A 114125-nucleotide genomic window follows, 5' to 3' on the forward strand; every position below is an offset into this window, starting at 1 on the left:
TTGGCATCATAAGCCGTCGTAGCATCCGTACCATTGCCCATCTGCATGCTGAAGTCGATACCAGCGGTGGTATTGAACGAACTGCCGGTGTATTGGGTAAAGTTGCCTTTCAGTAAACGGTTGGCTGCATCATAGCCAAAATCATATTTTCTTTTTTCCTGGTCCCCGGCGCTTTTCCAGACCATACCCGTGATGTTGCCATTGTATTGCGCATTGGTGTAGGACTGGCTGCCGATCAGGTTGTTGCTGATTTTATCATAACCTAGATCAAAACCAAAATAATGATCGGTAATCGCATCCCTGGCATAAGCCCGGTTCGCTCCCAGCATCCAGCCTCTGATGTTGTAGTCGTAGGTCAATGTCTCCAGCGGGTCGGTGCTGTTTTTTCTTCCCAGCTTTTTTTCTTTTAATTGCCCCAAGGCATCGTAGCTCATCTCGCTGAGCACCTTGAAGTTCGTGGGCAGTGTCACATCGCTGGTGCCGGTTTTCTTTTCGACTTTTACTACACGGCCGAGATCATCGTAGGTCATTTTGGTAACGGTGGTAGTGGCTTGCGAAGCCGTGGCCATCTTCTGCACCGTGATCAAGGGTTGGCCTGACCAACTATACTGCGTCGTGGCTACATCGATACTACCGGTGATGTTTTGGCTTTGCACCTGGATCACCCTGCCCTTTTCATCATAGATGCTAACGGTAGCGAGATAAACCGGCGTACCACCCTTCAATACTTTTACCTCCGACCATGTCGCCATGCCTTTGACATTGCTGGTTCTTTGCGTGGGCGTTACCGGAAAAGGAAAACTGGTTGAAGCAGCTAAAAAATGTGTATTCCAGGTCGTTAGAAACGTAGCCGATAAACCCGAAGGAAGACCAGCATAGTCATCGTAATGTGTTCTCGTTAGCCTATCCCAGCCACTGCCGGGCGTTGAGGTGGCCGCAAACGGATAGTCCGTGGTGGCTGCATTCGCTTGTGTCTGCTGCCAGCTCCGGGTCTGGTTGCTGGTCCACAGCCCGGTTTGTACCGGACGGTTCAAATAATCATACAGCGTCACCAGCCATTGGTTGCTGCTTCTGAGATTACCGTCTTGGGTAAGCACCAGGCGGTCTTTGTTATCATACACCATGTACACCGGTTTGGCGCCGGGCACCTGCTTGGCGATCATTCTGCCGCGCTCATCATACGCGTAGCGGAAGGTCTGCTCTTCTAAAATGAGAGGGGTAAACGTCAAACTATTGGCCACTAAATCAATAAACCCTTGTGGCTGGATCACACCAGCCAGCCTGTTATGCTTGTCATAAATATAATAAGTACATAGCCAACCGCTGTGCTCGCTGCCGGTCCCATTATCCGCCGTAGCCGTTAACTGTACTTTTTTCAAAATAACCAGTCCATCTTTGTCCTTGTACTCGATCACCTGTTTACCGTGTTCATCCGTGGTGATCGTTTTGTAGAGTTCTCCTTCGGGATAGGTGCCCGGTGTAGTATAACCTGCGAAGTCACCGGAAACTGTTCCAAGGTTCCAGATCCTTACTGCATCGGTGGCAGTATTATGCACGTATGACGTTTGCACGCCTCTTGCCGCACCAGTCCAGCTATTGCCGGGTGCCATCGCTTTCAACGGACGGCTCAGTGGCGATGCTTCAAAGTCCGTTTTACCATAGTAATAGGTTTCCCCCTGACCCGCAACCGGGTTCAGCGCGGCATTGCTGCTGCTATAAAAAGCGTTTTGTTGCTCAAACGGGTTACGCTTAAACAAACCATCCGTCACGCTGCTGTTGCCACCCGTTGTATTAGCCGGAGCGGGCAAAAACTTGTATTGTTCCCTACCCAGTTCATCATAAACAATCGTGTTAACGATATCCGTCGCCGTTCCGCCTGTAATTAATGACCCTTGTTTGATCACCGTTTGCACCGGTCTGCCTACGCCATCCATGTATTGCGTGGCCGTCCGCACATCCGTCAGCGGCCGTGCGATCAAATTATCAGGGTTCGTCTCCGGTCCTGTCGCATCCCAGGTGCGCACCCAGTTGATCTTCGAACCCGCCGGATAGACCGAAGGGGCCTGGGCAAAAACAGACGATCCCATGAATAATAGTGTAAGGGAAATGTTTACTGCGCAATACGGCAGTAAACGCAGCAATAGGTGGCGCTTCGGCATACGATGGTGGTTGGTTGGGACGACATGATCAGCGGTGGGTTCGATCACCGCATGTTTCTATTCTTCTCTAATTGCAAACCTCAGGCATTTACATAAAAAGACTACACAAAATTCTCCTTTTTTGTCCACATCAAAAATCAAAACACCCATTTGACTTCACAAAAACCCTCCACCACACTGCGGGAAAGGTTCATATGCGTTCGCGCTCACTTCAGCAACTCAAATACAAAACTCTCTCCCTCCTTCACCCGGATATTTTCAATAGCCACCACTTTTCCTGAGATCACATCGCGGGCTTTGGTAAATCCTTTTGTCCGTTCGGCCCACTCCTTCCAGCGCATTTCGCCGGGCTTGTTGCCTGTGTTGGCCATCACCATCACTGTCTGTTCAGGTGTGTAACGGAAATACACATAGAAGTTGTTACGCGGAATGAATTGCATCATTTTACCGCGGGTCAATGCAGGCGATTGTTTACGGAATTGGGCCAGTTTACTGATATAGGTATAAATGCTGTCTTCCAATGACGTACGTCCGCTGCGCGAAAATTTGTTAACCGAATCTCCTGCCCAGCCTCCGGGGAAGTCCATCCTCACCATCGCATCATTCGGGTTTTTGAAATTTTTCATCAACACTTCCGTCCCGTAGTACAGTTGCGGAATACCGCGAAGCGTGAGCAACCAGTTCAATGCCATTTTCAATCTTTCGGGGTCTTCTCCCGCTACCGAAAACACGCGGTCCATGTCATGATTATCCAGGAAGATGCAATTGTGCATCGGATCTTTGTACACCACATCCTGCGCCAGTGTTGAATAGATTTTATTGACACCATCGGTCCAGCCTTCGGCTTTGTTCATGCCGGCGAGCATGGCAAAGCAGGTTTGAAAATCTATCACCCCGTCTGCATTGTGGCGGAAAGGCGTTTGAATATTGTTCCGGGTAAAATAGGCATTGCCGACCACAGAGTTCACCCAGGCTTCTCCCAGGATAGTGATAGCCGGAAATTCCCTGTATAAGGCTTCATTCACTTTATTCAGAAAGGCTTCATCACAATATTTATACGTGTCCACGCGCCAGCCATCGATCCCAAAGTTCTCCGTTGTCCAGATGGCATGCTGGATCAGGTAAGTAGCCAGGAAAGGATTGCGTTGATTGAGATCGGGCAAATGATCCACGAACCATCCATCGAGCATCACCTTGCGGTCGTAGGCAGATGCATAGGGATCAAACAATACTTCTTCGCGGTGGCTCGGCCCCTGGAAGGAAGGCCAGTTGTTGATCCAGTCGTCTGTCGGCGGATCCAGCACAAACCAATGCTCTTTGCTTACATGGTTGTATACGGCATCCTGTATCACCTTGAGACCGCGGCGATGCGCGGCATCACAGAATTCCTGGTAGCCATCGTTGCCGCCGAATCGTTTGTCGATCTGGTAATGATCCGTAAACCAATAACCATGATAGCCTGCCACATTGTTGCCGAATTCATGCATCATGGTCACATCATTCTCAATCACCGGCGTCATCCAGATCGTCGTGATGCCAAGGTTTTGCAGGTAATCAAAATTGTTTTGTATGCCTTTAAAGTCGCCGCCATGACGATCGTACCGGTTGGCGCGATCTGCCGTATTGGACCGATAACCGGGAATAACATCATTGGCCGGGTCACCGTTGGAGAAACGTTCGGGCAACATCAGGTATACGAAATCTTCCGCGTGTACACCTTTCACCCGTTCTTTCCCATTGCCGCTATGCCGCGCCTTCAATTGATAGGTAAGCCTGCGTTGCGTTTTACCTGCAACACCGTAAGTAAACACCAGCTCCTGCGGACGCGCCGTGGCGGCCAACTCGAGGTCGACAAACAGATAACGCGGATTGGAAACTGTGTTTACTTTCACCACGCGTACATCTTTGCTGGAAGAGCGGAACTGCACGTTTTTACCAATCTCCGTACTATCATGGATCAGCAATTGCAACCGGCGGTCTTTCATGCCGGTGTACCAATGCGAAGGATAAACGCGTTGCGCCTGCGCTACACAAACAAACAATACAAGCGTTGTCAAAAATGCAAACAGTTTCATCGGATTATTTTTTTTCGTTGATCTTAACCGCTGCCGGATCGTATACAAAAAGAGCGCTCACCGCGGCCAGTAACATGAATACACCTGACATGATCAGGGCATAGACCGGCTGGTTGTTATAAACATGTTTCACCATAGGCCCACTTACCACACCGTTGAGTATCTGCGGAATGGTGATAAAGAAATTGAAAATGCCCATGTAGATGCCCATTTTACCGGCAGGAATGGATCCGGAAAGAATCACATAAGGCATAGCCAGGATACTTGCCCAGGCGATACCCACGCAAGCCATGGAAAAAATGAGAAACTCTTTGGAAGGCGCGAAGAAAAAAGAGATCAGACCAATTCCACCTATTACCAGCGACAACGCGTGCGTACGTTTGCGTCCTATTTTTCTGGCGATTGCAGGCAGACAAAGCGCATAAATAGCCGATACCAGGTTATAAACACCGAAAATAATACCGGTCCAGTTTTGGGCACTGCGATAAGCATCCGAACTTCTGTCTTCAATGGGCAATGACATCACATGGGTAGCGATGGCATCCGTGGTAAACACCCACATACCGAATAAGGCAAACCAACTGAAAAACTGTACAAGTCCCAACTGCCGCATGGTCTTTGGCATTTTGGCAAAGTCTTTAAAAATGGTTCCAAGACCAGCATGCGCATTCTCCGGTTTACCATGATATTTTTCATACTCCGCAGGGGTATATTCTTTTGTTTTTAAAACGGTCCAGATAATGCTGATGATAAAAATAGCAGCACCAATATAAAAGGCAAATTTCACGTTGTCGGCCACCACACCATCAGCTGCAGTGGAAGACACATTAAAATAAGCGAGTACTGCAGGCAGCCAGGAGCCGATCACCGCACCGATGCCTATTAAAAATGTTTGTATGGAAAAACCAAGCGTACGTTGCTGATCGGGCAGGTTATCTGCCACCAATGCGCGGAAAGGTTCCATTGCAAGATTAAAGCAGGCATCCATAACCATCAGGAAACCTGCACCGATGATCATCAGCGGAGCAAGGTCGCCGAGAATATTGGCGTTGGGCATTAGCGTTAATGCACTGGCAGAAAGAATGGCTCCGGCGAGGAAATAAGGACGTCTGCGGCCGAGACGCGTCCAGGTACGGTCGCTGTAATGGCCAACAATGGGCTGCACGATCATACCGATCACCGGCGCGGCCAGCCAGAACCAGGAAAGATGCTCAACGTCGGCGCCGTAATTACGAAGAATGCCGCTGGCATTGGAGTTTTGCAGGGCAAAGCCAAACTGGATACCCAGGAAACCAAAACTCATGTTGAAGATCTGCCAGAAACTCAGACGGGGTTTGGGAACAAGGTCATCCTGATCCCGAATAAAGGAAGCTGTGGCCATAGCAATCGTTAGTTTTAATTCAAAATTGGTGAATGGTCAATAGGTGAATAAGTCAATCGATTCATAAGTCAACTTAAAACTTATAACTTATAACTCTGTTTACCTTACGCCTTTTGCCTTCACTGTCTTTCGTTGCAGCAAGATAATGATAATATGTAAAAAGTACACATTCCCCTGAAAAATGCCTTTTAACAGCGATCCCCGCACTGGTGCGGGGATCTGTATGTTTTTCTTATCGTTTTCTTATATCACGAATCCGTTTGGAAGCACCGCTCCTTTTTTGATAACGATCACACCATCTTTTATGGTGTAGAGCGTATGATCGCCATTTTCAAGGTGCGCGCCGCCATTGATCCGTACATCGTCACCAATACGGCAGTTTTTGTCGATGATGGTGTTTTTGATATAACAACGGTTGCCTACTCCCAATGCCGGCAGGCCACTGAATTTGTCGCTTTGTATGTCTTCCAGCGTTTCATAGTAATCGCATCCCATCAGGTAACTGCTTACGATGGTGGAGCCATGTCCGATCCGCGAGCGGATACCTATTACGCTGTTCTCAATACGGGAGGCATTGATAATGGAACCTTCCGCGATCACCGTACGCTCTAATGTGGTGCCGCTGATTTTGGCCGGCGGCAGCATGCGCGCACGTGTATAGATGGTATTCGTATTGTCGAACAGGTTGAAGTCGGGCAGCTCATCGGTCAGGTTCAGGTTCGCTTCAAAGAAGGAATAGATATTCCCGATGTCGGTCCAGTATCCTTCATATTGATAGCTGACCACTCTGCGGCTTTCGATGGAATCGGGAATGATTTCTTTGCCGAAATCGGTAGCGTTGGCAAAATCGTCCTGCAGCAGATCAAACAGCAGTTTGCGGTTGAAGATGTAGATGCCCATCGAAGCGAGATAATTACGGCCTTTTGCTCTCATGGCATCGCCGGTATCACTCACCCAGTCGGGCAGTAATTCTTTAGCGGGTTTTTCGATAAAGGAGGTGATGAATCCTTCCTGATCGCTTTTAAGAATACCGAATTCCGGTGCTTCCCGGTCGCCGACAGGAATGGTGGCAATAGAAATATCGGCACCGCTTCGTTTGTGGTTTTCCAGCATATCATGGAAATCCATCTGGTACAATTGGTCACCCGAAAGGATCAGCACATAATCGCTGGCAAACGGGCTGATGTGCCGCAGACTCTGACGCACAGCATCGGCCGTACCCTGGTACCAGGTGGGGTTATCGGGTGTTTGTTCCGCCGCCAGTATATCCACAAAAGCAGCACTGAACGCGCTGAAGTGGTAAGTATTTTTGATGTGGCGGTTGAGTGAAGCTGAGTTAAACTGCGTCAGCACAAACATCCGGTTGATACCGGAATTGATACAATTGGAAATGGGAATGTCCACTAATCTGTATTTGCCGGCAATGGGCACCGCCGGTTTTGATCTGCTGGCCGTTAGCGGGTATAAACGGGAACCAGCGCCTCCTCCCAGGATCACCGTCAGTATTTCTTTAGAAATAGACATAAGAACTGTTGTATTATAGTTATTTGGTTATTTGCTCAAAAGATAAGTAAGAAAACGGATATCACCATCCGGCGGTTTCTTTTTTGACCGGACCGGTTCTATGCTTCAGTCTTAAGGGACGTGTAAAGATCGATGTACTGTTGTGCCGATGCGTCCCAGGAGTGGTCGATGTTCATCATGTGTCCGCGCATCCACTGGTACAGGTCGGGTTTGTTTGCATAAAGATCTATTGCTCTTCCCACTGAGTAAGTGATATCGCCAACGGTTGCCTGGTCAAATCGGATGCCGAATCCCTGCCAGTCGCCAAAATCGCGGATGGTGTCTTTCAATCCTCCGACGCTGCGCACCATGGGCACCGTACCGTAGCGCAATGCATACATCTGGTTGAGTCCGCACGGCTCCACGCGGCTCGGCATCAACAGGAAATCGGAGCCTGCGTACATCAGGTGACTAAGCGATTCATTATACCCAATATAGGAATTAAAATACCCATTGAACTGGCTCTTCATGTGATCGAGTTGTCCTTCGAGCTGCTGATTGCCCGAACCCAGCACGAGGAAATTAGCTTTACCGTGGTGCTGGTAGATGGATTGACTGATGGCATCGGGTAACAGATCGGCTGCCTTCTCTCCCACCAGCCGGCCGATAAACGTGATCAGCGGTTTGTCGGGATCGAGACCAAATTGTCCGCACAGTTCCGCCTTATTCTTTTGTTTTCCTTTTGCTACCAGTTCCGTGTTATAGTTTTTGGCGATGAAATTATCCGTTTGCGGATCCCATACCTGCGTATCGATGCCATTGAGAATGCCGTAGCTTTTACCTTTTTCGTATTCAAAAAGATTTTGCAGTCCGGCGGCGCTCTCGCGCAGCTCGTGCATATAGCTCGGGCTTACCGTGGTTACTTTCCAGGCGCACTTCACCGCCGATGCCAGCGGGTTGATGGTATTGTCCCAGTCGAGCATGCCCCAGTTCCAGCTATCATACGCCGGTATCAGGTAATATTTATCCCAGCCCATCCATCCCTGGTATTCGCCATTGTGTACGGTGAATACGGTGGGAACGTTGGCCAGTTGATAACGGAAGGCATAAGTATACTTGCACATAAACGGAATCAATCCGGTGTGATGATCATGGCAATGGATAACATCCGGTTTGTGCTGCCAGCGGCTGAGCCAGTCGCACACGGCAATCTGAAAAGCCACGAACCGCTCGTTATCGTCATCATAACCGTAGATCTTTTCGCGATCCAGCAGACCGTTGATATCGACGAGGTAGAGGTCGAAGCCGAGCTTGTTGGTCTTTTCTTTAATCACACTATAATGAAACCAATGCGAACCGAGCGCTTGTCCACCCTCGTGCACAAGCTCCCATTGATTATCGTAAAGAAATTTTGTACGATACATCGGCATCACCACTTTGGCAACGTGACCGAGCTCGTTCTGGTACTTGGGCAGTGCGCCTACCACATCACCTAAACCTCCGGCTTTAGCAACCGGATAACATTCTGCAGCTATATGAATAATCTCCATTCAAACGGTTTATACACTAACAATTGTTGTCAAATTAAGTTGTTTTTTCCAATGATAACGGGATAATTAAAATTTTTGGATAACTGAATTCTGTTTATTTTCAGGACTTAATTAAAATAAACGATTGTAATGGCAGATCAATCTAAGCAGCCCACCAATTATGGAGCGCTGGGCACCCTCGTGACCGTATTTTTCTTCTGGGGGTTCATTGCCGCAGGCAACAGCGTGTTCATTCCTTTCTGTAAACACTACTTCAACCTTGATCAGTTTCAGAGTCAGCTGATCGACTTTGCATTTTATCTCGCTTATTATGTCGGTGCCCTTATTTTGTTTGCGTATGGCGCATACGGAGGAAAGGACCTTGTAGGCAAATGGGGATACAAGAAAAGTATTGTTTATGGTCTGCTCTTCTCTGCGCTTGGTGCGGTAGCCATGATCATTGCCGTTAATGCCAACGTATATGCGGGCATGCTCGTGGGATTGTTTATTGTAGCGCTCGGGTTTTCGCTTCAGCAAACGGCATCGCAACCCTTTGCCATTGCACTCGGCGATCCGTCTACCGGCACCAGCCGTGTAACGCTGGGCGGTGCGGTGAATTCCTTCGGCACCACCATCGGACCATTGGTAGTAGCCATTGCCCTGTTTGGTACCACCGCTCCCATCACCGATGAAAAAATTGCCTCGCTCGGATTGGAAAAAGTGATCCTGCTGTATGTATGTGTGGGCGCTTTGTTCCTCGGTGCGGCCGCGCTGTTCTTTTTCTCCAAAAAAGTACCCGCAGGCATCAACGAAGAAAAAACAGAGAAAGCCAATAAAGCACTCAACTCCTTATTAATCCTTACCGGTTTCCTGATCATGATGTTTGTGCCCGTCTTCACCAGCTACAAAAGCGAAGAAGCCGTGAAGATCGACAAGATGGAAAAGCGGATTGCTGATGACAACAAACTTAACGACAGCCTGCTCAAACAAGCCGGCGTACCGGCAGCCTATGTAAAAGAATTGTCCGCCAAAGAGCCGCTGGTTGCCACGGCGAGTCTCGATTCGCTGCAAACGGCCCTTCCTGCTGCAGCACAAACCATCCAGGATGTAAAAACGGCTAAAACAGCACATGTGGCGCAGAAAGCAGAGATCGCTGCGCTGAAGCATCCGCTGGAGAAAAAACGAATGTACTGGCTGCTCGGCGCCCTTGGCGTAGTGGTGGTAGCTTTGTTGGTTTCCAATAAAATGGCGCGCAGCAAACCGGATGGCTGGGGAGCGATGCAATATCCGCAACTTGTACTCGGTATGCTGGGCATCTTTGTATATGTCGGTGTGGAAGTAGCCATCGGCAGTAACCTTGGTGAACTGGTAAGACAAAAAGAATTTGGCGGATTGTCTTCCTCGGAAGCCACGCCTTATATCGCGATGTACTGGGGAAGTATGATGATCGGACGATGGACAGGTGCCATCTCCGCCTTCGACTTCAGCAAAGGCGTAAGAACCGTATTGATGTTTATCGTGCCGTTATTGGCTTTCGGCATCATCATTGGCGTAAACTCGTTATTTGGTTATGATATGTCGCCCCTGTATTACTATGTGGTATGTGTGGTGATCCAGATCGTGGCCTTTTACCTCAGTAAAGAAAAACCTGCACGCACGCTGCTGCTGTTCAGTGTACTTGGTATTGCGGCCATGCTGATCGGTATCATGACTACCGGTAAAATTGCGATTTATGCATTTCTGGCCGGCGGTCTGGTCTGTTCCATCATGTGGCCCTCGATCTTTGCACTTTCGGTAGCAGGGCTTGGCAAGTATACCACGCAGGGTTCGGCCTTCCTGATCATGATGATCCTGGGTGGTGGTGTTATTCCTCCGATCCAGGGAAAGCTGGCCGACGTGATCGGTATCCACCAGTCATATATCGTTGCGGCACTCTGTTTTGTTTACCTGGCTATTTTTGCATTTGTGGTAAAAGGAATTCTGCGTAAGCAGGGAATTGATTATGATGCGGAAACAAGCGGCGGAGGGCATTGATGGTGAATGGTCAATGGTGAATCGTGAATGGGCCGTTTTAGTTCCTGGAAGTATATCAGTACTTACTACTTATTACTTAATACTTATTACTTAATACTTATTACTTAATACTTACTACGGCTGTTTCACCCTTCTGCATTTTTTTTGAATTTTGACTTTTAAATTTTGACTTTGTATTATGTCTTTAGTAGATCTATCTAACGAGCTGGCGATCGGCATTGATATCGGTGGAACCAATACCAAATTCGGATTGGTGAATCACCGTGGTCAGATACTTACGCAAGGTGACATTCCAACGGATAAAACACCCGATATTGAAGACTATATCGAAGATTTATTCAACGCCCTGCAACCCGAAATTGTGAAAGCCGGCAATAAGCCTGTGCGCGGCATTGGCGTGGGCGCTCCGAACGGCAATTATTATACAGGTACGATCGACTACGCTCCCAACCTTCCGTGGAGAGGTGTTGTGCCACTGGCCAAACTCATCGGCGATCGGTTCAACCTGCCCTGCACATTAACCAATGACGCAAATGCTGCAGCGGTTGGGGAAATGATGTATGGTGCAGCGCGTGGCATGAAAGACTTTATCATGATCACCCTTGGTACAGGCGTTGGCAGTGGTATTGTGGCAAACGGGCAACTGATCTATGGACATGATGGTTTTGCCGGTGAACTCGGACATACGGTTATCCGTCCCGGAGGTCGTCCGCATTGGTCTACAGAGATAAACGGATCGCTGGAAGCTTATTGTTCTGCCACCGGCATTGCGATAACGGCCAGGGAACTGCGTGAACGTTATCCTGATTCGACGCTCAATAATTACAAGTCTGAAGAAATAAATTCAAAGGTGGTATTTGAGTGTGCTGATAAAGGAGATGAAGCGGCGAGGGAAACCTTCCGTTTTACCGGTCAGTTGCTCGGCGAAGCACTCGCGAATTTTATCATGTTCTCTTCTCCCGAGGCGATCATCTTGTTTGGCGGCGTAATCAATGCCGGCGATTACATCATGAAGCCCACACGCGAGCATATGGAAAAAAACCTCTTGCCTATTTTCCAGAACAAAGTGAAATTGGTGTTCAGTGAATTAAAAGAAGCGGATGCCGCGATTCTTGGAGCGAGTGCGTTGGTGTGGGAAGCCAAGTAATAATTCAAAATTAAAAAGTCAAAAGTCAAAAAGGTCACTGGGACATAAATACCTTTTGAATTTTTAATTTTGACTTTTGACTTAATCCTTAGCGTTGAACGGTCATGCCGTGCATCACGGGTTGAGCAGGTGCGGTCTTTTCCCATACCGTTTCATTGGACCGGGGTAATTCTTTATCGGCGGCGAGGTACAATACTTTTGAGATGACGCTGGTAACCAGTACCGATGATACCATTGCAAAAACCATCAATAGGATAAATAATGCAGGCCTTTTCATATGGATTATTTTCCTAAAAAGCCATAAAAAGTGTGCCAGTCCTGCGTTTAAAGGCACCAGGAGGTTATTTACGGGAAATAATAAATACGGCCGGCACCGGGCGCTGCTGTTTATCCGAAGGCTTAATGGTCTCTTTTCCATTGACAAGCATGCAACTGCTGCCGCCGCCGTCGAGGTTAAGCGCTTCGGCACAACCAAGGTCCTTCAACAACCGGGCTTCCTGCTCCAGCGATGCACCCTCCGCAACCCCCGGATTTCGTCCTTCGATCACCATCACGATTAATTTGCCCGAGGCGGTATAACCCATGGCTGTACGCGGGTGTTTGTCGGTCAATCCTTTTCCGGTAAACTTCACCTCTTCTTCATTGGTCACCTTTATTTCGCCGTTCTGAAGCAATACCGGGCCGCCACCTACTGCCGTCTGCATTTTCCATTTATGGAATCCGCTTCCGTTTTTACTTCTGGCGGTAAACGTTTTGAAACCGGGCGTCTCCACCGAATCTCTCCAGGCAGAGAGACTTTCCTGCCGCGCATAAGCGAAACGCTTTGACGAGTCGGTGTACAACCAGGCCACATCCGCTTTCCGTTTCCTGGAAATCCCGATCGCACTGCCCAGGGGATGACGGTAAGTAAGCGTATCTTTTCCTTTCCCCGGGAGCGAATGAATATTATACCCTACCAGTTCGCCATTACGGATCACTGTATTCAGGTTCCGGTTGGTGGCAAATGAAAAGAATGTACAGTTCACAACCAGCAACGGTTGATGGTTACGTTCATAAAATTGTGAAGGGGTTTGCCTCCTGTTCAGCGTAGTATCGGCAGAAAAAATAAGTGAGCGGTCTTTGAGATCGGCTTCCACATACCAGGCGATATTAGGTTTTCCATCGAGCGGATCCTGGGTGCGGTAGACATGTACGGAAGCGGGCAGACCGGCAAACGCAGTGTCCATATTTACCCATTTCACCTGGGCAGACAATTGCTGACCGGCCAGCAAACAAAGGGCGGCAACCATTTTTTTTACCATAAAAGAAGGGATAGTTTTTTACTGAGCAGAACGGCTTTTTTCCCATTCGAGTCTTCCCAATCCGGCAAACACATGGCGTTCGCTGTGATAGGATGAACGCACCAGCGGACCGCTCTCCACATAATCCAATCCCATCTCATATCCGGCTTCGCGGTATTCGGCGAACTCATCGGGGTGAACAAAACGTTGAACGGGCAGGTGTTTTTGTGTCGGTTGCAGGTACTGACCGATCGTTACCACGTCGCAACCATTGTCGCGAAGGTCACGGAGCGTCTGCAATACTTCTTCTTTTGTTTCGCCGAGGCCGAGCATGATACCACTTTTGGTACGCATACCGCCTTCTTTCAGCGTACGGATCACCTCCATGCTTCTCCAGTATTTGGCCTGGATCCGCACTTTGCGGGTGAGGCATTCAACGGTTTCGATGTTGTGGCTCACCACTTCGGGTGCCGCTTCGATTACACGTTGAATATCGGGTTTATTGCCTTTGAAGTCACCAATCAGGGTTTCAAGGGTTGTGTCGGGGTTGAGTGTTTTAACGGCGCGGATGGTATTGTGCCAGATCTCGGCACCACCGTCTTTGAGTTCGTCGCGGTCAACAGAAGTGATTACGGCGTGTTTCACCTTCATGAGGTGGATGGCTTCTGCCACACGTTGTGGCTCATCCCAGTCAACAGGCTCCGGCCGGCCGGTGGCAACAGCGCAAAAACCGCAACTACGCGTGCAAACATTTCCCAGGATCATAAAAGTAGCAGTGCCAGCACCCCAGCATTCGCCCATATTCGGGCAATTGCCACTTTCGCAAATAGTGTGCAGCTTGTGCGTGTCTACCAGACCACGGACATGCTTGTAATTTTCGCCTATAGGCAGCTTAACCCGCAACCAGTCCGGCTTTTTAACACGGGCAGGTGCGGCAGGATTTATAGAGGAGGTAACAGGAAGCTCAATCATCGTACAAATATACAAATCAGACAGTGGATTTGTTCGTTGCCATGGGAAACCACCGCCTATCTGCGACGGCCGAACATCAGTGCAATATGTCCCTGGAAGAAAATTTGTTCTTCTTTATTGTTCGCCATGATGGGCACTTTGGAGCCGTATGCTTCTACGCTCATACCGATCTCGATAGCCGAAACCGTCTGGTTGTATCGTCCATAATCGAAGCGGAGGCCTATTTTGGCAAAACCGCCGGGTTTGAGTTTGATCTCGCCCCAGCCTTTACCCAGGCCAGCGCTCTGTTCGATGGCTCCGTTCAGGAATTTGTCGGAATCATCTTCATATTTAATTGTACGTTCCTGTCCGTTATCATTGATGATCAGATAATAAGGGCGAAGTAATCCAAGCGCCAGACCGGCGTTGTAAATTGCCGAAACCGCTACACCGTTCTTGTTGCCTTTTTGTCCCAGCACATATTGCTGCCCGAATCCGAGTGTGACAGGGTAGAAATAATTGATTTTTCCGTAAATGAAAGCGTTGCCAAAGATGCCCGGGTTCATCAGTTTCTGTTCCTTGACGTGTTTGCTTTCCTGGATATCGATGCGGTAAATATTGGATTTGCGCGGCGATCTCATGCGTGCGTGTTCGTAGAACGCACCATAGCCGTTTGTGCGGAGCTGGATACCGAAAGCGTTCTGGCGTTGAAACACCAGGGTGCCTTCTTCTGCCAGCCGCATGGCTTCTTCTGATTTTTTTCGTCGTTCTTCTTTGCGCTCTTTCTTGGACATGCCTTCCTGAGCTGAAGCGCCCAGGGCTACTAATAATACAATCGTCAGGAGACTTAGTTTCTTCATATTAATTCAAAATTCAAAAGCGTGAATCGTCAATCGTGAATGGTCAATGGTGAATCGTCAATCGTGAATAGATTTATTACCTATCCCCAACTCTTAAACCTTATACCTGTAACTTATCACTTATTGACTTATTACTTAAAACTTATCACTTACTACTTATTACTTAAAACTTATTACTTACCACTTATAACGTAAATTTAGGGCAAAAATTGGAATGACCTCTTCTGTAATTTATAATGGCGATCTCCGTACTACCTGTACGCATCTTCAAAGCAATTCTTCTATCGAAACGGATGCCCCTGTTGACAACAACGGACGCGGCGAACGCTTCTCACCTACCGACCTGCTGGCAACGAGCCTGGCCACCTGCATGCTCACCGTTATGGGCATTAAAGCGCGGACGATGGGCTTCGACCTGAACGACCTGAAAGTCGATGTCCTCAAAATCATGAAAGCAGACCCTCGCCGCGTCGGCGGCATTCACTTGACCGTGCATGTTCCTGATTCGCTCCGGGATATCGACGATAAAACGAAAACAATACTCCGCAATACGGGCGATACCTGCCCGGTAATCAAAAGCCTGCATCCCGATATCGAGATCCTGACCGATTGGGGCGCCTGGGCCTGATGCAACGATCCTACTCATCAAGCTGTCAATATACCCATGTTGCACCTCATGAAGTTAGCGTCCCGAATGACGGCATTAGGCGTTCTCTGCGCTTTTCTGGCCGGTTGTACCAAGGAGGAGGACTCCTTCAAAAACACCGATGCGCTGGCCGGCACCTGGAAATGGGAAAAGACCCTTATTCATAATACCCAGACGGTGTATCCCAATCCTGGCGACAACTACTATCTACGTTTTTCCAAAGAAGGCAGTTTTGCCTTTTTACTCGACAGCGCAGTGTTGCGTTCGGGCACTTACACGGCAAGGGGTGAGCAGACCTATCAGAATGTAGGTCCGGGAAAACTCAACCTCAAACTGAGCGACGACCGGGGTGAATACCTCGTTACCCTCAACGGGATGGAAATGATTCTCGAATATGATTCCCCTTTCGGCAATCCTACGTCGGCTTATTATCAGCGTCAGTAGGTTGTTTTAATAAATAATTCCCAACGGCACAGTCCAGGCAACGAAGCTGATCGCAGTATTGTTCCTTCAATTCTATCATTGCCTGCGAATCGCCTGCATGCAGCGGTTTTCTGCCCAGCCGCGCAAATAACTTGCTGTGCCGGTTATTCTCCGGTGCCGACGCTTCCAGCCAGCGGACCGCCCGCTCCTGGTAAACCGGCTGCCGGTGATATTCGCCGTAGGCAAATAACAGCGGCGCCACCGTGTTGATGACGATATTCTCCTGCATCATCTCTCCAAGATGTTTAACCTGGTAAGCAGCCGGTTCGTCGAGCCGGAAATGATAATGCCAGTAATCATTGGCCGTTACATTAAACCAGCTTCTCACTTCTTTTACGTCTTTCACTTCGAGCAAACGTCCGAATAACCCACTCGACTGATGCAACAGCACCGCCAGTTGAGCAAGCCGCACGGTTGGAAAATGAACAGGTCGCATCCGCAAAAAACTCAACGGTTGTTGAACCGGTTTCAACGCCCATTTATGCTGCAGGTATCGGTATTCCCGGAACAGCATCCGCGGATAATCTTCATGAAAGCGGGTATGCAGTAAACCCGCCTGTCCGAATAACAACGCTTCCAATTGTATCAACTGCTGTTTGTGCCGCGCGATGACCCGCAAAGGAATACTCCTGGCTATCTGTTCGAATGCTTCACTGTTGAGCCGCACCCCAAAATTTCTCGCCAGCAACCACCAGCAGACTTCTTCCCAGTGCCCGCCGGTTTGCTGCAGCCATTCAATAATGTGCTGGCTTCTGCTCATCATTCTTTCCGTCAGCAGGCGGTCCTTCCACGCATGCCAGTGCAGGGAAGGCAGGCGCGTCAGTTGTGTTTCACAAGGTATCTGTGCCGGTTGCCACATCAGTGAACGGTACCGTTCCAATAATATATTCGGCACACGTCCCTTCAATTCCAATACAGGTATCGTCCGCAGATCCGGTGCATGATCATGTTCCCATACCACATGCAGTATCACATTCCCATAATGCGGATCCTGCTCGTGGCGATGACGCAGCCAGTCGGATGTGCGGACATGCAGTTCAATCGTGCCCCGCCATTCCAGTCCACCCAAACGGATCCGGCTTTCCAGGAAATCAGGGCCCTGATCAGTGTTCAGCCGGCCGGGCGATATTATCGTCAACCATTCACCCGTAGTGGTAGACAGACCAATGTTGTTGAAATATTGTTGTTGCCAGATAAATTGCAGCAGCCGTTCGTCCATATCCGGGTTTTGTCAAAACTCCGGTTTGAAATGAACATGACAATGTGATTTACCACATGCAGTAACAGGAAAATTCTTACAGCAAGGATAGCTGTTGTACCACGCGGCTTACGGGCAATCCCATTACATTGTAGAAATCGCCCTGGATTTCTTTGATGCCCACTACACCGATCCATTCCTGGATAGCATAGGCGCCGGCTTTATCATAAGGCTGGTATTTATCTACATAAAATTCCAGTTGCGCGTGTGTAAGGGGATGAAATACCACGCCGGTAACATCGGCAAAGGACCACTCTTTTGTTCCCTGGCGAATGACAACGCCGGTCACCACTTCGTGCCGGTTGCCCTGGAGGTCGGCTAATATTTCCACGGCTTCATCGCGGCTGCGCGGCTTGCCGATAATCCGGTCGCCCAATACCACGATCGTATCCGCGGACAGGATAATGCGTGATGAAAAATCATTTTCCCGTTGAACAGCCAGTCCTTTCTGCCGCGCGATATGGATCGCAATCTCCGTTTTATCCAATCCTTCCGGATAGGTTTCTTCGGTAGGACGCACGATCACTTCAAAGGGAATTTCGGCCCATTCGAGTAACTGACTGCGGCGTGGGGACTGGGAGGCTAAAATGATTTTTTCCTGCATAATAAATTCGTGTCAGAGATAAATATAAAACAAGAGCATTGACAAAATACCTGCCAGCATCAGCCATTTGGTCTGGCTGCTGAGCCGTCCGAAATCTTCGGCAGAAGATGCCCGGAGCAGCCCTCTGAACAACAATAAGCTTTGTATCAATAAGAGGCAGCAATAAGCTGTAGCCAGCCACCAGCGGAATTGAAGAATATAAACCTGTACAATGCCCAGCAAGGCAATCAGGATCACAAGCCATATGGCCACGTACACACGCGTCACATTCACGCCCCATACAATGGGCATGGTGCGGCATCCGTAACGGGCATCGCCGTCCATGTCTTCCACATCTTTAACAGCTTCGCGGATCACCGAACAGATAAAAGCAAATCCTGCATAGAGAAAGGCGAAGCGGAAGAATTTAGCCTGGTTCACATGCACCGCCCCGAATGCGTCGGCCGGTGAAAATTTTGAAAAGAAAAGTACCAGTATCGTCCACGAGGTTAGTGCGGCGATGAGGATATTGCCGATTAGTAATTGCCGTTTGAAAGTGGTGGAATAAAACCACAATACGATCACGCATCCGGCATTCGCCACCACGAGATACCATTTATCCGGAAAGGAAACAGCCGGAATAGTGAGTATAACGCCTGCCAGACTCAGCATGCCGTGCCAAACCAACGCCCAGCGACGGTGAATGACTTTGTCCACCACCATGCGTTTGGGTTTATTGACCTCATCTATATTAATATCGAAATAATCATTGATGATATACCCCGCAGCGGTGATAAAAACTGAGGCGAGTAGCAACCATATAAAACGCCTGTCATCACCCGGCACATGCGCGTCGGCGAACAAAGGTTTATAAATGCAATACTGGAAAAGAATTTGCGTGAGCGCCACGAATACAAGATTAGGCAGTCGCACCATCCGGAAAAAGGCTGCTGTCAATCTCATGAGGATAAGTTGTAATTGATTTACTGTAAAAAATGCTGATCTGTTTATCTTGATGCCACTCCTTCTTCCGGTGCCCAGTCTCCTCTTGCTTTCATTACTTCGCGTATTACTTCACGCACGCAGCCCATGCCACCATCGATTGATGATATATAAGTTGACACGTCTTTCACTTCGGGTGCAGCGTCTGCGGGACAAGCCGCAATACCTACCAATCCCATCACACCAATATCGGGAAGATCGTCTCCCATGAACAACACCGAAGAGGCCGGTATGTTTTCATGCTGAAGATAATTTTTCAGGAAAGCAGCTTTGTCGGTTATACCCATTTGTATATCGTCAATGCCGAGTTTTTGTAACCGGTCTACTACCGGCGAAACGGCGGCGCCCGAAAGTATCAGCACCCGGTATCCTTTTTTTACTGCCAGTTGCAGCGCAAATCCATCTTTGATGCTCATGCGCCGTGCCTGCAATCCATTTTCCAGCACCAGCACGGTACCGTCGGTGAGCACACCGTCCACATCAAAAACAAAACAACTGATGGAAGAAAAAAGAACCGACATGTAAGAGATTTGATGCGAAAATAATTCAAAAATCGTCAATCGTGAATGGTGAATGGTCAATCGTCAATCGTCAATAGATCAATAAGTGAATAGCTTTGCGTCTTGATTACTTTGCAGCTTTGCGTGAAATCGAGGCTTCTTGTCACGCAAAGGCGCCAGGGAGCCAAGATGCAAAGAATACTTAGTACTTACTACTTATCACTTATTACCCTACACCCTACACCCTACACCTTACACCTTACACCCTACACCTTACACCTTACACCTTACACCTTATACCTTACACCTTATACCTTACACCTTAGGCCGAAGCTTCGGCCAGAAGTGGTGGCCTTCTGCCTTCAATACTGTCCGACAAAAACCGGTACACCTTCTGCAACTCCGGATGCTGCTGCAGCAACGCAATATGTTTTTGTATCGTTTGCGTATCATGACGGATGGCGGGACCTGTCTGAACTGCTGCCGCTGGCAATTCCTGCAAACGCTCACCGGTTTCGCGGATTAAGGGAATGAGTTGCTCGAAGCTGATGCCCTCGCGACGGCAGTAATCCTGCGCCAGACGATAGAGATAGTTGGTGAAATTATTAACGACCACCGCAGCCAGATGCAGTTTTACCCGTTCATCAGCCGAAGCCGTTAACACATGATCAAAGGCGATGGAATGTGCCAGCGACTCCAATACACTTTTTGCACGCTCATCATTTCCCTCAAAAAAAACAGGTATGTCCGGCAATACTTTTCTTTCTTTATTCAGGCTCTGCAACGGATAAAACACACCGTAGTGATCGCTTACACGCGACAAAACCTCTGCAGGCACCGATGCGGCCGTATGCGCCACCACTTTGCCCGGAAACTCCAGACCGGCAACCACTTCGTTGATCGCGTTGTCTGATACCGCTATCAAATACACATCCGCCTGGCGGTTGATCAACGTTTGGTAATTGACAGATTCCGTATCCCATTCGTACGCGAGTTCGCTCGCCGCCGACGCATTGCGACTTACTACCTGCACGATTTTATGTCCGGCTCTGATAAACTTGCGTCCCAGCACGGCGGCAGTATTGCCCGAGCCAATTATCACAATATTCATAGATGGTTGTTCAGCTTTAGCATTAGTAAGATAGATTTGCAGCGATGAAATGGATTCAGCAAATGGCACTTGCATTTGTCCGTACAAAATTGCGGATGACGGCGGTTATCTCAAAAAAAGAAGCAGGGAAGCAGGCTTTCCGGCTTTTTTGCACACCTCAGTTTCGCAACCGCGATGCGGTGCCTCCGCTTTTTGCCAACGCCGAACAGATTTCTTTTTCTTTTGCCGGCGAAACGATCCATGGTTTCCGCGTTAATCCCGGCGGAAGGATGAAGGTATTGCTAATTCACGGCTTTGAATCATCGGTGGTCAACTTTGAAGTCTATGCCGCAGGTTTTGCCGCCAAAGGACTCGAAGTACTGGCATTTGACGCTCCGGCACATGGACTCAGTACAGGCAAACGCATCAATGCGCTGCAATACCGCGACTTCCTGCTGGAAGTCATGCACCGCTTCGGACCCGTTGAAGCTGCCATGGCGCATTCTTTTGGCGGACTCGCGCTTTGCCTGGCCATTGCCCAGCAACCGGTCCTTCCCCCTTTGAAAATAGCGCTGATCGCCCCGGCCACCGAAACCACTACTGCCATCGATCAGTTCTTTAAGATCGCCGGGATCAAAGATCCGGAAGTACAGGCCTCTTTTCTGCAGCAAATACATACAATCAGCGGGCGCGACGCCACCTGGTTTTCCATTACCCGGACACTTGGCCCCATTACCGCGCACTCAAAGATTCTGTGGATACACGATACCGACGACCGCATTACGCCTTATGCGGATACCGCCGCCGTACGCGAAATCCACAACCCGCACCTCGAATTTATAACGACTTCCGGCCTGGGCCACCGGCGCATTTACAGAGACGAACAGGTGATAGCAAAAGTGCTGGCCTTCATCCCCTGAACTCCTCAGGGGTAACAATTTGTTTTTACCGGTGATCTAATCTGGCAGGACTCTTGCTTCTATAACCCGGCACGTTAAGCGCTCAACTACTCTGTATGCGAAAAGCAATCATCAGATCTGCCAGCTCATCCTTTTTTGCTGTTGCAGGCATTTCCTTTCTTCTTATTTTCATCGCGGGAATGAAACATCCGCTCATGAATGATCAATCATCTGTTGAAAAGACTTATTCTTACCTGGCCCTTGGCGATTCCTATACTATCGGGGAAAAAGTAACCCGCCCCGAAAACTTTCCCAATCAACTGGCTTCCGGCTTGCGCGAACGCGGCATTAACTGCCGGGTACCGAAGATCATAGCCAAAACCGGCTGGACAACAGATGAGCTGGAAACCGGCATTTCACAGAGCCGGCTTCGCCGGAAATATGACCTGGTAACCCTGCTGATCGGTGTAAACGATCAATATCGTGGACGCCCGGTAGTAGATTATATTCCCCGTTTTGAAGCTTTACTCAAAAAAGCGATTGCTTTTGCCGGCGATAAACCCTCCCATGTGGTGGTGTTCTCTATCCCCGACTGGGGCGTTACGCCTTTTGCACAGGGCCGCGACCGCAACCTTATCGCTTCCGAAATAGATGCATTCAATGCCGCCAATGAATTGGTGTCCCGCAAATACGGTGTACATTATATTTCTATAACGCAAGGCTCGAGAAGAGCGTCCGACGACGTGGAACTGCTCACAACCGACGGCCTCCACCCTTCCGGTAAAATGTATGCGCAATGGACAGCGGATGCGCTGCCCTACATTATGAAGGAACTTCACTAAAACGATTTCTCCGATATACCGCCATCGGGCCGGGTATGGATAAGCGCATGCGCCATGCCAACGAATAATCCCGTTTCCACCACCCCCGGAATAATCTGCAACGCTTTGTCGAGCGCAGCAGGATCGTCGATAACCCCAAATTCCACATCCAGGATAAAATTGCCGCTGTCGGTTACAAAGGGTTCTTCGCCTTTGCGGCGGAGTTGAATGCCGGCTACGCCGAATTGTTCCGTTATTTTCCGTTGCACCTGCCGGTAGCCGAACGGAATGACTTCTACGGGTAAAGGGAATTTCCCCAGTTTCTCCACCAGCTTGGTAGGATCGGCTATAATGACCAGTTTATCCGAGGCCGCCGCTACCAGTTTTTCGCGAAGCAAAGCCCCGCCACCGCCTTTGATCAGGTTGCCCGAAGGATCGGCTTCGTCTGCCCCGTCGATGGTCAGCTCCAGGCGCTCCACTTCATTTAATTCTTTTACCTGCCAGCCGGCCTGGCGGGCCAGCCGTGCAGACTGTTCGGATGTTGGCACCACCGTAAGATTGGCATTTTTGGGAAAACGATCCTGCAATTCTTCTATTAACCATTTGACCGTGCTGCCGGTACCGAGTCCGAAAGTCATTCCAGGGCTGATCAGTTTGGCAGCCTGGCGACCGGCCTTTTCCTTCAATCTTTCTGTTGGAAGCATAGCGCTTTTTGTTTGACCCACTAAATTATGCCATTTGCTAACTAATAATGGCCATTGACCAACCGGATTAGGCAATGTGTTGCCATTAAGTGTATCCTTGTATTGGTTTTTCATAGGATATTGGATTAAAGAACGGGGCTGGATTTTTATCCTGGCCCTTTTTTATTTTTCACCCTTCTTGCCCGCCAAATCTGACCCGGTCGTTGCTTTACAGGAAAAATTAATTATTCTTGCTTTAACTTGCACCCGCCGCCCGGCGGCAGGATCAATTAATTACGGAGCGATTATGGCGAAAAACCTGTTAATAGTAGAAAGCCCTGCAAAGGCGAAAACCATAGAGAAAATTCTTGGAAAAGACTTCCAGGTGAAAAGCTGCTTCGGGCATATCCGCGACCTGGAGAAGGCCGGCATGGGTATCGACCTCGAAAACAACTACGAACCGCGTTATATTATTTCAGACGATAAAGAAAAGGTGGTCAGAGAGTTAAAAACCCTGGCCAATAAATCTGAAGAAGTATGGCTGGCAACGGATGAGGACCGTGAAGGTGAGGCCATCAGCTGGCATTTGTGTGAAGTGCTGGGCCTCGACCCCGCTGTTACCAAACGCATTGTTTTCCACGAAATCACCAAACCCGCGATTCAGAAAGCAGTTGAGCAACCACGGAAACTCAACATGAACCTCGTGAATGCACAGCAGGCCCGCCGCGTGCTGGACCGGATTGTGGGTTTTGAACTCAGCCCCGTGCTCTGGCGCAAAATGAGCATGCGTAACAACCTCAGCGCCGGACGCGTGCAGAGTGTGGCCGTAAGACTGATTGCCGAACGTGAACGGGAGATCAACGCGTTCCTCACGCAAAGCAGCTTTCGCATCGACGCCTTCTTTACCGCACCGGATAAAGACCAAAAGCCGATCACGTTTAAAGCGGAAGGCCGCAAATTTGAACAGGCAAAAGACGCTGAAGCATTCCTGAATGAGTGTGCCGGTGCCGATTATACCGTAAAAGATATACAGGTTAAACCCGGCAAACGTACACCTGCTCCTCCATTTACCACTTCTACCCTGCAGCAGGAAGCTGCACGTAAACTGGGATACGGCGTGGCGCGTACCATGCAGATCGCACAACGCCTGTATGAAAATGGTCATATCACGTACATGCGTACCGACAGCGTAAACCTGAGCGATACGGCCCTTGGGGATATCACCAATACCGTTAAAGGCCTTTACGGAGAACGTTATCACCAGTTCAGAAAATACAAAAACAAAAACCAGAGTGCACAGGAAGCGCACGAAGCCATCCGCCCCACGTACATGAACAATACGACCGTGGAAGAGCCGGAATGGCGCCGTTTGTATGAACTGATCTGGAAACGCACCATGGCCAGCCAGATGGCCGACGCAGAACTCGAAAAGACCGTTGCCAAAATAGACATCTCCACCAACCGCGAAGAGCTCACCGCCTCCGGTGAAGTGCTGAAATTCGACGGCTTCCTGAAAGTATACCGCGAAGACAAAGACGATGACGAGGAAGAAGAAACACAGGAAGGCATGCTGCCGCCATTGGTGAAAGGACAGGATCTTCCGCTCCGCGAAATGAAGGCTACGGAAAAATTCTCCCGTCCACTTCCGCGTTATACCGAAGCTTCATTGGTGAAGAAACTCGAAGAACTTGGCATCGGACGCCCTTCTACTTACGCTCCTACTATTTCTACCATCCTCAAAAGAGGTTATGTAGAAAAAAGAGATAAAGAAGGTGTACTGCGCGAATACCGCGTGCTGGTGCTCAAGAACGACAAGATCAGCAAGGAAATGCACCAGGAAACAACGGGCGCGGAGAAAAGCAAACTCTTTCCTTCCGACCTCGGGCTGGTAGTGACTGACTTTCTCAAGCAATACTTCGAAGACATCATGGACTACGGCTTCACGGCACGTATCGAAGGTGAATTTGACGAAGTAGCCGAAGGCAAGCTGAAATGGAATAAAATGATCGATGACTTCTACAGTCCTTTTAAAGAAGATGTAGACAAGACCATCGAAACCGCCGAGCGGATCAAAGGCGAACGAGAACTGGGCATCGATCCGGAAAGCGGCAAGCCTGTTGTGGCGCGTATGGGCCGTTATGGCCCCATGGTGCAGATTGGTAGTGCCGATGATGAAGAAAAGCCTCGCTTCGCCAAAATACAGACCGGACAAAGCATCGAGACCATCACCTATGAAGAAGCCATGGAGCTCTTCAAAATACAGGGCACGTTCGGAGAATTTGAAGGAAAAGATATTTCCGTTGGCGTGGGACGTTTTGGTCCTTATGTGAAATGGGGTGATGAATTTATTTCCATTCCCCGCGGCACGGACCTGGCTACCGTTGATCTCAACAAAGCGATCCAATTGATCGAAGAGAAAAAAGTAGCCGACGCACCGATTGCGATGTACGACGGTAAACCCGTAACCAAAGGAACCGGGCGTTTCGGTCCGTTTATCAAATGGGATGGCATGTTCATCAACGTGCCGCGCCGTTATGACTTTAATAATCTTTCGCAGGGTGATATCAACGAACTCATCGATGCAAAAGTGAAGAAGGAAGAGAACCGTTATATCCAGCGTTGGGCAGATGATAAAATTGCCATCGAGAATGGCCGTTGGGGTCCGTTCATCCGCTTTGGCAAAAAGATGATCAAGATGGCGCGCAAAGCTGACGACAGTAAGTACACGCCGGAAGAAGCCTCGTTGCTGACGTTGGAGGAAGTGAAGAAAATGATTGAAGCAGAAGTGCCCGGCGCTTTCAACGCTCCTGCTAAAAAAGCTGCAGCGAAAAAGTCCGGCACCAAAAAAGCGGCACCCAAGAAAAAAACCGCAGCCAAAAAAGCAGCACCCAGGAAAAAGAAGTAACACATTTCCTTATAACAAGAAGAACGGTCCCTCCATCAGGGACCGTTCTTCTTCTATTCATTCACAATTGACGATTCACTCCCGAGGCTTCGGGATGACGATTCACTTATTACCTGCTGCCCTTCACAATATTTTCCATTTTCATTGTCATGGGAATCTTTTGTCCCATTGCCTCGGCATTGGCCGTGAGATCCATTGTTTGTCTGCCGTCACGGATATAACCATCTTTTACTCCTACATTCATCGTACCTGATGCGGTTCCTTTCATATCCACTTCCATCTCGATGCCGTTCTGATTCATCTTGCCTTTGCTGTCAATCTTGCCGACAGAACGTATCACGGCTATATCGCCCTTTACTTCCACCAATTCGTATTCTGTCTTCATTTTTACATCCATTGACCCGGTGTTGACTTTAATATCCTTGTTCCATTTGTCGCCTGGTTTAACGGGTTTGTCGGGATAAAACTGGAAGCTCTGGCCAAACATGCTGTTCAGTTGTTGTTCGGAAAGCATCTGCTCCAGTTGTGCGCGGCTCTGCGCATCGGTGGACATGGCATCCATCAATGAATCAGTGCCTGATACGGCCGTTATTTCATTTTTTTCATTCATCGTCAGCACTACTCTTTTATTCTGCATGCGTTCCCCGATGCCGTTGTCGGGTATCGGCGACTCCTGGTCACCCATTTTCATACCGGCATCCATCTTGAAATTTTTGTAGGTGAGCGCTACTTCTTTTGTGGTGCCGTCATTTTTTATCACATCAAATTCGGAAAGGCCGCCAATGTTCATGGTTGTTGTCATTTCCTGGCCCATAATGGCCATATCGATATTCATTTTAGTATCCACATCAAGGGTAAACTTGTCGCCTTCCTTGAGTTGCATAGCCAGCGTGATGCCTTCACCGCTTCCGGCATTGCTTTTTTTGTCCTTACAGGCAGAAAAAGAAAATAAGACGAGCAGCAGTAATACGCTGCCGGTCCACAGGGATTTGTTGGTTGATTTACTTGTCATGACAATTGATTAGGTATTGTTTGTTGGATGATGAAGATAAATAAAAAGCCCCCGCAAAAAGCAAGGGGCGAGTTGTTTTCCACAGGACCAACTTAATTCCGTAACCTGATCGTACCGACGTCGGTATCCCTTCCTGCCTGGAGATTCACCGTGAAACTGGTATCCCGGTACCCGTTACGTGTGGCGTTGATCAGTACCAAAGCACTGCTGCCGCGCAAACCTCTTATTTTGAAACGGCCGTCGTGCCGTTCGGGAATAGCGATCAGCGTATCACCGTTGGCCACCGCCGACACTACGGCGCGTGCGTCGTCGGGCCACACTTTTCCTTTGAGGCCGGCGGTGCGCGCAGGCACAAATAATTTGAGTTTAGGTTTCAGCACAAACCGGTTGTTGCTCACTTTCACGATTGAAGCACCTGCGTCGAAATCGAGCCACAACTGCAATTCGTCGGACGTTACTTCGTCAATGTCTTGTCCGCGCACCTGGATCGTTACCGTATTGTTATTATTCCATAAGGTCAGCGGATACGATACACTATCCACTACAACACTGTTCTGAGTGCCCAGTACCAGTTTGATCTTGTTGATGCGGCCCGCGATGGTAAATCCGTTTGCCAGTAAAGTATCGGTACCGTTCGACAGATCGAGCAGGTTGTAAACACCGGGCCTGATATCCAGCGTATCCCACACGGAGCAACGGTATTCATCATCATCATAACAATCATTGCCGTTGTTGTCGCGGCCACGGCAACTGTCGGGGATCACCTGCACAATTACCTGCCGGATATCCACATTTACCTTATCAAAGTTTACAGGATTATCGGAAAGAAAAATGCGTACCCGTTGCTGTCCTTCAGGTACCTTACTACTGTCTTTTTCCTTCTGACAGGCAAAGGGAATCGACAGCACAAATAGCAAGACGGCCGAGCACAGCGCGCCAAGACGGAGGTGTTTCATACGTTGCATGGTTTTGTGGTAAAAAAATAAATCATTCAGCCAGGAATGGCTGCTCATTACGCGGCAGAAGAAGGATCAGGTGCAGAAAAGGAGAACAGCATTTTTGGTCTAACGTAAAAGCCCGTCTTAAAAGTGTATAATGTGCATTACTTTGTCCGGGCTTCATCAACAAAAACTATTCCTCAACGAATTCCGGTGGATAAGTTTATCCTGCCATTCACTCAACTGAATACGGTATTTTTATAGAGAAAATTGACTTCCATGAAAATGCCATTCCTTATCTGCCTGTCACTCATCATCAATAATGTGCTGGCGCAACTTCCTGACCCGGAATTTCCTCCGGGATTTATTTTACATACGCGACTGCACAATGGTCTTTTGACGAAAATGAATTCCTCACCCGATCGTTATGCCGGAGGTTTGCAGCTGGTGCCGCAGGTAACGGTAATACCACATCGTTTACGTGCGGGTGTTTCGGCGGGTGTGTTTTATGCAGATCATAAAGTGCAGGCGCTGGCGGGTCCGTCGATAGCGTGGAAGATAAAAACATTACATGCGTCTTTCTTTGGCAGTGCCGGTAATATTCACCTGGCTGCCGATCATTGGTGGGGCACGCGTGGACAGGCGTTTGCCGGCGGGAGTTTCAACCTTGACCTTGGCAATTTATTGGTACTTGGGCTGTCAGCGCACCGCGATTACAGCCGCGGTAATTGGTGGCTGCAGCAGACGCTGGCGGTGAGGATCAGTAAGAAGAAAGTGGAGAAGGAACCGTTTAATGAATAAGAGAATGGAACGACGTGAATCGTCAATCGTAAATCGTGAATAAACAGCCGTTGTAGGTTTTAAGTTATAGGTATTAGGTGTAAGGTATAAGGGTTAGGAATAGGTAATAAATCAATTCACGATTCACGATTGACGATTGACGATTCACGATTGACGATTCACGATTGACCCCCTTTTGAATTTTGAATTATGAAAAGAGCACTTGTGATCAGCGGCGGCGGTTCGAAAGGCGCTTTTGCCGTAGGCGTGGTAAAAAAATTACTCGCCACCTGGCCGGGACTTGAATTCGATATCCTGGTCGGCACCAGCACGGGATCGCTGGTCACGCCGTTTGTAGCGCTTGATGAACTTCCATTGGTGGAAGAACTATACACGACACAAACCACCGACAAAATTCTCACCACTTACAATCTTGGCGACCGCCTGACCAGCCATTCTATTTTCGGTAGTAATCCCTTGTGGGAATTGCTCACCAGATACCTGCCGGAAAACAAAGCACAACAACTACTCGATCATCCGGCTTATCTCGCATTCACGACCGTTTGCCTGCAAACCGGGCAACTGGAAGTATTTGCCAACCGCGACATCTCTCCTGCTCCCCGGCATTATGTGCACAGCCGTTTACGCAGTCCCCTGCATTTACAAAAAGCGGTGATGGCGTCGGCCAGCCAGCCGGTGTTCATGCCGCCGGTGATGGTCAACAAAGGCGTGCCTGGTGCCGGAAATGAAATGTATCAATATGTGGATGGCGGCGTGCGTCAGTATGCAGGTATAGAAATGGCCATCGATGCGGGCGCAACGGAGATATTTACCATACTGCTCTCGTCGGGCAAGGACGATCCGGTTACCACTCCGTTCAAAGACCTGTTTTCCATTTTACAACAAACCATTGCCATCTTTACCGATGATGTGGGGAAAAACGACCTGATCATTCCACAACAGTACAATGAAGCGCTTACTTATATCGATGCCGTGCAACGCAAGATGAAACGGCAGGGTGTAAGTGCTGAAGACATCGCCAATTACTTCCATATCCGCGGACGCGAGAGTCCGTACGAAGAAAAAATACCGATCCGTATGTTCACCATCCGTCCTGACAACCCGTTGGGCGGCGGCCCCGGTGGCCTGGTATTTGATCCGGCTGAAATGACCGGCATGGTGGCCGCAGGAGAAAAGGCAGCAGGCAATTTCATCGCTTCGCTGCCGCCCGGAGAGATAAGCTGGGCCTGATTCTGCAACGGAAAGCACATCTGTGGAAAAGTTTAACGATTACATGTCGGGCACTATCAGGAACTTGTGACGTATCTGCATGGAAGATAACAAGGAAATATCAGCCCTTTTCCACCTGATCGACGACCCTGATGAAGAGGTTTTTGATGTGATCTCGCGCCGCATCGTCGATTATGGCAAACCCATTATTCCCCATCTCGAACATTTGTGGGAAAGCACCCCCGACGAGCCTACGCAGGAACGCATCGAGTTGCTGATCCACCGCCTTCATTACACCGATCTTACCGAGGATATCCGTCAATGGAACGACGCCGGTCACCACGACCTGCTGGTGGGTTCATTACTCGTATCCAAATTCATGTACCCCGACCTGGCCACGGCGCCGGTTTTGATGGAGATCGAAAAGATCCGCAGAAATGTGTGGCTGGAACTCAACAACTACCTTACGCCGCTGGAGCAGGTGAATGTGGTCAGGAACATCCTGTATCACTATTACGGCCTGAAAGGTGTGGACATCAATTATGCCGAGCCCAAAGAATTCCTGCTGCACAAAACGATCGAAAGCAAACGCGGCAACCAGCTTGCCAATGGCATCTTATACTTACTCATCTGTGAGTTGCTGGACATACCCGTTCAACATGTCAATATCCCGCAACAATTTGTAGTCGCTTATTTCCGGCAGGGCCGCAGCAACACGTTTCAACCTTCATCACCGGAAGAAGCCTCCAATCCGCGGCAGTTTATCGAGTTTTTCATTGATCCCTCGTCGGGGCAGGTATTTACCCATCACGACGTGGAAACCTATTTCCGGCGGTTATCCATTGATCCGCTGCCCGTTTACTTCGAACCGCGCTCCAACAAAGAAGTGATCAAAACCCTGCTGAAGGAGTTCAGTAAGTGCTTTTCAGGCGAACAGGACCGCTACAAGCAGGAAGAATTGCTCCGGCTGGCATCACTTTTGGATTAAAAAGGTATTAGTAACTTTACTACTCACCAATCCTTTTTATCATGAAAGTGAATATTGGCATCACCGAAAAGAACCGGCAGGCCGTAGCTACCGAGCTCAACAAATTATTGGCAGACGAACATATCCTTTACAACAAAACGCGTAACTATCACTGGAGCATCGAAGGTCCGAGCTTCATGGAGTTTCACAAACTCTACGAGCAGCAGTACACGTTGCTGGCCGAAGTGATCGACGAGATTGCCGAAAGGATCCGTACGATCGGACATTTTGCCGAAGGCCGGCTGAAAGAACTCATCAAACTTGCATCACTCGACGAACCGGAAGCACCCACCAAACAAAGTGAGCAGATCGCCAACCTCGAGTCCGATCACGAAACCATCATCATCCGTCTCCGCAAACTGATCAAAGAATTCGACGAAGATTATAAAGACGTAGGCTCCGCCGATTTCATCACCGGTCTGCTGAAGACTCATGAGAAAATGGCGTGGATGCTTAGGAGTTATTTGCGCTAAAGCGCAAATAACAATGTGGAAATGTGTAAATGTGCCTTGCTTCGCAAGGATACATTCCTAAATAAAAAAAGGGAACGACCTTTCGCTCGTTCCCTTTTTCAATTCAAAAGAATTCTTGTATTCCATTTTCACATTTCCACACTTACACATTTTCACATTTACAGACTCCACCCTTCCCTGTAACTTCTCTTCACAAACTCATTCGCTTCATCGAAGTTGGTCACCTTCATGTTTTTGGCGTCCCACAGGAGTTTCTTGCGGCCCACATATTTATCCTCCCAGCCTTTGCGTTTGGGATTCAGCATCATCCAGCTACGGATGGCGAGGTTGCCCATCAGGATGCTTTCGGTAAAGGGTCCTGCATATTCGAAGGGAGAACTTGTTACACCTTTTCCATATCCCGCGATACAGGCATTCACCCATTGGATATAATGTCCTTCGGGTACGCGCTTGATTTTTTCCGCAGGCATTTTTGTTTCCTTCATCAAACGTGTAGGCAGCAGTCTGGGATTGGCGCCGTAGCAATCGAGCAGCAGTTTACCTTTTTTGCCGACCAGCAACACGCCACCGTCCCAGTTACCAAACGGTTCACCCGGTAATAATTCTTCCGGTAATTGCGGCAATAGTCCGCCATCATACCAGGATACTTTGATCTTGCCTTTACCATCCGTCCGCGGATAGTTGAGGTGAATGATTGAAGACGGAGGTGCGCTGTCAACATAATTACCTTCGGCCCACATGTCTTTCCATACGTTAGATACGCTGCATTCAGCGGAATCCGGATACAGGATCGGCAGGATGCGGTAGATCGGATCCATGATATGACAAGCCATATCGCCTAAGGCGCCGGTACCGAATGCCCACCAGCCGCGCCAGTTGAACGGTACGTAGGCCGGATTGTAATCGATATAAGGTGCGGGGCCGAGCCACAGGTCCCAGTCGAGTTCCTTCGGCACGGCGTGTTTGCCGGTTGGAGTGGGAATCCCCTGTGGCCAAACCGGACGATTGGTCCAGGCATGCGCTTCTATTACTTCGCCGATTAAGCCAGCATCATACATTTCCTTAGCTTTTCGCACGCCATCCCCCGACCCGCCCTGGTTGCCCATTTGCGTCACTACTTTGTACTTGCGTGCCGCTTCTGCGAGCTGGCGTGCTTCATAGATATCGTGCGTGAGTGGTTTCTGCGTATACACGTGTTTGCCCATGGCCATAGCGGCCATCGTGGCTACCGCGTGGGTATGATCCGGTGTGGAAATGGATACCGCATCGATGTTGTTCTTCTCAGCCTGCAACATCTTGCGGAAGTCTTTATAATAATTTGCTTTGGGAAAACGCTCGCGGCTTTTGGCGGCGGCCCTGTCATCCACATCGCACATGGCAACGATATTGACATTTGGACTTTTGGCAAATTCGGCGAGATCACTTTCGCCCTTTCCACCCGCACCAATGCCGGCGATATTGAGTTTATCACTGGGCGCAACATATCCGCGGCCCAATACGTGGCGCGGAACAATTACGAAACCTGCGCCTGCTACTGCGGCCTGACGTATAAAGGTTCTCCTGGAAGATTTTTTCATCGGCAAACTTTTGCTTAAGGTAAATTCAACCGCTGACATCAGCAAATAAAATCGTCCTCAATAAAACAATTATTAGATTCGTAAAAAAAAGAATGATTTCCTGGGAAGATTTTGAAAAGATAGACATGCGTACTGGTACCATACTCGAAGCCACTGTTTTTGCGAAAGCAAGAAAACCGGCTTATCAATTGTCGGTGGATTTCGGAGAATTGGGCATAAAGAAATCTTCGGCGCAGATCACCGTTCATTATACACCGGAAGAATTAGTGGGCAGACAGGTAATAGCCGTAGTAAATTTTCCGCCCAAGCAGATCGCCAACTTCATCAGCGAATGCCTGGTACTTGGTATTTATGATGCAAACAATGATGTGGTGTTATTAAGTCCCGGCAAGCCCGTTCCCAATGGTTTAAAAATTGGCTGAACAACTTTACCATACCACCTATCAGTCGCCGCTTGGCAAGCTTAAAATTGCGGTTACGGATACCTGTGTGCGGATGGTGGAGTTTATGAAAGAAGACGAAGCCATTCCGCCAGCAAACGACAGCCCCCTGCTTACAGATTGCGTGCAGCAGCTCATCGAGTATTTCCAGGGAGAACGCCGTGTATTCGATCTTCCGCTCGACCAGCCCGGCACGGGCTTTCAGCAACAGGTATGGAACCTGCTTTGCGTGATCCCTTATGGCAAAACGATCAGTTATCTCGATCTGGCGCTGCAGTCGGGAGACCGGAACAATACACGCGCCGTAGCCAATGCGAATGGCCGCAATCGTATCGCCATCATTGTTCCCTGTCACCGGGTGATCGGGCACAACGGCAGCCTTACCGGTTATGCCGGCGGACTATGGCGCAAGAAATGGTTGCTCGAACTCGAACTGAAATGGACACACGGCGTGCAGACGCTTTTTTGAAACGCCGTGAATCGTCATCCCGAAGTCTCGGGAGTCAATAAGTCAATAGGTGAATAAGTGAATGAAATGCGCTCCCTGAGGCCGAAGTATCGGGCCGATACTTCGGCCCCCGAAGGGCTCGAAGGATTATTTACCCGTGGAAGTTTCCAGTTCGGTGCGGGTAAACGCGAAAGGCAATAACAAACTTGCCGCCGGAATCACCCAGATACGTCCCTCCTGTCCTGACAGTATCAGCCGGATCGGATGATCGGTTCTTCCTTCGTATTCCAGCAATGCCTGGCGGCACATGCCACAAGGCGATATCGGATGATCATTCTCCCCTTCGCTGTTGTAGGAAATAGCCAGCGCATCGATGCCTTCACCGGGATATTGCATGGCCGCATTGCCCAGCAAAATACGTTCAGCGCAAATGGTCACGGGATAAGAAGCGTTTTCCTGGTTGGTTCCTTTTACAATCGCGCCACTGGTGAGACGGGCGGCAGCACCTACATGAAAATGAGAATAAGGAGCGTAAGCAAGTCTGGTCACTTCACGGGCCGACTGCAGCAATGCCGCATCTGCCGGTTCCAGTTCGCTGACCGAGGTATATTCTTTATAAGAAAAATGAATCGTTTTTTCTGTCATATGGTTCTGTTGACCGATAAAAAATGCCCCTCGTTCGACAGGGGCATTTAAAGGTAAACTATTTTATAATGTTAAACAACCGTTTCCACCGTGGTCCCTTGTCCCAACTCATCCAGATCATCCACGCTTTACCAACGATATGATCTTCGGGTACAAAGCCCCAATAGCGGCTGTCCTGTGATTTGTGACGATTGTCACCCATCATCCAGTAATAATCCATTTTGAATGTATAACTGGTCGCTTCTTTATCGTTGATGAACACTTTACCATTAAACTCCTGCAATTTGTTGTTTTCATACACCTCGATACAACGGCGATAAAATAACATGTTGCGTGGAGTGAGTTCAACGCTTGCACCTTTTTTCGGTACCCAGAGTGCATGGTCATAAGCAAAGCTGTCTACCGACCAACTGATAGAACGGTCATAAGGGAACATAGCTCCCGGAGCGGTTGGTTCAATCTCTTTCTGAATAGACGCCACATCAACACTTGCAATACCTTTTAGTTTTTCCAATTCACCAACGGAAAGATTGGCGCGGAACATATTGCCGCCAATCGAAGAAAAGTCTTTTGCTCCTCCTTCCGAATCGCCCATATTGAGACGGATGCCTGCCTCGCGGAGATCTTCTTCAGAAATGATCTGCCCCTGTTTCACCGTAAAACGATAGAACGTGGACGAGTGCGGCGGCACATAAGCAGGTGCGCCGTTTACATACAAAACACCGGCAATGATTTGCAGTGAATCGCCGGCCACCGCTACGCAACGTTTTATATAGTTATCCGTTTTATCAACCGGATGAATGGCCAGCGGATATTCATCGGGATTGCCCAGGATAGCTTGGCGTCCGAGCGCGCGCACCATCTGGTAATAAGGTACAGCCGACTGGAATTCGGGTCTGTTGATAACAGTATCCCCTTCGGGAAAATTAAATACTACCGCATCATTTCTTTTTACCGGCGAGGCGAACCAGCGGATATAAGGCAGTTCAATCGCTGTTGAATAAGATTTGCGGCCGCTGCTTCCCGGCAGGTAGTTGTGCATGAACGGCACACTCAGCGGTGTATTGGGGATACGTGGTCCATAGCTCAGTTTGCTTACAAACAGGAAATCGTTTATCAGCAATGTTTTTTCCATCGAGCTCGAAGGAATGGTATAGGCTTCGAATACAAATGTGCGGATCAACGTAGCCGCTACGATGGCGAAGATGGCCGCATCCACCCATTCGCGCCATGCGGCCTTTTTATAATGTTTCACTACATCGGGACCAACGTAACGCAGATCTTTTCTGCCGGCCAGCCAGGGAAAATAAAACGGCGCAAACAAAGAGGCCATGATATGTTCACCAAATGAGTAGCGGGCAAATACTTTGGCAAATTCTATGAAGATACCCGGCGTAATGAACCACCCTACCACAGGAATGAATTGCCAGAACACCCAGTGTTTCGGACGTTTCGCAATGTCCTGCATAACCCAAGTATTGTAAAAAGGAACGTAGGCTTTCCAGGATTCACGACCAGCTTTCGCAAAAAGTTTTGCGAGACCGAATGAAGGAAGAAAAACCAATAAAACACTGATCAGGTATACAACCAGGATGTGTTGAAGCGGCATGGGCCTTTATTTTTTGTTGCTCAAAAGTAGTTTATCTCTTTACCGCGTCCTGCGCAGCCATTGAAAGATTTTGTGAAATCATTTGCCGGCTCAACGGGGCAATACATAACTTTTCACATCTTCCGCGGTAATGACTTTACCGGAAAGGATCACGAGGCGCTCTACCACGTTGCGCAGTTCACGGATGTTACCGGTCCAGTCGTAATTCTGCAGCGACTGCATGGCATTGTCGTCGATGCTTTTCTTTGCCACGCCATAATCGGCGCAGATATCGTCGAGGAACTGGTCCACCAGCAGCGGAATATCCTGCCTGCGATCATTCAGAGAGGGTACGTGAATAAGAATCACGCTGAGGCGGTGATATAAGTCGAGACGGAAGTTTTTATCCTCTACTTCTTTGAGCAGGTCTTTGTTGGTAGCCGCGATTACGCGCACATCCACGCTGATATCTTTATCGGCTCCTACGCGGGTGATTTTTCCTTCCTGCAGGGCACGCAGCACTTTTGCCTGTGCACTGAGGCTCATATCGCCGATCTCATCGAGGAAAAGTGTACCGCCGGTAGCCTGTTCAAACTTACCGATGCGTTGTTTGATGGCAGACGTAAACGAACCTTTCTCGTGTCCGAACAATTCGCTTTCGATCAGTTCGGTGGGAATGGCTGCACAGTTCACTTCAACGAGTGGCCCTGTGTTACGGTTGCTTTTTTCGTGTACCCAGCGGGCCACGAGTTCCTTACCTACCCCGTTCTCACCGGTGATGAGGATACGGGCCTCCGTAGGCGCCACCTTTTCGATCGTTTCCTTGATCTTGAGGATGGGATCGGATTCGCCGATCATCTCCTGTACGCGGCTTACTTTGCGTTTGAGCACCTTTGTTTCAGTAACCAGGTTGCTTTTGTCCATCGCGTTGCGGATGGTGATCAGCAGGCGGTTAAGATCCGGTGGTTTGGAAATATAATCGTAGGCACCTTTTTTCACAGCTTCCACGGCGGTTTCAATGTTGCCATGTCCGGAGATCATGATAATGGGAACATCGGGATTTGACTCTCCGGCTTTCTGTAAAAATTCGATACCGTCTATTTTCGGCATTTTGATATCGCAGAGCACCACGTCGTAGGTCTTTTCACGGAACTTCTTCAGTCCTTCTTCCCCGTCGGCGGCTTCGTCGATCGTATAACCTTCGAAAGAAAGAATTTCACTCAGTGTCTTGCGGATGGCCTTTTCGTCGTCAATGATCAATATATGCGGCATAGTAAATCAGGTCAATTGCATTTAAATCGGCAATCAGGGGTCAAACTTATTGATTTTTACGGTAATCCGGGCACCGTTGACGGAGAGAATCAGGTTATTGGCGAAGTAGCGGAAGATCAGGGCAAAAAAAAGGCCGGATAGAAATCCAGCCTCGTTGTAAAATCCAATATCCTATGAAAAACCGTAACAAAGATGCATGTTATGCGGCAAAACGCTGCATCAATCTGAAAATAATTATCCAGAGTATTTTTACGATTTATATGAAAAAACGCCACATAAATGTGGCGTTTCCCAGTCTTATATTAGTAAAATTACTTCTTCGTGTACATTACCTCTTTCACGATTTTTACGGTGCGCTCTACGTTTGGCAGGGCGGCAGCTACCAGGTTAGGTGCATAGTGCAGCGGCGCGTCGGCGGCGGTGATCCGGCGGATCGGCGCATCGAGATAATCGAATCCTTCCTTCTGAATGCGGTAGGCGATCTCGGAAGATACAGAGGCGAAAGGCCATTGTTCTTCTACAATCACGAGACGGTTGGTCTTCTTCACACTCTCCAGGATGGTCTGCCAGTCGAGCGGGCGGATGCTGCGCAGGTCGATCACCTCAGCGCTTACGCCTTCTTTTTCGAGCTCGGCAGCGGCACCCAGGGCCACTTTCATCATTTTATTGAAAGAAACGATCGTAACATCGGTACCGGCTCTCTTCACGTCGGCTTTACCGAGTTCGATATAATATTCTTCTTCGGGAACTTCCATTTTATCGCCGTACATCTGTTCACTTTCCATGAACATAACGGGATCTTCTTCGTAGCGGATGGCTTGTTTCAGCAGACCTTTTGCGTCATACGGGTTGCTGGGAGAAACCACTTTGATCCCGGGAATGTTGGCATAAAGCGCTTCGAAAGCCGTAGAGTGCTGGGCACCCAACTGACCGGCAGAGCCGTTACCACCACGGAATACGATGGGGCAGGAAATCTGTCCGCCGCTCATGGCGAGCATTTTTGAAGCGGTATTGAGGATCTGGTCCAATGCCAGTACGGCAAAGTTCCAGGTCATGAACTCAACAACCGGGCGGAGGCCGTTTTGTGCGGCGCCTACACCCACTGCGGTAAAGCCCAGCTCGGCGATCGGTGTGTCGATCACGCGTTTGGGACCAAATTCGGCCAGCATACCCTGGCTCACTTTATAGGCTCCGTTGTATTCGGCTACTTCTTCACCCATTAAAAAAACACGTTCGTCCCTTCTCATCTCTTCGGACATTGCCTCACGCAGGGCCTCACGGAATGCGATAGTTCTTGCCATGTTAATCCTTTACGTTTAAAGTGCCGCAAATTTAAGCGACAGAGGGGATAAAACCTAAAATGAAATCCATCCCGGGCCAATGGTATCTTTGCTACATGCAAGGAACCGAACAATTTGATCTGGTTATCGTTGGCGGAGGCCCTATCGGACTGGCCTGCGCGCTGGAAGCCCGGAAAGCAGGACTCCGTTATGTGGTGATCGAAAAAGGCGCACTCACCAACTCAATCTTTCATTACCCGGTTAATATGACTTTTTTCTCCACCTCTGAAAGGCTGGAGATCGGCGGCGTGCCCTTCGTCAGCAATAATCCCAAGCCCACCCGGGCCGAAGCACTCGAATATTACCGCAGGGTGACCCAGGGTTTCGACATCCCTGTGAGGCTTTACGAAGAAGTAACAGCTATCAAAGGAGAAAATAACCGGTTTCTGGTAACCACCACCCGTGGAGAATACAAGGCGGCTAAAGTCATCATTGCAACCGGCTTCTACGATATTCCCTATAAACTGAATATTCCCGGAGAAGACCTGCCCAAGGTTACCCATTACTACAAAGAACCCCACCCCTATGCTTTTCAGAAAGTAGTGGTAGTGGGCGCGCAGAACTCAGCGGTGGATGCCGCATTGGAAACCTGGCGCAAGGGCGCGGAAGTAACGATGGTGATCCGCCAACCGGAAATAGGTAAACGGGTAAAATACTGGGTACGGCCAGATATCCTCAACCGCATCGAGGAAGGATCTATCAAGGCATATTACAATGCAAAGCTGCTTGAAGTGCGCGAAAAAGAAGTAGTGATTGAAACAGAAAACGGGGTGGTGACACTCGAGAACGACTGGGTGATTGCGGCAACCGGTTATCAGCCCAACCTGGCCTTTCTGCGCAAGATCATGATCAATTTGTCGGAAGATGAGGTAATGTGTCCTGTAGTGGATGCGGACACGCAGGAGTCCAGCGTGCCCGGCATCTTTCTCGCCGGCGTGATCTGCGGGGGCATGAACACGCATCGTCTTTTTATCGAAAACTCGCGCGAACACGCCGTAAAGATCATGCAGGCGATCACTAAACAGCTTGCTTAGAAGTTGAAATGTGCGCCTGCTCCGAGCACGTTGGTACGCGGTCTGTTCAGTCCTTCGTAGTAGGAGAACCGTATTTCCACATTTTTCTGACGACGGCCCACCGCGAAGCGCATGCCGATGTTGGCAGCCGCACCAAAGCTTGTAACGCTGCGCGTTCGTTTATACAAATACAGGTCGTTCGGATCATAATATTCTTCTACAAAATCACCGTAGTGAAAGCCTGCACCCGCACCGGCAAATAAACCGAATCGTTTTTTGGTGTCGCGGGTAGCACCGGCGCCCCAGTTGAAATCGATCATGAGCGGCGCATTGATCATAAAATTGATATCATCTTCGAAATCGTAATCATCAAAATCATCGGAATAAGCATAACTACCGAAGCCAACGGAGATTGGCAGCCCCACCGACAGGGAACTATTTTCTTTTTCCATAAAATGAAAACGCGGGGTGTAATTGAGCGCAGAGAAAAAAACACCGGCGTCATCATTTTTCGCCAGGAAACCGCCTTGTACGCTCAGACCGATACCGTGCCGGAACGTTTGTGAATAAGCTGCAGAAATAAAAAGACTGAGTGTTAATACGAGTAAAATACGTTTCATAATTTGCGTTGATTTCCCTGTAGACAACCTTAACTAAAAAAACCCTCACCTGTAAGGGCAAGGGTTTTCGCTTTTAATAATATATTAACGTTAGTCGATATTTTCCAATACCAGCGCACTGGCACCGCCACCACCGTTACAGATACCGGCCGCACCGTATTTAAATCCGTTTGCTTTCATTACATTGATCAGGGTAACCAGGATGCGCGCGCCGCTTGCGCCGAGAGGATGACCGATCGATACTGCGCCACCATGCATGTTTACACGTGCGGGGTCGAGTTTGAGGCGACGGCTGTTTTCAATACCCACCACCGCAAATGCTTCGTTGAGTTCCCAGCATTCGATATCGCTCATTTGCAGTCCTGCTTTTTCCACCGCTTTGGGCACCGCCAGCGAAGGCGTGGTGGTAAACCATTCGGGTGCCTGTTCGGCATCGGCATAACCGCGTATACGGGCAATCGGTTTCAAACCGAGTTCTTCCATTTTTTCCTTGCTAACGAGTACCAGCGCAGCAGCGCCGTCGTTCAGGGTTGATGCGTTGGCGGCAGTAACGCTGCCGTCTTTCTGAAAGGCGGGGCTCAGCGCAGGTATTTTATCAAATTTTACGTTCCAGGGTTCTTCGTCTTTTTCTACGACTACGGGATCGCCTTTGCGTTGGGGAATTTCAACGGAGATTACTTCGCTGGCAAATTTGCCGGCTTCCCAGGCGCCCTGGCTGCGCTGGTAGCTGCTGATGGCAAATGCATCCTGCTCCTCGCGTGTGATACCACATTCGCGTGCGCATAGTTCGGCGGCATTGCCCATTGCTTTGCCATCGTATACATCGGTAAGGCCATCTTTCACCAAACCATCTACCAATTGTGTATTACCATATTTATTACCCCAGCGGAGATTTTCCGTATAAAATGGCACGTTGCTCATGCTCTCCATGCCACCGGCTACCACAATGTCGGCATCGCCGAGCGCAATGCTCTGCGCCGCCTGTGACACGGCTTTCATACCGCTGGCGCAAACTTTATTGACCGTCGTGCAATTCACCTGATCGGGCAGTCCGGCAAATTTCGCAGCCTGACGTGCAGGTGCCTGTCCAAGATTGGCCTGGATTACACAGCCCATCAATACGTCCTGCACTTGTTCGGGTTTCAGTCCTGCACGTTCTACCGCACCGCGGATAGCAGCAGCACCCAATTGTGTAGCGGTTAAAGATTTCAGTGCACCACCAAAACTTCCGATGGGTGTGCGTACAGCAGCAACAACATAAATTTCTTTCATATAGCGAAAGGATTTTTAAAATTTGAGGATGCTAAGATAACACTTGTTAGTACAATACGGAAATGTGTCCGAAAGTACGGAGCCTGCAGCTACCGCACTTTCGGAATGTGGAAATATGTAAATGTGGAAATGGGGTTTTTAATTCCTGCATTCATCGCTTTTTCATTTTCACATTTTCACATCTTCACATTTACACATTTTTCCGCAGGAAAATCTTCCATCACATCAGTAAAACTTAACATTGACAACAGCTATGCCCTGTCGTTAGTTTTAACCCAGTTTTACCAAAACCAGTGCTTCCCACCTGCAAGCACTTATTCTAACGATTCAATAAACTTCAACTATTATGAAGCGGATGCTGCTTGCCATTGGGTATGGACTTTTTATGTACGTACCTGCCCAGGCCTCTCCCGGTTTTACCGACGATCACTACACGTATGACCGGTTCTATTTCCAGGAAAAAATTATCAACGGAAAAATTACCAATGATCGCGGCGAGCCGCTCTCCGGTGTAGCTGTGCAGATCAAAGGCACCACAAAAAGTACACTCAGTAAGGAAGATGGAAGTTTCTCCATTGCAGCAGATCAGTTTCCCGCCATACTCACGTTTTCTTATGTGGGAATGGAAGCAAAAGAAGTGAGCGTGACCAGCACAGCCGATGTGCAGGTGCAGCTCAAGACCCTTGAAAATATCATGGACGATGTGGTAGTGGTCGGTTATACCACACAGAAAAAAGTAAACCTCACCGGCTCCGTCAGCAGCGTATCCGGCGCTACGCTCAGCCAGCGCCCCGCTCCTACTACTACCAATCTTTTACAGGGAAGAGTAACGGGTTTGCAGGTAGTGCAACCTTCAGGACAACCGGGCCGTGACGAAGCCTCCTTGTTAATACGTGGCCGCGGTTCTTTCCAAACGGCGAGTTCTCCGCTTGTGCTTATCGACGGTGTGGTGGGTTCGCTCGGCAACCTCTCACCCGATGACGTGGAAAACGTAACCGTATTAAAAGATGCGGCTTCCGCTTCCATCTATGGCGCACGCGCAGCTAATGGGGTGATACTCGTTACCACAAGAAAAGGCCGCAAAGGACAACCCGTTATCAGCTATCGTTTCAACATCGCACGACACAACGCAACGGCGTTGCCCGACTTCATTACCAATTCGGTGGAGTACATGGAAATGTACCGCAAAGCCGCGATCCGCCAGGGCTTGCCTGAGATTTATACACAGGCGCGCATCGATGCGTATAAAAATTCCACTGACCGCAACCTGTATCCCAATTTCGATTATGTAGATTACTATGTCAATCCCGCAACCGTTACCAATCACAACCTTTCCGTTTCCGGCGGCAGCGATAAAAGCACGTATAATTTCTCTCTGAGTTATCTCGATCAGGACGGTTTGTTGCCGGTATACAATTTCAAACGTTACAATGCCTTATTAAACTACAGCAATCAACTCAGCAAGTCGATTACATTCGGCACCTCGGTGAACGTAACTTATAAAAACCGTACGGATCCGCCGTTTCTGAACGACAACATGATGTTGCTGATCTATGCAGCAGGTCCATTATATGGTCCTTACCTTCCTGATGGCAGTGGCCGCATTGCACAGCGCGCCTACCAAAATGAAGGCCGCAACCGCAACCCCGCCACGGTGTTTGCCATGGGTTATCAAAATACCAAAGAGTATAACCTTAACGGGCAGGCTTATCTGGATATCAAATTGTTCAAAGGCCTTACCTGGTCTTCCAAAGTAGCCGTGAACTATATCGATGAATATTATAAAATGTACCAGCGTCCTGTCAATACCTATTTGTTGCAGGAAAGGGAAACGAATGGCGACTATAAATTTTTCGACAATGGTCCGCCCGATATCCTGGGTGTAACAGATCAGTACAGCAAGATCATCCAGCCAACGGTATACAGCACCCTGCGTTATGAAAAACGTATCGGCGATCACCAGATCGGTGCGCTCGCGGGTTATGAACAATTGTATTACCGTTATCAAACGCTGCGTGCCAACCGACCCAACAGCGCATTCCCCAACCTGACGGAACTGAGCGGTTATTCTCCGACCAACCAAACCTTGTTCAATACATCTCCGCGTCTGGCAGGCATCGGTACCAATCCGGCGGAATGGGCGATGCAGTCTTTTTTCGGCCGTGTCAATTATGATTTCAAAGGAAAATATTTGTTGGAAGCCAACCTGCGCTATGACGGCACCTCCAAAGTATCGCCGGATTACCGCTGGGGCGTCTTTCCTTCCTTCTCTGTTGGCTGGAGAGCTTCGCAGGAAGATTTTATCAGAGACCGTTTCAGTTGGATCAGCGACCTGAAACTGCGCGGCTCCTATGGCACGTTAGGAAACCAGGACATCAGCACTTACGCATATCAACGTATTCTGACAACAGACAACATCGGCTATCCTTTCGGCAACACTTCTCTTACACAAGGTGCCGTGCTCAATACACTCGTCGATCAAAGCGTACGCTGGGAATCCACCCGCGTGCTTGATCTTGGCTTTGATCTCGAGATCAAACGCGGGCTGCTGGGTATCACCTTCGACTGGTTCCGCAAAACAACCTCCGACATTCTCGCCAACCAACCGATTCCCTCCAGCCTGGGCCTGAGTGCGCCGATTGCCAACGACGGACGTTTGCGCAACCAGGGTGTGGAGTTGGAGCTTCGTCACCAACACACGATTGGCAAAGTGGGTTACGGCGTAAACGGATTGATTTCAATGGTAAAAAATAAAGTGTTGTACATCCGTACACCAAGTATTGGTTCCAATATCCGCCGTACCGGCGATGAATACGATGCGCATTACCTCTACGTGTGGGACGGTATTTTCCAGGTGGAAGACATCGGCAACCCGAGAGTTCCCGTGCATGCACTCAATCCCAATCCCAAACCCGGTGACCTTAAAATGAAAGATCTCAATGGTGATGGTGTGGTAGATGCCAATGACCGCAAAGTGGTGAAAGGTGCCTATCCCAATATCACTTATTCATTCGGCTTCAATGTTGACTATGCAGGCTTTGGACTGACCGGATTTTTCCAGGGCGTGGAAGGCACGGCAGCGCGCGTGAATAACTGGGGCATCGATCCGTTCATGCAGGGAACGGCGCCCACAACGAAGTGGCGCAATGCATGGACACCGGAGAACCGCAGCAACACGATGCCCGCTATGTATATTTCAGGTTACCAGGGTGTGGCCAACTACTCAGGCAGTACCTATTACCTGATGAATTCCTCTTACCTGCGTTTGAAAAATATCATGTTGTCCTACACATTCGGCAAGCCGGTCATTTCACGAATACGCGCGAGCAACCTGATGGTGTATGTATCGGCCGACAACCTCCTCACTTTTACGAAGTATGAAGGCGGCGATCCGGAGAGATCGGGTCTCACCGGCAACTTCGCACAATATCCGCAGGTAAAAATTTTCAACGCAGGTATCAACATCAAGTTCTAACCATTGCAAAACCATTCTACAATGAAACGATTATTTTTTCCCCTATATATCTTTGCCTCTACAAGTCTGCTACTTGCCGGCTGCAGCAAAGGATTTCTTGACCGTAATCCGGAGAACAGTGTGTCGAGTGAAATTTTCTGGAACTCTGAAACCGATGTCCAAACCGCATTAGCCGGTGTGTACTCGCGTCTTCAGCAAAACTTTCTCGGTTACGAACGTGTATACCTTGACGGTCTTTCGGACAATGCATTCCTGGATAATAATTCCAACCAGGCCAATATGCAAACGATGAGCACCGGCAACTTATCCGCCGCCACCGGCGGTGCATTGAACAACATGTATTCAACGCCGTACAGGGCGATTGCTTCCTGTAATTTCTTTTTGGATAATGTAGACAAAGCACCAATCACCGATGCCCAGAAAGACTTATACAAAGCGGAAGTACGTTTTATCCGTGCCCTCGCCTACTTCGACCTGGTGCAGATTTTTGGAGGTGTGGTGGTTTATACTTCAACGCCGGCTAATGCAGAAGCGGCTAAAATTGCCAAGAGCAGCAAAGAAGACGTGTACCGGCTGATAGAAGACGATCTTGATTTTGCCATCTCAAAATTACCAGAGATCAAATACAACGGGCATGCGGTAAAAGGCAGTGCGCAGGGATTGAAAGCACGCGTATTGATCACGCAACAAAAATTCGACGCGGCCATTCCTTTGCTTGAAGCCGTGATGAGTTCCGGCAATTTTGGATTATCCAATAACTATGCATCGATTTTCAAAACAGCCGGTCAGTCGAATGCAGCGGTGAATACGGAGATACTTTTTTCCACCCAATACCTGGCCCCCAACAATATCCAGCGCGCCAACCAGGGCATGGACATCGAGCTCGGCTGGTTCTCGCTCATTCAACCTTACCGCAACCTGGTAGATGAATACGAAGCAACAGACGGCCTGCCGATCAGCGAATCACCTTTGTACAATCCGGCCACGCCTTACAACAATCGTGATCCACGGCTCAACCTTACACTCAAACTGCCGGGAGAAGTATGGACCAATCCTGCCGGTACGGTATGGAGCGGCAGTTATGTATCGCAGACTGGTTTTATCATGGAAAAATATGTGGATCTATCCCGTGCGCCATTTACGACCAACACGGCCAATGCAACGGACCAGGATTATGTTCACCTGAGATATGCGGATATCCTGCTGATGTATGCGGAAGCGCGTAATGAAGTAACCGGACCGGTGGCTGCAGCTTATGATGCAATAGATGCAGTACGTGCCAGACCTGGTGTGGCTATGCCTGCCGTCAACCGTACGCGTTATAACACCAAAGAATTACTGCGTGAATATATCCGCCACGAACGCCGGGTAGAGCTGGCCTTGGAAGGTCAACGGTACTTTGACCTGAAGCGTTGGAATATTGCACATACTAAACTGCCAACACTGCAGCAACCGGCCGGTACGCCGTTGAAATTTGAAACGAAGAATTATGTACTGCCGTTCCAGCAGGCAGAGCTGGACAACAATCCTAGACTGGTACAAAATCCCGGATACTGATTTAGTTTTTTTTATCTTTCATATGGCATAGTAAGGGGCAACGGTTCTCCGTAGGCCCCTTCATTTTGCTACCAGTTATTTTTCTGATCGTCGTTCAGCCGCTCGGGTTTGGTAGCGGGAGTGGTACGCCAATCGGGATCATAACTCACAAAAAAGAAAATCCACAATGAACGGCCGAGGCGCATCAATAAAGGCTGCATGAGCAGCAATAAAACGGCATTAAACCCAAGCCAGTAAACAAACCGGTTGTCATATAAACCCAGGCCGACGATCAGCCACCAACCGATGAGCGAGGCTACGCTTAAAGCAATGGAAAGCGCATAGCTCACATAACTGGAACCGTAATAAAAGCCCACTTCAAGGTCGAAATACTGACCGCAAACGGGACAGGTCTCGTGCATCTTCAAGGTCTCCCGCAGGCGATAGGGATTTTTGGAAACGAACATATCACCCCGGCGGCAGCGGGGACACTTGCAGCGCAGCGCATTCAAGGCGCTGGGACGGACATCGGGAGCATTTACGCTCAACTCTTTATCAGACATGTGTAAACTGTTTTCTGAATGAATCCGGCGTAACACCGGTGTACTTCCGGAAGAAACGGTTGAAATAGGAATTATCCTGGAAATTCAACTCGTAAGCGATCTCTGTTACGCTCATGTCAGCGTTCACGAGCAGGCGTTTTGCCTCGAGCAATACTCTGTCGCGGATCAATTCACCGGCCGTTTTGCCGAGCATATCCTGGCAAAGCGCATTGAGGTGATTGGGTGTAACGTATAACAGATCGGCGTATTCTTTCGGCAGCCGGATCGTTTTATAATATTGATTAATGAGACTTCTGAAATTGGCGAGTAAGGTTTGTTTATGACGCGGCAATCCATGCGTCGGCTTCTTAGCACAATGTTCGCGTACGAGCAGGAAGAGCTGCAGCAATAAAACCCGCAGCAGGTCGCGGTCAGCGGTGGCGTGTTGTTCCAGCATTTGCTGAAAAAGTCTGACAGCCATTTCCCTGACAGACATAGGCAACTGGCAAACGCTTTCTTCACTGTGTCCCCCGAAAAAGCTGAACTTCTCGAGATAATCGGGATTCAGTAAAAAAGTCCGGAAAAAGTTTTCGGAAAAATTGATGATATAACCATCGGTTTCTCCTTTGAAATGCCAACTGTGGACTTGTCCCGGCGCCATAAAATAGATCTGTCCGGCCTTTACATCGAACCGGTCGAAATCGATGGAATGCTTGCCGCTTCCTTTGGAAAAAAAGACGAGGTGATAGAAAGAATGACCGTGCGCGTGATGGAGGTTGTCGTAATGCCGCCGGATATAATCAGCGAACCGCTCGATGAAGAAGTCGTCCTGGTGATGATCGTGCGCCAGGGTGCAAATGTCGTAAACGGGAATTTTCTTGCGGGGCATAAGAGCTGGTGATTATGGTACAAAATTACATTATTACCGTTCGCCGCAGAGGGGAAGATCGGGGAAAATATGGTACTTTTTACCGAATCAAGGTGTAAGGCCTAAGGAGTAAGGTTTAAGGTTAGATAGCAGGTTATAGGTTTTCGCGGTGTTTGTTTATTTGCTTGAACCTGCGTCTTTTTCACGCAAAGCCGCAAAGAGATGAGGGCGCAAAGATTGACTTATTCACCATTTTGAATTTTGAATTAAACTTAAGCATTTAACATCCGGCTATCGGTTATCTGTCGTCTTATCTTGCCGGTGTAGTAAACGATTGGATTAAATGGAAGGATGATTTCCTGCACCTGATGACGGGCTATATGTGCTACAATTGAGCCGCAGTGATACTGCGGCTTTTCCCTTCGAGAGGCCGAAGTATCGGCCTCAGGGCCCGAAGTTTCGGGCCGCCCTTCGAGAGGCGGAAGTATCGGCCTCAGGTATCCCACCCTTTCGCCGACTCACTTATTGACCATTCACGATTCACGATTCACCATTCACCATTCACGATTCACCATTCACCATTCACCATTCCCCATTCCCCTACTCAAACCCATCCCTCACAAGATCCCAGAAAGCATCTAGCGCAATAATGCGAGGTTTGAAAAAGGAAATGATACGCGGCCAGTCGTCCGTTTTGAAGATATTGACACCCGGCAAAATGGTGCGGATCGTACTCACCAGTTTTCCGTCCTCATCGTATTGATGCAGTTGCCAGTCCCAGCTTTCTTCCGTATGTGATTCGAGAATTTTCTGCAGCGCTTTGAACTGATCAAAATATAGCGCCTGCCATTCCGGATCGGGATGGCGTATTTCTATGCCAATGGATGCCTGCTGACGACCGGCATCCAGCCGGAAAAACAGGTGGCGGATACCGGTTTTGTAATTGAGCCAGTTAATGGTATCACCGGATGCGCCGGGCACGGGACGCATGTATTGGCCAAATCGCGTCCAGAAGTCCCTTTTGATCTGTGCGGCTTCTTCACGTGAGTACATGCTGCAAGTTAGGCTTATGGCATTATTTTGGCCGCCTAAATAGCTGTATCTTAAAAAAATGATTCCCATGGCAAAATCTACGCTACTTTCTCTTGCCCTGTTGCCCGCGATCGTAATCACTTACGCCTGCGGCAATGGTGGAAAAAATCAGTCTACACAACCTTCGCCTGTACCGAACGGCGACACGCTGCCCGCTCCTTTTGCTACCAAGTCGGTACGCAATACCAGCAAAGTAATCGGCTGGCCCGATACCCGCATGCCTGTGGCTCCTGAAGGGTTCAGCGTCTCCCGGTTTGCCGACGGACTGGACCATCCACGCTGGATCTATGTTGGCCCTAACGGCGATGTGTTCGTTTCCGAATCCAACACCCGCAGAAGTGCCAACCGCATTACGCTGCTCCGCGACCAGGACAAAGACGGCCGCTATGAAACGCGCCACGTGTTTGCCGAAAAACTCAACCAGCCTTTCGGCATGCTGATCCTCGGTGACTATTTCTACATAGCCAATACCGACGGCCTGTTGCGTTTTCCTTATAAAGCCGGTATTACCAAACTGGAAGGCAAAGGCGAAAAAATAGTAGAGCTGCCCGCCGGCGGTTATAATAATCACTGGACACGCAACCTCATCACCAATAAAGAACGCAACAAAATCTATATCTCTGTTGGCTCCGGCAGCAATGTGGGTGAAAACGGAATGGAAAATGAAGTACGCCGTGCCGCCATCCTTGAAGTGAATCCGGACGGATCGGGTGAAAAAATTTACGCGAGCGGCCTGCGCAATCCTGTAGGAATGGATTGGGCTCCGGGCAGCAATGTATTATGGACGGCAGTAAATGAACGTGATGGCTTGGGCGACGACCTGGTACCCGATTATATTACCAGTGTGAAACAGGGCGGCTTCTACGGATGGCCTTATTCTTATTTCGGTCAGCATCCCGATCCGCGGATGAAAGATGATCCGCAACCACAACTGGTAAGCCGGGCTATTGTACCCGACGTACCGGTGGGTTCGCATACCGCGTCGCTAGGTCTTACCTTTTATACGAAAGAGGCTTTCCCTGCACGGTACAGAAATGGTGCGTTTATCGGCCAGCACGGTTCATGGAACCGCTCGGAACTCTCCGGTTATAAAGTGGTGTTTGTTCCGTTCAGCAACGGCAAGCCTTCAGGACCGCCTGAAGATTTCTTAACAGGGTTTGTAGCAGATGCTTCAAAAAGTGAGGTATATGGCCGCCCGGTTTGTACAACTGTTTTACCGGACGGCTCGTTGCTCGTCAGCGATGACGATGCGAATATTATCTGGCAGATCAAAGCCAGCAAATAATTTATCGATCAACTTTTCTTCGTAGCGGCAGCATCTTCTTTAGGTGTTGCCGCTCTTTTTTCCTGCGCCGCTTTTATATCTTCCATATGGGGGCTTACTAAACTTTCCAGGTCTCCCGCTTTGATGTCGAGCGCATGTGCATCCTGCGCCAGTGCCAGCCAGGGTTTCGGACCGTCAAAGGGGTATTTTCCAAAAACAATTACGGGTGTTCCTTTCAGCACAACACTATCTGATCCTTTCAGCTTCCACTGATCAGCCCAATCGTATAATTGTTTTGCATCAGACTCGAGCAAACGCAGACAGGAGTGGCTGGCCGGATAACCGGGCAATGCGTATTGATGCCAGCCGATACCCTCTTTGTTTTCGATATTAAAATTCCAGCGTAATACCCACTCATCATCGAACGTGCTGATCGTTTCTTCCGCTTTCCAGTTGGTGAAATACAAACCTTCCGGCGTAGGATGTGCTTTGCTGCCCATGCTCGTTGGACCTGCATATACCAGTTGTCCGTAGTTGTAAGCCGCAAAGGATTGCGTGGCATACGAAAAGAATACGATCTTTTCAATATCCTTTAAGCCTTTCGCCTCGAGCGGAAAAGGCATGTAAGCCTCCCGGTCACCGCTGAGATCATCGGGCACCAACAGGGAATCCAGTTGACGGACGTGATCGAGGTCCACGCGGTTAACAGACAGGATGATGTATTTTCCTGCGGAGTCGGGCGTTTCTTTCAGGCGTTTAACCCAGTCCTTGGACGGCTGAAAATGATATTGAAGATTTTTAGGCTTCTTCCATTCCCTGGTGGGTACTTTGTTTTCCTGTGCATCCTTTCCGGGCTGATTGCTATTCTTGTCGTTGCCGGTGCAGCTTATAAGCATTACTGACGCAGCCACAGCTACCGAAAGGGATAAGATCGAAGTTTTTATCATAAATCCATTTTTCCCTTATCTGAAGCAATATCATGCCAGCCAGCGCAACAGACATGGCACAATTTTGCAGGGTAACAGATAAAAATATTACCATTATGCAGAACTGGCTTAGAACCTTGCTTGCAGGCTACGCAGGCTACAAATGGGGCGGCGGATGCTTAGGCTTCATCGCTATTTTCGCCATTGTTTATTTCCTGCTGGGACATTGTTAAACGGGGAAATTTTACCCTAAAATTTACTGATATAGTCGCGGATTTGTTGACGCAGCTTATCGCTTACGCTGACGACCGGCAAACGGAAATAGTTTTTACAAAGATTCATTTCATCTAAATAGGCCTTGACGCCGGAAGGACTTCCTTCCGCGAACAGGGAGGTGATGATATCGGTAAGCCGGTGATGAATTGTTGCGGCCGTTTTCACGTCGCCCTTAAGTGCATGGCGCGCCATGTCGGAGAACGCTTCGGGATACGCGTTAGCCACCACGGAGATAACGCCGTCTGCCCCGCAGGCGATCATGGGCAGTGTGAGCCCGTCGTCGCCGCTGATCACAAGAAATCCCTCGGGGCGGTATTTAAGCAGGTAATTGATCTGGTCAAAATTGCCACAGGCCTCTTTGGTTGCAAATACTTTATCGCACTCGCGTGCAATACGCAGTTGCGTCTCTGCCGTTACATTCTGCCCCGTACGCGATGGTACGTTGTATAACATCAGCGGCAGCGGTGTTTTTTCATTCAGCGCTTTGTAGTGCTGGAAAATCCCTTCCTGGCTGGGGCGGTTGTAATAAGGCGATACGGAAAGGATCGCATCGTAGCCGGTGAGGTCATAATGCGCAAAGGCATCGAGCACTTCTCTGGTGTCGTTGCCACCGATACCGGCCATCAGCGGCACGCGGCCGTTGACGGTTTGCTGCACAAACGTAAACACTTCCTGTTTTTCTTCACCATGAATTGTCGCGCTTTCACCGGTGGTGCCCAATACGACCAGGTACTCCACCTTACCCTTGATCCAAAACTCGATCAACTGTTTATAGCTGTTCCAGTCAATAGATCCATCGGCAAGAAAAGGAGTTACAATGGCGATACCGGTACCGGTAAATTTTTGTTGGAGCGACATTTTTAAACTAATTATTTTTTTTAGGTGAATGAATGTTTCAAAAATAAGATTTTGACGCTTACGAATTGCAGAAACCCGCAAATCTTCTAAAGCGTAAGCAGAAGGCATTTTACAGATGAATGTATAAAATGTAAGGATGAAATGGAGCAGGCAAAGATGCTGCTGAAGAAAAACCCGCAAAGGTCGGCAGTGATGAAGCGATTTTTTTTTCGTATCCTGCGCAACGAAGAGAAATAATGGGTTGTCAGCCTATTCAGGAACGGAGTTTTTCCGAACCTGATAATATGAAATAATCGATGTTTCTCATACAGTAGTGTGTAGCGGGATGTGTTTCTACACGTCCCTTTTTCTTTTTTACTCCGTTACACTACTATTTCGAAATCAGCCGTGAAGTGGCTTTATCCAGTAAAAGGCTTTTGAGGAAATCGCCTGACTCATCGCCGGTGCAGGCCAGGTCGTGAAGGGTAACATTTTCCAGTAACCGGTCCACCGTGAATTGGATCATTGTCCAGAGCGAGCGTGCAGAACAATCCACGGAATTGGTACAAAGGCGGAAAGAGGAGCCTGTTTGTGTACCTACTTCCTGTTCCAGGATCATTCCTCCCAATGCGCTCAATACATCGCGGATCACGATCTCGCGCGAGGGGCGCGCCAGGACGTAACCGCCTTTGTTACCGGGTGTGCTGTTGATGAATCCTTTCATGCGCAGCACACGCGTAAGCTTGGCCACATAGTGACTGCTGATACCTTCGGCTTCGGTCAGTTGCGGTATGCTGAGGCCTTTCGCGTCTTTGCATCCTGCAATGCGGATCAGTATGCGTAGTCCGTATTCTTCCTGGGCGGTAACTTTCATATCTGTTTAGATCTTTTCAAGTTCATAAGAATCCCAGTTCCAGCTGGGCTGCTTCCGACATCCGGCTCTTATCCCAGGCCGGCGTCCAGGTGAGTACCACGTGTACATCATTTACTCCTTCAATTTCGCGGAGCTTCTGGTCTACTTCCACAGGCAGCGTCTGCGCAGCGGGACATCCCGGTGCCGTCAGTGTCATCACTACCTGGATATTGTTATCTGCGTTGATGTTGATTTCATAGATCAACCCCAGCTCCCAGATACTTACCGGCAGTTCGGGATCAAAGATCGTTTGCAAACGTTCGATCACCGCTTGTTTCAATTCCTCCTCCGTTCTGCTCATCCGTTTACTTCGTTTTTGAGTTTATAAGCCAGCGCGTAATTCTTCATTTGTTTTACCATCGACAACAACCCGTTGGACCTTGTCTGCGCCAGGTGCGAGGTCATCCCGATCTGCTGGATAAATGCCAGCGGCGTTTCGATGATCGCATCCGGTGTTTGCCCGGACAATACCCGGATCAGCATACTCACCAGTCCTTTCACGATGATTGCATCGCTGTCTGCTTCGAAGAACACACGGCCATCACGGTAATTGGCTACCATCCATACGGTCGACTGGCAACCTTTGATCTTGTTCTCATCGAGCTTATGCTCCTGTGCAAGCGGCGCCAGTTTTTTTCCCAGGTCGATAATGTATTCATACTTATCGTCCCAGGAATCGAAGAGCGCAAACTCTTCCACAATCTCTTTTTCTATTTCCGCGATCGGCTTTGTTTCTTCCATGCGTTTTATGCCAGCAATTTGATGGCGCGTTGCAGACCGGCGATGAGCCTGTCCAGTTCTTCCATTGTGTTATATACTGCGAACGAGGCGCGCACTGTTCCGGGAATACCGAAACGGTGCATCAGCGGTTGTGCGCAGTGGTGCCCGGTACGCACGGCAATACCTTGCGTATCGAGCAGGATGCCGATGTCCTGCGGATGAATCCCGTCAATAATAAAAGACACCAGGCTGATCTTTTCAGCAGCCTGCCCGATGATCCGCAGCCCCGGCAGTTGTTGCAGTTTGTCCGTTGCATAAGCCAGCAACTGATCTTCGTGTTGGCGCATACGGTCTTTTCCTGTCTCCGTTACAAAATCCAATGCCGCTTTAAATGCAACAGTGTCTGCTATGTTAGGCGTACCTGCTTCGTATTTATAAGGCAGTTCGTTGAAGGTGGTGCCTTCAAAACTCACCTCTTTGATCATTTCTCCCCCACCCTGGAATACCGGCATGGCGTCCAGCAATTCTTTTTTCCCATACAATACGCCAATACCTGTGGGGCCGTATACTTTATGTGCAGACATGGCAAAGAAATCGCAGTCCAGCACCTGCACATCGATATCGAGATGCACGCTTGATTGCGCACCATCGATCATTACCACGGCTCCCTGCCGGTGCGCCGCATCGATGATTTCTTTTACCGGGTTCACTGTACCCAATGCATTGGATACATGCACAATGGAAACAATCTTTGTCCGCGGACTCAGCAATGCTTTGTACGCATCCATATCCAGTTCGCCATTATCCAGCACGGGGATCACTTTCAGCACCGCTTCTTTTTCCAGGCAAAGCAATTGCCAGGGTACGATATTGGAATGGTGTTCCATACCGGAGATGATGATCTCGTCTCCTTTGTTCACCTGCTGGCGTCCCCAGGTTTGTGCAACCAGGTTGATGCTTTCGGTGGTACCGCGCGTAAAGATGATCTGTTCGCGGCTGGCGGCATTGATAAAACGGGCAACCGTATCACGCGTGGCTTCAAAAGCGGCAGTAGCTTCTTCGGCCAGCGTATGAATACCACGATGAATATTGGCATTGTAACCCGAGTAATAATCTACAAGCGCATCGATCACCACCTTTGGTTTCTGCGATGTAGCCGCATTGTCCAGGTACACCAGCGGATGCCCTTTCACTTCCCGCTGCAATACGGGAAACTGACGGCGGATCGCTGCTATATCAAGTGATGGTATGGTTGTTTCCGTAATCATGATTGAGTGAATTGCAGGCGACCGGCAATCAGGCTGTCAACATAAGCCCGGATGGGCGCCAGTTTGATTTTTTCCAGCACATCCAATGCAAATCCCTGGAGCAACAGTGCCTGGGCAGCTTGTTGTGTGATACCACGGGAACGCAGATAGAACAGCGCTTCTTCGTCCAACTGACCTACCGTACACCCGTGTGAACATTTTACATCGTCGGCAAATATCTCCAGTTGAGGTTTGGTATTAACGCTCGCTGTTTTTGACAGCAATACATTTTTGTTGGTCTGGTACGCATTGGTTTTCTGCGCAGGCTGGCGAACAAATATTTTTCCATTGAAAACACCGGTAGACTGCTCATCGAGAATGCCTTTGTACAATTCATAGCTCAGGCAATTCGGCGCCACATTGTCTACGATAGTGTGATTGTCTACATGGCTGTTGCCCTGCTGAAAGTACAGGCCATAGAGGTGTCCTTCGCAATAAGGAGCTTCGAGTACAAGGTTGAGGTTGTTGCGCACGATACCACCGTTCAGGGAAATGGTCACAGTATTAACGTGGCTGGCTCCGGTCTGACGGATATGGCTTGTGCTTACGAGGTTGGCGGAAGCAACGTCGTTCTGGATTTTGTAATATTCCAGGCGGGCGTCTTTTTCTACAGCTACTTCGAATACCTGGTTGGTAAAACTATCGGCATTGCCGATAGTATGGTATGTTTCAACGATGGTGACACCGGCGTTTTGTCCGAGATACACGAGGCTGCGGGGCTGCGCCAGTACGGCTTCGGCGCGCGCATCCACGATGTGATAAATATAAACGGGATGTTCGATCTCGGTGTTTTTGCCGATATGCAGATAAATGCCGCCATCAGATAATGCTGTATTGAGTGCATTGATTCCGTCACGCAGGTAATCGGCGCTGTGGCCATAATGCTGATCAACGATGGCTGCATATTCACCTTCAGCAGCTTCGTTTAATGGAAGCAACACCAGGTTTTTGCTGCGCAGAGTGGATAAAGCGGCCACGTACCGGCCATTTATAAATACCAGTTCATTCGCTGCCTCATGGGCTGGCAGGCGGAGATCGTTGATATCCGCGGCCTGCAATGTGTCAGCGGATTGCAACCGGTATTGTGTATTGAACAGGCTGTTGATACGCGTGTACTTCCACTCTTCATGTTTCACACCGGGCACACCCAGTTGGCTGAATGCGGCGAAGGCCTGCTGCCGGTGATCATTGAGCACGGAAGTAGTGCCGGTCTGCTGCTGATCAAAATATTCTTTGAAATATAAAGTCGAATCGTTCATGTAAATTCAGAGTTAAGCAGGGCTGTCTGATCCGGAACAGGAATGCCCTGTGATTGACCTGTACCGGAGCGGATTAAGCCTCCTGTCCTACTTTTACTTCGTTGCGGATGAAGTCGTATCCTTTTTCTTCCAGCTCGAGCGCCAGTTCTTTCGGACCTGATTTCACGATGCGGCCATCATATAATACGTGTACAAAGTCGGGAATGATATAATCCAGCAGGCGCTGATAGTGCGTCACCACCAGTACGGCGTTGTCTTTGCTGCGCAATTTATTTACACCATTGGCTACGATACGGATGGCATCGATATCGAGACCGGAATCGGTTTCGTCGAGGATGGCGAGTTTGGGTTCAAGCATGGCCATCTGGAAAACTTCGTTGCGTTTCTTTTCACCACCGGAAAACCCTTCGTTCAGCGAGCGGCTGAGCAGGCTTTGATCGATATTGGTGATCGCCATTTTCTCTTTCATCATTTTCAGAAAGGCCACGGCGTCGAGTGGTTCTTCACCGCGGTATTTGCGGATCTGGTTCACGGCCGTTTTAATGAAATTAGTAGTGGTCAGTCCCGGAATTTCCACGGGGTATTGAAAAGCGAGGAACAAACCTTCGCCGGCACGTTCTTCGGGCGCCAGGTCCAGCAGGTCTTTACCTAAGAAATCTACAGTACCTCCGGTAACATCGAAATGTTCGCGGCCCGCCAGCACCGAGGCCAGCGTGCTTTTACCCGCACCGTTGGGTCCCATGATCGCATGCACTTCACCTGGTTTGATTTCCAGGTTCAATCCTTTTAAGATTTTCTTCCCCTCAATTTCTGCGTGCAGGTTCTGAATGTTGAGCATAGTATGTGTAATTAAAAACGAGTATTTTATTTAAATTAAAATATTAACCAACGCTGCCTTCAAGACTGATAGCCAGCAATTTTTGTGCTTCCACCGCAAACTCCATGGGAAGCTGGTTCATCACCTCTTTGGCAAAGCCGTTGATGATGAGTGCTACCGCCGTTTCGGTGTCGATGCCGCGTTGATTGCAATAGAAAATCTGGTCTTCCCCGATCTTGGAAGTAGTGGCTTCGTGTTCTACCACGGCCGTGTTATTCTTTACTTCGATGTAAGGGAAGGTATGTGCACCGCATTTATCGCCCAGCAGCAGTGAGTCGCATTGGGAGAAGTTGCGCGCGTTTTCGGCGTTGCGGTTTACCTGTACCAGTCCGCGATAGCTGTTGTTGCTGAAGCCGGCGGAAATACCTTTTGATACGATGCGGCTGCGGGTGTTCTTCCCGAGGTGCATAATCTTGGTACCGGTATCAGCTTGCTGGTAATTATTGGTAACGGCAACCGAATAAAATTCTCCAACGGAATTGTCTCCTTTCAGGATCACGCTGGGGTACTTCCAGGTAATGGAAGAACCGGTTTCCACCTGCGTCCAGGATATTTTTGAGTTGTCGCCTTTGCAGATACCGCGTTTGGTGACGAAGTTGTAGATACCTCCCACGCCGTTCTTGTCGCCGGGATACCAGTTCTGAACGGTGGAATATTTCACTTCGGCATTTTCCATGGCAACGATTTCAACCACCGCTGCGTGCAACTGGTTTTCGTCGCGCATCGGAGCTGTACATCCTTCGAGGTAGCTGACGTAGCTGCCTTCTTCGGCCACGATAAGGGTACGTTCGAACTGCCCGGTATTCTCGGCATTGATCCGGAAGTAAGTGGACAATTCCATCGGGCAGCGCACGCCTTTGGGAATATAACAGAAAGAACCGTCGCTGAACACGGCAGCATTCAGAGCGGCAAAGAAATTATCGGTTACGGGTACCACCGAACTCAGGTGTTTGCGCACCAGCTCGGGGTGTTCCTGGATCGCTTCGCTGATGGAGCAGAAAATGATGCCGAGTTCGCCGAGTTGTTCCTTGAACGTGGTACCGATAGAGATACTGTCGATTACCGCGTCCACGGCAACACCGCTCAGGCGTTTCTGTTCGTCGAGCGAAATGCCGAGTTTTTCGAAAGTGCGGCGGAGCTCAGGATCGATCTCGTCGAGGCTTTTGGGCTTTATCTTCTGCTTGGGAGCGGAATAATAAATGATATCCTGGTAGTTGATGGGAGGATAATTGATATTGGCCCAATCGGGTTCTTTCATTTTGAGCCAATGCTGGTAGGCTTTGAGCCGCCATTCCAGCATCCATTCCGGTTCATTTTTCTTGGCGGAAATAAAGCGAACGGTATCTTCATTGAGGCCGGGGGGAGCCTCATCGGCTTCAATATTGGTTACAAAACCATATTTATAGTCTCCAAGGACCGCTTTTTCGATGGCTGCACGCTCGTCATCCACTATGACCTCCTGGGGGAGTTGTTCTATTTCTGTTTTCATCGCTGCAAAGATACAAATGAATTTGTACAAAAAAGTACAAACAATGCCGTTTTATTGGGGGAGATACTGTAAATCAGGCCCGTTTCCGGGGCGTTTTAACATAATGACACAGCAGGGCTCTATTTGTTCGTAAACGCTTAAAAGTTTCCGGGAGTCGAAAATGCGGGATCAGGCGATGCCGGCCTGTTGCTGGCGGCGCCAGGCGGCCGGGCTGAGGCCGGTCCAGCGGTGAAAGGCCCGCAGAAAAGCGCGTTGTTCTTCATAACCAAGCATTGCCGCGATGTCTTTTATGGGATACTGGCCGGCGCGGAGATAATCCTGCGCCAGTTGTTGCCGTACCCGGGTTACGATATCGGAAAACCGCGTGTCTTCTTCCCCCAGATGCCGTTGCAGGCTGCGCGGGCTGAAATTGAAATTGGCGGCTACCGCTTCCAGGCCAGGCATTTGGCGATAAGAATTGCTGAGGAGATAATGGAAAACGCGTTGCTTTAAAAGCGCGGCTTCATCGGGCTCGCGGGCACACATAGCGGTTACGCGCTGCAGGAGGAAATTCTGCAGGCTATAATCGGCGGATAAAATAGCCAGGTCTTCATAACGCCGGTGGAACCCGATCGACAACTCCCCTGCTTTCCCTTTAACCGGGCAACGGAAGATGCGGGTATATTCATGGTGGTCTGGAATGACATAAGGGAAGCGGGCGGACAGCGGTTCGATGCGTTTGGGCAGCAGGCCGTCCAGTTCGTGCAGGGCAAACACGATCAGGTAATCGCCGAAATGCCGGGCGGTGTGCGGGTAACGTTGCGTGCGGCGCGTATTTTCCATAAAATGTAAAGTGGTGGTACGGCTATCGCGGCTGATCCGGAAGCGATAAAGGTCGGTGAGCAGGTGCGCCATGGCACCGGCATGATCGAGCGCTTCCCCAACCGTGTTGCTGGTAAGGATCACCTGCCCAACCACACCCAGCGCGGCGAGTTGCATGGATTCACCAAAATGCAAACCGAATAAAGAATCCTGTGTAAGATGAGCGGCATTTTTCCAAAGCTGTTCGAATTGAACGGGCGTCAACTGCATGGAAGCATCGCGGGCAAGCACGGCGTAGTCGATGCCCGAAAGGCGGCATAAATGCGAAGCGGCCACGCCCCGCTGCGCTGCATAGCTCAATAAAGCCAGGGCTACACGATGCTGCAGATCTTCCATTCCGTTGTTTTATCAAAAATAAACTGAAGCATTTATAAAAAGGCCGGCGTGGCGGAAAATGATACATAGTTGGCGTCAACGGACAGCTGCCTGGCGTAAGATGACCAATAGTTTTGTGGTATTGTCAATCACTAAAACTTTCAATTATGTTATCACTTAAAAACACACTTTTACTGAATGCGCTTAGCTCAGGCATGACCGGCATCATATTAATCTGTTTTGCCCGCCCCGCGGCTGAGCTGTTTGGCCAGGTGCAGGCCGCACCGTTTTCGGGTGTTGGGGTGTTCCTGCTTGTATTTGCCCTGTATGTGTTTCGCGCATCCCGCCGGACGCCGGTGCGCAGTAACGAAGTCCGGTTGATTACGGCGCTCGACCTGTCGTGGGTAGTGGCGAGTGTGGTGTTGCTTTTATGGATAAGCGATCAGCTTTCCATTGTGGGCAATGTACTGGTTGCGGCTGTTGCGGGATGGGTTGGACTGATGGCGGTGTTGCAGTGGCGCGGATTGCGGGTGGCAATTGCGAACCGGCAACCGTGAAATGGTGCTAAACAACTGAACTATTGGCCTTAATGCTTTGGTACCATTGTTGTTTTATCTTATAAAACATCTCATTATGAAAGACGATATCATAGACCTGGAAAAAAAATATTGGGACGCTATGGCCAATAAAGACTTTGAAACAGTAAAAAGCCTTACAAAGTTCCCGTGTATTGTGGCTGGCAGAAATGGCGTGATGAGTGTCGATGCGAGCGCTTACGAAAAGATGTTTAACAGCAATGACAGGTCGATGGAAGTGAAGAGTATCTCCGACGAACAGGTGCAAACCGGCGAGGATCATGCAATGCTGGCCTACCTGATCGAATTAAGTTATGATAGAGTTTCCATGAAATGTGCCTGTACATCTACATGGATAAAAGAAAACAATGACTGGAAGTGTGCCATGCATACGGAAAGTGACTTGGTTAAGCAATAAGTCTTTATTCTGCATTGATCAGTTGTGAACCTTTGACCTAATCCTCGCCTTTGTTGGTCTTCAGACCAACAAAGCAAAAGCGCGGTAGTAACCCGCGCTTTTCTATTTTGTTTCCGTTCGAAAAAATCAATTATGCAGGCACCTCATCCCAGAATCCCATTTTGCTGAACTTCTCGATGCGTTGCGTTATGCGCTCCTGCGCTGGTATTTCGCGCAGTTGACGGATAACCGGCACAAGATGTTCTTTGAGGATGCGGGCAGATTCATCATAATCCCAATGCGCACCGCCGGCTGGTTCGGGAATGATGCCATCGATCAGACCGAAGCCCAGCATTTTATCGCCGGTGAGTTTGAGTTGTTCGGCCGCAATTTCTTTTTGCGCCCAGCTGCGCCAGAGAATAGTGCTGCAGTTTTCGGGAGAGATAACGGTGTACCATGAATTTTCCATCATGAATACACGGTCGCCAACGCCGATACCGAGTGCGCCGCCGCTGGCACCTTCACCGATGATCACGCAGATCACGGGAACGGTGAGCCGCATCATTTCATAAATATTGCGGGCGATAGCTTCGCCTTGTCCGCGTTCTTCGGCTTCGAGGCCGGGGAATGCGCCGGGGGTATCGATGAGGGTGATGATGGGTTTATTGAATTTCTCCGCGAGTTTCATGAGGCGGAGGGCTTTGCGGTAGCCTTCGGGGTTGGCCATACCGAAATTGCGGAGCTGTCGCATTTTGGTATTGATGCCTTTTTGCTGACCAATGATCATCACAGTTTCGCCGTCTAGGTTGGCAAATCCGCCTACCATGGCTTTATCGTCTTTCACATTGCGGTCGCCGAAGAGTTCCACGAATTGCGTGGTCATCTTCTGAATGTATTTCATCGTATAAGGGCGGTCCGGGTGACGGCTTAGTTGCACGCGTTGCCAACTGCTGAGCTGGCTGGTCAGTTCTGTGCGTTTATCGAGGATCTTTTGTTCGAGTATATTGATCTGCTCACCGAGGTCGAGGTGGTGTTTGTCCTGGCGGGCTTTGGTGATCTCGATCTCTTCGATGAGATCTTTGATCGGTTTTTCAAAGTCCAGGAATTGTCTGTTGGCGTTACTGGGCATAACTTAATAGATAGTAAAATGAGCGGCTAAATTAACGGAAAAATCCAGAAAAGGGTTTAAATGCAAAAAGCTGAGGTTGTGAAAGATAAATAATCTAAAAACTTTTGGAGGAAATATTGTGTCGCCTTATCTTTGCCGTCCCTTAATGATTAACACTTGTGTTGATCAAGGTAAGGATCGGTAGTTCAGTTGGTTAGAATGCCGCCCTGTCACGGCGGAGGTCGCGGGTTCGAGTCCCGTCCGGTCCGCAGAAAGCCCTCTTAATCAGAGGGCTTTTTTGTGCGCTGCCTGGTCAATATTTCATTTCTCTGATTTAAAGTCAAAAATTGAAGCGTTTACTGGATGAGTGGGTTTGTCTATATATTAAAAAGCGAAAATTCAGCACTGTATTACAAAGGAATTACAGAAGACTACCAACGACGACTGATCGAACATAATTCTGGGAAATCAACTTTTACAGCAAACCACATTCCATGGAAACTTCTTTACGTGGAAGCACATCCAACTAAACGAGATGCTTTAATCCGCGAAAGAAAACTAAAGGGTTGTAAAAAAGAATATTTTGAATGGTTGGCAAGTCAACCTACCAACATACTATTGATGCTGCCCGGTCACGGTCTCAGCTAAGCCGAGACGGGTTCGAGTCCCGTCCGGTCCGCAGGAAGCTTCGAAGAAATTCGAGGCTTTTTTGTTTTTACATCCTTCGAGAATACCATGCGACATTCATAATCATTTAGTACATACGAATGTTGTTCTTGAAGACACCATAACTATTAGAAACGTTTATCCCAGGAGTCGCTTTTCATTTTTAAACGTAATGGCGGCGTGAGGTATAAATTAGCGCCCTTGTTCTTCTCCCGGCCAACAGGCAAGCGTCAGGTAGCTTTGACAGGTTAAGGTCAACTTCGTACATAACTCAAAGATGAGCAGGCCCGTTGGTCTGGAGACCAACGGTGGCGTGATATCGGATTGAGCGGTTTTATATCTTCCAAACAGTTGTGGTGAAGACACCAACAACGACATGCTTCGCATCTAAAACACCATTCACTATTCACTATTCACTATTCACCATTCACCATTCACCATTCACTTATTGACTTATTGCCCTATCGCCTCCCTCACCACTCCCCACACCTTTCCTCTCTCCACCCCATACTTTGCCGCATACCTTGTTACACGCACCATGATCTCTCCCATGCCTGCCGCCAGTTCAAGCGCCTGCCGCATGGCAAACCAGGGATGTGAGCGGTAATACGCAAATTGTTTTTTTCTCATCTGCCTTACCAGCGCCAGCCCTCTGGGATCCAGCAGATCCGACACATCCGGCGTCAATGCTATTTTTACTTTATCCAATATATTCAGTTTTACAAACCCTGCCTGCTCGTAAGCCGCTGCATGTGTCGCATATATGAGATCATTAAACGCTGTATCGTTCAATTCCGCCACCGGATTGCCGGCCAGCACATCTTCGATCGCTGTCTGCAGATTGACGAGCGTCCGGTCAAGCCATTGCTGCCCGTCCCTGCTCAAGGTTTCCCTGGTTTCTTCCCTGAACCGTTGCAGGTATTTGTGTCCGTAGTTTAAATAGTACGTGGGTGGAGCTATACGCCAGTTACCACTTTCAACACGTCTTTGCTGAAAGTCAAAATACCGCAGCAGGTAATAGTTATCCGAACCCGCCTTATTCCTGAAAGACACTGGCTGCGCCATATCGTATCGTTGTAAGTTATTCGTCGTGTCTACCAACACACCCAGGCTGAATTCATCAAAGTACAGCATCGGGAGATATTTCCCGGAAACGCATGGCGTATCGGGTGTAGCCGCTTTAATAAATTGATTGGAAAAAAGCAGCAGGTTCTCCTTTGGTTTGTCCCGGGATATGATGGTGGCTTCCGCTTTTTGTGCCCGAGCTGTTTTTGCCGCAATTAGCATACTCAGGAAGACAAACACAAAAGCATATCGCATAAATAGTAGCCGCACGGTGGTTCTTATCTTAGCGGCGGTATTGAAGATAGAACAAAAACATTTCAAGTTAATATGGCCCGGCACAATAAAGTTCTCCGCTACAATCGCACGGCAAAGCCTGCATAATATTGATGTTCCGCATTTTTCTGAAAGCCTTGTATGGAGCCGATATCTACCGCCAGGTTTTTCAGCACGCTCAATTGCAACGCCAGGTTGATGTAATTCTCCATCCGGTGTTCCCTTATTCCATACGTGGCGTAAGTTTCGATCATTCCTTTCAACGATTTTGTCAGTTGGTAATCTGCCGCCACAGATTGCAATAGCTGCCAGTCGTATTCCCGATCATCCGCTACATAGTCCACTTCCTCCTGCACGCCCAGCGCCCATTTTTCAGAAAGCTTCCAGCGCATCGGAATGATCATTCCACCCTCGACCAGGTGATGCTCAAAGTGTTTATCCGTTGGCAGCTTGATATACGGAAGCGCGGCAACGGCAAACTTCCCATCATCATTACCACAAAAGTTCTTTTTCAACCGGAGCGTTACGCTGCCACAGGCATCGTGCCCTTGCGGTGCGCTGCCCTCTTCCGTTTTCACCTCATGCCTGAACGTTTCCACGGCCACCTGGAAATCGATCGAATTCGTTAACCCGAGCTTGGCCGTAAGCGGCGCTACCAGCATCTGCCGGTTGCCCGAGCCGGCGTCGCGTGAACGTTTGAATTTGACCAGGTCTGCTTCGAACTGAAAATGCCCTGCATCGACAGTTACCGGAGATTCGGTAATGTCGGGGCGGTCGGTTTCCATTTCTTCTCGCATCAGCGCCCCGGGAACCGGATGAAATACGGAAAAGCGGTTTTTTAAACGATCGGTGGAACTATCGCGTTGCGCCAGCGCAGGAGCAGAGCAGCAGGTTAGTATGAATAAGGCAGATAAAACTTTCATGTGATCGCAATCGTTTTTACTTACACTGCAATTGCAATACCAGTTCGCTTCCACCACGCGCCAGGCGGCAAGCGTTTCCCGGACGCCACATATTTACCGGAAAAATCCCCCCTCGTCCAAATTCCTGCTTCGTGAAAAGATCAGCACTTTTGATCTTTCAAGATTTTACAACCTAAACCACGCCTTATCATGCTCACCGAAGCCAAAAAGCAAAAGCTTATCGAGAACATCAAACTCTACATTAAAAAATTTCTCTCCGACTCTATCACCGACCTCGACGAAAGCGGCACCCGGATCATGATCAATCATTTCCTTACCGATGTGCTCGGCTACACGGCACTCGAGGAGGTACGCACAGAATACATGATCAAAGGCACGTATGCCGACTACATGATACAGATCAACGGTAAGCGGCATTTCCTGGTGGAAGTGAAAGCTTTTTCCCTGAACATCAATGAAAGCCACCTGCGGCAGGCAGTGAATTATGGCGCCAATGAAGGAGTGGATTGGGCATTGCTCACCAACGGCAAACAGTTCGATTTTTATAAAATCATTTTCGAAAAACCGATCCAGCACAAAAAAGTATTCACTGTCGACCTCACCGACTCTTCCAGCCTGAAAGCTGCTTACGACATTATCGAATACCTGGCTAAAGACAGCCTCCAAAAAGGCGGACTGGATGCATTATGGAATAAAGCACAGGCAATGACACCCATTTCCATTTCCAAACAACTGCTGTGCCCGGAAGTGGTGGCCATCGTACGCAAAAACGTCAATAAAGCCTATGAAATGAAATTCAATGACCAGCAGATCCAGGAGACTATTTTGAAGGTCATTGCAGAAAAGATCGACCTGAGCGGATTTAAAGTACCAAAGCTGGTTAAAAAAGAAAATACGCCGAAGAAGAACCCGCCGCCTGAAACCAATGTTATTACGTCTGTGGAGAATCCGGAAGTATAAGTTTTCTTACAATACCCCCCTTGAAGCCGCGACATAATTCAATATCTCAATCTGCGGCTCGCCGGTTAAGTTTTTATCGCGTTCCTGCTGGAATTGCAGAAAGGACGGCACCTTTAACAGTTCTTCCTGCATGGCTTTGTCCTGGTATTGCGAGAGATGCACAAAAGTGCAACCGTCATTTTTTTGAAAAATGGTGTAGAGAAACCGGCTGTTGTCCAGGTTTGTAAAATCCTGCAGGAAGGCTTCAATCAGTTGTTTGTTGACAGAAACATGTCCCTCGTGGATGGTGTAAGTCACTTTTACCGTAATCATAGGATTATTTATAGCCGGTTAAAACTCAGGTATTGTACAAACCTGGGCAGGTCAGAGTGATTACAGCTTGCGGCATGCGGCAATGTCTGCAACCACAGCACAACATCTCCTTTTTTGCCGGCGATGTATTCGGGCTTCAATGTTGTGCGCATCTGTTGATACGATTCAATTTCATCCGGATATTTTTGCTGCCAGTCGTTAAATTGTTTGTGAAATCCGGGAACGACTTTTAACGGACCTCTGTTTTCGGGCACGTCATTCAGGTAGATCAATCCCTGAATATAAGTCGGATCGGGTTTGCGGTAATTCATATCCCAGTGAAGCAGGTGATGTACGAATTTCCAATCATCTGTTTCAGGCGGATTGAAGCTTCCTTTGTCGGTTTGCGGAATAATTGCGTAGGTATTGTAGAGCTCTGCAAAAAGTTGTTTGATATTCGGATGCGAGCGTACCCGGTGCATGCTTTCGTGCTGGTATTGCTGCAACATTAATCCGTGCCAGTCGGTATGTCCTTTGTACCAGGTAGACGGATCCGCCAGATCGACTGCCAGGAAATCACAAATAAAGTCGGTAACGGCATCGCATAGCTGTGCTTCTACGAGACCACTTACCCTGATATAGCCCTGCTCCTGCCAGTGCAATAGTTGTTCATCGTTCAGCAGTTTTCGTTCAACCACCGCCGGGCCACCGGCCATTTCACTTTGCTGCCATTCGCGGAAAGCCGCGGCCGACGCCTTTATTTGCTGCTCCCCTTTTGTGCGGATCATCCATTCCTGCAAATGCGCAATGTCCGTACAGTCGGCATAGATGAACTGATACGTTTCAAATCGTCCCAGACCATACATATCTATCCACACCGCTTCTGTTTTGCTGTAGTCCGCAGACACAGGAGGAGCAAGTCCTTCTTTCAGTAATTTATGGCGCTCGTAAAACACCGGGAGAAATGCACAGTCGATCATGAATCAGTTGTTATTTATCGGGTAATTTACTACTGTTCTTCGTCTTCTTCTTCATCATCTTCATACGACACATAAGACCATTCCACATCTATTTCGTCCAGCAATTCATCAAAAGCGTGCTGATCGCTGGTGCCGATAAAAACAGCGGTGCAATTTCCGCTTTCATCGAAAGATAGACTGATCACTTCACGGAAATCGTCGGTATACACTTTTTGTTTTTCCCAACTGATGTCCGGCACTTCGCTCCAACGTTGCTGTATCGCTTTTACCACTTCCGGATCAACCTCATCCAGGCAATTGGCATTGTATTTTAATCCACCCATTGTACCGTTGTAAACAGCCATGAGCAGGAAAAAATCCTCCACCGTGCTGGTTTCCCGGTGCCAGTCGGGTGTTTCTTCATCGCCATAATTACCCCAAACCGGCGGGCTATCCAATTGCAACTCATCTTTCTTTATACCCCAACTCACCACTCCCTGGTTTTCTTCATAGAAAACCAGATAATCATCTTCTGAATAACCGGCTTCACCATCCGGTTTCAGCAAACGGTTGTGCGAAGCATTGATGCGTTCATTTTTTCCCAGATGCAAATAATAATCGCGGAGCTTGCCCGGCAAGCGGACACCCAGATCGATTTCCAGGTTAATGATTTCCTCCTCGGAATAACCAAACGTTTCATCGGCTGGTAAATCGTACAGGGTGCGTATCTTTTGAATGTACATCATATTCAAATTTCCACATTTTCCGGCTTCTTTTCTGCGTTCGGGATTTAATTTTTAAATTAAAAAATGGAAACAAACATTCTCTGGAGCGGTCGTGAATATTTTTCGCTGGAAAATTGCCTGATAAAATCGGGTAATCAGGGGAACCTGATTACGTCGGTCATTGTGGGTTATTATGAAGAAAAAATATATAAAGTCGATTACCGGATAGAGACGGATGCGCACTGGCATACGCAAGTACTGGAAATTCATTGCTTCCACGATCACCATGTCTTTTCCAACTTATTACAGGCCGACGCACATGGAAGCTGGACCTGCAACGGCATGCCGGTTCCGGAACTGGATGGTTGTATTGACGTGGATATACCTGTGACGCCATTGACCAATACCCTTCCGATCCGTCGTTTACAATTGCCGCATAAAGAAACCAGGGAAATCAACGTGGTATACTGCGATGTACTGGCGCGGAATATCCGCCGTGTGGCGCAGCAATACACCTGCCTTTCAGACACCGCTTATCACTATCAGAATGTACCGAATGATTTTGAAGCCACGATACAGACAGACCGGTCGGGATTTGTGGTGGACTATCCTGAGTTGTTTGTGCGGAAAGCTGTTTCAATTCGTTCACAGCAACTGTAACTTTTTATTGTTGAATGCGTTTAACAGGTATAAAAATGTGCTGATAAAATGACAAGATCACTATTTGTTGCGCTTCTGCTGGGCATTGGGCCTGTCCTTTGCTTTGCCCAAACCGTTCCCTACAATGAAAAGAAAATCTACAAGGACAAATTCGATAACGCAGTTCCGGTGTTGAATGTGGCAACCTTTCATATGGGCTTTACCTCCGACGCCTCCTCCACCAACTTCGATGAGCACGACCGTAAAAACCAGGAAGAAATAAAGAAAGTGGCGAAACTGCTGGCCGCTTTCAAACCTACCATCATCGTCATTGAAGATCTTCCTGCAAATGATTCTGCGCGGTTAGCGGACTTCCTCGATTACTGCAACAATCCGGCAAAAAAATATAAAGACCCCGACGAGCGGGAGTTACTTGCTTACGAAGTGGGCAGATTGAGCCATGCAAAAAAAATATACGGCGTGGATTTTAGAGAAGGTTACGACTATAATATTGGTGGCAAAATTTCCAATCCTGCCGACAAAACCACTGTTAGCCAGTACTGGAGCCTGCTCGACTATAACGAAAAGAAAAATCCTGAAGAAGGCATTCCTTTCTATGACTTGTTCAAATTGAACAATCATCCACAATACCTGGAAAGCCTCATCAACATCAACGCCGATTTGCTGACCTATATTTCCACGAAAGGAAAATCAGAAGGCGCCGATGAAGCAGCAAAATTCTATCATCGCAACCTGGTGATGTTCTCCAATCTTAATCAGATTCAGGTAACATCAACCGATCGTATATTCATCCTGATGGGCGGCACCCATACGGCCTTCTTCCAGGATTTTCTTAAGCGAAGCCCGAAATTCAACCTGGTGAATGTGTTTGATTATTTGAAGTAAATAGTCAATACGTTTCCGTTCCTGGTTCGTGAGGACACCATAATTGTCCGGAAGATTTTAAAACCTGTGAATCCGACATCAGGCCACCATTGGTCTCCCGCCCAACCGGCTTCCCATCCCTGAGTTATGTACGAAGTTGACCTTTTAAGCGCCCTTGTTGGTCTCCAGACCAACAAGGGCGCTACCTTATACTTCTCGCCGCCATTACGTTTAGAAATGAAAGCGACTCCTTGCGATAAACGTTCCGAACAGTTGTGGTGAGCACAGGAATCCGGGCGGCAGCACCAAATTAATTATTCACCATTCACATATTGACGATTAACGCCTTTTGAATTTTGACTTAAAACTCCACATCATCCGCCAGGTTGCCTCCCTGTTCTTCTGCAAATCTCTTTGCATACTCCGCTTGTTTCTTCTGCTGGTAGTCGATAAAATGATGAATATTCCCGGTCTGGCCGCCGGCCATTTCCTGGTTTTGGACTTCCATCCACTTCATGGCTACGGTTTGAAAATCCCCCAATGAAATCCCATAGTTTTCCTGGATCCATTGTGCGCCGTCATATCCATATTCGTAGGCAGCCTGACGCGCGCCATTCAGTTCTTCGTAGAAATAACGGTCGTCGCGCATTTTGTCGAGGTTGGCTTTTTCTTCGTCGCTCACCTGGGCCTGAAGGTCTTTTAACTTCGGATGATTTTCCGCTTGTCCGAAATACTCACCAAAGGCCATCGTCAAGGCAAAGCTGCTGTCCTCCTGCATACGCGCCACCCACAAGGCAGACGCTTCTTCAAATACAGCATGTTCGATGCCTAATTTTTTACAGATCTCTTTTACGTCCACGCCATTGGCCATTTTAGCCGACACCGCTGCGTAGTCATAAAGCGAAACGCCGTGAATCGGCTCTAACAATGGATTACTCATAGTTACTAATGCTTAAAGTTTATATTTTCTATAGTCGCTCAATAACCGGTTGTAGAATTTCTCATGTTCCTCGGTCAATGCAGGATTAATCTTGTTCCATTCGTCAAACATCGCACGCAAATAGGTTTGGTACAACGCAGGACGTTTGCGTTCAAGTTCCTCATGCAGTCTTCCCAATTCTTCGATGCGGCTGGTCTTTTCCCTGATGACCCGGTTGTCTTTTTCATGAATAAGACTCAATTGTATCTTGTGACGCTCGAGGTATAATTCCTGCGTTTTAGCAGGTATCGCATCATGTTCTTTCAAAAGGTGCGCAGTTCTTTGTTCGGCGAGACTGCGGCCAAGCTGCTCCAGCGTTTTTGCTTTGGAACTCGGCTCAAAGGTATTGCGGGTCTGACAGGCGGGACAAGTTATATAAGTGGTAGTGAAATAAATTTTTTCAATAACGAGAGGACTTCCGCATTGGATGCAGGCGAATTTATCCCTGATGGCTTCGTACTCGTCGAGTATCTGCTGGTATTTTGCTTCGTAGTTTTCGGAGTAAGTCGCCTCTACCTGGCCGCGGTAGTAATTCTTCAATTCATCCAGTTGGTTGTAGCGGTCGTAGCAATCGTTTCTGAAATCGTAATAAGCCGTGGATAATGCATGATCATTGGTGGTAAAGCGAAAATTGGTGATCTTCTCTTCTTTTACTTCCAGCGCTTTTTTCTGAATACTGTCCAGTTGTCCGAGTACGGCGGCTTTCATGCGGTGATAGGCGCGCTTGTATTCATCTGTGTCGGTATTGTTCAATTCAGTTAATTCGGGAAGAGAGGCTTCTGCAAACTCCTTCATCTTTTGTTCCAGCTTTCCGATGAATGCAAAAAATCGTTCCCTGGTTTCTTCCATTTCCTTGATAGCGGCAGTGGCTTCGTTGTTTGTTGCCTGGTTGCTGAAAAGTCCAAACATAGTCAGGTGTTTTGAGAATTATCTTCTTTTTTCAGGTTAATGCCATCGGTAAGTTTGATGGAAAGGAATTCGAATCCGCAGTAGGCGCAATGTGTGAGGCCATCTTGTTTTGCACGGCCGGCACCGCAATTGGGGCAGGCGCGCACATTTACTTTTGCCTCTTCTCCGGTAAACTCGCCGCCGTAATTTTTTTGTTCTTTCGCCTTTTGTTTCATCCGCTCCAACAATGAAAGCGGTTTCTTTTCTGCTGACATAGCCTTTATAGTTTATCGATGAGTTCTGCTTTTTTGGCTTTGTATTCCGTTTCATCAATAAGGCCGTTTTCAAAAAGCGATTTCAATTGCTGTAACCGGCCTGCAATATCATCTGGTGGTTTCTGCTGTGGCTGGTTTAGCAGGATACCCATGGCCATCGCATTGGTGGTGGCTTCGTTGATTGCCGTTCCTTTTTCACCGATTGCCTGCGCAGTATTGAAGCGTGTGTATTTCTCCATGTCACTCACCATGTTCATGTTGGTGATCTTGTCGTAATGCGCAGCCACTTCTTCCGGCAGCGTGACGCTGGTGATGGTAAACGTCAGCAGTTCGATCCCAAACTGTGCAAAGTATGGCCGGAGGAATGGTTCGATTTTCCTGCCCAGTTCGGTTACGTTACCGGCCACATCTGTTACGGAAATATTATGCTGCGCCAGTACTTCTCCGAATTTGGGCGCGATAAAATCCCGCAGTTCGTGTTGCAGTTCGAAGATGGTAAAGGTTTTATAAGAGCCGGCGTATTGCCTGAAAAAGGCGGCGATATCGTTGATGCGGATATCGAAGGTGCCGAAAGCGCGCACGCGCACCTGTCCGAATTCCGGATCGCGCATCATCACCGGCGCAGGCGTTCCCCATTTATTGTTGACGAACTGGCGGGTATTGATGAAATAAATATCTGCCTTGAAAGGGCTCTTGAATCCGTGTTTCCAGCCTTTGAGCCGGCTCAGGATGGGGATGTTTGCGGTTTGCAGCGTATGCAGGCCCGGCTGAAAAACGTCGGCAAGTTGTCCTTCATTAAGAAACACTGCCACCTGTGATTCACGGACGGTAAGTTTAGCACCGTTTTTAATTTCCTTGTCTTCATCTGCATATTTCCACATCAGCAGATTGGGATCGGGAGTAGTATCTTCTATGATCTCGATGAAGGGAGCATTCATTAGCTGTACGGTTTACATGGTTGGCTGTTGATGATCAGGAAAGGATCAAAAGGACAACAACGAACGTAATGCACTTTTTCAAATGCCATGGCAGCCGTTCCGGTATTGTCTTTTTGCGACAAGATCGAAGACAATTTTAGTGCCACGCTTCAGATAACGTGTTGATTATTTGGTTAATTATCGCCGCAAAAGTGATTCGGGGCCGGGCGACTAAGGATTTACCATTGGTTTGGGTGAGAAGATTTTTGAGGAGCGCTTTTTTAATTAGCAGAAGGCTGATTACAATATTTTTTAAACCAATGTGTTTGATCTTCTTCAGGAATTTCGTCCCATTCCATAATACCTGACTTTCTTTTTCCGTGAGCTGTGAGTCGAAATGGCATACCGTCATTGGAGTTATCAAAGCAAAATACCTGATAAGACAATCCGACTGCTTTGTTTAAAAGCGCCATCGATCGAAAATACCTGCTCTCAATTTTATCCTCTGGAACACTATGCCCTCCTTCCTTTACACGCAGAGCAACACGATACTTGTTAATATCTGGAGAATCCGTCGACACGAAATAAAGATAAACTTTGTATCCAGCATCTGTCGCCTCACGCATTATATCCAAATTAGATTCATGGGAAAAAACGGTTTCAAAAGAAAAACGCCTTTTTAATCGTAGCATCTGGCTTCGTAAAAATCGGGCTATAATCTGGGCAGTTCTATCAATCAGTTTAATATCCAGAAGGAACAGCTTAAAGCCATCTATCACAAATCCCGATGCAAAATCATTTAAAGATTTCGCGTCAGCCATGAGTCCTGAATCACGCGCAAATGTGACAAGTTGGAACGCGTTTGGTTTTATCGAGTACGACAAAAAAGAAAAACGCCCGTTTCTGAGCGCTTTTGCAATATCATCTGCATTAATATAATATCCGAAATCGATTTGCTTGCCATTTTCCTCCTTTGCTTTAATATCTGTGATAACAGTGCTTTTACCTGACCCGTTTGGCCCTGCAAATACCCGCATCCGTAACTGAGGTTGTTTGAAAAAATTCTCCATTTACTAGCGCTTGGGTTAAACCAATTTTGACAGTTTCTCTACTCTGCCATCCTTAAATTTTTTCACAACCCAACCGCCTTCGGATACCACTACATATCCCATTACCTCCATAGCATTTTTTGCAGCCCGACGCCCAGCAGCTTTTGCTGTAGCCACAACCATTCTTTTGGTCAAATACGCATAGCCGTCAGACGTTGTATACTTATCGATATTTGAAGATTTATTCTTCCGCATAGCCAAATTTACAACTTTTCCTATCGCTGGCATTCATAAAAAAGTTAATCCTCACATCATATAATAACTACCACCCGCTACCATTTTCGGCGGTACCTCCTGCCCTGTCATCTCCAGCATATTTCGTTCGATGGTGGCCGACAACGTAGTCATCGGCGTATCGGTCGGTTTGTTTTCAAACGGATCCTGCATCAGGATGGATGTCTGCTCGATGGCAATGAACAATACCGGTATCAGGGTCACCAAAAACATTTCAACAAAAACGTTATTATCATCCAGGCCAAAAGGCAATATGGTCATCAATACATAGATCAGGAAATGTATTAGCAAACTATACGACCGGGGAAATACGGTGCTCTTGATGCGTTCGCAGCGTCCCATGGCATCGGTCAATCGCTGAATGGTGCTGTCGAGCTGCACCTGCCTGTTGGCATCCATGGCATACTTTGTGGTGATCGCAGACAATTCTTCCGCATGACGTGTAAGCAGCAGGTTGGGGATGTTTTCACCGGCAATACCCTGTTTAGCACAATAGTCTTTCACCCTGTCCGTCATTTCCAATTTGCGGAGCGTATTCGCTAAGGCATAACACCACATCGCCTGCCGCTCTACAAAACTTTGTATGATATATTGCTTTTGTTCGTCCGCCGGAAGGAACTGTTGCAATTGCCGGATCAATGTCCGGCTGTCGTTGACAATCGCGCCCCATACCACGCGTGCTTCCCACCAACGCTCATACGACTGCGAGGTGCGGAAAGCCAGTAACAGGGAAAGTAAAGTGCCGACCAAAGCCGAAAGGGCGAACGGGATGGTAATGTTGGAGAAAAAAGAAATATGGTCCAATATACCGACCACTATGGCGTAACATAAAATGGCGGCGGCGTCCCAAATGATGAGTTTTAGAAAATAAACGATCGAGATCCTTTTTTTGATGAGCATATATACGACAGGTGGTTTGAATGTCTATACTCAATTTACGCAACCCGTATGCCAATTCAAATTCAAAAGTAAAAAGTCAAAATTCAAAAGGCAAAAATCTTAATGGTCAATGGTGAGTCCTTTTATTCCCTGGTTCGTGTATACACGAACCAGGCTGTTGGACTTCACTGGCTTAAAACTTATTACTGAAGGCGACCCGTTCACTTTTCCATACGGAATTAAAGTGGCAGAACGCCTGAGGTCAAAACTAAAAAGGCCAATCAGCAGGGAGTTCGCCGCTGACCTCCCTCCTTACCTGCTATCTGACTGCAGGAAGTCCTTCACTATTTTTGCCGTAAAGGCTATCATTTCCTGGTCGACATCATCGGATTCAAGTGATCCTATGCAGGCACCATGCGTGCCGGGCATGATCACCAATTGCGAACCTGGTATCAGCTCAGCCATTTTCAAAGCATGCCCGTTCTTTATCACGTCCAGGTTGTTGTTGATGATCAATGCCGGTGAGTCGATCTGCGCCAGCAATTCATCGGGGATGTCTTTGAAATGTATCATCCGCTGCCGGTCTTTTTCGAATACATTTTCCAGCGCTTGCTGATCCGGGTTAACCGCCAGGAATGCATTTCTTAAAGATTCGGGCATTACTTCCAGCGTGACGTTGGCCATTCCTTCGAAAAAACCATCCGGTAAACCCGATCGCTTGTAACAACCTGCGGCCAGTACCAGTTTGCCGGCTACCGAGGGATGACGGATGGCTATCTGCATCGCCGTAGTAGCTCCATTGCTAAAACCAAATATGGCAGCGCGTCCGATACCGAGCGATTGCAACAAACCCGCCACATCATCGGCATCTTGCTCAAAACTCTCCGGCTGATCGCGGTCGCTGGTCCTGCCGTGTGCCTGCAATTCCATCGCGATAGTTGTAAAGTTGGGGGAAAGCAGGGGAAGTATCCGTCCCCAGGTACTGTCTATTGTAGAACCACCACCGTGAATCAGTACCAGCGGTTGTCCTTTACCTTGCTTTTCATAATACATGCGGATGCCCGCTATTTCTTTATAGCCTGTTTCCATAAATTAAAAGTCAGCATTAAAAATTCAAACACCGAAGATTAGTACAATACCTCTGTACAATAATATAAAAACCAGACGAAGTCTTAAAGCCCGGATACGGACAGGCCAAAAATCCCGACCGGCAACGCCGGGGAACTTTTATCTTTAGATTTGAGCAACCGGTAATTGTTGGTGTGGGTGTCTTTATTGTGGATGCAGTGAGAAGAACACCAGAGCGGCGAAACATTACAGGTTGTGAACTTTTTGAATTTTTACTTTTGAATTTTGACTTATTATGGCATTCACCTCTATCGACACCTATATCGCTTCATGCGCAGCGGAACATAAAGAAGGACTTGAACAAATGCGCCAGATCATCCGCAAAGCCGCACCCAAGGCGGAAGAGGTGATCAGCTATGCCATGCCCACATTCCGCCTCAACGACAGAAACCTGGTCCATTTCGCGGCCAATAAAAATCATATCGGTCTCTATCCCGGGCCGGGTGTTATCGAGGAGTTTGCTGCCGAAACCACCGCTTACAATGGTTCCAAGGGATCCATCCATTTTCCTTACGACAAAGCGCTTCCCAAAACGCTGATCACCCGCATGGTGAAGGCGGGGATCCGGCGCAATGAAGAGCTGGCCGCCAAACGTGCGAAAAAATAACGTCTTATAGCATGCTCGTAGGGCAGGCATAGGCCGACAGCCTGAACCGGCCACTTGCTTTTATCGCGTTCAATCCGCCTTGCACATCGACCAGGTTGTTGTATCCGCGTGCTTTCATCAGCGAAATAAAAATCATCGAACGATAACCTCCGGCGCAATAAACATAGCAGGTTTTGTGGCGATCAATAACATTTACCGCATCGTTGATATAGTCAAGCGGGCTGTTTTGGGCACCGATCACATGTTCACTTTCGTATTCACTTTTTTTCCGCACATCAAGCAGTCCTGCATCTGCAGGCAATTCAGTGGCTGGCACCGAAGCGATATGTTCAATCGGTTTACCTGCCCTTTTCCAGGAATCAAATCCTCCCTGTAAAAAGCCTGTTACGTGATCCAGCCCTACCCGGCTTAACCTTATCACCACTTCTTCTTCCGTGCCGGGTTCCGCCACAATTAATAGTGGCTGATTTATATCCGGGATCACTGTGCCGGCCCAGGGAGCAAATGATCCATCCAACCCGATGCTGATGGACCCTGCGATGAATCCACACGCAAATGTCTGCGCCGCACGCGTGTCAATTATCCATGCTTTCGTATCACGGGCTGCTGCTTCAAATGCGTCGGGTGATAAAGCCCGCAATGCTCTTTGCCTGACTGCCTCGCTATTTTCATAACCGCGGATATTCATCAACACATTGGAAGGAAAATAAGCCGGCGGTTCGGTCAATCCGCTGGTTACTTCTTTGATGAACGCTTCTTTGGTCATATCGGGACGTAAGGCATAGTTCGTTTGTTTCTGATGTCCCAGGGTATCGCTGGTTTCACGGCTCATATTTTTTCCGCAGGCACTGCCGGCGCCATGCGCCGGATAAACGATCACGTCGTCCGGCAGGGTCATGATCTTGTTGCGCAGTGAATCATACAACAATCCCGCAAGCCTATCCTGCGTCAGTTCGGCTTTTAGTTTTTGTGCAAGATCGGGACGGCCAACATCTCCTATGAACAAGGTGTCGCCGCTGAACAAGGCCACTTCTTTACCCTTCTCATCGATAAGGAGATAGCAGGTACTTTCCATGGTATGTCCGGGTGTATGCAATACACGGATCCTGCTTTTTCCCAATGATAACTCCTCGTTGTCTTTTGCGGCATAAAAAGGAAAGGCAGGTGCCGCTCCCGGACCGTACACGATCGTGGCGCCTGTCTGGGCTGCAAGGTCAAGATGACCGGAAACAAAATCTGCATGAAAATGCGTTTCCAATACATAGCGGATGCGGGCATTGTTCCGCGCAGCCATCTCCACATAAGTGGCTGTTTCGCGTAATGGATCGATAATGGCGGCTTCTCCGTCGCTTTCGATGTAATAAGCGCCCTGGGCCAGGCAGCCCGTGTAGATCTGCTCTATCTTCATCGCATTCATTTTAATCAGCAAAAATGCGGGAGATATACGGGGCTGCCCATGACGTTGATCACGCTGCGGGCTAAATTTTCTCAGTTGGAAAAAACGAGTTCGCGGAGAAGGATGTAAATTCCCATGGCCAGTACGAACCAGCCGAATGCCTGGCGCAATCTGCGTGCGGGGACATGTTGCGCAATGGCATTTCCGGTAAATACGCCAACGATGGCAATACCGGTAATGGTTAATAAAAGGGTCCAGTCGACGTGGTGCCGTGCGGGATCGACAAAAAAACCGATCAGTGATTTAACGGCAATGATGAGCAGGGAAGTGCCGATGGCCGTACGCACGGATAATTTTCCCAGCAACACCAATACGGGAATGATCAGGAAGCCGCCTCCTGCGCCTACCATGCCGGTCAATGTACCCTCGGCCACTCCGGCCAGCATCAACAGGAAATCAGGTGCGGGTAAATCGGTAGGCAAAGCTTCTGCGGGGCGTGTATTGCGGATCATCGATATCGACGCGATCACCATCAATATGGCGAAAACGATCAGCAACAATAATGGTTTGGTAACAATGAAATCACCTATCGATGTGATCTGGTAGGGAACAGCCGGCAATAACCACACGCGGGCGGCAAAAACCGCCGCCAATGAAGGCAGGCCAAAGAAAAATGCAGTGCGGAGATTGACCTGTGCAGCACGATACTTCGGATAAACACCGGCCAGACTTGTAGCGCCAACAATAAACAGGGAATAAGCCGTTGCGGTGACCGGCTCCACATTAAAAAGATAAACCAGTACGGGAACGGTCAGAATAGAGCCTCCGCCGCCGATAAGTCCCAGCGAAATGCCAATGAAAAGCGCGCCTGCATAGCCAATCCATTCCATATCCCGCGCAATGTAGTTTATTACCGGGAAAAAATTAACGAGTGTTCGGTTTGAATCAGCTTTTCGTTTCCTGTGTCAGCAGTTTTTCTTCTATTACCTGCTTGAAAATATGTTTGGGAAATGCGCCGGGTTGCATCATCGGATCGGCCCCTACGGGAATGAATAAAAATGTGGGAATACTGCGGATACCGAATACTGCTGACAGTTCCTGTTCTGCCTCCGTATCAACTTTGTAAATAACCAGGCGGCCTTCGTATTCTTTCGCCAGTTCTTCGAGTACCGGTGCTATCTGTTTGCAGGGGCCGCACCAATCGGCATAAAAATCGACGATGGCGGGCAGCGGCCCGTCGTATTGCCAATCTTTATCGGTCGTGTAATCGAATATCTTTTCTTTGAATGCCGCTGTATCCAGTTTAATCGTATTCATAAGGAAATGATTGATGAATAAAAAATGTTCAGGCAATGCAGGGCTACCACAAATTCAGTATTGTCATCGCTCATTTACCACCTTAATTTTATCCGGAACGATACGGTAGTCTTCTTTTCATTTTCTTTGCTCACACTGCCGCTAAAAATTACGGGTGGCATTTTTATGCCGCCCATTATTCTTTGACACTGATGGTAAAAGGCGATGCGGGTAATCCCTGATCATTAACCAGGTTGGCACCTGCCGGATTGTCGGCCCACGCATAACGTACCGTAACCGGAAGTGAAATAGCCGGATGCCACACTTCCAATTGCTTTCCCCTGATGCTTGTTTCGGCCACGACAAAACGGCCATCTGCGCCTGCTACGGTAACATAACCAACAATCTTGCCATCCGTGGTGCGTAGTCCTTTTCCGGCACGGTCAAAATTCACCCATAAATGATTTCCTTTCCGGGTAACGGATAGCGGCAATGGTCCGCTGCTGAGCAGTTTCTTTTCTCCATAGGCTACCCTGCGTGCTTCGAGTGCCAGCCGCTCTCCCACTTCGCGTTTGCGTAGCGGGTGAATATCATTCCATTCACCCAGATCGATGGCCACGGCCATGCCGGTATTCGGTATTTCAAGTGTTTCCAACTGTGACTGTCTTGTTGCGGCCCAATTGCTTTCAGAGGGCGCGGGTTTTGCCTCCATGTAATTCGCAAGTTGCACAAACAGGAACGGCATGGCGGGTTCGTTTCTGCGCCGGCGCCATTCAGCGATCAGGGTCTTCATCAATTCGCGGTACTCCGCGGGTTTGCCCGTATTGGCTTCACCCTGGTACCAGATCACTCCTTTTGCGGCGTATCGCTCGAGTGGTGCGATCATGCCATTATACAGTCCACCCGGCTTCCAGCGGACAAAAACCTGCGGCGCTATGGGTTGCATCTCTGCGCCTCTGCGGTATTGCCAATAACCACGCAACTGCAGACTATCGCCATCGAGTACCAATGCATACGGTTTATCGGGAATCCAGCCACCTTTGGCACCTGAATTAATGATGCGTACCGTAATGGTATTCCATCCTTCCTTCAATAAACCCTGCGGCAGTTCATAGCGGCGAGGCGGATACTGGTAACCGGTGGTGCCAGCGAAACGGCCATTGACAAAAACAGAATCCGCATCGACGATGCGTCCCAAGATCAAACGGGCCGGTTTGTTCGCCTGAGCGGCGGATAAATAAAGTTGTTTCCTGAACCAGGTAGATCCGTTTCCCTTCCAGGGAAAATACCCCGGTACCTCTATGGAATCGGCCCAGGGCGTTGTGCTCCATTCATTTTGCCACTGCCCTTTTATACCGGGGTCAGCAGCATACAACAAAGCGCTCCATTCACGTTGGTTAGCAGTATTGGCTGTTTCAACGGCATCGATGAGGCTATCGTTTTTGAAACGTTGTAATTCTTCGTACGGCTTGGGAAAAGCTTTGAGTTCGGTTTCGCTGATCCATGCCTCTGCCGGAGAGCCGCCGAGTGCGGTATTGATCAATCCTATGGGAACACGATAACGTTTATACAAATCGGCGGCAAAGAAAAAACCAACGGCGGTGAATGCATTCAATGAGGGACCCTGTGCTTTTTGCCAACTGCCACCGGCCAGATCCTCTTCCGGTTTTTTAAAATTATAGCGGTCGGGCACTTCGAACTGTCTGATAGCGGGATTCGCCAACTGCGCAGGCAAGGAACCATAAAAATCCTGCACACGATACAGCGGCAACTCCATGTTGGACTGGCCGGCGCAAATCCATACATCGCCGAACAAAACGTCTTTCACCACTATGTTATTGGTACCGGAAAAAGACAACTCAAAAGGTCCACCGGCGGGTTGGGCAGGAAGGGTTAACATCCATTTACCATCCTTACCGGTGATGGCGGTATAAGTAGTCTTTTTGAAAACGAGTGATACCTTTTCGCCGGGGGAAGCATAGCCCCAAAGCCGGGCTGGTTTATCTCGCTGGAGGATCATGCCGTCGCTGATCAGGCAGGGTAGCCGGATCTGGGCGGAAGTCTGCAGGAAGGCTGTCAGCAGGGTAAGAAAAAGGGCAAGCCGGTTAAACATAACTGATTCAGGTTTAATTATGCAATCGGTTTAAATCTACGGCTTTTTTCTGGTTTGAAAAGAGTGGGACTTCAAGAAACAGGCAGCCAGTTCCTGCCAGGAGCCGGCCTCGAAGCCGGGATGGATCCTTTTGGCAATAAGGTCGTAAACGGCCGCAGCAGAATATCCGTGCGTGCGTAAATACTGTATAGAAATGGAACCTGCGGATTTTGACAACTTCTCTCCTTCGCTGTTGAGCAAAAGCGGATGATGAAAAAAGGAAACATGCTGCAACGGATGATCGGGCATCAGGGACGATAAAAAAGACTGCGCCAGCGTGGAATCGAGCAGGTCTTGTCCGCGAACGATGAGATCGGTTTGGTAGAAAGTATCGTCGGCGAGGCTGCTGAGTTGATAAGCGGCTTTGCCGTCGCGGCGGCGGACAATGAAATCGGTCATGGCTACCGGTAAGGTGGCGGTGGTCAATGAGCCATCGATATTGTGGAAACTGACAACGGGTTGATCACCCGTAACAATACGCCAGGCTACATTGGGCGCATCGGGATCGAGATTTTTATGGCGGCAGGTACCGGGATAGGCTTCATAACCGGCCAGTTGCTTGCGTGAGCAATTGCAGGCGAAGAGCAGGTGTCGATCGCGGAGAGATTGCAGGCGTTGGTGGTAAAGCGGTTCGCGAAGCAACTGCGAAAAATGGTTCTGAAAATCGCCGGCATCGCGCGGGCCTTCGTCGTAAGGAATACTGAGGAATGCCAGCGTATCGAAAACATCCTGCAGGTAACTTGTTTGAACGCGTTCGTGATCGAGATCATCGATACGGAGAAAAATGGAGGCGTTGGTATGTCGCGCCAATGCGGCGGTGAGGGCGAAAGAAAAAATGTTGCCCAGGTGCAGGAAGCCGCTGGGTGTGGGCGCGATGCGGGTGCGGGCGAAGTTGTTTTGTATGGTGGATGGAAATGCCAGGATGCAAAAATCGGGAAGGAAGAAATGGGAAAATAAAAAACGCAGATTTTTTTTGTGGGGAAAGCTTTGTCCCTATATTTGCCGCCTGAAAACGCAAACAATCATTGAGTTGTACGTTTTGGATCGGTAGTTCAGTTGGTTAGAATGCCGCCCTGTCACGGCGGAGGTCGCGGGTTCGAGTCCCGTCCGGTCCGCAGGAAGCTTCGAAGAAATTCGGGGCTTTTTTGTTTTTGGCACAACAACAATGGCGAACCCATTCCATTTCTGACGGCCCACTTCAACAAACCGAAGATCTGTAACTTTAAAATCGAAGCAGGATTATATCCTTTTTTAAACCGCTGGGGTTGCGCCTGCTTTTGAGCAGGTGGAAAGTACTACACACGAAAGCAAGAATATATATATCAACCATGCCAGACATGCCATTTGATTTTATTAAAATACATTTCTCTGACAGATGATAACAAGAACGAAATACTGGATTCAAGCAAGTCCTCTCCGTCATCACGCAATTACCAGGCGGTTCTTTATTGTACTAAAAGTTCCGCAAGGAAATCATAAACGCTCCACAACATTCCGATACCCTCTTCCAATAGGAATAGATACCCCCTGCACTTCAACCGATTCCGCTGTGTAGGATTCCAGTTTATTAACTGAAATGATAAATGAACGATGAATCCGTTTGAAAATAGCCCCTGGCAAAAGATCCTCTATTTCATGCGTACTCATCCTTGATATAAGTTCCTTTTTTTCAGTAACTACTTTTATATACTCGCGCTGACTTTCAACATACAAAATCTCAGAGAACAAAACCCTGACTTTTTTCTTTTGCACAGTGAGAAATAAGTAATCCCTGGCGTTACTCTTTTCAGGGGCAAGCCGGCTATTGTCATAAGCCAATTTAACCTTGTTGATGGCCATTAAGAAGCGCTCAAATTCTATAGGCTTCAGGAGATAGTCCGTTACATTCAGGTCAAATGCTTCTACGGCATACTGGTGATAAGCAGTCGTAATAATAACGGCTGGTTTGGGGGAGAGGGTATTCAGAAAAGCCATCCCTTTTAGTTTAGGCAGGTGAATATCCAAAAAAATCAATTGTACGTCATTGGTGCGCAACCAGTCCGTCGCCAGTATGGCATCTTTAAAACGGCCTTCCAATTGCAAAAAAGGCACTTGCGCAACATAATCCGCCAGTACTTTAACGGCCAGCGGTTCATCTTCTATTATTATGCATTTTATTTCAGGCATTGCTTGTCAGGTTGATTCTTAGTGTTGATATAAATACCGCGTTCTCCCGCCCCACGGACAAATCATAATCTTTATAAAGCAGTGCTAACTGCCTGCGTAAATTAGAAAGTCCGATATTTTCCTTCATTGGCTGTGCGATTGCCGTTTCTTCTATTGAGTTTTTTACGGTAAACATTAATTGCCCTTGTTTTACAGTAAGATAAACTGCTACGAATGGCTTATTTCTCGTTTCTGAAACCCCGTGCTTAAAGGCATTTTCCACCAATGGAATGAGCAGCAAAGGCGGCAAAACTTGTTTTAAATTCTCCACATCGGCCTCGACCATAATAAGCAGCGACTCGTCGTAACGGAGCTTTTCCAGCGCTATATAATCATCAATTATCCGCAATTCTTCCTCTATGGATATCAAACCTCCGCCGGTTTCATACAGCATAAAACGAAGAATTTTAGATAGCCGCAAAATCGATTCAGGAGCCAGGTCGTTTTTATCTCTTGCTAATGAATAAATATTATTAAGTGTATTAAAAAGAAAATGAGGATTGGTCTGGGCTTTCAGATAGTTTAGTTCAGCTTCTTTTTTTTCAATTCTCAATTGATTGTTTTTTTCTCTAAGCCGAATGTTGTTGTATATATTCCGCACTATTGCAAAAAAAACAACGCAGGCAACGCTGAATTGGGAATGGACCGCCACCCCCTTCAAAAAAGACAGCCCGGGTGTATAATCCGCGTAAATGCCTGATTGTATCCATAACCAGCGCCAACCATACAATCCGAAGGAATAAAAAAAGATAACGGCAAACAGGAAGAAAAACGCCCGTTGATTATTTTTACACGGCCACTTGAATAACCGTAGAATTTTCTCAAACAGCATGCAGTTAAGTACGGTAAGATAGCTCACCAATATTATACTGTTGATCGCTCTGCGAATAAAAGTCTCCCGGTATCCCAAAAATTCACCAACGGAATACAACATCAAAAACCCCAAACCCGTAAGTAGGTAAAAATTCAGCCGCCTGCTATCTAAGTTCCTTTTCATTGTCCGATTTACGTTTAAAAATACCCAAAACGGTTCATTTGATTAAAACCGCCTACGAACGTCACTTTATCGTCAACAGACTGCACAATTATGTAAAGCAACCGCGTTGTAAAACAGCATACCCGCCTTTACTGCCCTGCTTCATTGACGAAATCCCGCTTTTTATTTATGAAGAATCGCCTTTCATTGACAAAGCAATTTCGGGGGATAATTATTTGTTCAAATTTGTATCGGACCCGTTTTTCTGTCATGCATTCTTTTACAATCAATACAGGCAACCACCAGGCTATCAGCTGCAGTCTATATGAGGCGCCGGCTGCAGACAAAATCATGATTATTGTGTCTGCCGCCGGGGTGGTGCAATCCTTTTATAAAAAGATTGCTGAATTCTTTCGGCATAACAACATCTCATCCATTACGTTTGATTATACAGGTATTGGCCAATCCCTGCATGTAAATATCGAGGCGGAAAGCTGTTCCCTCACAAGTTGGGGAAGCAGGGATTTGGAAGCGGTGATTAACCATACCATTACAACTTTCCCAAATCATAAGATCATTCTCCTGGGGCATAGTATCGGCGGCCAATTAATCGGTTTGGCGCCCTCTTCTTACATGGCAGATAAGATCATTCTTGTTGCAGTACAGTCCGGCTATTGGCGATTCTGGAAAGGATTTGCGAAAATAAAGATGTGGGTAAATTGGCATTTGCTGGTTCCCGCTCTGACAAAGGGATTCGGTTATCTGCCATCTAAGAAAATCAGCCGGTTAGAAAACCTGCCGGGAAATGTTGCGCAGGAATGGGCTAAGTGGTGCAGGAACCGAAACTATTTATTCTCCTGCTTCGCGCACAACAATCTCTATTTTGACAAACTAAAATGTAACATCACTTCTATAAGTATGGATGATGATTTTTTTGCGCCCCCAAAATCAGTGGAGTGGCTTACTGCCCAATTTACCAATGCCGGTATCAAAAGACTCCGTTTCTCCCCCGGAAATTTTAATGCCTTGAAAATCGGGCATTTTTCATTGTTTACCGAAAAGTTCAGGAACACTATCTGGAATATTCTGTTGAACGAAGCAGAGGATTAAAAGAAAAGCCGACCGCCTGATTCCTGGAAAACAACCAGCGCCCTAAATAATACAACAACCGATTGCCGCTATGGCTTTCAATAAAAAAAGATGAACACAGCTAAAAATACAGCAGGAGCAGCAGGTCTCATTTACCTGGTTGTAGTCATTACGGGCATGTTCAGCCTGGCTTATATACCTAAACAACTTATTGACTGGAACAACAGCACGGTAACATTCAACAACATTACCACATCGCCTTCGTTATTCCGGATTGGCATTTATTGCAGCATCGTGTGTTATGTGGCTTTTACCTTTTTGCTGCTTTTGCTGTATAAACTTTTAAGACCTGTTAATGAGTCACATGCAAGGGCAATGCTGATATTGGCTTTATTAAGTGTGCCCATATCGTTTAACAATTTGCAACATCAGTATGCAGTGCTGACGATTACCGGGAAAGAATCCATCTTGCAAACTATTCCTGTGGAAGATTTACAGGCAAAACTAATGTTGTCGCTACAGCAGTATAATGACGGGATATTGCTGGCAACAGTGTTTTGGGGACTTTGGCTTTTCCCTTTTGGATTGCTGGTTTACCGGTCAGGTTTTATGCCGAAATTTTCAGGCATTTTATTAATGCTGGGTTGTCTGGGTTATTTGGTAAATTTTTCGGGCAACACCTTGTTTGCCAACTACCCGCAAACCGGAATAGGAAAATATATGAGAATACTGCCCGCAGTGGCGGAAATCACCACCTGCGGCTGGCTATTGTTTTTGGGATTAAAATCAAAGAAAAATGAAAAGCAGAAAATATAATTACGAAGACAGTAAGATCAACATCAAATTGAAACTCGCTGCCCTTTGGACGACCGTCATGTTTCTTTACATTTACGGCGATTATTTTGAATTGTACGTACCGGGAAAAGTTGCGGGCCTCCTGCATGGACAAAATTTATTGAATACCCCCTACACCCTGCTGCTTGCATCAATTATCCTTACGATTCCATCCCTGATGATTTTTCTTTCCCTCATAATAAAGCCAACATGGAACAGGGTCTCGAACATTGTTGTGGCTGCTTTCTTTACCTTATTCACATTATTTGTAGGCGCTTCCTCTTTTTCTGAGTGGAGAATATTTTATGTCATGTTATCCTTTTTGGAAAGCACCATTACAGCAACTATTGTGTGGCTGGCCTTGCGCTGGCCGAAAATTTAAGTACAGATGATAGTAACAAATGACTAACGACTGTGAAACGTCAATTGATTGGTATGTTACTCCCTTTTTATATAAAAAATTAAACGCTAAAAATGAAACCGCCTTATAACTCTCTTTTTATGGCCTTGCTTATTTCACTGGTGAGTGCCTGCAATAAACCGGGATCAACTAATGACAATAACTACCCCAAACAGGTAAGTATCACCTATAAGGTTAGCAGTACATCAGCCAATAGCCTGGCGTCAGTGACCTACGATAACGAAACCGGAGGACAGACTACGGTTAACAATCCTGCATTACCGTTTATGAAAACCATCACAAAAACCGTAAACAAAAACAATATTATAACATTGGGATATTTTGTCAATCCTGCTCAAACAGTGAAACTGGAGATATTAATCGATAACCAGTTGGTTAAATCGCAGGTGTATACATCGCCCAACTCTGCCATGTCATATACGTTTCCTTAACCCCTCCCTTTCAAACATTCAGGCTTTGCTTACAATGCGGCCATCCTCCATTTCTATAATGCGATGCGTCCGGTGGGCGAATTCATTATCGTGTGTTACGATCAATAGCGATTGATGATAGACCTCGGCCAGTTCCCTGAATATATCGAAAACCATTTCGCTGTTTTTCTTATCGAGGTTGCCGGTTGGCTCATCTCCCATGATAATTAATGGATCGTTGATCAGCGCCCGGGCAATTGCCACCCGTTGCTTCTGCCCTCCCGACAACTGATTTGGTCTTTTAAGCGCTTCCTTTTCTATGCCCAGTATTTTGAGTTTTTCGTAAGCAATACTTTCTATCTCCTTTGTTGTGCGTTTGCTTAATTTTTCGCCGGGTAACATAACATTCCTGAGTACAGAAAATTCATTGAGCAGGTAATGGAATTGAAAGACGAACCCAATCTTTTCATTTCTTACCCTGGCAAGTTCCGACTCTTTCTTGTGCCGCATACTAATCCCATCAATTTTCAAATCACCCTCATAGTCCGTATCCATCGTGGAAAGAATATAAAGCAACGTGGACTTGCCACAGCCCGACTTTCCAATGATGGACGTAAATTCTCCCCTGGACAAAGAAAATTCAACATCGGTCAAAACCTTCACTTTCACAGGATCATGAAAGTATTTATTGATGTGAACAGCTTCCAGTACGGTATCAGTCATATTATTTTCCGCGTATAATGATGACAGGATCTATTTTGCTGGCTTTGCGAGCCGGGAAATATCCCGCTAAATAAGTAGTGACGATTGAAAAAACTCCTCCGATAACATAGAAGGTTGGACTATAGTTGATGGGATATGTTTTGACGGTCGGCAAGGATGCTGTTTCGAACGGCACTTGTCCGATAATGGCAGAAAGTACAAATCCGAATAACAAGCCAAGCAAGCCACCGAAAAAGCCAATGGTAAGTGCAATAGTTACAAAGACCCACTTTACGTCTCCGCCTGAAAAGCCGGTGGCTTTCAGAATCGCAATACCATCCATCTTTTCATAGATCATCATGTTGAGTATGTTGTAAATACCAAAACCCGCCACAATAAGCAAGGTAATGCCTACTGCATACGAAATAAGGGTCCGGATGAAGCTGCCGGTTTCAAACTGTGAATTCGCAGTCTGGATGTCGGTCGCTTCGACCGAAAAGAGTTGGTTATATTCTTTCGCCATAGCCGGAGCCAGCAACAGGTCATGCAGTTTCACCTGGATATCCGTTATGTAGCTATTGGATTCCCCCAGTATTTTTTGCGCAGTAGCGAGGGAGGTATAGCTTTGTACTTTATCGATATCCAGGATTCCTGATTGAAAGAAACCCACCACTTTAAGTTGCACATGATCTCCCTTCGCAGTAGTTATCTGAATAATGTCACCAAGGTCAACCAGCATCGTTTCAGCAGCACCAATCCCCAAGATAATGCTGTTGGGAATGTTTTGAAGATCCATATAGTTACCAGCCACGACATAGTTTTGAAAAGAGAATAACCGGTTTTCCGCTCCAACGTCTATACCATTGATGATCCCGTTCAGATTAATCGTGCCAATATTGTAAAATACCTGTACCACTACTTTAGGAGCTACCCCCGACACACGGCTATCCTTCTTTATCGCATCAATGATGGCGCCGCTATTGCGTATCTGTGGTTTTTCATTAGCGGGCTTAACCGAGCTAATGAAGTTGTACTGCCGGATGCCCTTTGAATAGAGTGCGATCGGCTGATGCTCCGACTGCTTTATTTCGTTATAAAGCCGGATATGCGGTGTACGGTTAAGGATAAGCCCATCCAGCAGATCATTCAGGCCAGACATGAAACTGAGCAGTGCAATAAACATAGTGATGCTGAATGTTACACCAATAGCAGCCACTAATGTTTGTTTCAAACGGGCTGCTAATAATGACATGGCGACATCGCCGATCAGTTTCAGATTCATTTCGCTGGTATGATTAGATCATCGTTTGCCGTAACGCCGGAAAGTATTTCTACCATCTTATAATCCTTTAATCCTGTTTTCACCACTATTTTTTCACCATTGCTTTTTACCAGCGTGGAATCGTTAAGAAATGCATTTCTCGGTACAAGTAACGCTCGCTCTTTTTTGTCAATGACAATGTTGGCTTCAAAGCTGATGAACGGATAGAGTTGAGCCGGCGGAGTTTCAAAGGTCGCTTCCACTAAAAAAGTCTTGCTGCTTTCATTCATCATCGGTAAAATAGCAGACACCCTCGCCTTGAAGACCTGGTCTTTGTAACTATCCATCGTTACCAATACCAGTAAGTTCTTCCTGATTTTAAAAATATCGTACTCATCGACCTGCATTTCCAGGATGAACTGATCATTTTTGCCGATTAAAGCCAGCGGCGTTTGCAGGCTCACAGCCTCGCCTTTTTTCTTGTAGATTTTGTACAACACTCCCTTAATCTTACTCCGCAGGGTAAAATCACTGGCCTGCTGTTGAGCCACCTGCAGGTTCTTCCCGGACTGTGACGCGGTGAATTTTATTTGCCGCTCTAAATCATGGTACTTACTCACCGCAGAGAGATAAGCCGTTCTGGAACTTTCGTAGGCCAGTGTTCTTTGCTCCAACTCATTCCTGGTGCCTATATTCTGATCCCACAAATTTTTTTGCCGGTTTAAAAGAAGTAAATCATTTTTCATCTTGTTTTCCTGCAGGTCAATAGTCTGCCGCGCATCAGACAACTTATCCTGATTGGAAGCCACATCGGCATACCGGGCGGTAAGTACCGCATTTTCTTTGTTCAATTGCTGCACTTCATTAGCGACAGAAAGAATGGGAGTACCAACGTTCAACGTATCCCCTTCCTTCAGATAGATTTCCTGTATAACGCCATTTACCGTAGTGAATGCCTCGTACTGCTGATTGCTCTTTACTACACCGGATGCATATACCGACTCTGAAATCGCAGAAAAAAAAGGTTTCACTTTCTCCTGTTTCCCTTTGCAGCCGGCCAGGAATATAAGTAGTAGTATGAGTGTGTATCTGCTCATAGTTAATTTGTAGTAGGTGATTCCGACAGGTAAAAAGTCACCTGCACTTGAGAGGTTCACGTTCAATAGAGGCTTTGCTTCGATTTGACGGTTAAAATGTACCGATTAACCGGCGCGACAGGCCATTAACAAAGTTACTGCAGGGGGAGTGTTTCGAAATGACTACCATCACTATGGCTCATGACACCTGTCAATTAAACCTGTAATTTTGCTTACATGGAAACGCTCAACGATATAGCCGAGTTCAAATCATCCCCTGATCTGGTTGAAAAGTTATACAAGTATGGTATACACAAGACCTATCCGGCCGGGAGCATTATCCTTAACGAAAATGCACCTATCCGCTCTATCCCCATAGTAATGAAAGGAACGCTGAAAGTTATCAGGATGGAAGACGATGGCCGCGAGATTCTACTGTATTATATTAAAGCTGGCGAAAGTTGCATCATGTCTTTTCTCGGCGGTCTGCACAACGAAACGAGCAAAGTGAAAGCTGAAGTGGATGAAGATGCAGAAATCCTTTTTCTTCCCGTAGAGAAGGTTCCCGAATTCATCAAGGAATATCCCGGGTGGCTGGATTACATCTTTCGTTTATACCACAAACGTTTCGAAGAATTACTTGAGATCGTGAATGCCATCGCCTTTAAAAAAGTTGACGAACGTCTCCTGAACCTGCTTAAAAAGAAGTCGGAAATCCTCGCTTCAAACACACTGCCGGTGACACATGAGCAATTGGCCAATGAACTGGGTACCGCACGGGTCGTAGTCTCCCGGCTTCTGAAACAATTGGAAGAAAACGGTATTGTCCGGCTCGGACGAAATAAAATCACCCTTGTGTAACTATAGTTACTGTACTGCCCTTTGAATTAAATGACCTTTACGGCGTTAATTCAAAGATCAATGATTATCTCCGGCTACCTGGCGTCTATTCTTATCGGCATTTCTTTGGGGCTTATCGGCGGCGGCGGCAGTATCCTTACTGTGCCGGTACTTGTTTATTTATTTAGTCTGGACGCCGTTCTCGCTACTACTTATTCTCTTTTTATCGTCGGCAGTACGAGCGTTGCCGGCTCCGTCTCCTATTTCCTAAAAGGTCTGGTAAATCTTAAAATGGCCGTTTTTTTCGGCCTGCCTTCCATTGTGGCGGTTTTGCTTACCCGCAGGTTTATCCTTCCGGCCATTCCATCACATATACTGACGCTTGGAGGCTTTACGTTAACCAGGAGCATATTGCTGATGTTACTTTTTGCCGTACTCATGATCCTTGCCTCCTGGAGTATGATAAAAAAAGATGGCAGGAAGGCTTCTGTATCCGCAAACAGGTCGCCGGTTGCTTTAGCAGGATTGCAGGGAACCATAACGGGACTAATAACAGGGCTTATCGGCGCCGGCGGTGGCTTTCTGATCATTCCAGCCCTGGTCAATATCCTGAAACTACCTATGAAAACAGCCGTCGGCACCTCGCTGTTCATCATTGCCCTTAATTCTCTTACAGGTTTTTTCTTTTCACTGGGGCATCAGCGGGTACAGTGGCCATTTCTACTGACAATTACGGCTATCGCTACAGGAGGTATACTGATTGGCAGCCTTCTCGCGGCAAAAATCGATGGCCGGAAACTGAAGCCCGCATTCGGCTGGTTCGTTTTGGTGATGGGCCTGTATATTATTGCGAAAGAAACTCTATTAAAATAATCCTCCTATTATCATGGAAGCAGGTTCTTCATTATATAAATCTTCGGCTTGTGTAACAAAAGTAGCTGTACGGGGAGTTTATCCATCGATCTTCGCACTAACCGGCTGTCCAAATAAACAATTGCAATACGGAATAAAAATCATCATCACTGATAAAAAAATAAGAATGTTTTTTCAACACATCTACGACAAGAGTTTAGCACAGGGCAGCTATTTCATAGGCTGCCAGAAAACAGGAGAAGCTATTGTTATCGACGCGCAAAGAGACATTGACATTTATCTTGATATCGCGCGGCAAAATAACCTCCGCATTACGCACATAACAGAAACCCATATCCACGCCGACTTTCTTTGCGGCTCCAGAGAGCTGGCTGCCGTAACCGGAGCAACGATGTACCTGTCAGACGAAGGTGGCAAAGACTGGCAATACCAATTTGCGCACAAAGGTCTAACAGACGGAAGCATCATCCGCGTTGGCAACCTTACCCTTAAAGTGATGCATACACCTGGTCACACACCGGAAAGCATCAGCTTCCTGCTGACCGACCACTCCGCTACCGATCAACCCGTAATGGTCTTTACAGGCGACTTCGTTTTTGTTGGTGACATCGGCCGTCCCGACTTGTTGGAAAAAGCAGCGGGCATCATGGGTACCAAGGAAGCTGGCGCCAAACAAATGTTTCAGTCGCTGAAGAAATTTGCGGCCCTCCCCGGGTATGTTCAGGTCTGGCCGGCACACGGCGCAGGCTCCGCCTGTGGCAAAGCGCTTGGTGCTGTGGCCAGTTCAACCGTTGGCTATGAAAAAATAAGAAACTGGGCATTCCGGTACGGCGAAGACGAGCAGTCTTTTGCCGATTACCTGCTGGCCGATCAACCGGAACCACCGAAGTATTTTGCCATGATGAAACATCTCAACAAAGTAGAAAGACCCCTGCTGACAGCCGTGCCGAAGCATCCTAAACTAAGCAAAGAACAATTCCTTTCTGCATACGAAAAAGGCATCAAAGTAATTGATACGCGTGATAAAAAAGCATTTGCCAACGGCTTTATTCCCGGCAGCCTGAATATTCAGGGCAACAACTCCTTTTCCACCTGGTGCGGCTGGCTGCTGAACTACCAGGAACAGTTCATGCTCGTTGCCGATGATACGCAAATGGAAGACCTCACGAGAAAACTGATGCGCATCGGTTTAGATAATATTTACGGCTACGTTTCAGATGTACAGGAATTGGGACTGGATTTGCAAAGAGCCAACCTGATCGACATAACTGAATTCGCTTCCTGTATAGGAAAGAAAGATGTACAGATTGTGGACGTGCGTGGAGCAACAGAATACGAAGCGGAGCATATTGAAGGAGCAGACAACGTATTCGCCGGCACGCTAACTGACAATCTGTATAAAATAGACCGCGACAAACAAGTAGTCATCCATTGCCAGGCTGGCGACCGATCCGCTATAGCCTATTCCATCCTTTCCAGAAATGGTTTTAAGAACGTACAAAACTTTTCCGGTGGAATGAAGGAATGGAAAGAGGCAGGTGGCGCGACCCTATCATGTACAGAAGAAACCTGCATTAACGCTTAAAATTAAACTAATCATTATGGGACTTTTCTCAGCATTATTCGGAAATAAAGATCAGGCGCAGTTATCAGCTACCGTCAGTAAAGACGCCTTTCTGGTAGACGTACGCACGCCAGGTGAATTTGCCTCGGGTACTGTACCGGGCGCAGTAAACATCCCGTTAGATACACTGCCAACGCAGCTCGCAAAATTCAATGGCAAGAAGACAATTGTTGTTTTCTGCAGAAGTGGCAACCGGAGTGCACAGGCAAAAAACATCCTGGTGCAAAACGGTTTCAAAAATGTAATCAACGGTGGCACCTGGAAGGATGTCAATGCCATTGTAAACGGATAATCCTGCAGGGGAAGTATTCATCAACTGACAAAGAATAGTATTATGAAAAAAAACATGGGCACGACAGACAAGAGCATCCGCATTTTAGCGGCTGTGGTGATGGTGGTCTTGTACTATACCAACATCCTCTCCGGGATGGCAGCCATCGTACCGGGCATACTGGCCATTGTTTTTTTGCTAACGTCGCTGATCAGCTTCTGCCCTTTATACCTGCCGTTTGGGATTAATACCCGCAAAAGAAAAAACAAATGAGAAACAGGATTTTGAGCGGATGGCATTTTATGCGCGTTTTACGGCTGGTAGCGGGAGTGTTGGTTGCAGTACAGGGCCTTCATACACATGAATGGATTATTGTTATCGCAGGTGGCCTGTTTGCCTTGATGTCTATATTCAACACAGGATGCTGTGGCCCAGCCGGATGCAGGGTACCTCCCTTCGCGAACCGTAAAACAGAAACGACTAACGATCCGTCCCTAAAGAAAGACGGCTAACCTTACCAGCCTGACTTTTCGCAATTAGCAAAAAAATAAAGATGATTGAATTCCTGAAACAACCCTGGCCCTGGTATGTTGCCGGACCTCTAATCGGGCTGACCGTTCCCGCGCTTTTACTATTGGGCAATAAGTCATTTGGCATTAGCTCGTCGCTCCGGCATATCTGTGCCGCTTGTATGCCCGCCAACATTCCTTTCTTCCAATACAACTGGAAAAAAGAAATATGGAACCTCGTTTTTGTTTCGGGTATACTGCTGGGAGGAATCATTGCGGTCAACCTGCTGCCAAACACCGGCCCCATACAGGTGAACCCTCACTTAACGGCGGACCTGGCCCGGTATGGAATTACCAACTTCAGTAATCTTGTTCCGCAGGATGTAATAAGTTGGCCCGCGTTATTTTCCGCGAGAGGATTTATTATGATGGTTGGCGGTGGCTTCCTCGTAGGCTTCGGCACACGCTATGCCGGTGGTTGTACCAGCGGCCATGCCATTATGGGTTTGTCGAATCTGCAATGGCCTTCACTGGTTGCAACTATCTGCTTTATGGCCGGCGGTTTTGTGATGGCCAACCTGATACTGCCTTTTATACTTTCTCTATGACCTGTTAAAACAAACAACAAATGCGAACGGATGTAAATAAGGCTACCGATTTTGACGTGCGGTTGCAGGATGCGATCTGTGTAAATGAAAGCCACCTGCAACATAAATGGTATCACAACCTGAAATACCTGATCACCGGTATTTTATTCGGTATTGTATTCGTAAAAGCAGAGATCATCAGCTGGTTCAGAATCCAGGAAATGTTCCGCCTGCAATCATTCCATATGTATGGTGTAATTGGCAGCGCCGTCGTCACCGGTATGCTCTCCGTGTGGCTGATCAAAAAATTTAACCTCAAAACGATCTATGGTGAGGTTATAGAATTTCATCCTAAAAAATTCAACAAGGGACAAATCTATGGCGGATTGATATTCGGCCTGGGCTGGGCACTTACAGGTGCTTGCCCCGGCCCCTTGTTTGCGCAGATAGGCACGGGTGCAACTGTTGTTATCATTACCCTGTTAAGTGCCATTGCCGGAACCTGGGTATATGGCTTATTAAGAGAAAGATTACCCCACTAGCAATATACCTGGCAATTATCGAGATGAATTATCCCTTTGCGGAAAATACAACTCCTCCTTCCCCATATGCCTGCCTCCTGGAAAGAAACCTGAGCTTGGTTGTTTTCGATCAACTTTATTGCCTGGTTCGATAAGAATCAGTGGCGGCAATGACACCCCTCATTTCTGCCACGTTTTTTATCCAGTATCATTGGTGTTTAATAAGCGCTCATGAAAAGGGAGGAACTTTTGCTGCCGGTCAAGCAAGTGAAAGAAGGGTTTACCAGCTTACCTGCCATCCTGCGCCAATTACCGAAAGAAGCTGTACAAAAGCAATCACGCACAAAAAAGATAAAGGATATCCAGGGGGCGCAAAAAGTTGACCTGGCAAACATTCGGCAACCCATTCCTTTATTTTATACGGACCCGATATTTTTTGCCAAAGAAAACGATCCATTATAGTGCCAGTGCTAAAGAAGTGTAGAGGCAAGGCAATGTATTATGCTATCGGTATGCCGTTCTCTCCTTCCACGCCTCGTACAGGCCTTTTACATCCGTCTTCCATCGTGGCAACACCAACACCATAAGGATTTCCTCCGCCAGATCAACAGCCGTTATCATCACCGCTGCGTAAAACATACCATAGGGCCGGTAATCAAGAAAAAATAGCAGCAGAAAGAAAATGCCCTGGGCAATCGCTGCCAGTTTAGCCATGCGCGTATGAAAACTCGTCATTTTCCTGTACCTGATCAGTGCGAGAATCGCCTGTAGTAAAAACATACCACCCAAGACGGCAATCCAGATCATTTGTTCGCTCATAAACACCGGATAAAACTGCACCGCGCCTGTTACTGCGGCGGCTATCGTGAGGTCGTCTGCCAGCGAATCAAGCCTGGCGCCAGCACTGCTGTCCACATGGTATTTGCGGGAGAAGAATCCATCTACCGCATCTGTAAGAAAGCTCAGTACCAACAGCCAGCGAAACAGGTTGAAATAATTATTCACCACCAGCATTACGAGCACTGGTGCCATTATCAGCCGGTAAACCGTTACTGCATTGACGATATAATAACTGCGCTTATGCATACAAATGTCCCACACCGCCTTGCTCCTGGTCGCCGGCAGAGGTGGTGACATATAGTTACTTGTTATTATCGTCCCGGTCTATGAGGCTTATCAGCTTCCGGCATGATTTCCGACACAAGAATACATATTGATAGGAACCTCCCACCCTTCCATGAGGCAAATCAGTTATTGCCGTGACCACTCTCAAAAAAAGACGGCAGGATCCGATCTATCTTACAACTCCTTTCACACAACAACAATGCTAAGTAAATGACCGACAGGGAAACCATAATAAATGTGTTGGCATTCGTTATCACCATTTTCGGGTTCGTAGCGGTGGTAGTAAAAGCGGGCAGCAACGTAATCCGTTACCTGCTGATCAAACTCTATAAGCTCATGTTTCCGAACAAAAACTAAAGCTTCAGGTACCAGCTTGAACATCCTCAGTCTTTTAATAAGTTATTCAAAACTAAAACCAAACAAAGCCCATTGGATTTCCGGCAGGCCTTCAATTAATGTCTTCCATACAGCACCGCTTGTTACCAGCCTTTTCAAAAGATTAACGATAAGCTTCATCCTCTGTAATCATTCATTGTTCTAATTTTACAGGGTATGCAGCAAACAGCCTCCTTTCTTTACCAACTCCGGCAAAACGATAAACTGCCGATCAGGATCGTATCGCCGGAGTATGGCCACTTAACACCCACCGAGGCTGCCAACTATGTTATTCCTCAACACGCCCAACACTACCTCTTCTTATTTATGCTGGATGGCCGTAGCCGGCACATTGTAGATTTGCAACAGTACGAGGCCGCTACCGATGAACTGATCTTCACCATGCCCCACCAGGTCCATGAGCAACCTGTTTTTGGAACAAGCGCTGATTTTATCAAACTGGGGTTCGATGAAAGCTGTTTGTCCCTGCTGCCGAAACAATATCCCTTTCTGATCAACCCGCTGAATTATCAGAAAGTCAGCTTTGAACCCGCTGCCGCCCTGCGGTTAAAAGCTGTCTTCGCCATACTGCTCGATCTCTTAAAGCACTGGCAGACCGAACCCGAACTTATTCTGGCGCATCTAAACAGCCTGCTTACCGAAATCAATACCGCTTATTTTAAAGCACAGCACAGCCTGCCCGATGGCAAACTCTCAAGGCTTATCGCCTTTAAGAACCTTGTAGAACACAACCTGACCAATCTCCCAACGATCAACACCATCGCTCAACAGCTGGGCATCAATACCAATGGGCTCTACCAACTCGTTAAAAACCATTCCGGGCTTTCTCCCAAAGAATTCATCAACGGCCGGCTGATACTCGAAGCAAAACGGCGTATCTGCTACGAAGAACGCTGCTCTGTCAAGGATCTGGCTTATGGGCTGGGCTTTAACGATCCGGAATATTTTTCCCGCCTCTTTAAAAAGCTCACCGGGCAAACGATCGCCCAGTTCTCCAAAGATTTGTCAGGCAATTAATTCGATTTGTCCGGCTTGTTCCCGTATGCCTTTCTGAGCTTTGGTAAACATTAAAAGTTTAGCATTATGCAGGAAAAATCACGAACAATATTGGTGACCGGGGGAAACGGTTTGGTTGGCACACGATTGTTGCCCCGGTTGATGAAGGCAGGTTGGCAATGTCGCGTTCTTGTACGCGGTAACAGGGAAATGCCCGAAGGGGTGATCCCCGTCGCGGGAGACCTGTTCGACCCGTCATCGCTAACCGACGCAGTGGAGGGGGTTTCAGCCATCATTCATTTGGCGGCAGTATTCCGCTCACCTGATAAGGACCTGATCTGGAAGAGTAATCTGGATGGCACTTGTAATCTGATTGCAGCAGCGAAAGTACATGCCCCTGATGCGCGCTTTATTTTTTCGAGTACCAGCCATGTCTATAATATAAACAATCCGCACCCGGGGCGAGAGGACGATGAAGTGACTCCACAACATGCTTATCCGGCCAGCAAAGTGGCCGCCGAACATGAATTGAGGAAAAGCGGGTTGACCTGGTCGATATTGCGGTTCCCTTTTGTTTACGGTGATGGCGACGGGCACCTTGAAGCACTGCCACAGCATGTTGTTGCGGCCAACTTTCATCCCGCCATGAGAATGAGCACCATTCATCACCGCGATATCTATACTGCCATCGGTCTTGCCCTTGACGGGGTCATGGATAAACGCACAGTCAACATAGCCGACGAAGCTCCGACGTCTTTGTACGAGTTGTTGAAACTCGTGGGCCATACGATGGCATCTTCATCTGAACCGCTTGTCAATCCCTGGTATCTTCATGCTGATAGTTCACTTGCCCGAAGTCTTGGGTTTCAACCACAGATAAGAACCGTTCACCAGGCCGCACAAGAGGAGTTGTTGTGAAAAAGCAGCAGTATTCTTTCTCTTTGCCTCTCATTCACCTTTTTTCCGGCTTCCCCCGCTGCAATAAAGCCCTGATCCTGCTCGTATATGGGAGATCTTTTTGTTTTCATACATTTAAGTCCTGTCATGCAACTCATCATCTCCAACCAACATAACGAAATCATTTCTTCCGGGCACACCGATAGCCCGCTGACGGCATCTGTTTACAAGGAATTCGCTTACCAGAGTTCCGAACCCTTCTGGCAGAGCACCGCCAGGGAAATACACTATCCGGGTACGCATATCGCCATGCATGAGGTCGACGTCCTTCAGTCCGTCAACGTTCAAACACTGGATGCGCCGCAAATGGTGAGTTTATTTTTTGTAGAAAATGGTTCGCTGGTTTCAAAGGCCGGTAACCAAACCAGCTACTGGCAGATTTCTTCGCTTCAGCACAACCTGCTTTACAGCGCCTACTCTACCGATGCCACATTTTTTGAGCAACAAAAAAATCTGCGTCTTAACATCATCAGCTTCACACCGAAAAGATTTGCAGAACTCACCGAAGGTGCGGGCAAAATAACGGATCATGTGAACAACCAGATCGCCAAAGGAAACAGTTCAAGCCTGAGCGAACAACGCAATCTCCGGATCAATCTGTCCATGATGCGGCTGTTCCGCGACCTCAAAGACAACTCCTTCCACCCTTCTGCCAGGAAATTACATGTGGAGTCCAAAGTGTTGGAATTACTTGCCCTGCAGTGCAATCAACTCGCACAAGAAACCGACCAAACGAACAGTTACAAGCTTACCCCCCGCGACATACAAAAACTGAATGAGGTACGTGATTATCTCCTTCATGATATCGCCTGTTCACCAGGTCTTTCCGAATTATCCCGGCATTCCGGTTTGAATATGTTCAAACTGAAATCAGGGTTCAAACAATTGTTTAACCAGACCATTTTTGGTTTTCTGCGCGAACGCCGTCTGGAACATGCAATGGATCAGTTAAAAAACCGGGATAAAGCCTTAACAGATATTGCCTACGAATCAGGATTTGCCAGCCTCGCCCATTTCAGTGATGCCTTTCGTAAGAAATACGGTTCACCGCCCGGAAAATGGCGAAACCATTGATTTTCATCTTTTGAAAATCTTACTGCTTTATCTGAAAATCCGCCTTCACGGCTTCAGGGAGATTTGCTCTAAAAAAAATGGCAATACCCAAAAAAGGCCGCATGGTGCTTCTGCTCTCCGCTCTTTACGGCGTGATTCCCGCAGCAGCTCAGCAACCCGAGATCAAACTGGACATCTATCATAGCCCGGCTTCAAAATACCAGGCACCGCCCGATAGCAGTAAAAAAAAAGGAAAAAGCAGTCAGCAGGAAATAAATCTCTCCGGTAAGCTGCCCCTCTTTCTACGCATAGATACATCCTCCGGTAAAATCCGCAACCTGGGCGCTTCAGGGCATTTGCGATACACTCACTTTAATAACACGGATTATACCCGTCAAATCCTGCCGGTCAATCTTTTCGCATCCGCATTGGGAATAAATTATTATTCCACATTGAAACGCAACTGGGCGTATACTTTGTTTATCAACGCGGGAGTCAACACCGATTTCCGCGAAGTTGATTTCAACGATGTATTTCTCACCGGCGGGGTGGTCTTTCTGAAACAATTCTCCAAAAGTTTCCGGCTCGGCGTTGGTGTTATTGTGCATAACCAGTTTGGCACACCAATGGTCTGGCCGGCGTTAACAGCCGATTGGAAATTCGGCCGCAAATTCAAGCTTGACATCCGCGTGCCGGACGAAGCGCAAGGCATTGCGTATAAAATAGGCATCGCTTATCAACTGAAAAAACAACTGACCGCAGAATTTGCCTTTCGTCCGCAGGCCGTTTCGTACGACGTTACCACTACGCGCGCCATCCCTAACCGGTTGATGAATTACTGGCAACTTCCTTTTGAACTCAACCTGCAACAACAACACGGGCGCATCGGCTGGACAGGTGGAGCCGGCTTTACTGCGCTGCGAAGTTTTGCTTACAGCGAAAAGAAATTAGAGAAAATGTTTACCAGTTACCCTTATCATGGACTCGGCAGCAATTGGTTTGTTCATGCGGGTATAAACTGGCAGTTGAAGTAAATTATTTACCGGGGAATGGTTTTGGACTATTCCCCGGTAAATAAGTGTTGGCTTTTTAGCGGTTGGTTCGCTCCTTCGAGCACCTCAGGCATCTCCTTCGGGAACCTCGGCGAGCACCCCCATTCACTTATTGACTTATTGGCTTATTGACTTATTGACTTTCCCCCCTTTCGTCACGTGATTTTCCCATCGCCACACGGCTAACTCTTCTTAACTTGCACCGCTTAAGATTGTTTCAAATGACGCAGGAGAGAAAGTTAACAGACGAACAAAAGGCTATTATCCAATCCACCGGAGACATCCGGATCAACGCCGTGGCCGGCTCCGGCAAAACCACCACGCTGATCGAATACGCCGCGTCCAGACCCGCCGGATCCAAAATCCTTTACCTGGCTTTCAACAAATCCGTCAAACTGGAAGCGCAACGGAAATTTGCGGCAAAAAATCTTACCAACGTAAAGGTCGAGACCGCCCATTCGCTGGCCTACAAACATATTTTCCGAAGCAATCATTATTCCCTGAAAGCCAGCGGCTATAAAATGCACGAAATCGTGGAGCTGCTCGGCCTGCGTGGCAACGGAGAAAAACATACCGAATACATCATTGCTAATCATATCAGCAAGTTCATCAGCTATTTCTGCAACAGCGACAAAGCCAAAGTGCAGGAACTGAATTATCTCGACACCGTTAACGATCCAAACGCCCAATCTTTTGTCCATTCGTTTTATAAATATATCGAAGACGGCACCCGCCTGTTCTTAAGCAAAATGGACAAGGGAGAAATCGAAATCACCCATGATTTTTACCTGAAAAAATTCCAATTGTCCAGGCCGGTATTGCCTTATGACTATATACTTTTTGATGAAGGACAGGATGCATCGGGCGCCATGCTGAGCGTTTTTTTAAACCAAAAAGCTGTTAAGGTGATCGTCGGCGACACCCACCAGCAAATCTATGGCTGGCGGTATGCGGTCAATTCGCTGGAGAAAACGGATTTTCAAACATTGCACCTTTCCGCCAGCTTCCGCTTTCAGCAACCCATCGCCAACCTCGCCAACGAATTACTCAAATGGAAAAAACATTTGAAAAAATATACGCCTGTTCTTATCAGGGGTAAAGGTTCTTCCACCGCAGAAAAATCAAAAGCAACCATCGCCCGGACCAATCTCGGACTCTTGCTGAGCGCCATTGATTTCATCACGGATAATCCAAAGACCAAACATTTATACTTCGAAGGCAATATCAACTCCTACACTTATGCGGATGATGGCGCCTCTCTTTACGATGTGCTGAGCCTTTACAACAACAATCACGACCGCGTACGCGACAAGCTGATCAAGTCGATGCATGACCTCGATGACCTGGAAGACTACGTGGAAAAAACGGAAGACGTGCAGTTGGGCATGATGGCCGGCATCGTAAAAGAATACGGCAACGAAATCCCGGCCATTTTAAAACGGCTTAAGGACCTGCATACCGGCGACGACAGCCGTGACAACGCGGAGATGATTTTCTCCACCGTACACCGGGCAAAAGGAATGGAATACGATGTAGTGTACCTCGCCGGTGATTTTATCAAAGAAGCCGACCTCGAAAGAGCGAAGAACGGTCAAAAAGAAAATACTGATACGTCGAAACTAAACGAAGAAATAAACCTGCTGTATGTAGCCGTCACCCGTACGAAAAACATCCTTCATATTCCCGAGGCATTATTACCGGAGAACTTCCCGTCTTCTGCATTGATAAAAGTTATCAAGACAGAGGACAAACGGCAGGAAAATGCTTTTACAGACCACAAAACAAAACGGTCAGGCGCGGGAAATATTAAACAGATTAAGGAGAAAGCATACACCGTTGCCAAACAAAGAGAGATATCCAGGGATGCCTACAAACCCTGGACTTCCGACCAGGACGAAGAGCTCCGGTATCTATACGAAAGTGATAATCCGATCAGCGCCATAGCGGATCATTTCGGCAGAACCAAAGGCGCCATTATTTCACGCCTGAAGAAACTGAATTATTTTACAGAATAATGCGAAGCGTTCATTAAAACAATGAATAACCGCAATGTTTGCAGAAAAGCGCATCACTGTCGTGGCCTTCGAGGCTGCAATTGGGGCAGGATTCGGGTAATTCTTTCTTTTTCCTGGCGGCCATCGCGATATCGTGCGTGATAATGCCCGTAGGCACGGCGATAATCGCATAACCCGTCAGCATCACGATGGACGCCACAAATTTTCCGAGCGGCGTTATCGGGGATATATCGCCATAGCCAACCGTGGTAATTGTAACGATAGCCCAGTAAATACTTTCCGGAATGCTGCTGAATCCATTCTCCCTTTTCTCCACCAGGTACATGATGGAACCCAGGATCACCGTTATCGTCAATACGGTGAGCAAAAAGATCGAAATCTTTCTCAAGCTGCCTTTCAATGCCTGTTTCAGAAACTGGATTTCCGTCAGGAAGTGCCCAAGCTTGAATATGCGGAACACCCTGAGCAAACGCAGGGCACGAAACACCAGCAGTGATTGTGCGCCGGCAAAGAAAATCCCGAGATAAGAAGGAATCAGCGCTATGAGATCAATGATGCCGAGGAAACTGAAGACATACCGCCAGGGCTTGCGGATGCTGATCAGCCGTAAAATATATTCAACGGTAAATAAAATGGAAAACACCCACTCGGCGATCAGGAATTCTCTTCCATAACGCTGGTGCAAGCTTTCGACGCTATCAAGCATGACCACGATAATGCTTGTAAAAATGGCTACAAGAAGTGAGAGGTCAAAAGCTTTGCCGGCGGGCGTGTTGGATTCGTAAATAACTTCATGCAAGCGGAACCGCCAGTCTTTTTGCGTTGTTGTCTCCATAGTTATGCAGATGGCTTATTCATCCAAATGTAAGCCTTCTTATTTCTTGTTTTTGCCCAGTGCGTCAATCGTCAATGCTGCCACTACTCCTCCCAGCAGATACCAGCCTACGGTCATAGCCTGCGTTTTACTGGTTTTATTCACCGGTTCATCGTCGAGGCCCAGCGGTTTGGTCAGCGTCAGCGCGCCGATACCTGCAGCGGCTCCCATCATCACACCGCGACGTAACAAGTGCTTGCGGCTACCGCAACCGATCAGGCTGTAGTAAATGGTATTGGCTGCGATATCCGAAGCCAGCGTGGCATTGAACAATGCTTTTCCTTCCGGCGGTGTTTGGCCTGCCGCCAGCATTGTTTCCGAAAGTGCTTCCTCCCCGATCTTGTCGATCTGCGGGGCATCAGGATCCACTTTTTTTACCAACTGATGAATGAGATTAAGCGCTATTGCACCCGCAAGACCGCCTATTAAACTTTTGAGCATGCTATTTATTTAATATTGATTGTATTTTTCTGCTGCCTTGTCTGAGATGGTACCGATCATACCATGCGTAAGCCTCGTTTCAGCTTCCCATCCTTTTTTAACAGCGGTATTTTCACTTCGTGGCAACAACGCATTCATGAGCTTTGCAATCGTTCCCATTGCTCCGGGAAAAATCCCCTGTACGGCGCTCACAAATTTTGCCGTGAAGGTGAGTACGATCTCGCTGCGGCCAGCCTCGATCCCTTTTACAATTTGCCGGGCAGCCTGATCCGCATTTTGTGAAACCAAGGGAAATGAACCCGCCAATTTAAACCAACCGTATTCGACCTCATGATTTCCTTTGACGGTAATATTGCGTGGACTTCCGGTGCGCATTAAGTTCGGTATCACAGTAGTGACTTTTATCCTGTCCTTTGCAAGCTCCGCTGCCAGTCCTTGCGACAAACCGACCATGGCAAATTTGCTTACGCTGTAAGGCAACATATGCGGCACCGCAAATTTTCCGCCGATAGAGCAGATATTCACGATATGTCCCTGTCGCTGATTTTTGAAAATGGGCAGGGCCGCTTTAATCGTATGAAGTGAAGACCAGACGTTGGCCTCCATTGCATCTTTGAAATCATCTACGTCCATCACATTCTGCGGGCCAACCATCATTACGCCTGCATTGTTGATCAGCATATCAATTCGTCCTAAGCGAAGTATGCTTTGTTGAAATAATGCCGCCACTTGGTTTTCATCCCGCACATCGGCGACCATGGTAAATACGGGACAACCCCTGGCCTCCAATTCCTGGCGGGCCTGCTCCAACTGGTCTGCGGTACGCGAGCACAAAACGAGCGACGCACCTTTTGATGCAAGTTCGCGTGCCAAGGCGAGTCCTAATCCGCGGGCACCGCCGGTTATCAGCACTACTTTGTTACGCAAACTGATCTTCATCAGTTGCCGGTAAATTTTATGGGAAATAAATGCCAATGCCAGCACCAGACCGATTGACCTGCCGGCATTCGACGGCCCGGAGGGATTGCTATTACGCATAAGGAGTATATTGACGGTTATACATTCAATTCTCCTTCCCTGCCGATATCCAGTTTCTTACCTGTTACGGCACTGGCGGCCACTTTCAGCAGGGTAACCAGTTTGCTGGTTTTATTATCCCAATAGTGCGCATCATCTACCTGCACCTTCATCACACGGATACGCGGATCTTCTTTGCCTTTTTCAAACCAGGCTTCTACAAATTTGTTCCAGTACTTTTCGATACGGGCTTTATCCTGTGAAACGGTTGCCACACCGTTGAGGCTTAAAAAGCTGTAATCACTTACCTGGGAAAATAAAATGCTGACCTTGTTATCTTGCTTTAAGTGTTTGAAAGTGTCACTTTCCGAAGAAAAAAGGTACCAGATATTCCCCTCTTCGTCCACTTCCTGGCGGCTCATGGGCACGGCATGTACGTACGGCTGATCAGTAGGATAAGTACATAAAATGCCGACATCGATCTTGTTGACCAGGTCTTTAAGTTTTTCACGGGCTTCGTCGTTGTGCAGGTTTTCAGTGCTCATAGTTTTATTTTTATGGTTAGCAACAGTAGAAATACAACCAAACCCAATGCCAATAAAAAATGCCGCAAATGCCCCACATTTTTTCGCATTGCCCCACCTTGTTTGGCAGGTTTATGGCTGATCTTTGAGTCTGATTAAAACTCCAGATCATGCATTCAAAAAAAATATGGGCCAACTTCCCGGTAAGTGACCTGCAACGCACCACCAGGTTTTACAAACAACTCGGTTTTAAATCAAATGGCTCGTCCGATCAACTGACCAGTTTCTTCTTTGGTGATGATGATTTCATTATCCATTTTTTCCTGAAAGACATACTCGAGCCGGCGATGAAAGGACCAGTAGTTGATGCAAAAGCCGGCAATGAAATTATTTTTACGCTTTCAGCAGGTACCAGGGCCGAAGTGGATGCCTGGGAAAAAGAAATACGGGAAGCCGGAGGCACCATCATTTCCCAACCGGAAGTATTCGGCGACAACTATTATGGTTTTGTATTTGCCGATCCCGACGGTCACCGGTACAATGTTTTCCAGATGTGATAAATTTATTTTTCCCAATAAAAAAATCCCACCATCACTGGTGGGATTTAGTTTTTCATATATGTTATGCCTTTATTGTTTTACAAAACGCGTAACGGCAGACCCGTGTTCGCTTGTTAATTTGAACATATAATACCCCGCAGGCAGGTTGCTGATATTTACAGGGAGGCTGTTGCTTCCGGTTCCGATAGCAATTGTCTGCTGCCCCATGGTTTGTCCATTCATGTTAATAATACTTACAGTAACGGTGCTTCTTACGGGAGAAGTAATAGAAAGTGTGATTTCGTTTCTGGCAGGATTTGGATACACACTGCTGATAGTGAGTCTGGCAGCTTGCTTACCTTTTATCTGGATCACATTGCTGAATTTACTTCTGCCATCACGATCTACCTGGCGCAGCCGGTAGTACTGCACCGTACCGGCAGGATTTCCATCGGTATAGCTGTAATCCAGGTTGATGCCACTGTTGCCATTGGAAGCACGTGAATTCACAAAACCAAGCACGGTATAATCTGTTCCGTTTTGAGAACGCTGTACTTCAAATCCCTGGTTGTTTTGTTCGCTTGCAGTAGTCCAGTAAAGTTGATTGACATCGCCGGTTTGTTCACCGGAGAAAGACAACAGGTTAACCGGAAGCAAGACTGCAAATGTGCCGCCGATACCGAATTCGGAGAATCCGGACATGCCGGTTCTGGAGAGAATCGGTGCCGCATTGCTACCGCTGCCGGTTACATGCGTACCATCGAATACCCATGGAGCAGAAGTATTTGTTCTTTTCGTCAGTACCAGTTGTGTGACATCCGTTACGTCGGCAATGCCTGTTGCGGTGAAGGTTCCGGTATAAGTACCGCCGGTTAATCCGTCGTCGGCCAATACACGCCAGTAGCCGTCATTAGAAGTATTGGTGATGGTGATGGCTCCTTCTGTCAATGGAAGGCCGTTGCTGCCACCGGGGCTGGATACCCATTGTGTGGTGAGCGAACCACCGGCGGAGGGGGCGGCCGTAAAGTTGATGGAAGCATTACGCTTTGCCGTGGCAATACCTACCGGAAAATCAAAGTTGCCGGTAGCGGTGCCGATCCAACGTTTGAAGCGGCCGACGATCGTACCACTCGTGTAAGTATAAGTACCAAGTGCTGCAGCGGAAGTTCCTAAAGTAAGCAGGTTGCTCCCGGTGGTAATATTTCCCCCTCCCATTACCAGTGTATTGGTGGTGATGTCGCCACCATTTATGATAACACCGTTTGGATTGCCGACATTGAATACATTCAATGTGCGTGAGGGCGGTACTTCCGGACCGGTTGTTCTGGTGGTCAGTTCGGGCGCGTAGATTAAATTCACACCACCGGTTCCCGGATTGAAGACAGGGGGCACATCAAAACCGGTAACGGTTGAAGTCACACCTGCTACACCCAATTGAACAGTTCCGGTAGTAGTACCACCGTTGCCGATGGTGAGTTTGTTGGCATTGGTAACACCGCCGCTGAAATTATTAAAACGTAATGTCACGATCTGGTTTACGGCAGGGTCAATTACAACGCCTGCGGTATTATCTACTTCAAATGCAGTAAGAGGTGCGGTAACAACGCCTGAACCCGAGTACGTTACAGGACCTGAACCCGTGAGAAAATAGAAACGCGTGCTGGCAGCAGTACCTGTTAAGGTGCCATTATTAGTAAAAGGCGAACCTATTACCAGGCAAACCTGTCCGTTAATCACCAGTGTAGCGCCAGGGGTAATGGTAGTCGATCCCTGCAGGTTGATCTGGGCACCTGCTGTGGCTGTTTTGGAGTTTGTTGTATTGTCCACTACGAGGCTGGGTATATTACCGCGTATGCGGAAATTGAAATTGGTAGCGGTCGCGGCCGTTCCCGCGGTTAACGTGCCGCCCGTATAATTGAATGCGGCAGTACTGACGATCCAATCGACAGGGGTAGCGCCGGTGCAAGCCTGTACCATGTTGATATTACCGCCACTCATGGTAAAAGTAGCGGATGCGGGTATGGTAAAAGAACCATTCGTTGTGCCGCTTCCGGAGTTGCCGACTGTAGCCACATTCACCACGCCACCGCTTTGGGTATAGCTGATGGCGGTAGAAGGATTCAACCTGCCGGCAATATTAAGCGTTCCTCCTGCAATGTTAAAGGCTGCCCCTGCTGCGCCGGTGACCGTGTGCGCGTTGGTGGTACCGATATTCCAGGTTCCGCTGCTTACCCGCATAAGGCCGTTGTTGACAGCATTACCTGCCTGGGCGGCGATAGTAAAGTTGGGATTATTCAACCATACACCACTTGTGGCGGGAATGGTATAAGCGGCCGCACTGAAGACACGGCCGGTGTAAGTAAAGGTGCCGGAAATTTTAAACGTACCATTGGTAAGCACAAGGAAACCGCCTGTCACATCATCGATCACACTTCCTCTCACGGAGAAACTGGAAGGATTCAGTTCAAGAACAGGTACGTTGGTGGTGCCTTTATTGATAGTGATCTGACGGATATCGGTGACACTACCTGTACCGCCAAACGTATTGTCATTGGTACCGGTAAAAGTGATGGTCGCAGCGGCAGCATCGGTAGCCGTGCTGAAATCCAGCGTACCGTTATTGGTAAGGTTGCCTCCAACAGACAGGTTATGGGTTGTAACAGTACCAGTGGTTGCCGATTGCAACAGACCGCCTGCGGCTACTGTAACGTTGTTGTAAACAGTAAGTGCCCTTGCTGTGGCAGCCTCAAACTGAAGCGTACCGGAAGCGCCTCCGCCCACGGTAAGGTCATAGGCATTGCCGGCAATATCTATCGTTACTACATCGCCATTTACGATGATCACTTTATCGTTGGATGTGGGAATCGCGCCACCGGTCCAGGTGCTTGCGGCGCTCCAGAGACCTCCGCCTGTTCCGTTGGACGTAATCGTAGGTGCGGCAGGCGTCGCCTGGGTACCGCTCAACACAGTACTCAGTGCGCCCTCCGTTACGGCGTAAACCCTCCATTGATAAGAGGTATTCTCAAACAGGCCGGCTTGTACTGAAGACACGGAATTAGCGGCCACTTGGTTTACAAAACTGTAATTGATTCCATCGGTTGACCGGTAAATAACGTAACCAACTTCATTGGAGGCGTTGTCAGTCCAGTTCAGTGTCATACCCGTAGGCGCGACAGCCGTGAAGGACAATGCCGATGCACCGGTTGGAACAGGTGGTGTAAAGCTGAATGTTCTTCTTGAGCCATCAGCAGCGGAGGTTAATGCAGGAACGGCACCGGCAGTATACAGGTTATTAACGGGACTGGCGCTGCCGCTGTTATAGGTTGGTGCGGGTGTGCCACTTTGTGCAGCGGTAACCGAACCTACCGTACCAATCGCATTACCCGAAGAAAAGCCTATTTGTGGTGATGATGAATTGGCATCCGCCGCACCCGCAGCACTCATATTCACGCTGCCGTAAATAAACTCAATCACGCCCGATGTTTCATACAGGTTTACCTGGTAAGTGACGTTGGCTGTACCGCCCGCATTAAAGTCGGCCTGCATATTGAGCCATTCGACGATCAGTTTCCTGTTAGGAGATGTGCCGGTTACCCGGTAGTGCACCTTGCCGGAACTGTGGGTACGTTGATCGGTACCGTAAGCTGTAATCAATGCCTGCGCGTTCTGTGCCAGCGGGTCATACAGCGTACTACCGACAGCCGTGGCACCTAACCGCAAGGTTCCGTTGCTGTTAACACTGAATTGCGTGTAACGTATACCCTGGAAAAAAAATTCGAACCCGATGTTGGTAATGGCCGAAGCAGCATCATCCTGATCGGCGGCGATCAGTTGCGTAGTTCCGGTTGCCATGTTGGTGAGAGAGCCTGTGGTAGTCGTTGCGTAGCTGTAATTAGCTACATTCTGACCAATAACGGTGGTGGCTGCCAGGCATAGCACAGCCAGGAAGAGGTAGACTTTTCTCATAATAGTGCAGTAGTGGTGGTTGTTAAAGTGAACCTAAGTTATGCAAGAATTGAGAGAAAACCATTAGTCCGAAAAAAAAATATTTGATCATGCCTCCTCACCTGGCCAATCCTCTGTCAAAAGACTTTGGTAACTCCTGGAGTTTAATCGCGGGGACATACATCTTCGCGATAGTCTGCGCCATGTAGGGATACATATCGGCGTAATTGCTCAGCACAATGATGGTCAACTTGTCTTCAGGGAAACGGATAACGTCCGCCAAACCTGGACCGCCGCTGTGACCGGTCATTACATGGCCTTCGTTATCCTGTATTGTCCAGCCGAGTTGTGTAAAGCCCCCCTTGACAGTTGTGCTGCGCGTGATCTGCTCCTGGATAGTTTTATTAATAAAGACTTCCCGGTCCAATGCAATTGCCCATTTCACTGCATCGCTGACAGATAAAAACATTCCCCCGGCACAATATGAGGCAGGCGAATAAAATCCTTTAAAGATGAGCGGACCGTTCTTTCCTTTGGTAAAGTTCTGCGACTTATTTGCTACCGGCAACATCGTTTGATAGGGATGACTCCTCACCTCCACATCAAAACCACTGCTGGCCATGCCCAGCGGGGTAAACAACTCTTCTTTAAAAACCTGTTCGATGGGTTTACCTCCTATTTTCTCCAGTATATATTGCAGTACAAAATAATCGCCGTTCTGGTACATTTGTTTTGTGCCGGGCTCAAATACCAGGGTCGAGTCTTTCAATTGCTGAACCAGCGTGTCCAGTGGCAGTACGCGCACACCGGTTGCGGCCACGGTGCCGAGGTAACCGCCCAGCGTCGATGGCCAGCGAATGCCCCCCTCATGGGCCAGCAGGTGTTTGATTTTTATGGGCTCCCATATAGCCGGTACAACTGAAATATATCGATTGATCCCGTCTTCAAGATCCAGTTTTTTCTCCTGTATCCATTTCATCACGAGTGTTGAGGTAAAAAGCTTGCTGACGGACGCGATCTGAAAAGTTGTGCTGGTGGTTACCGGAAGATTGTATTCGATATTGGCTATTCCGTAAGTATTGCTGTGCAGTACTTTGCCGTTTTTTACCACTGCCACGGCCACCCCGGGTATACCGAGTTCCTGCATTTCTTTTTTTATATAGCGGTCAATTTCAGGATTTGTTTTTTGCGCAAGGCAAAAGAAGGGAAACAGTAGCGTAAGCAACAATAATTTAAAATTCATTGTAAAAAAAATTTGCTGTTAAAAATTCATTTACAATGTTTTAATACCCGATGCCCCAAAAATAGTATCATACGCCTGAATAGCATTACCGCTCATGGATTTTTTTATTTGCTGATATTTTCGTCAACTGAACAATAGCCAGCTGTACCATCCATAAAAAAACTGTCCCGGAACCGGGACAGTCATTATTAAAACTAAGGAAAGATTATCTGTTGCAATCCGCCGTCCAGGTAGCTCCATCTTTTGCGTAACCGATGGTTAATTTGCTGGCGGTGATACGGATGATTTTGGTCACGTCTTCGTCAATGGAAACAACCGTGTTGTCGCCATCCTTTCTAAAGCGTACGCCTGTCAGATCAGGTATACCATCCGAAAAAACAAAATTATAATCGCTTCCGACCTTCACGACAGTCACCTTGCCATTGTCGTTGGATTTGGATTCGGATCCATTCTGGTAGGTCACACGGCCGTTGTAAGTACCAACAAATACGTCGTTGTCGGCGGGGTCGTCATTTTTGCTGCACGACACGAATACCATACCGGCCATTAATACTACAGCCACGATAGAGAAATACTTAAGGAAATTTTTCATAAGTTAACTTTTAAAAAAATGTTTAATTGAGATTAAAGTTTGTCGATCCATTCTTTTACCTGTTCTTTGGTCTTACCAGTCTTCTGCTGCAAACGGCCGAGCAGTTCATCTTCTTTGCCTTCTTCGTTCAGCAGATCATCATCTGTCAGATCAGCATACTGTTGCTTGATCTTGCCTTTTAATTCGTTCCAGGTTCCTTTTAATTTTAATTTCCAGCTTTCCATTTGGGTTGTTTTTAGGTTATTAATTGTTTTCGCTCATTTTTTTCCGGTTGAGGATATAACGGATACTTACTGCTCCATTCAGTGGAGAAAAATTCTTTTCTCCACTGAAATAATAAGTTGGCATCCAGTCCGCCTGCAGATTGATGGGCGCTCTCAGGATTCTCCAGTCGACACCTATGACACCGGAGGCACCCAGGCTCTTGCGTTTAAAATGATAGCCGGGTCCAAGACCGATCAACGCAGAGAATTTATCGCCCAGCAAGGGTGCATGTTTTTCAAACAGCGCATTGACAAAAACGCCTGGCTTTTCTTCTGAAAGAAAATCATTTCCCAATACGCTTTCAAAGGCGAAATTCTTTCCGAAAAACTTTTTGTACGTGATACCGAAGGATCCGCCGCCGCGCAAACCGAGCATGGACTCACGCGGAGTATACTGCGCGTTTACTTGTGTAGTCAGTAATAAAAAGATGGCTGCAATAAGTGCTTTGTTCATAGATGCTATTATATCAGGTGAATAAAAAAAGGTGACAGGAAAAGTGGGTCAGGCAGAAACAGGGTTATTTATTACGGCCTAATTTGAGAAAGATACCGACATCGAATGTCCAGAACTTGTCGGTTGGTTTGGCATCAATACCGGTTGTTACACCCGGCACACTGATTTCGTCCTGGTTGCCGGAGCCGAACAGGATGTTATAGCCGGCCTGACCAAATAAACCGATCGCGCCCAATTCAACATTTAATCCGGCCCGCGGTGCCGCACCGAAATATGTTTTTTTATTGGAAGTGTTGTGATAGGAACTACTGCCGTTATCCTCTACAACAGAATAAACGTGTTGGGTAAAATATGCCCCAACGTCCGCTCCTAAATAAGGACGCAAAGCGGTTTCACCGAAGTAATAATCAACCGATCCCGTAACAGGTACGATCGTATTGCCTCTCGACACACGGTAGTCCGTACCGTTAATGGTCGATTTCTCAGTCTTCATGTCCTTTGGATAAACCCTGGCACCCACGCCCAGCGCCAGTTTATCTCCCAACAAAAACTTAAGATGGCCACCACCGCCCCATTGCGAGCTACCTGTTCCCTCGAGGCGGGAACCGTGTAAGCCTATTTGTATTTGAGCGTGTGATACACTGGTGAGAACTGAAAAAAAGAGAGTGAGTCCCAAAAAATGAAGTCGTTTCATACGAATGTTTTTTTAATAGATTAACGATACATTTTTGGTCACGGAGGGTATCGCTATCCATAAAAAAACTGTGCCAATTATCAAGCGCCTTTGTGTAATGATCAATGCAGAATGCGGCATTCTTTTAAGCAAACGTTTGCGAAAGAGTTTTAAGTATTAAGTAGTAAGTTATAGGTATTAGGCTTACACCGAATATCGTCAATACTTTACTTGAAGATAAGTAGCTATGATTTATCACATTGCTGACTTATAACTTACTACTTATTACTTACTACTACTTCTTACAACCTCTCAATCTTAACATTTCCTAAATAATAGAAATTATTATTCCCTCCGCCATTCTCCCCTCCCTCAAACTTTATCCCTTTGATTTTATAAGAACCGGGTATAGCTTTCCTG

At 47.9% G+C, this 114125-nt stretch carries 117 protein-coding genes and 2 tRNA genes (1 of these 119 running past the window's edge); 46 read left to right on the top strand and 73 right to left on the bottom strand.

Annotated features, from left to right (window positions below):
* From H608_RS0108255 to H608_RS0108275, 5 genes are all read right to left on the bottom strand, one after another.
* A partial coding sequence (locus H608_RS0108255; protein WP_245565739.1) for a DUF6443 domain-containing protein occupies nt 1-2159 on the bottom strand: 2159 nt, incomplete at its 3' end.
* 206 nt (nt 2160-2365) lie between these two features.
* Nucleotides 2366-4234 (bottom strand): alpha-amylase family glycosyl hydrolase, encoded by a 1869-nt coding sequence (locus H608_RS0108260; RefSeq protein ID WP_028787265.1) that lies wholly within the window; start codon nt 4232-4234, stop codon nt 2366-2368.
* Nucleotides 4235-4238: 4 nt separating this feature from the next.
* Nucleotides 4239-5615 carry an MFS transporter gene (locus H608_RS0108265; protein ID WP_051268137.1) on the bottom strand — a complete coding sequence of 459 codons (1377 nt, stop codon included), beginning with the start codon at nt 5613-5615 and terminating at the stop codon, nt 4239-4241.
* A gap of 243 nt (nt 5616-5858) precedes the next feature.
* Nucleotides 5859-7139, bottom strand: a complete 1281-nt coding sequence (locus H608_RS0108270; protein ID WP_028787267.1) for a glucose-1-phosphate adenylyltransferase — start codon at nt 7137-7139, stop codon at nt 5859-5861.
* 98 nt (nt 7140-7237) lie between these two features.
* Nucleotides 7238-8668, bottom strand: coding sequence for a glycogen synthase (locus H608_RS0108275; RefSeq protein ID WP_028787268.1), 1431 nt, complete (start codon nt 8666-8668; stop codon nt 7238-7240).
* A 129-nt stretch (nt 8669-8797) separates the two neighbouring features.
* Between H608_RS0108275 and H608_RS0108280 the strand changes: the two genes are divergently transcribed.
* Complete coding sequence (locus H608_RS0108280) at nt 8798-10681, top strand: MFS transporter (RefSeq protein WP_028787269.1); 1884 nt, start codon at nt 8798-8800, stop codon at nt 10679-10681.
* Nucleotides 10682-10859: 178 nt separating this feature from the next.
* Nucleotides 10860-11828, top strand: coding sequence for an ROK family protein (locus H608_RS0108285; RefSeq protein WP_028787270.1), 969 nt, complete (start codon nt 10860-10862; stop codon nt 11826-11828).
* Nucleotides 11829-11916: 88 nt separating this feature from the next.
* Here H608_RS0108285 and H608_RS0108290 read toward each other — a convergent pair whose 3' ends face one another.
* The 4 genes from H608_RS0108290 to H608_RS0108305 form a co-directional block, all read right to left on the bottom strand.
* Entirely contained in the window at nt 11917-12105 is a 189-nt protein-coding gene (locus H608_RS0108290) for a hypothetical protein (protein ID WP_028787271.1), read from the bottom strand.
* Nucleotides 12106-12169: 64 nt separating this feature from the next.
* Complete coding sequence (locus H608_RS0108295; protein ID WP_028787272.1) at nt 12170-13129, bottom strand: phosphodiester glycosidase family protein; 960 nt, start codon at nt 13127-13129, stop codon at nt 12170-12172.
* An 18-nt stretch (nt 13130-13147) separates the two neighbouring features.
* Nucleotides 13148-14080, bottom strand: a complete 933-nt coding sequence (lipA, locus tag H608_RS0108300; RefSeq protein WP_028787273.1) for a lipoyl synthase — start codon at nt 14078-14080, stop codon at nt 13148-13150.
* Nucleotides 14081-14136: 56 nt separating this feature from the next.
* On the bottom strand, nt 14137-14919 hold the full coding sequence (locus H608_RS0108305) for a hypothetical protein (protein ID WP_028787274.1): 783 nt from the start codon (nt 14917-14919) through the stop codon (nt 14137-14139).
* 214 nt (nt 14920-15133) lie between these two features.
* Here H608_RS0108305 and H608_RS0108310 point away from each other — a divergent pair, with 214 nt between their 5' ends.
* Entirely contained in the window at nt 15134-15547 is a 414-nt protein-coding gene (locus H608_RS0108310) for an OsmC family protein (RefSeq protein ID WP_028787275.1), read from the top strand.
* Between the two features lie 48 nt (nt 15548-15595).
* Nucleotides 15596-16009, top strand: a complete 414-nt coding sequence (locus H608_RS0108315) for a hypothetical protein (RefSeq protein WP_155990097.1) — start codon at nt 15596-15598, stop codon at nt 16007-16009.
* Here H608_RS0108315 and H608_RS0108320 read toward each other — a convergent pair.
* From H608_RS0108320 to H608_RS21705, 5 genes are all read right to left on the bottom strand, one after another.
* Nucleotides 15981-17267, bottom strand: a complete 1287-nt coding sequence (locus H608_RS0108320; protein WP_028787277.1) for a DUF2851 family protein — start codon at nt 17265-17267, stop codon at nt 15981-15983. The genes H608_RS0108315 and H608_RS0108320 overlap by 29 nt on opposite strands.
* A 76-nt stretch (nt 17268-17343) precedes the next feature.
* Nucleotides 17344-17910 carry a Maf family nucleotide pyrophosphatase gene (locus H608_RS0108325; protein WP_028787278.1) on the bottom strand — a complete coding sequence of 189 codons (567 nt, stop codon included), beginning with the start codon at nt 17908-17910 and terminating at the stop codon, nt 17344-17346.
* 12 nt (nt 17911-17922) lie between these two features.
* Complete coding sequence (locus H608_RS0108330; RefSeq protein ID WP_028787279.1) at nt 17923-18852, bottom strand: geranylgeranylglycerol-phosphate geranylgeranyltransferase; 930 nt, start codon at nt 18850-18852, stop codon at nt 17923-17925.
* A 44-nt stretch (nt 18853-18896) separates the two neighbouring features.
* The gene (locus tag H608_RS0108335; RefSeq protein WP_028787280.1) at nt 18897-19412 is read right to left on the bottom strand and encodes a KdsC family phosphatase; all 516 of its coding nucleotides are present in this window, start codon (nt 19410-19412) and stop codon (nt 18897-18899) included.
* A 301-nt stretch (nt 19413-19713) separates the two neighbouring features.
* Nucleotides 19714-20577: a Rossmann-like and DUF2520 domain-containing protein gene (locus H608_RS21705; protein WP_081658837.1), complete on the bottom strand. Its 864-nt coding sequence runs from the start codon at nt 20575-20577 to the stop codon at nt 19714-19716.
* Here H608_RS21705 and H608_RS0108345 point away from each other — a divergent pair.
* Both H608_RS0108345 and H608_RS0108355 read left to right on the top strand, forming a co-directional pair.
* Nucleotides 20547-21401, top strand: a complete 855-nt coding sequence (locus tag H608_RS0108345; protein ID WP_028787281.1) for an alpha/beta hydrolase — start codon at nt 20547-20549, stop codon at nt 21399-21401. The two genes, H608_RS21705 and H608_RS0108345, sit on opposite strands and share 31 nt — an antisense overlap.
* Before the next feature lie 95 nt (nt 21402-21496).
* The gene (locus H608_RS0108355; RefSeq protein WP_245565740.1) at nt 21497-22222 is read left to right on the top strand and encodes an SGNH/GDSL hydrolase family protein; all 726 of its coding nucleotides are present in this window, start codon (nt 21497-21499) and stop codon (nt 22220-22222) included.
* On the opposite strand, the gene rpiA is transcribed toward H608_RS0108355, so the two are convergent.
* Nucleotides 22219-22905, bottom strand: coding sequence for a ribose-5-phosphate isomerase RpiA (gene rpiA, locus H608_RS0108360; protein WP_028787283.1), 687 nt, complete (start codon nt 22903-22905; stop codon nt 22219-22221). The two genes, H608_RS0108355 and rpiA, sit on opposite strands and share 4 nt — an antisense overlap.
* A 286-nt stretch (nt 22906-23191) precedes the next feature.
* Here rpiA and topA point away from each other — a divergent pair, with 286 nt between their 5' ends.
* Nucleotides 23192-25789: a type I DNA topoisomerase gene (gene topA / locus H608_RS0108365; RefSeq protein ID WP_028787284.1), complete on the top strand. Its 2598-nt coding sequence runs from the start codon at nt 23192-23194 to the stop codon at nt 25787-25789.
* Nucleotides 25790-25898: 109 nt separating this feature from the next.
* Here the strand turns inward: topA and H608_RS0108370 are convergent, their stop codons facing one another.
* Both H608_RS0108370 and H608_RS0108375 read right to left on the bottom strand, forming a co-directional pair.
* Nucleotides 25899-26801: a DUF6263 family protein gene (locus H608_RS0108370; protein ID WP_028787285.1), complete on the bottom strand. Its 903-nt coding sequence runs from the start codon at nt 26799-26801 to the stop codon at nt 25899-25901.
* Nucleotides 26802-26893: 92 nt separating this feature from the next.
* Nucleotides 26894-27757, bottom strand: a complete 864-nt coding sequence (locus tag H608_RS0108375) for a DUF4382 domain-containing protein (RefSeq protein ID WP_162142857.1) — start codon at nt 27755-27757, stop codon at nt 26894-26896.
* A gap of 261 nt (nt 27758-28018) precedes the next feature.
* Between H608_RS0108375 and H608_RS21710 the strand changes: the two genes are divergently transcribed.
* The 4 genes from H608_RS21710 to H608_RS0108395 all read left to right on the top strand — a co-directional run bounded on the left by H608_RS21710 (nt 28019) and on the right by H608_RS0108395 (nt 31249).
* The gene (locus H608_RS21710) at nt 28019-28540 is read left to right on the top strand and encodes a hypothetical protein (protein ID WP_038007857.1); all 522 of its coding nucleotides are present in this window, start codon (nt 28019-28021) and stop codon (nt 28538-28540) included.
* Between the two features lie 189 nt (nt 28541-28729).
* Nucleotides 28730-29770, top strand: coding sequence for a patatin-like phospholipase family protein (locus H608_RS0108385; RefSeq protein WP_028787287.1), 1041 nt, complete (start codon nt 28730-28732; stop codon nt 29768-29770).
* Nucleotides 29771-29849: 79 nt separating this feature from the next.
* Entirely contained in the window at nt 29850-30737 is an 888-nt protein-coding gene (locus H608_RS0108390) for a transglutaminase family protein (protein ID WP_028787288.1), read from the top strand.
* A 41-nt stretch (nt 30738-30778) separates the two neighbouring features.
* Nucleotides 30779-31249, top strand: a complete 471-nt coding sequence (locus H608_RS0108395) for a Dps family protein (RefSeq protein WP_028787289.1) — start codon at nt 30779-30781, stop codon at nt 31247-31249.
* A gap of 158 nt (nt 31250-31407) precedes the next feature.
* On the opposite strand, the gene H608_RS0108400 is transcribed toward H608_RS0108395, so the two are convergent.
* Nucleotides 31408-32826: a Gfo/Idh/MocA family protein gene (locus H608_RS0108400; protein ID WP_038007914.1), complete on the bottom strand. Its 1419-nt coding sequence runs from the start codon at nt 32824-32826 to the stop codon at nt 31408-31410.
* A 92-nt stretch (nt 32827-32918) separates the two neighbouring features.
* On the opposite strand from H608_RS0108400, the gene H608_RS0108405 reads away from it, so the two are divergent.
* Nucleotides 32919-33248: a tRNA-binding protein gene (locus H608_RS0108405; RefSeq protein WP_028787291.1), complete on the top strand. Its 330-nt coding sequence runs from the start codon at nt 32919-32921 to the stop codon at nt 33246-33248.
* Complete coding sequence (locus H608_RS0108410; RefSeq protein WP_028787292.1) at nt 33241-33735, top strand: methylated-DNA--[protein]-cysteine S-methyltransferase; 495 nt, start codon at nt 33241-33243, stop codon at nt 33733-33735. The genes H608_RS0108405 and H608_RS0108410 overlap by 8 nt, the downstream gene beginning before the upstream one ends.
* Before the next feature lie 126 nt (nt 33736-33861).
* Here H608_RS0108410 and H608_RS0108415 read toward each other — a convergent pair whose 3' ends face one another.
* The 4 genes from H608_RS0108415 to H608_RS0108435 all read right to left on the bottom strand — a co-directional run bounded on the left by H608_RS0108415 (nt 33862) and on the right by H608_RS0108435 (nt 38520).
* On the bottom strand, nt 33862-34359 hold the full coding sequence (locus tag H608_RS0108415) for a cytidine deaminase (RefSeq protein WP_028787293.1): 498 nt from the start codon (nt 34357-34359) through the stop codon (nt 33862-33864).
* A gap of 58 nt (nt 34360-34417) precedes the next feature.
* Nucleotides 34418-35968 (bottom strand): signal peptidase I, encoded by a 1551-nt coding sequence (lepB, locus tag H608_RS0108420; protein ID WP_028787294.1) that lies wholly within the window; start codon nt 35966-35968, stop codon nt 34418-34420.
* A 90-nt stretch (nt 35969-36058) separates the two neighbouring features.
* A complete protein-coding gene (locus H608_RS0108425; RefSeq protein WP_028787295.1) occupies nt 36059-37219 on the bottom strand; it encodes a sigma-54-dependent transcriptional regulator in 1161 nt (386 codons plus the stop codon).
* A gap of 311 nt (nt 37220-37530) precedes the next feature.
* Nucleotides 37531-38520: a pyruvate dehydrogenase complex E1 component subunit beta gene (locus tag H608_RS0108435; RefSeq protein ID WP_028787296.1), complete on the bottom strand. Its 990-nt coding sequence runs from the start codon at nt 38518-38520 to the stop codon at nt 37531-37533.
* A 95-nt stretch (nt 38521-38615) separates the two neighbouring features.
* Here H608_RS0108435 and H608_RS0108440 point away from each other — a divergent pair, with 95 nt between their 5' ends.
* Nucleotides 38616-39593, top strand: coding sequence for a YpdA family putative bacillithiol disulfide reductase (locus H608_RS0108440; RefSeq protein ID WP_028787297.1), 978 nt, complete (start codon nt 38616-38618; stop codon nt 39591-39593).
* Here the strand turns inward: H608_RS0108440 and H608_RS0108445 are convergent.
* The gene (locus H608_RS0108445; protein ID WP_028787298.1) at nt 39590-40192 is read right to left on the bottom strand and encodes a hypothetical protein; all 603 of its coding nucleotides are present in this window, start codon (nt 40190-40192) and stop codon (nt 39590-39592) included. The genes H608_RS0108440 and H608_RS0108445 overlap by 4 nt on opposite strands.
* A gap of 90 nt (nt 40193-40282) precedes the next feature.
* Nucleotides 40283-41464: an acetyl-CoA C-acyltransferase gene (locus tag H608_RS0108450; RefSeq protein ID WP_028787299.1), complete on the bottom strand. Its 1182-nt coding sequence runs from the start codon at nt 41462-41464 to the stop codon at nt 40283-40285.
* 346 nt (nt 41465-41810) lie between these two features.
* Between H608_RS0108450 and H608_RS21715 the strand changes: the two genes are divergently transcribed.
* Together H608_RS21715 and H608_RS0108460 are read left to right on the top strand one after the other, a co-directional pair.
* Nucleotides 41811-44939, top strand: a complete 3129-nt coding sequence (locus tag H608_RS21715) for a SusC/RagA family TonB-linked outer membrane protein (RefSeq protein WP_081658838.1) — start codon at nt 41811-41813, stop codon at nt 44937-44939.
* Between the two features lie 21 nt (nt 44940-44960).
* On the top strand, nt 44961-46496 hold the full coding sequence (locus H608_RS0108460) for a RagB/SusD family nutrient uptake outer membrane protein (RefSeq protein ID WP_028787300.1): 1536 nt from the start codon (nt 44961-44963) through the stop codon (nt 46494-46496).
* A 68-nt stretch (nt 46497-46564) separates the two neighbouring features.
* Here the strand turns inward: H608_RS0108460 and H608_RS0108465 are convergent, their stop codons facing one another.
* From H608_RS0108465 to H608_RS0108475, 3 genes are all read right to left on the bottom strand, one after another.
* Nucleotides 46565-47038, bottom strand: a complete 474-nt coding sequence (locus tag H608_RS0108465; RefSeq protein ID WP_028787301.1) for a hypothetical protein — start codon at nt 47036-47038, stop codon at nt 46565-46567.
* Entirely contained in the window at nt 47031-47906 is an 876-nt protein-coding gene (locus H608_RS0108470) for an AraC family transcriptional regulator (RefSeq protein WP_028787302.1), read from the bottom strand. The genes H608_RS0108465 and H608_RS0108470 overlap by 8 nt, the downstream gene beginning before the upstream one ends.
* A 579-nt stretch (nt 47907-48485) precedes the next feature.
* Nucleotides 48486-48938, bottom strand: coding sequence for a DUF4268 domain-containing protein (locus H608_RS0108475; protein ID WP_028787303.1), 453 nt, complete (start codon nt 48936-48938; stop codon nt 48486-48488).
* A 67-nt stretch (nt 48939-49005) separates the two neighbouring features.
* Here H608_RS0108475 and H608_RS0108480 point away from each other — a divergent pair, with 67 nt between their 5' ends.
* Nucleotides 49006-50262 carry a PQQ-dependent sugar dehydrogenase gene (locus H608_RS0108480; protein WP_028787304.1) on the top strand — a complete coding sequence of 419 codons (1257 nt, stop codon included), beginning with the start codon at nt 49006-49008 and terminating at the stop codon, nt 50260-50262.
* An 8-nt stretch (nt 50263-50270) separates the two neighbouring features.
* Here the strand turns inward: H608_RS0108480 and H608_RS0108485 are convergent, their stop codons facing one another.
* The 10 genes from H608_RS0108485 to H608_RS0108540 all read right to left on the bottom strand — a co-directional run bounded on the left by H608_RS0108485 (nt 50271) and on the right by H608_RS0108540 (nt 60042).
* On the bottom strand, nt 50271-51188 hold the full coding sequence (locus H608_RS0108485; protein ID WP_038007863.1) for a L,D-transpeptidase: 918 nt from the start codon (nt 51186-51188) through the stop codon (nt 50271-50273).
* A gap of 228 nt (nt 51189-51416) precedes the next feature.
* Complete coding sequence (gene dapA, locus H608_RS0108495; RefSeq protein WP_028787307.1) at nt 51417-52301, bottom strand: 4-hydroxy-tetrahydrodipicolinate synthase; 885 nt, start codon at nt 52299-52301, stop codon at nt 51417-51419.
* A gap of 370 nt (nt 52302-52671) precedes the next feature.
* Nucleotides 52672-53154 (bottom strand): RrF2 family transcriptional regulator, encoded by a 483-nt coding sequence (locus tag H608_RS0108505; RefSeq protein ID WP_028787308.1) that lies wholly within the window; start codon nt 53152-53154, stop codon nt 52672-52674.
* Between the two features lie 22 nt (nt 53155-53176).
* Nucleotides 53177-53494: an iron-sulfur cluster assembly protein gene (locus H608_RS0108510; RefSeq protein ID WP_028787309.1), complete on the bottom strand. Its 318-nt coding sequence runs from the start codon at nt 53492-53494 to the stop codon at nt 53177-53179.
* Complete coding sequence (locus tag H608_RS0108515) at nt 53491-53934, bottom strand: SufE family protein (protein ID WP_028787310.1); 444 nt, start codon at nt 53932-53934, stop codon at nt 53491-53493. The genes H608_RS0108510 and H608_RS0108515 overlap by 4 nt, the downstream gene beginning before the upstream one ends.
* Nucleotides 53935-53939: 5 nt before the next feature.
* Nucleotides 53940-55181 carry an aminotransferase class V-fold PLP-dependent enzyme gene (locus H608_RS0108520; protein ID WP_028787311.1) on the bottom strand — a complete coding sequence of 414 codons (1242 nt, stop codon included), beginning with the start codon at nt 55179-55181 and terminating at the stop codon, nt 53940-53942.
* The gene (gene sufD / locus H608_RS0108525; RefSeq protein ID WP_028787312.1) at nt 55178-56479 is read right to left on the bottom strand and encodes a Fe-S cluster assembly protein SufD; all 1302 of its coding nucleotides are present in this window, start codon (nt 56477-56479) and stop codon (nt 55178-55180) included. Before sufD ends, H608_RS0108520 begins: the two co-directional genes overlap by 4 nt.
* A gap of 73 nt (nt 56480-56552) precedes the next feature.
* Nucleotides 56553-57317, bottom strand: coding sequence for a Fe-S cluster assembly ATPase SufC (gene sufC / locus H608_RS0108530; RefSeq protein WP_028787313.1), 765 nt, complete (start codon nt 57315-57317; stop codon nt 56553-56555).
* 43 nt (nt 57318-57360) lie between these two features.
* Nucleotides 57361-58845, bottom strand: a complete 1485-nt coding sequence (sufB, locus tag H608_RS0108535) for a Fe-S cluster assembly protein SufB (RefSeq protein ID WP_051268141.1) — start codon at nt 58843-58845, stop codon at nt 57361-57363.
* A 168-nt stretch (nt 58846-59013) separates the two neighbouring features.
* Nucleotides 59014-60042: an AraC family transcriptional regulator gene (locus H608_RS0108540; protein WP_028787315.1), complete on the bottom strand. Its 1029-nt coding sequence runs from the start codon at nt 60040-60042 to the stop codon at nt 59014-59016.
* A 146-nt stretch (nt 60043-60188) separates the two neighbouring features.
* Between H608_RS0108540 and H608_RS21720 the strand changes: the two genes are divergently transcribed.
* Entirely contained in the window at nt 60189-60578 is a 390-nt protein-coding gene (locus tag H608_RS21720) for a hypothetical protein (protein WP_051268142.1), read from the top strand.
* Nucleotides 60579-60654: 76 nt separating this feature from the next.
* A complete protein-coding gene (locus H608_RS0108550) occupies nt 60655-61014 on the top strand; it encodes a nuclear transport factor 2 family protein (RefSeq protein WP_028787316.1) in 360 nt (119 codons plus the stop codon).
* Nucleotides 61015-61144: 130 nt separating this feature from the next.
* Here the strand turns inward: H608_RS0108550 and H608_RS0108555 are convergent, their stop codons facing one another.
* Nucleotides 61145-62122: an acetyl-CoA carboxylase carboxyltransferase subunit alpha gene (locus H608_RS0108555; protein ID WP_028787317.1), complete on the bottom strand. Its 978-nt coding sequence runs from the start codon at nt 62120-62122 to the stop codon at nt 61145-61147.
* Nucleotides 62123-62296: 174 nt separating this feature from the next.
* On the opposite strand from H608_RS0108555, the gene H608_RS0108560 reads away from it, so the two are divergent.
* A tRNA-Asp gene (locus H608_RS0108560) sits at nt 62297-62370 on the top strand.
* A 94-nt stretch (nt 62371-62464) separates the two neighbouring features.
* Entirely contained in the window at nt 62465-62749 is a 285-nt protein-coding gene (locus H608_RS24935) for a GIY-YIG nuclease family protein (RefSeq protein ID WP_051268143.1), read from the top strand.
* A 471-nt stretch (nt 62750-63220) separates the two neighbouring features.
* Here H608_RS24935 and H608_RS0108570 read toward each other — a convergent pair whose 3' ends face one another.
* Complete coding sequence (locus H608_RS0108570; protein ID WP_155990098.1) at nt 63221-64087, bottom strand: hypothetical protein; 867 nt, start codon at nt 64085-64087, stop codon at nt 63221-63223.
* Between the two features lie 98 nt (nt 64088-64185).
* Entirely contained in the window at nt 64186-65028 is an 843-nt protein-coding gene (locus tag H608_RS21730) for a transporter (RefSeq protein ID WP_051268144.1), read from the bottom strand.
* A 189-nt stretch (nt 65029-65217) separates the two neighbouring features.
* On the opposite strand from H608_RS21730, the gene H608_RS0108580 reads away from it, so the two are divergent.
* Complete coding sequence (locus H608_RS0108580) at nt 65218-65988, top strand: type I restriction enzyme HsdR N-terminal domain-containing protein (protein ID WP_028787319.1); 771 nt, start codon at nt 65218-65220, stop codon at nt 65986-65988.
* A gap of 6 nt (nt 65989-65994) precedes the next feature.
* On the opposite strand, the gene H608_RS0108585 is transcribed toward H608_RS0108580, so the two are convergent.
* From H608_RS0108585 to H608_RS0108595, 3 genes are read right to left on the bottom strand one after another with little or no spacing between them, the layout of a single operon-like run.
* Nucleotides 65995-66300 carry a hypothetical protein gene (locus H608_RS0108585; RefSeq protein WP_028787320.1) on the bottom strand — a complete coding sequence of 102 codons (306 nt, stop codon included), beginning with the start codon at nt 66298-66300 and terminating at the stop codon, nt 65995-65997.
* Nucleotides 66301-66308: 8 nt separating this feature from the next.
* The gene (locus tag H608_RS0108590) at nt 66309-67259 is read right to left on the bottom strand and encodes a phytanoyl-CoA dioxygenase family protein (protein ID WP_028787321.1); all 951 of its coding nucleotides are present in this window, start codon (nt 67257-67259) and stop codon (nt 66309-66311) included.
* A gap of 29 nt (nt 67260-67288) precedes the next feature.
* A complete protein-coding gene (locus tag H608_RS0108595) occupies nt 67289-67984 on the bottom strand; it encodes a hypothetical protein (RefSeq protein ID WP_028787322.1) in 696 nt (231 codons plus the stop codon).
* Nucleotides 67985-68047: 63 nt separating this feature from the next.
* On the opposite strand from H608_RS0108595, the gene H608_RS0108600 reads away from it, so the two are divergent.
* The gene (locus H608_RS0108600; RefSeq protein WP_028787323.1) at nt 68048-68623 is read left to right on the top strand and encodes a putative glycolipid-binding domain-containing protein; all 576 of its coding nucleotides are present in this window, start codon (nt 68048-68050) and stop codon (nt 68621-68623) included.
* 48 nt (nt 68624-68671) lie between these two features.
* Nucleotides 68672-69508, top strand: a complete 837-nt coding sequence (locus tag H608_RS0108605; protein WP_028787324.1) for a DUF5694 domain-containing protein — start codon at nt 68672-68674, stop codon at nt 69506-69508.
* A 340-nt stretch (nt 69509-69848) separates the two neighbouring features.
* Here the strand turns inward: H608_RS0108605 and H608_RS21735 are convergent, their stop codons facing one another.
* From H608_RS21735 to H608_RS0108645, 8 genes are all read right to left on the bottom strand, one after another.
* Nucleotides 69849-70427, bottom strand: coding sequence for a DUF6620 family protein (locus H608_RS21735; protein ID WP_038007868.1), 579 nt, complete (start codon nt 70425-70427; stop codon nt 69849-69851).
* A 12-nt stretch (nt 70428-70439) separates the two neighbouring features.
* Nucleotides 70440-71375 carry a hypothetical protein gene (locus H608_RS21740; protein ID WP_051268146.1) on the bottom strand — a complete coding sequence of 312 codons (936 nt, stop codon included), beginning with the start codon at nt 71373-71375 and terminating at the stop codon, nt 70440-70442.
* A gap of 2 nt (nt 71376-71377) precedes the next feature.
* On the bottom strand, nt 71378-71629 hold the full coding sequence (locus H608_RS0108615) for a hypothetical protein (RefSeq protein ID WP_038007871.1): 252 nt from the start codon (nt 71627-71629) through the stop codon (nt 71378-71380).
* Between the two features lie 5 nt (nt 71630-71634).
* Complete coding sequence (locus tag H608_RS0108620) at nt 71635-72567, bottom strand: SPFH domain-containing protein (RefSeq protein ID WP_028787326.1); 933 nt, start codon at nt 72565-72567, stop codon at nt 71635-71637.
* 260 nt (nt 72568-72827) lie between these two features.
* Nucleotides 72828-73616, bottom strand: coding sequence for an ATPase (locus H608_RS21745; RefSeq protein ID WP_155990099.1), 789 nt, complete (start codon nt 73614-73616; stop codon nt 72828-72830).
* Between the two features lie 15 nt (nt 73617-73631).
* On the bottom strand, nt 73632-73883 hold the full coding sequence (locus tag H608_RS0108635) for a hypothetical protein (protein WP_028787327.1): 252 nt from the start codon (nt 73881-73883) through the stop codon (nt 73632-73634).
* Between the two features lie 18 nt (nt 73884-73901).
* Entirely contained in the window at nt 73902-74789 is an 888-nt protein-coding gene (locus tag H608_RS0108640) for a bestrophin family protein (RefSeq protein ID WP_028787328.1), read from the bottom strand.
* A 291-nt stretch (nt 74790-75080) separates the two neighbouring features.
* Nucleotides 75081-75857 (bottom strand): alpha/beta fold hydrolase, encoded by a 777-nt coding sequence (locus H608_RS0108645; RefSeq protein ID WP_028787329.1) that lies wholly within the window; start codon nt 75855-75857, stop codon nt 75081-75083.
* A 274-nt stretch (nt 75858-76131) separates the two neighbouring features.
* Here H608_RS0108645 and H608_RS0108650 point away from each other — a divergent pair, with 274 nt between their 5' ends.
* Nucleotides 76132-76503 (top strand): iron chaperone, encoded by a 372-nt coding sequence (locus tag H608_RS0108650; RefSeq protein WP_028787330.1) that lies wholly within the window; start codon nt 76132-76134, stop codon nt 76501-76503.
* 4 nt (nt 76504-76507) lie between these two features.
* Here the strand turns inward: H608_RS0108650 and H608_RS0108655 are convergent, their stop codons facing one another.
* From H608_RS0108655 to H608_RS21750, 5 genes are all read right to left on the bottom strand, one after another.
* The gene (locus H608_RS0108655) at nt 76508-77911 is read right to left on the bottom strand and encodes an MBL fold metallo-hydrolase (protein WP_028787331.1); all 1404 of its coding nucleotides are present in this window, start codon (nt 77909-77911) and stop codon (nt 76508-76510) included.
* 80 nt (nt 77912-77991) lie between these two features.
* On the bottom strand, nt 77992-78789 hold the full coding sequence (locus H608_RS0108660; RefSeq protein ID WP_028787332.1) for a sulfite exporter TauE/SafE family protein: 798 nt from the start codon (nt 78787-78789) through the stop codon (nt 77992-77994).
* A gap of 55 nt (nt 78790-78844) precedes the next feature.
* A complete protein-coding gene (gene trxA, locus H608_RS0108665) occupies nt 78845-79216 on the bottom strand; it encodes a thioredoxin (protein WP_028787333.1) in 372 nt (123 codons plus the stop codon).
* 175 nt (nt 79217-79391) lie between these two features.
* Nucleotides 79392-81308 (bottom strand): sialate O-acetylesterase, encoded by a 1917-nt coding sequence (locus H608_RS0108670; protein ID WP_051268148.1) that lies wholly within the window; start codon nt 81306-81308, stop codon nt 79392-79394.
* Nucleotides 81309-81344: 36 nt separating this feature from the next.
* Entirely contained in the window at nt 81345-82199 is an 855-nt protein-coding gene (locus tag H608_RS21750; protein ID WP_342664846.1) for a glutamate--tRNA ligase family protein, read from the bottom strand.
* Here H608_RS21750 and H608_RS24755 point away from each other — a divergent pair.
* Together H608_RS24755 and H608_RS0108685 are read left to right on the top strand one after the other, a co-directional pair.
* The gene (locus tag H608_RS24755) at nt 82146-82304 is read left to right on the top strand and encodes a hypothetical protein (protein WP_245565741.1); all 159 of its coding nucleotides are present in this window, start codon (nt 82146-82148) and stop codon (nt 82302-82304) included. The two genes, H608_RS21750 and H608_RS24755, sit on opposite strands and share 54 nt — an antisense overlap.
* Nucleotides 82305-82388: 84 nt before the next feature.
* Nucleotides 82389-82462: transfer RNA gene (locus H608_RS0108685), tRNA-Asp, on the top strand.
* Nucleotides 82463-82820: 358 nt separating this feature from the next.
* Here H608_RS0108685 and H608_RS0108690 read toward each other — a convergent pair.
* Both H608_RS0108690 and H608_RS0108695 read right to left on the bottom strand, forming a co-directional pair.
* Complete coding sequence (locus H608_RS0108690; protein WP_028787335.1) at nt 82821-83513, bottom strand: LytR/AlgR family response regulator transcription factor; 693 nt, start codon at nt 83511-83513, stop codon at nt 82821-82823.
* Nucleotides 83506-84549 carry a sensor histidine kinase gene (locus H608_RS0108695; protein WP_028787336.1) on the bottom strand — a complete coding sequence of 348 codons (1044 nt, stop codon included), beginning with the start codon at nt 84547-84549 and terminating at the stop codon, nt 83506-83508. The genes H608_RS0108690 and H608_RS0108695 overlap by 8 nt, the downstream gene beginning before the upstream one ends.
* 168 nt (nt 84550-84717) lie before the next feature.
* Between H608_RS0108695 and H608_RS0108700 the strand changes: the two genes are divergently transcribed.
* The 4 genes from H608_RS0108700 (at nt 84718) to H608_RS0108715 (ending at nt 87303) form a co-directional block, all read left to right on the top strand.
* The gene (locus H608_RS0108700; protein WP_081658840.1) at nt 84718-85638 is read left to right on the top strand and encodes an alpha/beta hydrolase family protein; all 921 of its coding nucleotides are present in this window, start codon (nt 84718-84720) and stop codon (nt 85636-85638) included.
* A 90-nt stretch (nt 85639-85728) separates the two neighbouring features.
* Complete coding sequence (locus H608_RS0108705) at nt 85729-86433, top strand: DUF4386 domain-containing protein (RefSeq protein WP_028787338.1); 705 nt, start codon at nt 85729-85731, stop codon at nt 86431-86433.
* Nucleotides 86414-86833 carry a DUF6326 family protein gene (locus H608_RS0108710; protein WP_028787339.1) on the top strand — a complete coding sequence of 140 codons (420 nt, stop codon included), beginning with the start codon at nt 86414-86416 and terminating at the stop codon, nt 86831-86833. The genes H608_RS0108705 and H608_RS0108710 overlap by 20 nt, the downstream gene beginning before the upstream one ends.
* Nucleotides 86834-86952: 119 nt before the next feature.
* Nucleotides 86953-87303, top strand: coding sequence for a hypothetical protein (locus tag H608_RS0108715; protein ID WP_162142859.1), 351 nt, complete (start codon nt 86953-86955; stop codon nt 87301-87303).
* 18 nt (nt 87304-87321) lie between these two features.
* Here the strand turns inward: H608_RS0108715 and H608_RS0108720 are convergent, their stop codons facing one another.
* From H608_RS0108720 to H608_RS0108730, 3 genes are read right to left on the bottom strand one after another with little or no spacing between them, the layout of a single operon-like run.
* A complete protein-coding gene (locus H608_RS0108720) occupies nt 87322-88005 on the bottom strand; it encodes an ABC transporter ATP-binding protein (protein WP_028787341.1) in 684 nt (227 codons plus the stop codon).
* 1 nt (nt 88006) lies between these two features.
* Nucleotides 88007-89266, bottom strand: a complete 1260-nt coding sequence (locus H608_RS0108725; RefSeq protein ID WP_028787342.1) for an ABC transporter permease — start codon at nt 89264-89266, stop codon at nt 88007-88009.
* Nucleotides 89263-90342 carry an efflux RND transporter periplasmic adaptor subunit gene (locus tag H608_RS0108730; protein ID WP_028787343.1) on the bottom strand — a complete coding sequence of 360 codons (1080 nt, stop codon included), beginning with the start codon at nt 90340-90342 and terminating at the stop codon, nt 89263-89265. The genes H608_RS0108725 and H608_RS0108730 overlap by 4 nt, the downstream gene beginning before the upstream one ends.
* Nucleotides 90343-90558: 216 nt before the next feature.
* On the opposite strand from H608_RS0108730, the gene H608_RS0108735 reads away from it, so the two are divergent.
* The 8 genes from H608_RS0108735 to H608_RS0108770 all read left to right on the top strand — a co-directional run bounded on the left by H608_RS0108735 (nt 90559) and on the right by H608_RS0108770 (nt 96008).
* Nucleotides 90559-91182, top strand: coding sequence for a Crp/Fnr family transcriptional regulator (locus H608_RS0108735; protein ID WP_028787344.1), 624 nt, complete (start codon nt 90559-90561; stop codon nt 91180-91182).
* Between the two features lie 60 nt (nt 91183-91242).
* Complete coding sequence (locus H608_RS0108740) at nt 91243-92034, top strand: sulfite exporter TauE/SafE family protein (protein ID WP_028787345.1); 792 nt, start codon at nt 91243-91245, stop codon at nt 92032-92034.
* Nucleotides 92035-92200: 166 nt separating this feature from the next.
* Nucleotides 92201-93619, top strand: coding sequence for an MBL fold metallo-hydrolase (locus tag H608_RS0108745; protein ID WP_028787346.1), 1419 nt, complete (start codon nt 92201-92203; stop codon nt 93617-93619).
* Nucleotides 93620-93635: 16 nt separating this feature from the next.
* Entirely contained in the window at nt 93636-93950 is a 315-nt protein-coding gene (locus H608_RS0108750) for a rhodanese-like domain-containing protein (protein ID WP_051268150.1), read from the top strand.
* A 42-nt stretch (nt 93951-93992) separates the two neighbouring features.
* The gene (locus H608_RS0108755; RefSeq protein ID WP_028787348.1) at nt 93993-94202 is read left to right on the top strand and encodes a YgaP family membrane protein; all 210 of its coding nucleotides are present in this window, start codon (nt 93993-93995) and stop codon (nt 94200-94202) included.
* A gap of 280 nt (nt 94203-94482) precedes the next feature.
* Nucleotides 94483-95046: a YeeE/YedE family protein gene (locus H608_RS0108760; RefSeq protein ID WP_028787349.1), complete on the top strand. Its 564-nt coding sequence runs from the start codon at nt 94483-94485 to the stop codon at nt 95044-95046.
* 20 nt (nt 95047-95066) lie between these two features.
* Entirely contained in the window at nt 95067-95567 is a 501-nt protein-coding gene (locus H608_RS0108765) for a YeeE/YedE family protein (protein WP_028787350.1), read from the top strand.
* A 210-nt stretch (nt 95568-95777) separates the two neighbouring features.
* Nucleotides 95778-96008, top strand: a complete 231-nt coding sequence (locus H608_RS0108770; protein WP_028787351.1) for a hypothetical protein — start codon at nt 95778-95780, stop codon at nt 96006-96008.
* Nucleotides 96009-96050: 42 nt separating this feature from the next.
* On the opposite strand, the gene H608_RS0108775 is transcribed toward H608_RS0108770, so the two are convergent.
* Nucleotides 96051-96683 (bottom strand): CDP-alcohol phosphatidyltransferase family protein, encoded by a 633-nt coding sequence (locus H608_RS0108775; protein ID WP_211227050.1) that lies wholly within the window; start codon nt 96681-96683, stop codon nt 96051-96053.
* A gap of 198 nt (nt 96684-96881) precedes the next feature.
* Here H608_RS0108775 and H608_RS24350 point away from each other — a divergent pair, with 198 nt between their 5' ends.
* From H608_RS24350 to H608_RS0108805, 6 genes are all read left to right on the top strand, one after another.
* Nucleotides 96882-97028, top strand: a complete 147-nt coding sequence (locus H608_RS24350; RefSeq protein ID WP_155990100.1) for a hypothetical protein — start codon at nt 96882-96884, stop codon at nt 97026-97028.
* A gap of 195 nt (nt 97029-97223) precedes the next feature.
* Entirely contained in the window at nt 97224-98084 is an 861-nt protein-coding gene (locus tag H608_RS0108785; protein WP_028787353.1) for a helix-turn-helix domain-containing protein, read from the top strand.
* Nucleotides 98085-98150: 66 nt separating this feature from the next.
* Nucleotides 98151-98981, top strand: a complete 831-nt coding sequence (locus H608_RS0108790; RefSeq protein ID WP_028787354.1) for an NAD-dependent epimerase/dehydratase family protein — start codon at nt 98151-98153, stop codon at nt 98979-98981.
* A 126-nt stretch (nt 98982-99107) separates the two neighbouring features.
* Nucleotides 99108-100094 (top strand): helix-turn-helix transcriptional regulator, encoded by a 987-nt coding sequence (locus H608_RS23530; protein WP_051268151.1) that lies wholly within the window; start codon nt 99108-99110, stop codon nt 100092-100094.
* A gap of 77 nt (nt 100095-100171) precedes the next feature.
* Complete coding sequence (locus H608_RS0108800; protein WP_028787355.1) at nt 100172-101107, top strand: DUF6268 family outer membrane beta-barrel protein; 936 nt, start codon at nt 100172-100174, stop codon at nt 101105-101107.
* A 239-nt stretch (nt 101108-101346) separates the two neighbouring features.
* Nucleotides 101347-103140 carry a UvrD-helicase domain-containing protein gene (locus tag H608_RS0108805; protein WP_038007882.1) on the top strand — a complete coding sequence of 598 codons (1794 nt, stop codon included), beginning with the start codon at nt 101347-101349 and terminating at the stop codon, nt 103138-103140.
* A gap of 13 nt (nt 103141-103153) precedes the next feature.
* Here the strand turns inward: H608_RS0108805 and H608_RS0108810 are convergent, their stop codons facing one another.
* Genes H608_RS0108810 through H608_RS0108825 form a run of 4 tightly spaced genes read right to left on the bottom strand, consistent with a single transcriptional unit; the run spans nt 103154 to nt 106017 of the window.
* Nucleotides 103154-103975, bottom strand: a complete 822-nt coding sequence (locus tag H608_RS0108810; protein WP_028787357.1) for an ion transporter — start codon at nt 103973-103975, stop codon at nt 103154-103156.
* A gap of 39 nt (nt 103976-104014) precedes the next feature.
* Nucleotides 104015-104455, bottom strand: a complete 441-nt coding sequence (locus tag H608_RS21760; RefSeq protein WP_038007885.1) for a hypothetical protein — start codon at nt 104453-104455, stop codon at nt 104015-104017.
* A gap of 9 nt (nt 104456-104464) precedes the next feature.
* Complete coding sequence (locus H608_RS0108820; RefSeq protein WP_028787358.1) at nt 104465-105493, bottom strand: SDR family NAD(P)-dependent oxidoreductase; 1029 nt, start codon at nt 105491-105493, stop codon at nt 104465-104467.
* 17 nt (nt 105494-105510) lie between these two features.
* The gene (locus tag H608_RS0108825; RefSeq protein ID WP_028787359.1) at nt 105511-106017 is read right to left on the bottom strand and encodes a pyridoxamine 5'-phosphate oxidase family protein; all 507 of its coding nucleotides are present in this window, start codon (nt 106015-106017) and stop codon (nt 105511-105513) included.
* Nucleotides 106018-106166: 149 nt separating this feature from the next.
* Here H608_RS0108825 and H608_RS0108830 point away from each other — a divergent pair, with 149 nt between their 5' ends.
* The gene (locus tag H608_RS0108830) at nt 106167-106553 is read left to right on the top strand and encodes a VOC family protein (RefSeq protein WP_028787360.1); all 387 of its coding nucleotides are present in this window, start codon (nt 106167-106169) and stop codon (nt 106551-106553) included.
* A 72-nt stretch (nt 106554-106625) separates the two neighbouring features.
* On the opposite strand, the gene H608_RS0108835 is transcribed toward H608_RS0108830, so the two are convergent.
* The 7 genes from H608_RS0108835 to H608_RS0108865 form a co-directional block, all read right to left on the bottom strand.
* Complete coding sequence (locus tag H608_RS0108835) at nt 106626-110501, bottom strand: beta strand repeat-containing protein (protein WP_028787361.1); 3876 nt, start codon at nt 110499-110501, stop codon at nt 106626-106628.
* A gap of 97 nt (nt 110502-110598) precedes the next feature.
* A complete protein-coding gene (locus tag H608_RS0108840; protein ID WP_028787362.1) occupies nt 110599-111723 on the bottom strand; it encodes a serine hydrolase domain-containing protein in 1125 nt (374 codons plus the stop codon).
* Between the two features lie 205 nt (nt 111724-111928).
* Nucleotides 111929-112315, bottom strand: coding sequence for a hypothetical protein (locus tag H608_RS0108845; protein WP_028787363.1), 387 nt, complete (start codon nt 112313-112315; stop codon nt 111929-111931).
* A gap of 32 nt (nt 112316-112347) precedes the next feature.
* Complete coding sequence (locus H608_RS0108850; RefSeq protein ID WP_028787364.1) at nt 112348-112539, bottom strand: CsbD family protein; 192 nt, start codon at nt 112537-112539, stop codon at nt 112348-112350.
* A gap of 19 nt (nt 112540-112558) precedes the next feature.
* On the bottom strand, nt 112559-113032 hold the full coding sequence (locus H608_RS0108855) for a hypothetical protein (protein ID WP_028787365.1): 474 nt from the start codon (nt 113030-113032) through the stop codon (nt 112559-112561).
* 64 nt (nt 113033-113096) lie between these two features.
* Nucleotides 113097-113726 carry a hypothetical protein gene (locus H608_RS0108860; protein ID WP_155990101.1) on the bottom strand — a complete coding sequence of 210 codons (630 nt, stop codon included), beginning with the start codon at nt 113724-113726 and terminating at the stop codon, nt 113097-113099.
* A 281-nt stretch (nt 113727-114007) separates the two neighbouring features.
* Nucleotides 114008-114125: the final stretch of a hypothetical protein gene (locus tag H608_RS0108865; protein WP_028787367.1), read on the bottom strand. The gene runs 1814 nt beyond the window's last position; the window shows 118 of its 1932 coding nt (coding positions 1815-1932); the start codon falls outside the window, past its right edge — the gene reads right to left on this strand; it ends in the stop codon at nt 114008-114010.

Origin of the sequence: Terrimonas ferruginea DSM 30193 (genome assembly GCF_000425585.1) — a bacterium.
Classification (GTDB): Bacteria; Bacteroidota; Bacteroidia; order Chitinophagales; family Chitinophagaceae; genus Terrimonas; species Terrimonas ferruginea.

Bases quoted from the DNA above. Each gene is read 5' to 3' on its own strand.
- H608_RS0108260 (WP_028787265.1), bottom strand. From the start codon at position 4,234: ATGAAACTGTTTGCATTTTTGACAACGCTTGTATTGTTTGTTTGTGTA.
- H608_RS0108265 (WP_051268137.1), bottom strand. From the start codon at position 5,615: ATGGCCACAGCTTCCTTTATTCGGGATCAGGATGACCTTGTTCCCAAA.
- H608_RS0108270 (WP_028787267.1), bottom strand. From the start codon at position 7,139: ATGTCTATTTCTAAAGAAATACTGACGGTGATCCTGGGAGGAGGCGCT.
- H608_RS0108275 (WP_028787268.1), bottom strand. From the start codon at position 8,668: ATGGAGATTATTCATATAGCTGCAGAATGTTATCCGGTTGCTAAAGCC.
- H608_RS0108280 (WP_028787269.1), top strand. From the start codon at position 8,798: ATGGCAGATCAATCTAAGCAGCCCACCAATTATGGAGCGCTGGGCACC.
- H608_RS0108285 (WP_028787270.1), top strand. From the start codon at position 10,860: ATGTCTTTAGTAGATCTATCTAACGAGCTGGCGATCGGCATTGATATC.
- H608_RS0108290 (WP_028787271.1), bottom strand. From the start codon at position 12,105: ATGAAAAGGCCTGCATTATTTATCCTATTGATGGTTTTTGCAATGGTA.
- H608_RS0108295 (WP_028787272.1), bottom strand. From the start codon at position 13,129: ATGGTAAAAAAAATGGTTGCCGCCCTTTGTTTGCTGGCCGGTCAGCAA.
- lipA (WP_028787273.1), bottom strand. From the start codon at position 14,080: ATGATTGAGCTTCCTGTTACCTCCTCTATAAATCCTGCCGCACCTGCC.
- H608_RS0108305 (WP_028787274.1), bottom strand. From the start codon at position 14,919: ATGAAGAAACTAAGTCTCCTGACGATTGTATTATTAGTAGCCCTGGGC.
- H608_RS0108310 (WP_028787275.1), top strand. From the start codon at position 15,134: ATGACCTCTTCTGTAATTTATAATGGCGATCTCCGTACTACCTGTACG.
- H608_RS0108315 (WP_155990097.1), top strand. From the start codon at position 15,596: ATGAAGTTAGCGTCCCGAATGACGGCATTAGGCGTTCTCTGCGCTTTT.
- H608_RS0108320 (WP_028787277.1), bottom strand. From the start codon at position 17,267: ATGGACGAACGGCTGCTGCAATTTATCTGGCAACAACAATATTTCAAC.
- H608_RS0108325 (WP_028787278.1), bottom strand. From the start codon at position 17,910: ATGCAGGAAAAAATCATTTTAGCCTCCCAGTCCCCACGCCGCAGTCAG.
- H608_RS0108330 (WP_028787279.1), bottom strand. From the start codon at position 18,852: ATGAGATTGACAGCAGCCTTTTTCCGGATGGTGCGACTGCCTAATCTT.
- H608_RS0108335 (WP_028787280.1), bottom strand. From the start codon at position 19,412: ATGTCGGTTCTTTTTTCTTCCATCAGTTGTTTTGTTTTTGATGTGGAC.
- H608_RS0108345 (WP_028787281.1), top strand. From the start codon at position 20,547: ATGAAATGGATTCAGCAAATGGCACTTGCATTTGTCCGTACAAAATTG.
- H608_RS21705 (WP_081658837.1), bottom strand. From the start codon at position 20,577: ATGCAAGTGCCATTTGCTGAATCCATTTCATCGCTGCAAATCTATCTT.
- H608_RS0108355 (WP_245565740.1), top strand. From the start codon at position 21,497: ATGCGAAAAGCAATCATCAGATCTGCCAGCTCATCCTTTTTTGCTGTT.
- rpiA (WP_028787283.1), bottom strand. From the start codon at position 22,905: ATGCTTCCAACAGAAAGATTGAAGGAAAAGGCCGGTCGCCAGGCTGCC.
- topA (WP_028787284.1), top strand. From the start codon at position 23,192: ATGGCGAAAAACCTGTTAATAGTAGAAAGCCCTGCAAAGGCGAAAACC.
- H608_RS0108370 (WP_028787285.1), bottom strand. From the start codon at position 26,801: ATGACAAGTAAATCAACCAACAAATCCCTGTGGACCGGCAGCGTATTA.
- H608_RS0108375 (WP_162142857.1), bottom strand. From the start codon at position 27,757: ATGAAACACCTCCGTCTTGGCGCGCTGTGCTCGGCCGTCTTGCTATTT.
- H608_RS21710 (WP_038007857.1), top strand. From the start codon at position 28,019: ATGAAAATGCCATTCCTTATCTGCCTGTCACTCATCATCAATAATGTG.
- H608_RS0108385 (WP_028787287.1), top strand. From the start codon at position 28,730: ATGAAAAGAGCACTTGTGATCAGCGGCGGCGGTTCGAAAGGCGCTTTT.
- H608_RS0108390 (WP_028787288.1), top strand. From the start codon at position 29,850: ATGGAAGATAACAAGGAAATATCAGCCCTTTTCCACCTGATCGACGAC.
- H608_RS0108395 (WP_028787289.1), top strand. From the start codon at position 30,779: ATGAAAGTGAATATTGGCATCACCGAAAAGAACCGGCAGGCCGTAGCT.
- H608_RS0108400 (WP_038007914.1), bottom strand. From the start codon at position 32,826: ATGAAAAAATCTTCCAGGAGAACCTTTATACGTCAGGCCGCAGTAGCA.
- H608_RS0108405 (WP_028787291.1), top strand. From the start codon at position 32,919: ATGATTTCCTGGGAAGATTTTGAAAAGATAGACATGCGTACTGGTACC.
- H608_RS0108415 (WP_028787293.1), bottom strand. From the start codon at position 34,359: ATGACAGAAAAAACGATTCATTTTTCTTATAAAGAATATACCTCGGTC.
- lepB (WP_028787294.1), bottom strand. From the start codon at position 35,968: ATGCCGCTTCAACACATCCTGGTTGTATACCTGATCAGTGTTTTATTG.
- H608_RS0108425 (WP_028787295.1), bottom strand. From the start codon at position 37,219: ATGCCGCATATATTGATCATTGACGACGAAAAGGCCATCCGCAAGACA.
- H608_RS0108435 (WP_028787296.1), bottom strand. From the start codon at position 38,520: ATGGCAAGAACTATCGCATTCCGTGAGGCCCTGCGTGAGGCAATGTCC.
- H608_RS0108440 (WP_028787297.1), top strand. From the start codon at position 38,616: ATGCAAGGAACCGAACAATTTGATCTGGTTATCGTTGGCGGAGGCCCT.
- H608_RS0108445 (WP_028787298.1), bottom strand. From the start codon at position 40,192: ATGAAACGTATTTTACTCGTATTAACACTCAGTCTTTTTATTTCTGCA.
- H608_RS0108450 (WP_028787299.1), bottom strand. From the start codon at position 41,464: ATGAAAGAAATTTATGTTGTTGCTGCTGTACGCACACCCATCGGAAGT.
- H608_RS21715 (WP_081658838.1), top strand. From the start codon at position 41,811: ATGAAGCGGATGCTGCTTGCCATTGGGTATGGACTTTTTATGTACGTA.
- H608_RS0108460 (WP_028787300.1), top strand. From the start codon at position 44,961: ATGAAACGATTATTTTTTCCCCTATATATCTTTGCCTCTACAAGTCTG.
- H608_RS0108465 (WP_028787301.1), bottom strand. From the start codon at position 47,038: ATGTCTGATAAAGAGTTGAGCGTAAATGCTCCCGATGTCCGTCCCAGC.
- H608_RS0108470 (WP_028787302.1), bottom strand. From the start codon at position 47,906: ATGCCCCGCAAGAAAATTCCCGTTTACGACATTTGCACCCTGGCGCAC.
- H608_RS0108475 (WP_028787303.1), bottom strand. From the start codon at position 48,938: ATGTACTCACGTGAAGAAGCCGCACAGATCAAAAGGGACTTCTGGACG.
- H608_RS0108480 (WP_028787304.1), top strand. From the start codon at position 49,006: ATGGCAAAATCTACGCTACTTTCTCTTGCCCTGTTGCCCGCGATCGTA.
- H608_RS0108485 (WP_038007863.1), bottom strand. From the start codon at position 51,188: ATGATAAAAACTTCGATCTTATCCCTTTCGGTAGCTGTGGCTGCGTCA.
- dapA (WP_028787307.1), bottom strand. From the start codon at position 52,301: ATGTCGCTCCAACAAAAATTTACCGGTACCGGTATCGCCATTGTAACT.
- H608_RS0108505 (WP_028787308.1), bottom strand. From the start codon at position 53,154: ATGAAAGTTACCGCCCAGGAAGAATACGGACTACGCATACTGATCCGC.
- H608_RS0108510 (WP_028787309.1), bottom strand. From the start codon at position 53,494: ATGAGCAGAACGGAGGAGGAATTGAAACAAGCGGTGATCGAACGTTTG.
- H608_RS0108515 (WP_028787310.1), bottom strand. From the start codon at position 53,934: ATGGAAGAAACAAAGCCGATCGCGGAAATAGAAAAAGAGATTGTGGAA.
- H608_RS0108520 (WP_028787311.1), bottom strand. From the start codon at position 55,181: ATGATTACGGAAACAACCATACCATCACTTGATATAGCAGCGATCCGC.
- sufD (WP_028787312.1), bottom strand. From the start codon at position 56,479: ATGAACGATTCGACTTTATATTTCAAAGAATATTTTGATCAGCAGCAG.
- sufC (WP_028787313.1), bottom strand. From the start codon at position 57,317: ATGCTCAACATTCAGAACCTGCACGCAGAAATTGAGGGGAAGAAAATC.
- sufB (WP_051268141.1), bottom strand. From the start codon at position 58,845: ATGAAAACAGAAATAGAACAACTCCCCCAGGAGGTCATAGTGGATGAC.
- H608_RS0108540 (WP_028787315.1), bottom strand. From the start codon at position 60,042: ATGGAAGATCTGCAGCATCGTGTAGCCCTGGCTTTATTGAGCTATGCA.
- H608_RS21720 (WP_051268142.1), top strand. From the start codon at position 60,189: ATGTTATCACTTAAAAACACACTTTTACTGAATGCGCTTAGCTCAGGC.
- H608_RS0108550 (WP_028787316.1), top strand. From the start codon at position 60,655: ATGAAAGACGATATCATAGACCTGGAAAAAAAATATTGGGACGCTATG.
- H608_RS0108555 (WP_028787317.1), bottom strand. From the start codon at position 62,122: ATGCCCAGTAACGCCAACAGACAATTCCTGGACTTTGAAAAACCGATC.
- H608_RS24935 (WP_051268143.1), top strand. From the start codon at position 62,465: ATGAGTGGGTTTGTCTATATATTAAAAAGCGAAAATTCAGCACTGTAT.
- H608_RS0108570 (WP_155990098.1), bottom strand. From the start codon at position 64,087: ATGCGATATGCTTTTGTGTTTGTCTTCCTGAGTATGCTAATTGCGGCA.
- H608_RS21730 (WP_051268144.1), bottom strand. From the start codon at position 65,028: ATGAAAGTTTTATCTGCCTTATTCATACTAACCTGCTGCTCTGCTCCT.
- H608_RS0108580 (WP_028787319.1), top strand. From the start codon at position 65,218: ATGCTCACCGAAGCCAAAAAGCAAAAGCTTATCGAGAACATCAAACTC.
- H608_RS0108585 (WP_028787320.1), bottom strand. From the start codon at position 66,300: ATGATTACGGTAAAAGTGACTTACACCATCCACGAGGGACATGTTTCT.
- H608_RS0108590 (WP_028787321.1), bottom strand. From the start codon at position 67,259: ATGATCGACTGTGCATTTCTCCCGGTGTTTTACGAGCGCCATAAATTA.
- H608_RS0108595 (WP_028787322.1), bottom strand. From the start codon at position 67,984: ATGATGTACATTCAAAAGATACGCACCCTGTACGATTTACCAGCCGAT.
- H608_RS0108600 (WP_028787323.1), top strand. From the start codon at position 68,048: ATGGAAACAAACATTCTCTGGAGCGGTCGTGAATATTTTTCGCTGGAA.
- H608_RS0108605 (WP_028787324.1), top strand. From the start codon at position 68,672: ATGACAAGATCACTATTTGTTGCGCTTCTGCTGGGCATTGGGCCTGTC.
- H608_RS21735 (WP_038007868.1), bottom strand. From the start codon at position 70,427: ATGAGTAATCCATTGTTAGAGCCGATTCACGGCGTTTCGCTTTATGAC.
- H608_RS21740 (WP_051268146.1), bottom strand. From the start codon at position 71,375: ATGTTTGGACTTTTCAGCAACCAGGCAACAAACAACGAAGCCACTGCC.
- H608_RS0108615 (WP_038007871.1), bottom strand. From the start codon at position 71,629: ATGTCAGCAGAAAAGAAACCGCTTTCATTGTTGGAGCGGATGAAACAA.
- H608_RS0108620 (WP_028787326.1), bottom strand. From the start codon at position 72,567: ATGAATGCTCCCTTCATCGAGATCATAGAAGATACTACTCCCGATCCC.
- H608_RS21745 (WP_155990099.1), bottom strand. From the start codon at position 73,616: ATGGAGAATTTTTTCAAACAACCTCAGTTACGGATGCGGGTATTTGCA.
- H608_RS0108635 (WP_028787327.1), bottom strand. From the start codon at position 73,883: ATGCCAGCGATAGGAAAAGTTGTAAATTTGGCTATGCGGAAGAATAAA.
- H608_RS0108640 (WP_028787328.1), bottom strand. From the start codon at position 74,789: ATGCTCATCAAAAAAAGGATCTCGATCGTTTATTTTCTAAAACTCATC.
- H608_RS0108645 (WP_028787329.1), bottom strand. From the start codon at position 75,857: ATGGAAACAGGCTATAAAGAAATAGCGGGCATCCGCATGTATTATGAA.
- H608_RS0108650 (WP_028787330.1), top strand. From the start codon at position 76,132: ATGGCATTCACCTCTATCGACACCTATATCGCTTCATGCGCAGCGGAA.
- H608_RS0108655 (WP_028787331.1), bottom strand. From the start codon at position 77,911: ATGAAGATAGAGCAGATCTACACGGGCTGCCTGGCCCAGGGCGCTTAT.
- H608_RS0108660 (WP_028787332.1), bottom strand. From the start codon at position 78,789: ATGGAATGGATTGGCTATGCAGGCGCGCTTTTCATTGGCATTTCGCTG.
- trxA (WP_028787333.1), bottom strand. From the start codon at position 79,216: ATGAATACGATTAAACTGGATACAGCGGCATTCAAAGAAAAGATATTC.
- H608_RS0108670 (WP_051268148.1), bottom strand. From the start codon at position 81,308: ATGTTTAACCGGCTTGCCCTTTTTCTTACCCTGCTGACAGCCTTCCTG.
- H608_RS24755 (WP_245565741.1), top strand. From the start codon at position 82,146: ATGTCGCGCCAATGCGGCGGTGAGGGCGAAAGAAAAAATGTTGCCCAG.
- H608_RS0108690 (WP_028787335.1), bottom strand. From the start codon at position 83,513: ATGCCTGAAATAAAATGCATAATAATAGAAGATGAACCGCTGGCCGTT.
- H608_RS0108695 (WP_028787336.1), bottom strand. From the start codon at position 84,549: ATGAAAAGGAACTTAGATAGCAGGCGGCTGAATTTTTACCTACTTACG.
- H608_RS0108700 (WP_081658840.1), top strand. From the start codon at position 84,718: ATGAAGAATCGCCTTTCATTGACAAAGCAATTTCGGGGGATAATTATT.
- H608_RS0108705 (WP_028787338.1), top strand. From the start codon at position 85,729: ATGAACACAGCTAAAAATACAGCAGGAGCAGCAGGTCTCATTTACCTG.
- H608_RS0108710 (WP_028787339.1), top strand. From the start codon at position 86,414: ATGAAAAGCAGAAAATATAATTACGAAGACAGTAAGATCAACATCAAA.
- H608_RS0108715 (WP_162142859.1), top strand. From the start codon at position 86,953: ATGGCCTTGCTTATTTCACTGGTGAGTGCCTGCAATAAACCGGGATCA.
- H608_RS0108720 (WP_028787341.1), bottom strand. From the start codon at position 88,005: ATGACTGATACCGTACTGGAAGCTGTTCACATCAATAAATACTTTCAT.
- H608_RS0108725 (WP_028787342.1), bottom strand. From the start codon at position 89,266: ATGAATCTGAAACTGATCGGCGATGTCGCCATGTCATTATTAGCAGCC.
- H608_RS0108730 (WP_028787343.1), bottom strand. From the start codon at position 90,342: ATGAGCAGATACACACTCATACTACTACTTATATTCCTGGCCGGCTGC.
- H608_RS0108735 (WP_028787344.1), top strand. From the start codon at position 90,559: ATGGAAACGCTCAACGATATAGCCGAGTTCAAATCATCCCCTGATCTG.
- H608_RS0108740 (WP_028787345.1), top strand. From the start codon at position 91,243: ATGATTATCTCCGGCTACCTGGCGTCTATTCTTATCGGCATTTCTTTG.
- H608_RS0108745 (WP_028787346.1), top strand. From the start codon at position 92,201: ATGTTTTTTCAACACATCTACGACAAGAGTTTAGCACAGGGCAGCTAT.
- H608_RS0108750 (WP_051268150.1), top strand. From the start codon at position 93,636: ATGGGACTTTTCTCAGCATTATTCGGAAATAAAGATCAGGCGCAGTTA.
- H608_RS0108755 (WP_028787348.1), top strand. From the start codon at position 93,993: ATGAAAAAAAACATGGGCACGACAGACAAGAGCATCCGCATTTTAGCG.
- H608_RS0108760 (WP_028787349.1), top strand. From the start codon at position 94,483: ATGATTGAATTCCTGAAACAACCCTGGCCCTGGTATGTTGCCGGACCT.
- H608_RS0108765 (WP_028787350.1), top strand. From the start codon at position 95,067: ATGCGAACGGATGTAAATAAGGCTACCGATTTTGACGTGCGGTTGCAG.
- H608_RS0108770 (WP_028787351.1), top strand. From the start codon at position 95,778: ATGAAAAGGGAGGAACTTTTGCTGCCGGTCAAGCAAGTGAAAGAAGGG.
- H608_RS0108775 (WP_211227050.1), bottom strand. From the start codon at position 96,683: ATGTCACCACCTCTGCCGGCGACCAGGAGCAAGGCGGTGTGGGACATT.
- H608_RS24350 (WP_155990100.1), top strand. From the start codon at position 96,882: ATGACCGACAGGGAAACCATAATAAATGTGTTGGCATTCGTTATCACC.
- H608_RS0108785 (WP_028787353.1), top strand. From the start codon at position 97,224: ATGCAGCAAACAGCCTCCTTTCTTTACCAACTCCGGCAAAACGATAAA.
- H608_RS0108790 (WP_028787354.1), top strand. From the start codon at position 98,151: ATGCAGGAAAAATCACGAACAATATTGGTGACCGGGGGAAACGGTTTG.
- H608_RS23530 (WP_051268151.1), top strand. From the start codon at position 99,108: ATGCAACTCATCATCTCCAACCAACATAACGAAATCATTTCTTCCGGG.
- H608_RS0108800 (WP_028787355.1), top strand. From the start codon at position 100,172: ATGGCAATACCCAAAAAAGGCCGCATGGTGCTTCTGCTCTCCGCTCTT.
- H608_RS0108805 (WP_038007882.1), top strand. From the start codon at position 101,347: ATGACGCAGGAGAGAAAGTTAACAGACGAACAAAAGGCTATTATCCAA.
- H608_RS0108810 (WP_028787357.1), bottom strand. From the start codon at position 103,975: ATGGAGACAACAACGCAAAAAGACTGGCGGTTCCGCTTGCATGAAGTT.
- H608_RS21760 (WP_038007885.1), bottom strand. From the start codon at position 104,455: ATGCTCAAAAGTTTAATAGGCGGTCTTGCGGGTGCAATAGCGCTTAAT.
- H608_RS0108820 (WP_028787358.1), bottom strand. From the start codon at position 105,493: ATGCGTAATAGCAATCCCTCCGGGCCGTCGAATGCCGGCAGGTCAATC.
- H608_RS0108825 (WP_028787359.1), bottom strand. From the start codon at position 106,017: ATGAGCACTGAAAACCTGCACAACGACGAAGCCCGTGAAAAACTTAAA.
- H608_RS0108830 (WP_028787360.1), top strand. From the start codon at position 106,167: ATGCATTCAAAAAAAATATGGGCCAACTTCCCGGTAAGTGACCTGCAA.
- H608_RS0108835 (WP_028787361.1), bottom strand. From the start codon at position 110,501: ATGAGAAAAGTCTACCTCTTCCTGGCTGTGCTATGCCTGGCAGCCACC.
- H608_RS0108840 (WP_028787362.1), bottom strand. From the start codon at position 111,723: ATGAATTTTAAATTATTGTTGCTTACGCTACTGTTTCCCTTCTTTTGC.
- H608_RS0108845 (WP_028787363.1), bottom strand. From the start codon at position 112,315: ATGAAAAATTTCCTTAAGTATTTCTCTATCGTGGCTGTAGTATTAATG.
- H608_RS0108850 (WP_028787364.1), bottom strand. From the start codon at position 112,539: ATGGAAAGCTGGAAATTAAAATTAAAAGGAACCTGGAACGAATTAAAA.
- H608_RS0108855 (WP_028787365.1), bottom strand. From the start codon at position 113,032: ATGAACAAAGCACTTATTGCAGCCATCTTTTTATTACTGACTACACAA.
- H608_RS0108860 (WP_155990101.1), bottom strand. From the start codon at position 113,726: ATGAAACGACTTCATTTTTTGGGACTCACTCTCTTTTTTTCAGTTCTC.